The 114,814-nt window shown below is 53.6% G+C and carries 108 protein-coding genes and 1 tRNA gene (2 of these 109 running past the window's edge); 57 read left to right on the top strand and 52 right to left on the bottom strand.

Translation table 11 applies throughout. The features are described 5' to 3' along the window. Positions 1 to 826: the 3' portion of an L-ribulose-5-phosphate 3-epimerase gene (locus ACUY4Q_RS21735; RefSeq protein ID WP_458044730.1), read on the top strand. Its footprint begins 29 nt before the window's first position; 826 of the gene's 855 nt are visible here — the last part of the coding sequence; its start codon lies off the left edge, out of view; the stop codon is at positions 824 to 826. After that, positions 826 to 1,512, top strand: a complete 687-nt coding sequence (locus tag ACUY4Q_RS21730; RefSeq protein ID WP_458044729.1) for an L-ribulose-5-phosphate 4-epimerase — start codon at positions 826 to 828, stop codon at positions 1,510 to 1,512. The genes ACUY4Q_RS21735 and ACUY4Q_RS21730 overlap by 1 nt, the downstream gene beginning before the upstream one ends. A 60-nt stretch (positions 1,513 to 1,572) precedes the next feature. Here ACUY4Q_RS21730 and ACUY4Q_RS21725 read toward each other — a convergent pair whose 3' ends face one another. Together ACUY4Q_RS21725 and ACUY4Q_RS21720 are read right to left on the bottom strand one after the other, a co-directional pair. Beyond that, positions 1,573 to 2,766, bottom strand: a complete 1,194-nt coding sequence (locus tag ACUY4Q_RS21725; protein ID WP_458044728.1) for an MFS transporter — start codon at positions 2,764 to 2,766, stop codon at positions 1,573 to 1,575. 144 nt (positions 2,767 to 2,910) lie between these two features. Further along, on the bottom strand, positions 2,911 to 3,183 hold the full coding sequence (locus ACUY4Q_RS21720) for a YdgH/BhsA/McbA family protein (protein ID WP_458047416.1): 273 nt from the start codon (positions 3,181 to 3,183) through the stop codon (positions 2,911 to 2,913). 343 nt (positions 3,184 to 3,526) lie between these two features. On the opposite strand from ACUY4Q_RS21720, the gene rpsF reads away from it, so the two are divergent. The 5 genes from rpsF (at position 3,527) to ACUY4Q_RS21695 (ending at position 6,044) form a co-directional block, all read left to right on the top strand. Further along, complete coding sequence (gene rpsF / locus ACUY4Q_RS21715; RefSeq protein ID WP_458044727.1) at positions 3,527 to 3,922, top strand: 30S ribosomal protein S6; 396 nt, start codon at positions 3,527 to 3,529, stop codon at positions 3,920 to 3,922. A 6-nt stretch (positions 3,923 to 3,928) separates the two neighbouring features. Then, a complete protein-coding gene (gene priB, locus ACUY4Q_RS21710) occupies positions 3,929 to 4,243 on the top strand; it encodes a primosomal replication protein N (RefSeq protein ID WP_015704181.1) in 315 nt (104 codons plus the stop codon). 4 nt (positions 4,244 to 4,247) lie between these two features. Next, positions 4,248 to 4,475, top strand: coding sequence for a 30S ribosomal protein S18 (rpsR, locus tag ACUY4Q_RS21705; RefSeq protein ID WP_000135199.1), 228 nt, complete (start codon positions 4,248 to 4,250; stop codon positions 4,473 to 4,475). A 41-nt stretch (positions 4,476 to 4,516) separates the two neighbouring features. Further along, positions 4,517 to 4,966: a 50S ribosomal protein L9 gene (gene rplI / locus ACUY4Q_RS21700; protein ID WP_437434348.1), complete on the top strand. Its 450-nt coding sequence runs from the start codon at positions 4,517 to 4,519 to the stop codon at positions 4,964 to 4,966. Between the two features lie 142 nt (positions 4,967 to 5,108). After that, on the top strand, positions 5,109 to 6,044 hold the full coding sequence (locus tag ACUY4Q_RS21695; RefSeq protein WP_458044726.1) for a DMT family transporter: 936 nt from the start codon (positions 5,109 to 5,111) through the stop codon (positions 6,042 to 6,044). A gap of 54 nt (positions 6,045 to 6,098) precedes the next feature. Here the strand turns inward: ACUY4Q_RS21695 and ACUY4Q_RS21690 are convergent, their stop codons facing one another. After that, positions 6,099 to 6,752 (bottom strand): LysM-like peptidoglycan-binding domain-containing protein, encoded by a 654-nt coding sequence (locus ACUY4Q_RS21690; protein WP_458044725.1) that lies wholly within the window; start codon positions 6,750 to 6,752, stop codon positions 6,099 to 6,101. A 233-nt stretch (positions 6,753 to 6,985) separates the two neighbouring features. On the opposite strand from ACUY4Q_RS21690, the gene bamJ reads away from it, so the two are divergent. Together bamJ and cycA are read left to right on the top strand one after the other, a co-directional pair. Further along, a complete protein-coding gene (bamJ, locus tag ACUY4Q_RS21685; RefSeq protein ID WP_458044724.1) occupies positions 6,986 to 7,606 on the top strand; it encodes a BamJ family beta-barrel-assembly machinery protein in 621 nt (206 codons plus the stop codon). 297 nt (positions 7,607 to 7,903) lie between these two features. After that, positions 7,904 to 9,316: a D-serine/D-alanine/glycine transporter gene (cycA, locus tag ACUY4Q_RS21680; RefSeq protein ID WP_458044723.1), complete on the top strand. Its 1,413-nt coding sequence runs from the start codon at positions 7,904 to 7,906 to the stop codon at positions 9,314 to 9,316. 85 nt (positions 9,317 to 9,401) lie between these two features. Here the strand turns inward: cycA and ytfE are convergent, their stop codons facing one another. The 4 genes from ytfE to ACUY4Q_RS21660 all read right to left on the bottom strand — a co-directional run bounded on the left by ytfE (position 9,402) and on the right by ACUY4Q_RS21660 (position 12,985). Continuing rightward, entirely contained in the window at positions 9,402 to 10,064 is a 663-nt protein-coding gene (gene ytfE / locus ACUY4Q_RS21675; protein WP_458044722.1) for an iron-sulfur cluster repair protein YtfE, read from the bottom strand. 119 nt (positions 10,065 to 10,183) lie between these two features. Further along, the gene (locus tag ACUY4Q_RS21670; protein WP_458044721.1) at positions 10,184 to 11,155 is read right to left on the bottom strand and encodes a DMT family transporter; all 972 of its coding nucleotides are present in this window, start codon (positions 11,153 to 11,155) and stop codon (positions 10,184 to 10,186) included. 75 nt (positions 11,156 to 11,230) lie between these two features. Beyond that, the gene (locus tag ACUY4Q_RS21665; protein WP_458044720.1) at positions 11,231 to 12,055 is read right to left on the bottom strand and encodes an AraC family transcriptional regulator; all 825 of its coding nucleotides are present in this window, start codon (positions 12,053 to 12,055) and stop codon (positions 11,231 to 11,233) included. Between the two features lie 81 nt (positions 12,056 to 12,136). Next, a complete protein-coding gene (locus ACUY4Q_RS21660; protein WP_458044719.1) occupies positions 12,137 to 12,985 on the bottom strand; it encodes an SDR family oxidoreductase in 849 nt (282 codons plus the stop codon). An 84-nt stretch (positions 12,986 to 13,069) separates the two neighbouring features. Between ACUY4Q_RS21660 and ACUY4Q_RS21655 the strand changes: the two genes are divergently transcribed. Further along, entirely contained in the window at positions 13,070 to 13,456 is a 387-nt protein-coding gene (locus tag ACUY4Q_RS21655; protein ID WP_458044718.1) for a winged helix-turn-helix transcriptional regulator, read from the top strand. A 251-nt stretch (positions 13,457 to 13,707) separates the two neighbouring features. Here ACUY4Q_RS21655 and ACUY4Q_RS21650 read toward each other — a convergent pair. Continuing rightward, positions 13,708 to 15,065, bottom strand: a protein-coding gene (locus ACUY4Q_RS21650; protein ID WP_458043069.1) for an IS3 family transposase whose coding sequence is annotated in 2 segments (ribosomal slippage) — positions 13,708 to 14,615 and positions 14,615 to 15,065 — 1,359 coding nt in all. Because the reading frame shifts where the segments join, the coding sequence is not laid out codon by codon here. A gap of 345 nt (positions 15,066 to 15,410) precedes the next feature. Beyond that, positions 15,411 to 17,354 carry a bifunctional 2',3'-cyclic-nucleotide 2'-phosphodiesterase/3'-nucleotidase gene (locus tag ACUY4Q_RS21645; RefSeq protein ID WP_458044717.1) on the bottom strand — a complete coding sequence of 648 codons (1,944 nt, stop codon included), beginning with the start codon at positions 17,352 to 17,354 and terminating at the stop codon, positions 15,411 to 15,413. A gap of 203 nt (positions 17,355 to 17,557) precedes the next feature. On the opposite strand from ACUY4Q_RS21645, the gene cysQ reads away from it, so the two are divergent. Next, positions 17,558 to 18,304 carry a 3'(2'),5'-bisphosphate nucleotidase CysQ gene (cysQ, locus tag ACUY4Q_RS21640; RefSeq protein ID WP_458044716.1) on the top strand — a complete coding sequence of 249 codons (747 nt, stop codon included), beginning with the start codon at positions 17,558 to 17,560 and terminating at the stop codon, positions 18,302 to 18,304. Here the strand turns inward: cysQ and ACUY4Q_RS21635 are convergent. Further along, complete coding sequence (locus tag ACUY4Q_RS21635; protein ID WP_458044715.1) at positions 18,294 to 18,851, bottom strand: YtfJ family protein; 558 nt, start codon at positions 18,849 to 18,851, stop codon at positions 18,294 to 18,296. The genes cysQ and ACUY4Q_RS21635 overlap by 11 nt on opposite strands. Positions 18,852 to 19,190: 339 nt before the next feature. On the opposite strand from ACUY4Q_RS21635, the gene ACUY4Q_RS21630 reads away from it, so the two are divergent. Next, entirely contained in the window at positions 19,191 to 19,397 is a 207-nt protein-coding gene (locus tag ACUY4Q_RS21630; RefSeq protein WP_437434361.1) for a DUF1107 domain-containing protein, read from the top strand. A 64-nt stretch (positions 19,398 to 19,461) separates the two neighbouring features. Here ACUY4Q_RS21630 and araC read toward each other — a convergent pair whose 3' ends face one another. The 5 genes from araC to msrA all read right to left on the bottom strand — a co-directional run bounded on the left by araC (position 19,462) and on the right by msrA (position 26,163). Next, positions 19,462 to 20,343 (bottom strand): arabinose operon transcriptional regulator AraC, encoded by an 882-nt coding sequence (gene araC, locus ACUY4Q_RS21625; protein WP_458044714.1) that lies wholly within the window; start codon positions 20,341 to 20,343, stop codon positions 19,462 to 19,464. Positions 20,344 to 20,363: 20 nt separating this feature from the next. After that, positions 20,364 to 22,373, bottom strand: coding sequence for a beta-galactosidase (locus ACUY4Q_RS21620; RefSeq protein ID WP_458044713.1), 2,010 nt, complete (start codon positions 22,371 to 22,373; stop codon positions 20,364 to 20,366). Between the two features lie 15 nt (positions 22,374 to 22,388). Further along, the gene (locus tag ACUY4Q_RS21615; protein ID WP_458044712.1) at positions 22,389 to 23,621 is read right to left on the bottom strand and encodes an oligosaccharide MFS transporter; all 1,233 of its coding nucleotides are present in this window, start codon (positions 23,619 to 23,621) and stop codon (positions 22,389 to 22,391) included. 230 nt (positions 23,622 to 23,851) lie between these two features. Next, positions 23,852 to 25,195, bottom strand: coding sequence for a polyamine export protein PaeA (paeA, locus tag ACUY4Q_RS21610; RefSeq protein ID WP_458044711.1), 1,344 nt, complete (start codon positions 25,193 to 25,195; stop codon positions 23,852 to 23,854). A gap of 326 nt (positions 25,196 to 25,521) precedes the next feature. After that, positions 25,522 to 26,163 (bottom strand): peptide-methionine (S)-S-oxide reductase MsrA, encoded by a 642-nt coding sequence (msrA, locus tag ACUY4Q_RS21605; protein ID WP_458044710.1) that lies wholly within the window; start codon positions 26,161 to 26,163, stop codon positions 25,522 to 25,524. Positions 26,164 to 26,376: 213 nt separating this feature from the next. Between msrA and tamA the strand changes: the two genes are divergently transcribed. The 3 genes from tamA to ACUY4Q_RS21590 are packed head-to-tail and all read left to right on the top strand — an operon-like array spanning position 26,377 to position 32,230. Next, on the top strand, positions 26,377 to 28,110 hold the full coding sequence (gene tamA / locus ACUY4Q_RS21600; protein WP_458044709.1) for an autotransporter assembly complex protein TamA: 1,734 nt from the start codon (positions 26,377 to 26,379) through the stop codon (positions 28,108 to 28,110). Continuing rightward, on the top strand, positions 28,107 to 31,883 hold the full coding sequence (gene tamB, locus ACUY4Q_RS21595) for an autotransporter assembly complex protein TamB (protein ID WP_458044708.1): 3,777 nt from the start codon (positions 28,107 to 28,109) through the stop codon (positions 31,881 to 31,883). The genes tamA and tamB overlap by 4 nt, the downstream gene beginning before the upstream one ends. A 2-nt stretch (positions 31,884 to 31,885) precedes the next feature. Continuing rightward, the gene (locus ACUY4Q_RS21590; RefSeq protein ID WP_458044707.1) at positions 31,886 to 32,230 is read left to right on the top strand and encodes a gamma-glutamylcyclotransferase family protein; all 345 of its coding nucleotides are present in this window, start codon (positions 31,886 to 31,888) and stop codon (positions 32,228 to 32,230) included. 46 nt (positions 32,231 to 32,276) lie between these two features. Here ACUY4Q_RS21590 and bla read toward each other — a convergent pair whose 3' ends face one another. The 4 genes from bla to ACUY4Q_RS21570 form a co-directional block, all read right to left on the bottom strand. Beyond that, positions 32,277 to 33,131 carry a class A beta-lactamase gene (bla, locus tag ACUY4Q_RS21585; protein WP_458044706.1) on the bottom strand — a complete coding sequence of 285 codons (855 nt, stop codon included), beginning with the start codon at positions 33,129 to 33,131 and terminating at the stop codon, positions 32,277 to 32,279. 96 nt (positions 33,132 to 33,227) lie between these two features. After that, positions 33,228 to 34,604, bottom strand: a complete 1,377-nt coding sequence (locus ACUY4Q_RS21580; RefSeq protein WP_458044705.1) for an MFS transporter — start codon at positions 34,602 to 34,604, stop codon at positions 33,228 to 33,230. A 3-nt stretch (positions 34,605 to 34,607) separates the two neighbouring features. After that, positions 34,608 to 35,555, bottom strand: coding sequence for a cytochrome c nitrite reductase subunit NrfD (gene nrfD / locus ACUY4Q_RS21575; protein ID WP_458044704.1), 948 nt, complete (start codon positions 35,553 to 35,555; stop codon positions 34,608 to 34,610). After that, the gene (locus tag ACUY4Q_RS21570; protein ID WP_458044703.1) at positions 35,548 to 36,261 is read right to left on the bottom strand and encodes a 4Fe-4S dicluster domain-containing protein; all 714 of its coding nucleotides are present in this window, start codon (positions 36,259 to 36,261) and stop codon (positions 35,548 to 35,550) included. The genes nrfD and ACUY4Q_RS21570 overlap by 8 nt, the downstream gene beginning before the upstream one ends. 687 nt (positions 36,262 to 36,948) lie before the next feature. On the opposite strand from ACUY4Q_RS21570, the gene ACUY4Q_RS21565 reads away from it, so the two are divergent. Together ACUY4Q_RS21565 and ACUY4Q_RS21560 are read left to right on the top strand one after the other, a co-directional pair. Next, positions 36,949 to 38,499 (top strand): FAD-dependent oxidoreductase, encoded by a 1,551-nt coding sequence (locus ACUY4Q_RS21565; protein WP_458044702.1) that lies wholly within the window; start codon positions 36,949 to 36,951, stop codon positions 38,497 to 38,499. 203 nt (positions 38,500 to 38,702) lie between these two features. After that, positions 38,703 to 39,053, top strand: a complete 351-nt coding sequence (locus tag ACUY4Q_RS21560) for an FMN-binding protein (protein ID WP_458044701.1) — start codon at positions 38,703 to 38,705, stop codon at positions 39,051 to 39,053. Positions 39,054 to 39,179: 126 nt separating this feature from the next. Here ACUY4Q_RS21560 and ACUY4Q_RS21555 read toward each other — a convergent pair whose 3' ends face one another. The 3 genes from ACUY4Q_RS21555 to ppa all read right to left on the bottom strand — a co-directional run bounded on the left by ACUY4Q_RS21555 (position 39,180) and on the right by ppa (position 42,749). Beyond that, positions 39,180 to 40,763: a methyl-accepting chemotaxis protein gene (locus ACUY4Q_RS21555; protein ID WP_458044700.1), complete on the bottom strand. Its 1,584-nt coding sequence runs from the start codon at positions 40,761 to 40,763 to the stop codon at positions 39,180 to 39,182. A gap of 259 nt (positions 40,764 to 41,022) precedes the next feature. Then, positions 41,023 to 42,087: a 7-bladed beta-propeller protein YncE gene (gene yncE / locus ACUY4Q_RS21550; RefSeq protein ID WP_458044699.1), complete on the bottom strand. Its 1,065-nt coding sequence runs from the start codon at positions 42,085 to 42,087 to the stop codon at positions 41,023 to 41,025. A 131-nt stretch (positions 42,088 to 42,218) separates the two neighbouring features. Beyond that, positions 42,219 to 42,749 (bottom strand): inorganic diphosphatase, encoded by a 531-nt coding sequence (gene ppa / locus ACUY4Q_RS21545; protein ID WP_263098289.1) that lies wholly within the window; start codon positions 42,747 to 42,749, stop codon positions 42,219 to 42,221. 401 nt (positions 42,750 to 43,150) lie between these two features. Here ppa and ytfQ point away from each other — a divergent pair, with 401 nt between their 5' ends. The 6 genes from ytfQ to ACUY4Q_RS21515 all read left to right on the top strand — a co-directional run bounded on the left by ytfQ (position 43,151) and on the right by ACUY4Q_RS21515 (position 50,006). Beyond that, positions 43,151 to 44,107, top strand: coding sequence for a galactofuranose ABC transporter, galactofuranose-binding protein YtfQ (gene ytfQ, locus ACUY4Q_RS21540; RefSeq protein WP_458044698.1), 957 nt, complete (start codon positions 43,151 to 43,153; stop codon positions 44,105 to 44,107). A 122-nt stretch (positions 44,108 to 44,229) separates the two neighbouring features. Further along, positions 44,230 to 45,732, top strand: a complete 1,503-nt coding sequence (ytfR, locus tag ACUY4Q_RS21535) for a galactofuranose ABC transporter, ATP-binding protein YtfR (protein ID WP_458044697.1) — start codon at positions 44,230 to 44,232, stop codon at positions 45,730 to 45,732. 10 nt (positions 45,733 to 45,742) lie between these two features. Then, positions 45,743 to 46,768 carry a galactofuranose ABC transporter, ATP-binding protein YtfT gene (gene ytfT / locus ACUY4Q_RS21530; protein WP_458044696.1) on the top strand — a complete coding sequence of 342 codons (1,026 nt, stop codon included), beginning with the start codon at positions 45,743 to 45,745 and terminating at the stop codon, positions 46,766 to 46,768. Continuing rightward, positions 46,755 to 47,756: a galactofuranose ABC transporter, permease protein YjfF gene (yjfF, locus tag ACUY4Q_RS21525; RefSeq protein ID WP_458044695.1), complete on the top strand. Its 1,002-nt coding sequence runs from the start codon at positions 46,755 to 46,757 to the stop codon at positions 47,754 to 47,756. The genes ytfT and yjfF overlap by 14 nt, the downstream gene beginning before the upstream one ends. A gap of 108 nt (positions 47,757 to 47,864) precedes the next feature. Then, positions 47,865 to 49,430, top strand: a complete 1,566-nt coding sequence (locus tag ACUY4Q_RS21520) for a methyl-accepting chemotaxis protein (RefSeq protein ID WP_458047415.1) — start codon at positions 47,865 to 47,867, stop codon at positions 49,428 to 49,430. Between the two features lie 54 nt (positions 49,431 to 49,484). Further along, positions 49,485 to 50,006: a DUF2569 domain-containing protein gene (locus ACUY4Q_RS21515; RefSeq protein WP_458044694.1), complete on the top strand. Its 522-nt coding sequence runs from the start codon at positions 49,485 to 49,487 to the stop codon at positions 50,004 to 50,006. A gap of 60 nt (positions 50,007 to 50,066) precedes the next feature. Here ACUY4Q_RS21515 and fbp read toward each other — a convergent pair whose 3' ends face one another. After that, positions 50,067 to 51,065: a class 1 fructose-bisphosphatase gene (gene fbp, locus ACUY4Q_RS21510; protein ID WP_458044693.1), complete on the bottom strand. Its 999-nt coding sequence runs from the start codon at positions 51,063 to 51,065 to the stop codon at positions 50,067 to 50,069. A gap of 173 nt (positions 51,066 to 51,238) precedes the next feature. Between fbp and mpl the strand changes: the two genes are divergently transcribed. Then, complete coding sequence (gene mpl, locus ACUY4Q_RS21505) at positions 51,239 to 52,612, top strand: UDP-N-acetylmuramate:L-alanyl-gamma-D-glutamyl-meso-diaminopimelate ligase (protein ID WP_458044692.1); 1,374 nt, start codon at positions 51,239 to 51,241, stop codon at positions 52,610 to 52,612. A gap of 66 nt (positions 52,613 to 52,678) precedes the next feature. Here mpl and ACUY4Q_RS21500 read toward each other — a convergent pair whose 3' ends face one another. The 4 genes from ACUY4Q_RS21500 to ACUY4Q_RS21485 form a co-directional block, all read right to left on the bottom strand. Next, on the bottom strand, positions 52,679 to 53,887 hold the full coding sequence (locus ACUY4Q_RS21500; protein WP_458044691.1) for an aldose 1-epimerase family protein: 1,209 nt from the start codon (positions 53,885 to 53,887) through the stop codon (positions 52,679 to 52,681). A gap of 259 nt (positions 53,888 to 54,146) precedes the next feature. After that, positions 54,147 to 54,905, bottom strand: a complete 759-nt coding sequence (locus ACUY4Q_RS21495; protein WP_458044690.1) for an ABC transporter ATP-binding protein — start codon at positions 54,903 to 54,905, stop codon at positions 54,147 to 54,149. Next, positions 54,902 to 55,894, bottom strand: coding sequence for a FecCD family ABC transporter permease (locus ACUY4Q_RS21490; protein ID WP_458047414.1), 993 nt, complete (start codon positions 55,892 to 55,894; stop codon positions 54,902 to 54,904). The genes ACUY4Q_RS21495 and ACUY4Q_RS21490 overlap by 4 nt, the downstream gene beginning before the upstream one ends. Before the next feature lie 56 nt (positions 55,895 to 55,950). Further along, complete coding sequence (locus ACUY4Q_RS21485; RefSeq protein ID WP_458047413.1) at positions 55,951 to 56,931, bottom strand: ABC transporter substrate-binding protein; 981 nt, start codon at positions 56,929 to 56,931, stop codon at positions 55,951 to 55,953. A 123-nt stretch (positions 56,932 to 57,054) separates the two neighbouring features. Here ACUY4Q_RS21485 and ACUY4Q_RS21480 point away from each other — a divergent pair, with 123 nt between their 5' ends. Further along, positions 57,055 to 57,339 carry a metal-sensing transcriptional repressor gene (locus ACUY4Q_RS21480; protein WP_458044689.1) on the top strand — a complete coding sequence of 95 codons (285 nt, stop codon included), beginning with the start codon at positions 57,055 to 57,057 and terminating at the stop codon, positions 57,337 to 57,339. Positions 57,340 to 57,387: 48 nt separating this feature from the next. On the opposite strand, the gene nadS is transcribed toward ACUY4Q_RS21480, so the two are convergent. The 3 genes from nadS to yjgA form a co-directional block, all read right to left on the bottom strand. Beyond that, positions 57,388 to 57,684, bottom strand: a complete 297-nt coding sequence (gene nadS / locus ACUY4Q_RS21475) for a NadS family protein (protein WP_458044688.1) — start codon at positions 57,682 to 57,684, stop codon at positions 57,388 to 57,390. A gap of 68 nt (positions 57,685 to 57,752) precedes the next feature. Further along, complete coding sequence (locus ACUY4Q_RS21470) at positions 57,753 to 58,070, bottom strand: type II toxin-antitoxin system RelE/ParE family toxin (protein WP_458044687.1); 318 nt, start codon at positions 58,068 to 58,070, stop codon at positions 57,753 to 57,755. A 188-nt stretch (positions 58,071 to 58,258) separates the two neighbouring features. After that, positions 58,259 to 58,810 (bottom strand): ribosome biogenesis factor YjgA, encoded by a 552-nt coding sequence (gene yjgA / locus ACUY4Q_RS21465; protein ID WP_437432309.1) that lies wholly within the window; start codon positions 58,808 to 58,810, stop codon positions 58,259 to 58,261. 94 nt (positions 58,811 to 58,904) lie between these two features. On the opposite strand from yjgA, the gene pmbA reads away from it, so the two are divergent. Both pmbA and cybC read left to right on the top strand, forming a co-directional pair. After that, complete coding sequence (gene pmbA, locus ACUY4Q_RS21460; RefSeq protein WP_458047412.1) at positions 58,905 to 60,257, top strand: metalloprotease PmbA; 1,353 nt, start codon at positions 58,905 to 58,907, stop codon at positions 60,255 to 60,257. A 156-nt stretch (positions 60,258 to 60,413) separates the two neighbouring features. Further along, a complete protein-coding gene (cybC, locus tag ACUY4Q_RS21455) occupies positions 60,414 to 60,803 on the top strand; it encodes a cytochrome b562 (RefSeq protein ID WP_458044686.1) in 390 nt (129 codons plus the stop codon). Between the two features lie 39 nt (positions 60,804 to 60,842). Here cybC and ACUY4Q_RS21450 read toward each other — a convergent pair whose 3' ends face one another. Continuing rightward, positions 60,843 to 61,787, bottom strand: a complete 945-nt coding sequence (locus ACUY4Q_RS21450; RefSeq protein WP_458044685.1) for a quinone oxidoreductase family protein — start codon at positions 61,785 to 61,787, stop codon at positions 60,843 to 60,845. A gap of 112 nt (positions 61,788 to 61,899) precedes the next feature. Between ACUY4Q_RS21450 and ACUY4Q_RS21445 the strand changes: the two genes are divergently transcribed. The 10 genes from ACUY4Q_RS21445 (at position 61,900) to ACUY4Q_RS21400 (ending at position 70,614) form a co-directional block, all read left to right on the top strand. Continuing rightward, positions 61,900 to 62,799, top strand: a complete 900-nt coding sequence (locus ACUY4Q_RS21445) for a LysR substrate-binding domain-containing protein (protein WP_458044684.1) — start codon at positions 61,900 to 61,902, stop codon at positions 62,797 to 62,799. A gap of 284 nt (positions 62,800 to 63,083) precedes the next feature. Then, a complete protein-coding gene (locus ACUY4Q_RS21440) occupies positions 63,084 to 63,422 on the top strand; it encodes a glycine dehydrogenase (protein ID WP_458044683.1) in 339 nt (112 codons plus the stop codon). Between the two features lie 10 nt (positions 63,423 to 63,432). After that, positions 63,433 to 63,795: an SFCGS family glycine-rich protein gene (locus ACUY4Q_RS21435; RefSeq protein ID WP_015966151.1), complete on the top strand. Its 363-nt coding sequence runs from the start codon at positions 63,433 to 63,435 to the stop codon at positions 63,793 to 63,795. A 2-nt stretch (positions 63,796 to 63,797) separates the two neighbouring features. Beyond that, positions 63,798 to 64,097, top strand: coding sequence for a DUF4312 family protein (locus ACUY4Q_RS21430; RefSeq protein WP_458044682.1), 300 nt, complete (start codon positions 63,798 to 63,800; stop codon positions 64,095 to 64,097). Positions 64,098 to 64,119: 22 nt separating this feature from the next. Beyond that, positions 64,120 to 64,896: a DUF4311 domain-containing protein gene (locus ACUY4Q_RS21425; protein ID WP_458044681.1), complete on the top strand. Its 777-nt coding sequence runs from the start codon at positions 64,120 to 64,122 to the stop codon at positions 64,894 to 64,896. 9 nt (positions 64,897 to 64,905) lie between these two features. After that, complete coding sequence (locus ACUY4Q_RS21420; protein WP_458044680.1) at positions 64,906 to 65,547, top strand: DUF4310 family protein; 642 nt, start codon at positions 64,906 to 64,908, stop codon at positions 65,545 to 65,547. A 118-nt stretch (positions 65,548 to 65,665) separates the two neighbouring features. After that, the gene (locus ACUY4Q_RS21415) at positions 65,666 to 66,799 is read left to right on the top strand and encodes an amidohydrolase/deacetylase family metallohydrolase (RefSeq protein WP_458044679.1); all 1,134 of its coding nucleotides are present in this window, start codon (positions 65,666 to 65,668) and stop codon (positions 66,797 to 66,799) included. Beyond that, the gene (locus ACUY4Q_RS21410; RefSeq protein WP_458044678.1) at positions 66,783 to 67,901 is read left to right on the top strand and encodes a DgaE family pyridoxal phosphate-dependent ammonia lyase; all 1,119 of its coding nucleotides are present in this window, start codon (positions 66,783 to 66,785) and stop codon (positions 67,899 to 67,901) included. The genes ACUY4Q_RS21415 and ACUY4Q_RS21410 overlap by 17 nt, the downstream gene beginning before the upstream one ends. Then, entirely contained in the window at positions 67,898 to 68,638 is a 741-nt protein-coding gene (gene dagF / locus ACUY4Q_RS21405) for a 2-dehydro-3-deoxy-phosphogluconate aldolase (protein WP_458044677.1), read from the top strand. Before ACUY4Q_RS21410 ends, dagF begins: the two co-directional genes overlap by 4 nt. A gap of 65 nt (positions 68,639 to 68,703) precedes the next feature. After that, positions 68,704 to 70,614, top strand: coding sequence for a BglG family transcription antiterminator (locus ACUY4Q_RS21400; RefSeq protein WP_458044676.1), 1,911 nt, complete (start codon positions 68,704 to 68,706; stop codon positions 70,612 to 70,614). 168 nt (positions 70,615 to 70,782) lie between these two features. Here the strand turns inward: ACUY4Q_RS21400 and ACUY4Q_RS21395 are convergent, their stop codons facing one another. Continuing rightward, positions 70,783 to 71,262, bottom strand: coding sequence for a hypothetical protein (locus tag ACUY4Q_RS21395; RefSeq protein ID WP_458044675.1), 480 nt, complete (start codon positions 71,260 to 71,262; stop codon positions 70,783 to 70,785). A gap of 387 nt (positions 71,263 to 71,649) precedes the next feature. On the opposite strand from ACUY4Q_RS21395, the gene ACUY4Q_RS21390 reads away from it, so the two are divergent. Then, a complete protein-coding gene (locus ACUY4Q_RS21390) occupies positions 71,650 to 72,249 on the top strand; it encodes a nitroreductase family protein (protein WP_458044674.1) in 600 nt (199 codons plus the stop codon). A 35-nt stretch (positions 72,250 to 72,284) separates the two neighbouring features. Here the strand turns inward: ACUY4Q_RS21390 and nrdG are convergent, their stop codons facing one another. From nrdG to treR, 5 genes are all read right to left on the bottom strand, one after another. Continuing rightward, entirely contained in the window at positions 72,285 to 72,749 is a 465-nt protein-coding gene (gene nrdG, locus ACUY4Q_RS21385; RefSeq protein WP_458044673.1) for an anaerobic ribonucleoside-triphosphate reductase-activating protein, read from the bottom strand. A 244-nt stretch (positions 72,750 to 72,993) separates the two neighbouring features. Then, on the bottom strand, positions 72,994 to 75,129 hold the full coding sequence (nrdD, locus tag ACUY4Q_RS21380) for an anaerobic ribonucleoside-triphosphate reductase (RefSeq protein ID WP_458044672.1): 2,136 nt from the start codon (positions 75,127 to 75,129) through the stop codon (positions 72,994 to 72,996). Positions 75,130 to 75,516: 387 nt separating this feature from the next. After that, a complete protein-coding gene (treC, locus tag ACUY4Q_RS21375) occupies positions 75,517 to 77,178 on the bottom strand; it encodes an alpha,alpha-phosphotrehalase (protein ID WP_458044671.1) in 1,662 nt (553 codons plus the stop codon). 46 nt (positions 77,179 to 77,224) lie between these two features. Next, positions 77,225 to 78,643 (bottom strand): PTS trehalose transporter subunit IIBC, encoded by a 1,419-nt coding sequence (gene treB / locus ACUY4Q_RS21370; RefSeq protein WP_458044670.1) that lies wholly within the window; start codon positions 78,641 to 78,643, stop codon positions 77,225 to 77,227. Positions 78,644 to 78,774: 131 nt separating this feature from the next. After that, a complete protein-coding gene (gene treR, locus ACUY4Q_RS21365; protein ID WP_458044669.1) occupies positions 78,775 to 79,722 on the bottom strand; it encodes a trehalose operon repressor TreR in 948 nt (315 codons plus the stop codon). 331 nt (positions 79,723 to 80,053) lie between these two features. Between treR and mgtA the strand changes: the two genes are divergently transcribed. The 3 genes from mgtA to ACUY4Q_RS21350 all read left to right on the top strand — a co-directional run bounded on the left by mgtA (position 80,054) and on the right by ACUY4Q_RS21350 (position 83,828). Next, a complete protein-coding gene (gene mgtA, locus ACUY4Q_RS21360; protein ID WP_458044668.1) occupies positions 80,054 to 82,759 on the top strand; it encodes a magnesium-translocating P-type ATPase in 2,706 nt (901 codons plus the stop codon). 283 nt (positions 82,760 to 83,042) lie between these two features. Beyond that, the gene (locus ACUY4Q_RS21355; RefSeq protein WP_458044667.1) at positions 83,043 to 83,456 is read left to right on the top strand and encodes a hypothetical protein; all 414 of its coding nucleotides are present in this window, start codon (positions 83,043 to 83,045) and stop codon (positions 83,454 to 83,456) included. Positions 83,457 to 83,459: 3 nt separating this feature from the next. After that, positions 83,460 to 83,828, top strand: a complete 369-nt coding sequence (locus ACUY4Q_RS21350; protein WP_458044666.1) for a hypothetical protein — start codon at positions 83,460 to 83,462, stop codon at positions 83,826 to 83,828. Here ACUY4Q_RS21350 and ACUY4Q_RS21345 read toward each other — a convergent pair whose 3' ends face one another. From ACUY4Q_RS21345 to pyrL, 5 genes are all read right to left on the bottom strand, one after another. Next, complete coding sequence (locus tag ACUY4Q_RS21345; RefSeq protein WP_458044665.1) at positions 83,829 to 84,287, bottom strand: transposase; 459 nt, start codon at positions 84,285 to 84,287, stop codon at positions 83,829 to 83,831. Between the two features lie 100 nt (positions 84,288 to 84,387). Next, the gene (gene ridA / locus ACUY4Q_RS21340) at positions 84,388 to 84,774 is read right to left on the bottom strand and encodes a 2-iminobutanoate/2-iminopropanoate deaminase (protein ID WP_458044664.1); all 387 of its coding nucleotides are present in this window, start codon (positions 84,772 to 84,774) and stop codon (positions 84,388 to 84,390) included. A gap of 101 nt (positions 84,775 to 84,875) precedes the next feature. Beyond that, positions 84,876 to 85,337 (bottom strand): aspartate carbamoyltransferase regulatory subunit, encoded by a 462-nt coding sequence (gene pyrI, locus ACUY4Q_RS21335; RefSeq protein WP_458044663.1) that lies wholly within the window; start codon positions 85,335 to 85,337, stop codon positions 84,876 to 84,878. 11 nt (positions 85,338 to 85,348) lie between these two features. Next, positions 85,349 to 86,284 (bottom strand): aspartate carbamoyltransferase, encoded by a 936-nt coding sequence (gene pyrB / locus ACUY4Q_RS21330; RefSeq protein ID WP_458044662.1) that lies wholly within the window; start codon positions 86,282 to 86,284, stop codon positions 85,349 to 85,351. Then, positions 86,277 to 86,423: a pyr operon leader peptide gene (gene pyrL, locus ACUY4Q_RS21325; RefSeq protein ID WP_408939013.1), complete on the bottom strand. Its 147-nt coding sequence runs from the start codon at positions 86,421 to 86,423 to the stop codon at positions 86,277 to 86,279. Before pyrL ends, pyrB begins: the two co-directional genes overlap by 8 nt. A 276-nt stretch (positions 86,424 to 86,699) precedes the next feature. Between pyrL and ACUY4Q_RS21320 the strand changes: the two genes are divergently transcribed. From ACUY4Q_RS21320 to ACUY4Q_RS21295, 6 genes are all read left to right on the top strand, one after another. Then, the gene (locus ACUY4Q_RS21320) at positions 86,700 to 87,152 is read left to right on the top strand and encodes a YhcH/YjgK/YiaL family protein (protein ID WP_039077728.1); all 453 of its coding nucleotides are present in this window, start codon (positions 86,700 to 86,702) and stop codon (positions 87,150 to 87,152) included. A gap of 483 nt (positions 87,153 to 87,635) precedes the next feature. Then, positions 87,636 to 88,610, top strand: coding sequence for an SIS domain-containing protein (locus ACUY4Q_RS21315; protein ID WP_458044661.1), 975 nt, complete (start codon positions 87,636 to 87,638; stop codon positions 88,608 to 88,610). 10 nt (positions 88,611 to 88,620) lie between these two features. Continuing rightward, positions 88,621 to 89,451, top strand: coding sequence for a PfkB family carbohydrate kinase (locus ACUY4Q_RS21310; protein ID WP_458047411.1), 831 nt, complete (start codon positions 88,621 to 88,623; stop codon positions 89,449 to 89,451). An 89-nt stretch (positions 89,452 to 89,540) separates the two neighbouring features. Then, entirely contained in the window at positions 89,541 to 91,109 is a 1,569-nt protein-coding gene (locus tag ACUY4Q_RS21305) for an amidohydrolase (protein WP_458044660.1), read from the top strand. A gap of 68 nt (positions 91,110 to 91,177) precedes the next feature. Next, positions 91,178 to 92,596, top strand: coding sequence for a YfcC family protein (locus ACUY4Q_RS21300; protein WP_458044659.1), 1,419 nt, complete (start codon positions 91,178 to 91,180; stop codon positions 92,594 to 92,596). An 86-nt stretch (positions 92,597 to 92,682) separates the two neighbouring features. Further along, a complete protein-coding gene (locus ACUY4Q_RS21295; protein ID WP_125125441.1) occupies positions 92,683 to 93,408 on the top strand; it encodes a GntR family transcriptional regulator in 726 nt (241 codons plus the stop codon). A gap of 87 nt (positions 93,409 to 93,495) precedes the next feature. Here ACUY4Q_RS21295 and argF read toward each other — a convergent pair whose 3' ends face one another. Both argF and argL read right to left on the bottom strand, forming a co-directional pair. Further along, entirely contained in the window at positions 93,496 to 94,500 is a 1,005-nt protein-coding gene (gene argF, locus ACUY4Q_RS21290) for an ornithine carbamoyltransferase (RefSeq protein ID WP_458044658.1), read from the bottom strand. Then, entirely contained in the window at positions 94,497 to 94,565 is a 69-nt protein-coding gene (gene argL / locus ACUY4Q_RS21285; protein ID WP_408939024.1) for a putative translational regulatory protein ArgL, read from the bottom strand. The genes argF and argL overlap by 4 nt, the downstream gene beginning before the upstream one ends. A 97-nt stretch (positions 94,566 to 94,662) precedes the next feature. On the opposite strand from argL, the gene rraB reads away from it, so the two are divergent. Beyond that, the gene (rraB, locus tag ACUY4Q_RS21280) at positions 94,663 to 95,085 is read left to right on the top strand and encodes a ribonuclease E inhibitor RraB (RefSeq protein ID WP_200923777.1); all 423 of its coding nucleotides are present in this window, start codon (positions 94,663 to 94,665) and stop codon (positions 95,083 to 95,085) included. Between the two features lie 44 nt (positions 95,086 to 95,129). Further along, positions 95,130 to 95,894, top strand: coding sequence for a tRNA isopentenyl-2-thiomethyl-A-37 hydroxylase MiaE (gene miaE / locus ACUY4Q_RS21275; protein ID WP_458044657.1), 765 nt, complete (start codon positions 95,130 to 95,132; stop codon positions 95,892 to 95,894). Between the two features lie 48 nt (positions 95,895 to 95,942). Here miaE and ACUY4Q_RS21270 read toward each other — a convergent pair whose 3' ends face one another. Beyond that, positions 95,943 to 96,446 (bottom strand): GNAT family N-acetyltransferase, encoded by a 504-nt coding sequence (locus ACUY4Q_RS21270; protein WP_458044656.1) that lies wholly within the window; start codon positions 96,444 to 96,446, stop codon positions 95,943 to 95,945. 177 nt (positions 96,447 to 96,623) lie between these two features. On the opposite strand from ACUY4Q_RS21270, the gene ACUY4Q_RS21265 reads away from it, so the two are divergent. Next, positions 96,624 to 97,814 carry a YjgN family protein gene (locus ACUY4Q_RS21265; RefSeq protein WP_458044655.1) on the top strand — a complete coding sequence of 397 codons (1,191 nt, stop codon included), beginning with the start codon at positions 96,624 to 96,626 and terminating at the stop codon, positions 97,812 to 97,814. Positions 97,815 to 98,017: 203 nt separating this feature from the next. After that, positions 98,018 to 99,220 (top strand): YjgN family protein, encoded by a 1,203-nt coding sequence (locus ACUY4Q_RS21260; protein ID WP_458044654.1) that lies wholly within the window; start codon positions 98,018 to 98,020, stop codon positions 99,218 to 99,220. A gap of 117 nt (positions 99,221 to 99,337) precedes the next feature. On the opposite strand, the gene ACUY4Q_RS21255 is transcribed toward ACUY4Q_RS21260, so the two are convergent. From ACUY4Q_RS21255 to pepA, 3 genes are all read right to left on the bottom strand, one after another. Then, the gene (locus ACUY4Q_RS21255; protein WP_458044653.1) at positions 99,338 to 102,193 is read right to left on the bottom strand and encodes a valine--tRNA ligase; all 2,856 of its coding nucleotides are present in this window, start codon (positions 102,191 to 102,193) and stop codon (positions 99,338 to 99,340) included. Then, complete coding sequence (gene holC / locus ACUY4Q_RS21250; RefSeq protein WP_458044652.1) at positions 102,193 to 102,636, bottom strand: DNA polymerase III subunit chi; 444 nt, start codon at positions 102,634 to 102,636, stop codon at positions 102,193 to 102,195. The genes ACUY4Q_RS21255 and holC overlap by 1 nt, the downstream gene beginning before the upstream one ends. Positions 102,637 to 102,761: 125 nt before the next feature. Then, entirely contained in the window at positions 102,762 to 104,273 is a 1,512-nt protein-coding gene (gene pepA / locus ACUY4Q_RS21245; RefSeq protein WP_458044651.1) for a leucyl aminopeptidase, read from the bottom strand. Positions 104,274 to 104,426: 153 nt separating this feature from the next. On the opposite strand from pepA, the gene ACUY4Q_RS21240 reads away from it, so the two are divergent. From ACUY4Q_RS21240 to ACUY4Q_RS21225, 4 genes are all read left to right on the top strand, one after another. After that, the gene (locus ACUY4Q_RS21240) at positions 104,427 to 104,477 is read left to right on the top strand and encodes a hypothetical protein (protein WP_458047410.1); all 51 of its coding nucleotides are present in this window, start codon (positions 104,427 to 104,429) and stop codon (positions 104,475 to 104,477) included. Positions 104,478 to 104,541: 64 nt separating this feature from the next. After that, a complete protein-coding gene (gene lptF / locus ACUY4Q_RS21235) occupies positions 104,542 to 105,642 on the top strand; it encodes an LPS export ABC transporter permease LptF (protein ID WP_458044650.1) in 1,101 nt (366 codons plus the stop codon). Continuing rightward, positions 105,642 to 106,724 (top strand): LPS export ABC transporter permease LptG, encoded by a 1,083-nt coding sequence (gene lptG / locus ACUY4Q_RS21230; protein WP_458044649.1) that lies wholly within the window; start codon positions 105,642 to 105,644, stop codon positions 106,722 to 106,724. The genes lptF and lptG overlap by 1 nt, the downstream gene beginning before the upstream one ends. A gap of 362 nt (positions 106,725 to 107,086) precedes the next feature. Continuing rightward, positions 107,087 to 108,724, top strand: a complete 1,638-nt coding sequence (locus ACUY4Q_RS21225; RefSeq protein WP_458044648.1) for a dihydroxyacetone kinase subunit DhaK — start codon at positions 107,087 to 107,089, stop codon at positions 108,722 to 108,724. A gap of 156 nt (positions 108,725 to 108,880) precedes the next feature. Here the strand turns inward: ACUY4Q_RS21225 and ahr are convergent, their stop codons facing one another. Then, complete coding sequence (gene ahr, locus ACUY4Q_RS21220) at positions 108,881 to 109,900, bottom strand: NADPH-dependent aldehyde reductase Ahr (RefSeq protein ID WP_458044647.1); 1,020 nt, start codon at positions 109,898 to 109,900, stop codon at positions 108,881 to 108,883. Between the two features lie 435 nt (positions 109,901 to 110,335). Between ahr and ACUY4Q_RS21215 the strand changes: the two genes are divergently transcribed. Further along, positions 110,336 to 110,420, top strand: a tRNA-Leu gene (locus ACUY4Q_RS21215). Positions 110,421 to 111,125: 705 nt separating this feature from the next. Beyond that, entirely contained in the window at positions 111,126 to 113,153 is a 2,028-nt protein-coding gene (locus ACUY4Q_RS21210) for a DNA phosphorothioation-associated putative methyltransferase (RefSeq protein WP_458044646.1), read from the top strand. Here the strand turns inward: ACUY4Q_RS21210 and ACUY4Q_RS21205 are convergent. The 3 genes in view from ACUY4Q_RS21205 to ACUY4Q_RS21195 are tightly spaced (each overlapping or abutting the next) and all read right to left on the bottom strand, a layout consistent with a single transcriptional unit that may run on beyond the window. Then, positions 113,134 to 114,195: a cysteine desulfurase family protein gene (locus tag ACUY4Q_RS21205; RefSeq protein ID WP_458047409.1), complete on the bottom strand. Its 1,062-nt coding sequence runs from the start codon at positions 114,193 to 114,195 to the stop codon at positions 113,134 to 113,136. The genes ACUY4Q_RS21210 and ACUY4Q_RS21205 overlap by 20 nt on opposite strands. Further along, a complete protein-coding gene (locus ACUY4Q_RS21200) occupies positions 114,188 to 114,640 on the bottom strand; it encodes a DNA phosphorothioation-associated 4-like protein (protein ID WP_458044645.1) in 453 nt (150 codons plus the stop codon). Before ACUY4Q_RS21200 ends, ACUY4Q_RS21205 begins: the two co-directional genes overlap by 8 nt. Beyond that, a protein-coding gene (locus ACUY4Q_RS21195) for an AAA family ATPase (protein WP_458044644.1) crosses the window boundary here: on the bottom strand, positions 114,633 to 114,814 show its end. It continues 1,879 nt past the right edge of the window; 182 of the gene's 2,061 nt are visible here — the last part of the coding sequence; the start codon falls outside the window, past its right edge; it ends in the stop codon at positions 114,633 to 114,635. The genes ACUY4Q_RS21200 and ACUY4Q_RS21195 overlap by 8 nt, the downstream gene beginning before the upstream one ends.

Here is a 114,814-nt window from a genome sequence, read left to right as displayed (position 1 = left end):
TTATGAGAAAGCGCTCCCCGCCGGGGAGTGCTGGCGAGAGAGGCTACGGCTGGCAAAAACGCTGGGGTTTGATTTTGTTGAAATGTCGGTAGATGAGACGGATGCGCGGTTAGCCCGCCTGGACTGGAGCGCTGAACAGCGGCTGGCACTGGTGAGTGCAGTGGCAGAAACCGGGGTCAGAGTGCCTTCAATGTGCCTCAGTGCTCATCGCCGCTTTCCGTTGGGGAGCGAGGATGACGCCGTCCGCGCCGAAGGCCTGACGATAATGCGTAAAGCTATCCAGTTTGCTCAGGACACCGGTATTCGTGTGATTCAGTTGGCCGGTTACGACGTTTACTACCAGCAGGCGAACGACACAACCCGGCGTCGTTTTCGTGAAGGGCTAAAAGAAAGCGTCGATATGGCCAGTCGGGCGCAGGTCACGCTGGCGATGGAAATTATGGACTATCCCTTGATGAACTCGATCAGTAAAGCGCTGGGTTATGCGCATTATCTGAACAACCCGTGGTTCCAGCTTTATCCGGATATCGGCAATCTTTCTGCGTGGGACAACGACGTACAGATGGAGCTGCAGGCGGGTATTGGTCACATCGTCGCTGTGCATGTAAAAGATACGCGCCCAGGCATCTTCAAAAACGTGCCTTTTGGCACCGGTGTGGTGGATTTCGAACGTTGCTTCCGAACGCTGAAGGAAAGTGGTTATAGCGGCCCCTATCTGATTGAGATGTGGAGCGAAACGGCTGACAACCCGGCAGAGGAAGTGGTAAAGGCCCGGGACTGGGTCAAAGCGCAGATGTCATGTGCGGGTCTTGAGGAAGCAGCCTGATGCAGACGCTTAAACAGCAGGTGTTTGAAGCGAATAGGGATCTGCCACGTTTCGGGCTGGTGACCTTTACCTGGGGTAATGTCAGTGCGATCGACAGGGAGCGCGGCGTCATCGTGATCAAGCCGAGTGGAATAGCCTATGAGGTTATGACAGTCGATGACATGGTGGTGGTTGATCTTGAGGGAAACGTAGTAGAAGGGCGGTATCGTCCCTCTTCGGACACGGCGACCCATCTGGCGCTCTATCAGCGCTACGCTGAGCTGGGTGGTGTCGTACACACCCACTCTACCCATGCCACCGCCTGGGCGCAGGCAGGGTTGTCGATCCCGGCAATGGGCACGACCCATGCTGATTACTTCTTTGGCGATATTCCCTGTACGCGTGGCCTGACGAAACAGGAGGTCGAAGGTGAGTACGAACGTAATACGGGCAAGGTGATCATTGAAACGCTGGATGACAATAATCCGCTGCATACGCCGGGAATTGTGGTCTATCAGCATGGCCCGTTTGCCTGGGGAAAGGATGCGGCAGATGCGGTGCACAATGCGGTAGTGTTGGAAGAGGTTGCACGAATGGCCTGGATAGCCCGGGGCATTAATCCAGCACTAAAGCCGATTGATGACTACCTCATGCACAAACACTTTATGCGTAAGCATGGCCCCAATGCTTATTACGGGCAAAAGTAGGAATAGCGCCCCGGACAACCTCACTTTGGGGTGACGGTATCCTGTCGTCCGGGGCCATTTTTAGTATTGCCGATAGGGTGTCGGTGAAAAGCGCATGCCCAGCAGCGTTATTACACAGATGATGGCACCCGCATAGAACGTGGAGGCGGCGCCGAGTGTTTCCCACAAGACGCCTGCCCCGACGCTGGCGAGCAGCAGGGCGATACCGCTCATCAGGTTGAACATGCCGAATGCCGTACCGCGCAGTTCCGCAGGAGCGGTATGGGCTATCATCGCTGCCAGCAGCCCCTGGGTCATGCCCATGTGGATGCCCCACAAGGCAACACCAAACAGTAACGTGCTCCAGTGGCTGCTCAGCGCCAGGACGATATCTGCCGCGATCAGTACCAGCAGGCCGGCCTGCAGCATTTTGCTATGACTCATGCCATCGGACAGCTTACCGAAAGGATAGGCTGTCAGGCTGTACACCAGGTTCATGGCTACCATGACCAGTGGAATAGCAAACAGGGGAATATCCATTTGCTGGGCACGCAAAACCAGAAACGCTTCGCTAAAACGGGCGAGGGTAAAGACAGAACCGAGAGCGACCACCCACCAGTAAGCGTTGCTCAGCTTCTTCAGATTTTCGCGGGTAAGTGGGTTCGTGCGTTTTTTGATCACCGGCGTTTTCGGTTCTTCAAGGCCAAAATAGAGCAGCACGATGGCCAGCGCGCCAGGGACGACGGCGACCCAGAAGATGGCCTGGAAGTCATTGTTCCAGAGCAGCATCAGGCCAACGGCCAGCAACGGGCCGAGAAACGCTCCAAGGGTATCCAGCGACTGGCGCAGACCAAAAGCCGCACCGCGAATGTCTGGTGGCGTCACATCGGCGACCAGCGCATCGCGGGGGGCACCACGGATGCCTTTGCCGACGCGGTCAATCATGCGTGCGCCAAAGACCACGCCAGAGGATGACGCCAGCGCAAAAAGCGGTTTGCTCAGCGCGCCCATGCCGTAACCCAACAGCGCCAGTCCCTTACGTTTACCGAGGTAGTCACTGAGCACGCCGGAAAAGACTTTGATAATCAGTGCCGTTGCCTCCGCCAGCCCTTCGATAAGGCCGATGACAATCACGCTTGCCCCGAGGGTTGTGGCCATAAAAAGAGGCAGGAGACTGTGAATCATCTCAGACGAGACATCCATTAGCAGACTGACGCCACCCAGTACCCAGACGCCTTTTGGAATACGGCTTAATGTAGCAGGACGCACAAACACATATCACTCCGGATAGTTTGCTGATTAATGTGCTATTAAATCAGCAGACTATGACGATGATAAGCATTAAAAAGAAATAATTATCATTTAATTTTGGCGATAAAAAAGCCTCCGCGTAAGGAGGCTTTAGATTCAGCGCGGCGATTAACGGTAAATTTCTGCGCTGGCATGCAGGCTGTTATTACTGCCCGGCTCATGCATTATCAGGGTATGAAAATATTTTGCCCCGCGCACGTTGGCCTCGTCGTTCAACGCTTTTTCCGCTTCTTTTTCCTGAGCGAAATTATGGTTGATGTAGACCACGCCCAGACTCTGGACGTCGTCCATATTGCGGGCCTGTTGACCGTTAATTTTGATGGCCGCTGTCGCGCTGGCGCTGAGCAACAGCATAGTTAATAAGATTGCGATGTTTTTCATGGTATTACGCTCCACAACAACTGACTGTACCACCGTCAGGTCATGCGTTCGTCCCTGTGTTTGGGTATGCATAAAGTCTACGCTTTCCCGCCAACACGTATCGCGACCATTTCTGATGCAGTCATTCAAAAATTTGCCGTGATGCGGTTTGTCTTAAGTTTAATGCCGACGTATGAAGCGGCTTTGCGGTTAGTGCGAATTATTTGCGCAATCAGCTTGAGTTTGAGGGGGGAGATAAGTATTATGGCGCGTCATTTTTCAGCCGACCTTTAACACGTTCCTTGCCTCCATGGGCCTCGGCTGACCCAGACAGGAGGCTGAATAATCCGTAAGGAGCAATTCGATGCGTCATTACGAAATCGTTTTTATGGTCCATCCTGACCAGAGCGAACAGGTTCCGGGTATGATCGAACGCTACACTGCTGCCATCACTGGTGCAGAAGGTACGATCCATCGTCTGGAAGACTGGGGCCGCCGTCAGCTGGCTTACCCGATCAACAAACTGCACAAAGCTCACTACGTTCTGCTGAACGTGGAAGCGCCGCAGGAAGTTATCGATGAGCTGGAAACAACTTTCCGCTTCAACGATGCCGTTATCCGTAGCATGGTAATGCGTACTAAGCACGCTGTTACCGAAGCATCTCCGATGGTTAAAGCGAAAGACGAGCGCCGTGAGCGTCGCGATGATTTCGCAAACGAAACCGCAGATGATGCAGATGCTGGGGATTCTGAAGAGTAATTTCTGATGACCAACCGTCTGGTGTTATCCGGCACCGTGTGCAGGATGCCCCTTCGAAAGGTCAGCCCATCAGGAATTCCTCATTGCCAGTTCGTGCTTGAGCATCGTTCTGTGCAGGAGGAAGCCGGTTTTCACCGGCAGGCGTGGTGCCAAATGCCCGTTATCATTAGCGGACACGAAAACCAGGCCATTACTCACAGTATAACGGTCGGTAGCGCAGTAACCGTTCAGGGGTTCATTTCTTGCCACAAGGCAAAGAACGGCCTGAGCAAAATGGTTCTGCATGCCGAGCAGATTGAATTGATAGATTCTGGAGACTAGCCATATGGCACGTTATTTCCGTCGTCGCAAGTTCTGCCGTTTCACCGCGGAAGGCGTTCAAGAGATCGACTATAAAGATATCGCAACGCTGAAAAACTACATCACCGAAAGCGGTAAGATTGTCCCAAGCCGTATCACCGGTACTCGTGCAAAATATCAGCGTCAGCTGGCTCGCGCTATCAAACGCGCTCGCTACCTGTCCCTGCTGCCGTACACTGATCGTCATCAGTAATCGGGCACAGTCCATTTATACGACTTTAAGAGGATAAGGTAATGCAAGTTATTCTGCTTGATAAAGTAGCAAACCTGGGCAGCCTGGGTGATCAGGTCAATGTTAAAGCGGGCTACGCTCGTAACTTCCTGGTCCCACAGGGTAAAGCTGTTCCTGCTACTAAGAAAAACGTTGAGTTTTTCGAAGCACGTCGTGCTGAACTGGAAGCCAAACTGGCTGACGTTCTGGCCGCTGCTAATGCACGCGCTGAGAAAATCAACGCACTGGAAACCGTAACCATCGCGTCTAAAGCTGGCGACGAAGGTAAACTGTTCGGTTCCATCGGTACTCGCGACATCGCTGACGCTGTAACTGCAGCTGGCGTTGACGTAGCTAAGAGCGAAGTTCGTTTGCCGAACGGCGTTCTGCGTACCACTGGCGAGCACGAAGTGGACTTCCAGGTTCACAGCGAAGTGTTTGCTAAACTGACCGTTAACGTTGTTGCTGAATAATTCAGCCTCTGACGTTGCGTAAAAACGCCGGCCTTGTGCCGGCGTTTTGCTTTTCTGCCCTTATCTCATCACTCTCTATTCCTATTCCCTGCTCATTCCGCGATAATCAAAATTAAAACGTGATTTTAAAAATGGGGATGAAATGGAAACGGTACTCCCTGCACCGCTTTTCGCCCGCAAAAATGCGGCATATGCAGGCGCAGCCTTCTGTTGTTTACTCTGGGGAAGTGCATATCCGGCGATAAAAAGCGGCTATGAGATTTTCCAGATTGCGGTGGATGATATTCCGTCCAAAGTCGTGTTTGCGGGTTACCGCTTCTTGTTTGCCGGCATTTTGCTGCTGTTGTTTATGCTGGTGCAAAGCAAGCCACTCGGGCGTCTGTCAACCCGCCAGTTTGGCCAGGTCGCGTTGCTTGGCGTGACGCAAACCTCCCTGCAATACGTCTTCTTCTACGTGGGACTTGCGTTTACCACCGGGGTAAAAGGGTCGATTATGAATGCGACCGGCACGTTCTTTAGCGTGCTGCTGGCACATTTCATCTATCAGAATGACAAACTCAGCTTTAATAAAAGCCTTGGCTGCGTGCTGGGCTTTACCGGCGTGATGGTCGTCAACCTCAGCAGTGGCTCGCTCGATTTTAGCTTCAGTCTGATGGGGGATGGTTTTGTGGTGATGGCGGCGTTTATCCTGTCGGCAGCCACGCTGTACGGTAAGCGCATTTCACAGACGGTGGATCCGATGGTCATGACGGGCTATCAGCTGGCGTTTGGCGGGCTGGTGTTGATGATTGGCGGTTATGTTAGTGGGGGTTCACTCACTTTCCACGGCGTTGGATCGGTGATGATTCTTGGCTACCTGACGCTGCTTTCATCCGTCGCCTTTGCCCTGTGGAGCGTGCTGCTGAAGTACAACCGCGTCGGCATGATTGCCCCCTTCAATTTCCTGATCCCGGTATCAGGTGCGCTGCTTTCTGCCCTGTTTCTTGGCGAGAACATTCTCGAATGGAAGTATGCTGTTGCGCTGGTTCTGGTTTGTTCAGGCATCTGGTGGGTTAATAAGGTCGCCAGAAACAGATAACTGTTTAAAGAAGCCCGGCCGTGACTGACGTCTGCCGGGCTTATCAAGCATGGGTTAACGCGCGCGGATAAAGCTGCCATCCTGTTGACGCGTAAAGAGCACCGACTGCGCGTTGCCGCCTTCAATCGTCAGGCCCGTTACCACACCGTTCGCGTTCTGACGAATCTTCACCATCTGCCCGCTCTGTAGCGTGCTCAATGGCTTCCCGTCACCTTCCACTTTGGCCATCGCATAAACGTCTGTCGGCGGCAGGTTATGATCGCGGAAAAGTTGTGCCAGCGTTTTTCCCTGTTCAACCCGGTAGGCGCGCCATTGCTGATCGATGCCGCTCGCAGCAGGTGCAGCGGTATGCTGTGGCGCTTGTTCCTCATCCTGAGGCTGTTCCTGAATCGGTTCGGGTTCAAGCGGGACGTTTTGCTGTGGCTCATTGACCAGCGGCGCGGAAGATTGGCTCTGCGCGGGAGACGTGGTCAACGTGGGTGACGAAGGTTGAGATTGCGACTGGATATCCAGTTGAGCTTCTCGCGTCGCGTTTGAAGACGGTGGCGCATCGTTCCCCGACGGCAACAGAATGCCAATCACCACCAACAGGAACGCCAAAATCAGCCCCTTGCGGTGCAACGACGGAAGCGGGTCCAGAATGCGAAAATGGTCCGGGGCGTGCCAGATTTTCGCCAGGGTAGGTTTCAGTTCAAATCGCCCGGGCATGGCTTTCCTCCTGCTCCGCGTCATTTATTATCCTGTGATGTTGAGTATAGATGGCTAACTCTCTGATCGACTGCGTAATGTGATATCTCCCGCCGTGACATTGAGATTAATCTTACCGACACTATTCTTTCTGTTTCTCTGCGATTTGTCATCTTTACTGCGACAAAGTTTTACCCGTTGCGACGTGGCTGTTATGCTGCGCGCTACCTTAAAAAGTGATGAAAGGAAGACCCATGACAACCCCAACGTTTGACACGATTGAAGCGCAGGCCAGCTATGGCATCGGTTTGCAGGTAGGACAGCAGCTTAGCGAATCCGGCTTACAGGGGCTGTTACCGGAAGCACTGGTTGCCGGTCTGGCCGACGCACTGGCAGGCAAACAACCGGCTGTACCGGTGGACGTTGTTCATCGTGCGCTGCGTGAAATTCACGAACGTGCAGACGCCGTGCGTCGTGCTCGCTTCGAAGAAATGGCAGCCGAAGGCGTGAAATACCTGGAAGAAAACCGTGAGAAAGAAGGTGTGAACAGCACCGAATCCGGCCTGCAGTTCCGTGTTATCACTCAGGGCGAAGGTGCTATTCCGGCGCGTACTGACCGTGTTCGCGTGCACTACACCGGTAAACTGACCGACGGTACCGTCTTCGACAGCTCCGTTGCCCGTGGCGAGCCGGCTGAATTCCCGGTTAACGGCGTCATCGGCGGCTGGATTGAAGCGCTGACCCTGATGCCGGTTGGCTCGAAGTGGGAACTAACCATTCCGCACAACCTGGCCTATGGCGAGCGTGGCGCTGGCGCGTCCATCCCGCCATTCAGCACGCTGGTGTTTGAAGTGGAATTACTGGAAATCCTGTAATCCTGCCGGCGTTTTCCTCTCCTCGACGGGGGAGAGGAGGGCGCCACTGCGCTAATCATTCAGTAAATGAATTACTTTCGATACTTTATCTTGCTATGCGCGAAATGCAGTGTATTTTTGTGACCTCCATCGCTTAATCCGAGTGATATGCTGCTCACTTTAAACAAATATTTAACATCATCTTGAATTCAGAGTATTCATCCCGCCAATTCTTACCTAATATCGTTGCGTCCGCGTAAGGGCGAATGACGTAATTAAAGGCCAGCAGAGCCTCAACAACACAGACAGGAAATAAACATGGTAGATCAGGTAAAAGTCGTGGCCGATGATGAGGCTTCGACCGAACAGTCACTCCGGCGCAATCTAACAAACCGACATATTCAGCTTATTGCTATCGGCGGTGCCATTGGTACCGGGCTGTTTATGGGATCGGGGAAAACAATCAGTCTCGCCGGGCCGTCGATCATTTTCGTTTATATGATCATTGGTTTTATGCTGTTTTTCGTCATGCGAGCGATGGGTGAATTGCTGCTGTCGAATCTCGAATATAAATCTTTTAGCGACTTCGCCGCCGACCTGCTCGGGCCGTGGGCGGGGTACTTCACCGGCTGGACCTACTGGTTCTGTTGGGTGGTGACCGGAATGGCAGATGTGGTGGCCATCACCGCTTACGCGCAGTTCTGGTTCCCAGGGCTATCCGATTGGATTGTCGCACTCTCGGTGGTGGTCGTGCTGCTGAGCCTCAATCTTGCCACGGTGAAAATGTTTGGTGAGATGGAATTCTGGTTCGCGATGATCAAAATCGTCGCCATTGTGGCGTTGATTATCGTGGGCCTGGTGATGGTATTGACCCACTTTAAATCGCCGACCGGGGTAGAGGCTTCCATTGCCCACCTGTGGAATGACGGCGGCTGGTTCCCGAAAGGCATCAGCGGTTTCTTTGCCGGTTTCCAGATTGCGGTGTTCGCCTTTGTGGGGATTGAACTGGTAGGCACCACGGCTGCTGAAACCAAAGATCCGGAGAAATCCCTGCCACGGGCGATTAACTCTATTCCGATTCGTATCATCATGTTCTACGTTTTCGCGCTGATCGTGATTATGTCCGTGACGCCGTGGAGCTCCGTGGTGCCGGATAAAAGCCCGTTCGTTGAGCTGTTCGTACTGGTTGGCCTGCCTGCGGCGGCGAGTATTATTAACTTCGTGGTGCTGACCTCTGCCGCCTCTTCCGCAAACAGCGGCGTATTCTCGACCAGCCGTATGCTGTTCGGCCTGGCGCAGGACGGTGTGGCACCGAAAGCCTTCGGCAAGCTCTCTAAACGCGCGGTACCGGCAAAAGGGCTGACCTTCTCCTGTATCTGCCTGCTTGGCGGTGTGGTAATGCTGTACGTGAACCCAAGTGCGATTGCGGCCTTCACGATGATCACCACCGTTTCGGCCATCCTGTTTATGTTCGTCTGGACGATTATCCTCTGTTCATACCTCGTTTACCGTAAACAGCGCCCGCAGCTGCACGAAGCCTCTATCTACAAGATGCCGCTGGGTAAAGTGATGTGCTGGGTCTGTATGGCGTTCTTCGTGTTTGTGGTCGCGCTCCTGACCCTGGAGCAGGACACTCGTGAAGCGTTAATTATCACGCCGCTATGGTTTGTGGTGCTGGGCTTAGGCTGGCTGATTGTTGGCAAGAAGCGCCTGCAAGGCCTGAATAAATAAACCTGCATACCAGCCAATAAAAAAGAGCCGCTTCGGCGGCTCTAAAGTGACTTCCATGAAACAGGGCGCTCTCGGGCGCCTTAACTTAATTCCCAGCGAGGGCACGCGGAAACAGAACGTTGTTTTCCAGACTGATGTGCTCCATCAGGTCATCAATCAATTCATTAATACCGTTGTACATCGCTTTCCAGGTGGTGCAGGCTTCCGCTGGCGGCGTCACGTTGTTGGTGATGTGTTTGATCACTTCCAGCAGTTCGCCTGCATCATCATGTTCACTTTCCATCACACTGATCGGGCCTGAGGCCTGGCTTCCCATTCCTTGTTTTATCATCGGGAACAGAATGCGCTCTTCTTTCATCATATGGCTGGAAAGTTCATCAAGCAGCATGGTGAGGTATTTGGTCAGTCCTTTGGGCACGTTCGGTTTGTCGGCGTGAACGCGTTCTACTTTGGTAGCTTGCAGAATCAGTTCTGGCAGTTGTTCACGATGACGATCGTGGTAGCGCACGATGATGTGGTCGATGATTTCGCCCAGTGCGGTCACGCGCCAGTCTTTCTCAACAGGTTGCTCTGCCAGTTTAGCCAGCTCTGTTTCGATCACACTGACGTCCAGCTCTTTGCGCGTTGCCGCGCGTTCAAGCGTTTGCTTACCGCCGCAGCAGTAATCCATATCGTATTTACGGAACAGCGCAGATGCACGTGGAATGGAGAGCGCCAGTTCACCCAGGGGTTGATCACGAAAGGCCATAGCCGTTACCTCATCATCGAATTTATAAGTTGTATTTTAAATGCATCTTTAAAGAGATGATATACCCCTTTTGGGCAAGAGGAAATGAATTTTACCGCCCCCGAACGGGAGCGGTCAGGTTAAGAAGAGGATTCGGAGAGCGAGACGACAGTGGGCTTTTCAGGTTTGGCCCGTACGGCCATCACCACGCCGATGACCAACAGGGCAATGCCGCAAAGCGTTAGCCACGCGGGCATTGTCTGGCGAAGCCAGAAGGTATACAGCAGCCCGGCGAGGGTTTCAAAAACGATGAGTGGTCCAAGAATCACCGTCGGCAGCCGCTGGCTGGCAACGTTCCAGCATAATGCGCCCACCCAGGAGCACAGCACCGCAATCGCCACCATCAGGCCGATAAACACCCAGGGGCGCGGGCCGAAAGGCAGAGCAAAGTTGGGTTGCTGAACGTTCAGCCACAGGCAGGCGGCAGCATATCCCAGAAGGGAGACCGGGAGCGTCACCAGCGCCTGGGCGGTCGCCCACATCATCGGGTTTTTGTCCGGGTTTTCCCGAAGCCAGCGGGCGTTGCGCAGGGCATACCAGGCCCAACACCCGACGGACACCATCGCCAGGGCAATGCCGGAGCCATAGCGCCACCAGGTAAAATCAGGCAGACCGCCGTGCAGTTCTGCAATGTTGACGCATATCAGCCCGGCGGCAATGCAGAGCAGTGCAGGGGCAAGGCTTGTCCAGGCGAGCTTGCCGTCGCGCTGGCTGTAGAGGAGGTTAGCGCAGACGGGAATCACCACCGGCAACGTACCGATGATCATGGTTGAGACCGGCGCGCCAGTGCGCTGGATAGCACTGGCAAGGCAGACGTAATAGATGAGGTTTCCCATCATGGTCAGCGCCAGTGCGACAGACCAGTCAGAACGCGTAAGCTGGCGCAGTCGCTGGCGGCCCAGCCAGGCGAGCGGTAGCGCAATCAGCCCCAGGGCCAGGTAACGCCCGGTAGATTGTAATGCTGCCGGATACTCAGGAACAATCAGTGGGCCAACGAAAATCAGCCCCCACAACATGCCCGCGAGCAGGGCATACAACACACCACTAATCATACTTCCTTCCACGTTGAGGGTTTACGTCACCAGTGTAGGAAGCGAATACGGCGGAATATTGTAGGAGATTGCGCATTAGCGCCGGGCAACCTGCTTTTGATAGCGGACCGGAGTAATGCCGTAGCGGTGGGTAAAAGCACGGGTGAGATGAGACTGATCGGTAAGCCCGGTCGCCGCAGCCACTTCGGCCGCGGGCATCCCTTGGGTCAGGAAGTTCTTGGCGCGCCAGAGCCGAATAGCCATCAGCATCTGGTGCGGAGTCACGTGATAATGGGCTTTAAACTGGCGCTGAAAATGGTAGGGACTGAGCGAGGCCACCTTCGCCAGCTCATCCAGCGTCAGCGTGTGCATATAGTTGTCATGCAGGAACTCACGCACACGCTCGAAGCGGTGGCCCCCTTCCTGATAAACCGGCGCGTGGCGCGCCAGCGGACTGAAACTATCAATCAAATCGAGCAGCAATCCTTTTTGCGCCAGCGGATCTTCGGTATGCCAGAGCCCATGGATCAAACCGCAGATTTGCTGCGTGCGCAGCGGGTCGTGACGCATCACGTCGCTGAACCACCAGTGGCGGATGCCGGTGACTTCTTCCAGTAACGAGGGGTCGAGATACACCATTCGGTAGCGCCAGCCGTCGTCGCTGTCGGCTTCACCGGTGTGGAGTTCGTCCGGGTTCATGGTGACAACGGAGTTCGCGGGCGCAACGTACTGGGTGCCACGGTAGCGAAAGCGTTCGGCACCAGCTTCAATCGCACCAATGCCGAAGGCTTCGTGGGTATGAGGCTCAAAGGCGTAGCGGGAGATGTGCGCATGATACAACTCGACACCCGGCACCTGGGCAAGATGGCGAAAACGCGCGCTGTCTTTCTCATCGTCAAACTGTTCCGGTACGCCTTGCACTCTCATTCTCCGCCATGACCATCCTGTCATTATTAAGGATGGTCCGGCGGCATGCCACAAAAATTAACCAATATGCAACAGTTACAGAATGCCTTTGACGCTCTCGGCAAGCGGGGTCGTCGGACGGCCAATCAGTTGGCTTAGGGTATGGCTGTCATCAAACAGACCGCCTTTTGAGGCGCCGGTGTCAGAGTCTGCAAGCAGGTTAGCGAACGCTTCCGGCAGACCGACGCCTTTCAGTGCAGCGGCAAAATCAGCTTCGCTCAGGTTCTGATACACCACCGCCTTGCCGCTGTGTTTGCTCAGCTCCGCCGCCAGTTCGCTCAGCGTCCAGGCATTATCACCGGCAAGCTCATACACCTTGCCTGCGTGACCGTCTTCGCTAACGACACGCGCCGCCGCCGCGGCGTAATCCGCACGGGTGGCAGAGGCGATTTTGCCTTCGCCCGCCGCGCCAATAAACACGCCGTGCGCGAGGGCAGCCGGAGCGCTGGCAAGGTAGTTTTCGCTGTACCAACCGTTACGCAGCAGTGCAAAGGGGATACCGGATTCAGCAAGCAGTTTTTCGGTTTCAACATGCTCGACGTGCAGACCCAGCGGGGAGTTGTCGGCATGCAGCAGGCTGGTGTAGGCAATGAATTTCACGCCAGCAGCACGCGCGGCATTGATGACATTACGGTGCTGAGCGGTACGCTGGCCCACTTCACTGGAGGAGACCAGCAGCAGTTTGTCTACGCCCGCCAGCGCAGCCGTCAGCGCGGCTTCGTCGTTGTAATCACCCTGGCGGACAACAACGCCTTGTTGGGTTAAGGCTTCGGCCTTCGCCGGGTTACGAACAATGGCAACAATGTCGTGTGCAGGAACGGTTTTCAGTAAGGCTTCAACAGCGAGTGCACCGAGCTGGCCGGTAGCGCCGGTAATTGCGATCATGGTGAATCTCCTTCGTGTTTGTCTTGTGTTGTGGCACACTATCACCATAACTAACTTTTAGTAAGTACGTACAAAAAGGTAAGTATGAAAGGCACAAACCCGACCCTGAGCGAGCAGATGCGCGACGGTAATCTGTTTGCCGAAGCGTGTCCTTCACGGGATATCCTGAAACATGTGACCAGCCGCTGGGGCGTGCTAATACTGGTCGCATTGCGCCAGGGCACCCATCGTTTTAGTGATTTACGCCGCAAGATGGGCGGTGTTAGCGAGAAGATGCTCGCACAATCGCTGCAAGCGCTGGAGCAGGACGGATTTCTTAACCGCATCTCTTACCCGGTGGTGCCGCCGCATGTGGAGTACAGTCTGACGCCGCTCGGTGAGCAGGTCAGTGAGAAGGTGGCGGATTTAGCCGACTGGATTGAGCTGAATTTGCCGCAGGTTTTGGCGACGCGGGAGGACCGCGCCGCCTGATAAATTGCCGAATGGCGGCGTGAACGCCTTATCCGGTTTACGTTTTTGATCCCTTTCCCTCAAGGGAGGGGGAGATAAGCAGGCTCGATCAGTCCCCTCGCCCCTTTGGGGAGAGGGTGAGGGTGAGGGGGAAAATGCGGCTCTGGTGGTCGTTCCGTTCACCTTATGTTCCTTGCTTTTCTATAGCAACAGGACCCGTGAACGTGCCAGGGCGGTTCACCTGCACTGAACCCCAGTTCCTGGACACTTTTTTATTCGTGTCTTTCTGCCTGAGCCCGGTATGCCACCGGGCTCATCCCGCCCGTTTTCAGGCTGATCCGTTCGTTATTGTAGTAGCGGATATACACCCTGATATCGCGCTCCAGTTCTTTCACGGAACCGTATTTCTTACGGTAGTACATCTCCACCTTCAGATGGCTGAAGAAGTTTTCTATCACTGCGTTATCAAGACAGTTCCCTTTACGCGACATGCTCTGGGTTATCCCGGCTTTCTCCAGCATTAACCGCCATGCCGGTGTCCGGTAAGCCCAGCCCTGGTCGCTGTGTAATATCAGACCTTCTTTGTGTCTGCCGGCTTTCACTGCCCTTTGCAGCATCCTGCAGACCAGAGGCTGTGACGGGCTGGTCGACATATTCCAGGCCACGATTTCATTGTTGAACAGATCCTGCAGGGCAGACAGATACAGTTTCTGCCCCGCGGCCCGGAACTCCGTCACATCCGTACACCACTTCATCCCACTTCGTTCAGCGCTGAAGTCCCGGGCAAGAAGATTAGAGGATGCCAGCCCGGCATCCGGCATGTACGAGCGATATCTTTTCCGGCGCAGCTGACAGGTCAGGCCGTGTTCTTTCATCAGCCTGCGCACGGTTTTGTGATTGAGCATGAAGCCCTGATCACGCAGCGCTTTTGTCATTCTGCGGTAGCCATAACGCTGAGCATGCCGCTGGCTGATGGCCTTCATCGCGCTGACGGCCTCCGCATAACGTTCAGTATCATGTGCTGGATGCGAGACATGATAATAATACGTGCTGCGTGACAGTCGCGCGGCATACAGCAGGCAGGGCAGCCTGTGTGCCGCCAGTAATGACTGCACTATTCTGGTTTTTTTTGCTGCTCCCTGAGCGCGCTTTCCTCCCTCAGGGCTTTCAGCTTTTTTAAATAAGCATTTTCCGCACGCAGATATTCCAGTTCCCTCTGAAGCTCTCTCGGGGTCATTTCACTGAATGGCTTCGCGCCAGGAATGTACTTTTTCTGTGACATAGCGGGTCCGGGTCTGGCAGAGTGAAGCGCCTTTTTACCCCCTTTCCGGTAACGCCTCATCCAGTCGAGAATAAGGGATTCATTGGGGATAGCGAAGCGCACGGAAGCCTCCGCGTAGCTGCACCTGTTTTCAATGACGTAGCGGACAACGCGGAGCCTGAATTTTGCAGTATAGGCACGGGCAGGACGGTCCTCCAGCCCGGCTTTACCCAGGCGTCTGAAGGCCCGCAGCCAGCGGGTCAGCGGTGTCCTGCCAACACTGAACAGGCGGGCCGTTTCCTTGATAGAGGAATGCCCGGCCATGTAATGCTGAACAGCAGCAAGCCGGATGTGAAAAGGATATTTCATCGTACTGAACCTCCAGACTGAGAAATCTGGTGTCCAGGATCCTGGGTTCAGTGCACCGCCACCGCCCTGGCGACCCGGGCTCCCGGCCAGGAAAATCGCCGCTGGCGCGGTGCACTTAGCTTCTCCTTCAGGCTTATCGGGGACGGGCGAAGGTAACGTCCGTGTAAAGTCGCCCTCGCCGCGCATCCCTGCGCGTCGCCCCGGCCTTACGGATACGCTTCGTCGATTTTCAGCCGGACCCAGTCATCGCGGTGACTGTTTTATTCTCATTTCGCCGTGATATCGCTGTAAAACGTAATATTACCAGGGATCCCTCAACCGCAGGGGCGAGGGGCTGTCCACCGCTTACTTACTCAAATCCACCTGATACAGCGCAAAGCCAATCTCATCATCCCCCACTTTCTTCATCGGGTACTGCGCTTTTTCTTTGATAAATGCCGCTGCTTTTTCTGACGGAGAGGTTTCGAAACGGATATCCAGCGGTGTGGTGCTATGAATTGGGGCCAGGCGCCAGTTGTTATCCGCTGCCGGGTGAATTTCGCCCGCCCGTGCGGACTCGTCGCTTATCCACTTCGCCAGCACTGCACGGTTTTCATCCGGGGAGGCAAAGGCGATATGGCTGTCGCCAGTACCCGCAAACTTGCCGCCGTAGGCACGGTAGTTGTTGGTGGCGACCAGGAACACCTGATTCGGATCGATGGGTTTACCGTTAAAGGTAAGATCTTTAATACGCTCCGCCTGCGGATTCACGCTCTGGCATTCACCGTCGTAACGGGCCGGTTGCGACACATCAATCTGGTATTTCACCCCATCAATCACATCGAAGTTATAGGTACGGAACGTCTCCCAGTTGATGAGTGACTGCGGCTTGCTGCTGTTAGGATCGATCTGGTTAAACTGCCCGGCGGAACACTCCAGCCACTCTTTCACCTCTTTGCCGGTCGCTTTTACCACCACCAGAGTATTAGGGTAGAGATAAAGATCGGCGGCATTGCGGAAGGTGAGCTGCCCTTTTTCGACCTCAACAAAACTGGCCGGATCGTTTTTACGTCCGCCCGCTTTAAACGGTGCGGCGGCAGAGAGCACCGGCAGATTAGCCAGATCCGGATCGCCCTGAATAAAGTGCTTCACGTATGCAGTCTGGGCGTTGTTGACCACCTGCACGGTTGGGTCATCTTGTACCAACGACAGGTAGCTATACATATTGTCAGCGGACTTGCCGATAGGTTTGCCGACAAACTCGCGGGTGGCATCGTGATCGTGCTTGAGAATGTCCACCAGCTTGCTGTCTTCTTTCACCAGTGCCTTTTTGGCGGCGGCATCATAAATCGGGCGCGCTTCCGCTTTGGAAGAGGTGACCTGCCATTTTCCACCCTCGTTATTCAGCACCAGGTCAACAACACCCAGGTGATCGCCCCACATGCCAGGCATCACTGATGGCACACCATTCAGCGTGCCCTTAGCGATGTCGGCCCCTTTGATGGCGGCAAAATCTTTCGAGGGGAACACGGCGTGCGCGTGACCAAACAGAATGGTATCGACGCCAGGAATTTCACTTAAGTAGTAGACCGAGTTTTCTGCCATTGCCTGATAAGGCTCGGAAGAGAGGCCAGAGTGGGCCACCAGGACGACCAGATCTGCCCCTTTCTCACGCATCTCCGGCACATATTTCTTCGCGGTTTCGGTGATGTCGTCGACGGTAACTTTGCCCGTCAGGTTCGCTTTATCCCAGACCATGATTTGCGGTGGCACAAAACCGATATAACCGATTTTCAGGGTCTGCGGTTTTCCGTCTTTATCGATGACCTTCGTCTCTTTGATCAGGTAGGGCGTAAAGAGCGGTTTTTTAGTTTTAGCATCAATGATGTTGGCGTTAACGTAAGGGAATTTAGCCCCTTCCAGCGCCCGGTGCAGGTAATCCAGACCGTAGTTGAATTCATGGTTACCCAGGTTTCCGACCGCATAATCCAGCGTATTAAGGGCTTTGTATACCGGGTGAATATCACCCTTTTTCAGCCCCCTGGCCGCCATGTAATCACCCAGCGGACTGCCCTGGATTAAGTCGCCGTTATCCACCAGCACGCTGTTTTTGACTTCATTTCTGGCAGCGTTGATAAGGCTGGCGGTGCGCACCAGGCCGAATTTTTCCGTCGCAGAATCTTTGTAGTAATCAAAGTCCATCATGTTGCTATGCAAATCAGTGGTTTCCATTATACGTAAATCCACTGTTGCGGCCTGCACGCTGGCGGCAATCAGCGTTGCCAGGAGCGTTGCGCTAAACTTAATCATCAGAAGGGTCCTTTTTTAGATCTGAGCCACAAAAGAAAGTGATATGTACATTTTGTTGCTTACAGAATTGTGAATACTGCCATGATTTTCGCCACATAAATGCAACAACTATCACACCTGGCGGATTGAGGCTGAATGCGATATAAGTAAACTAATGAATTATTTAGGGTAAATACCCCACTGCCATAAATAAGAGGTGGACGATGTTAGAAGCGATTTGTCAGCTCGCGCGGGAAGCGGGTGATGCCATCATGGATGTTTATGACGGTCACCAACCAATGGACGTGACCAGCAAGTCTGATGACTCTCCGGTAACGGCAGCGGACATCGCCGCCCACGGCGTGATTGTGCGTGGATTGCAGGCGCTAACGCCGGATATTCCCGTGCTGTCAGAAGAAGATCCACCGGGCTGGGATGTGCGCCAGCACTGGCAGCGTTACTGGCTGGTGGACCCGCTTGACGGGACAAAAGAGTTTATCAAGCGTAACGGGGAGTTCACCGTGAATATCGCCCTGATTGAGCAGGGTAAACCGACTCTTGGCGTAGTTTATGCGCCGGTGCTGAACGTCATGTATGCAGCGGCAGAAGGCAAGGCGTGGAAAGAGGAAAACGGTTCTCGCCAGCAGATTCAGGTGCGTGATGCCCGCCCACCGCTGGTGGTCATCAGCCGTTCTCATGCGGCCGCAGACAGCGAACTGCATGAATATTTAAATCAGTTAGGTGAGCATCAAACTACTGCGATTGGTTCCTCCCTGAAGTTCTGCCTGGTGGCAGAAGGGCAGGCGCAACTTTACCCACGTTTTGGGCCAACCAACTCATGGGACACGGCGGCAGGCCACGCGGTGGCAGTGGCTGCCGGGGCGCACGTTCACGACTGGCAGGGAAAAACCCTCGACTATACGCCGCGTGAATCTTTCCTCAACCCCGGCTTCCGCGTCTCTATTTATTGAGCAATTTCTGCAGCAGGGCAACCACCTGCTGCACCTCGCCCTGGGTCAGGCTGCCATCTTTGGCGTATTCCACTTTTCCCTCTTTATCCAGCACGACAACGGCTGAACTTTCCTCTTCAAGCTGCCAGGCCTTGCGCACCAGTCCATTGCTGTCCACCACAAACTGCGACCACGGGTAGAGTTTTTTATTGCTCTCAATGCTGCTGCGCACAAACATGGCTGAACCGGGAATGGCGTCATCGGTGTTTATGATGGTGGTGGTTTGATAGCGGTCATGGGGTAAATTTGCGGTCTTGATCGCTTCAATAAGTGCAGCATTTTTCTCTTTTGCAGAGCTTCGGCCGGCAATATGTTGCACCACTCGCACTTTGCCAGGAAGCTGCGCGCTATTCCAGGCTTTATAGCTAAACTTACTGTTATCGAGAATCAACTCTCCCCTGTCAGCAACGCCAACCGGTGGGACTCGCTGGCCCGTCTCAAAATTGTGAGCTTGCGCCAGAAGCGGCAGTAGCAGGCAGGTGGCTACCAGGATTTTACGTAGGGTCATGGTGTTTCCTTTATTGTTTTGCACAAAATGTTTGCAGGTGATCCGACCACTTAGTGAACCTTTTAATCATAAGTGCGATCAATGAGGTTTTCCCGCAAGCAGGATGCCAGTTTGCGGGTTAACGCACATATCCGTGAAAAAACGATGGCTTATACTGCCCTCCCTAAAGGACTGCAAAGAAAATTCTGAATAACTGTCATCAAAAGGTAAATAAACTTATACACACTATGTGTCCTGAATGTTCTGGACTATAGTCACTGGGCAACAAAATTTGCGCTCATCAACAGTCGGGCCAAGTGTGGCTCCGCAAGGGCGTAATACTCAACAGGAGATACAAAAATGAAAATTTTCCAACGTTACAACCCACTTCAGGTGGCGAAGTACGTGAAAATCCTGTTCCGTGGACGGTTGTATATCAAGGACGTTGGCGCTTTCGAGTTCGATAAGGGCAAAATTTTGATCCCGAAAGTGAAGGACAAACAGCATCTTACTGTTATGTCAGAGATCAACCGTCAGGTTTTGCGTCTCCAGGCGGAGATGGCTTAACAACTTATGCTATGCAGTAACCGCGGTACAAACAAACGGCTCCGAAATGGAGCCGTTGATGTTTTCAGCATCTGCCTTCACTCATCCCTTCATAACGTTTTTTATATTCCATCGGCGGGATGCCATTATGTTTACGAAAGATCCGCGTGAAGTAGACCGGATCGGCGTATCCCACCGATTGAGCCACTTTAAATACCGGCAGCGGCGTTGACTGGATCAACAGCCGGGCGCGGTTGATGCGTTGGACTTCTCGCCATGCATAAATGGTCTGCCCCAGTTCTGTTTTAAACAGATGGGCAAGGCGGGAGGGAGAGAGGAAAACCATGCGGGCCAGGGTTTCGATTTTTAACTCTTCCGCGATGTGTTCATTCAGGTAATCGCACACCGCATTGATGCGGGGATCGTGCGCATGGCGATTACTGATTGGCTGAAGCTGAAAACAGTTGAGAATCAGCCGTTCCAGCGCGTTCATGGCTAATGCTTCTGACAAAGGGGCATTGTCAGAGTTATGGCGAATCACTTCATAAAACAGATCGCGCAGGGTTTTTAACTGCACCGGATCGCTGACAGCTGTTTTACCGATCCCCAGCGTATTGACGTCCCACTTTAGCCAGTCGATCCAGTAGGGACGTGGGATAAAGTAAATCCATAGGTGATCCCAATGCTCGCTGTGCTCATTGCGTCCATAGTGGTGCGGCACGCCAGGCGGGAAAAGCAGCAGTTCGTTTTCACGATAGACCAATGAACTGTCGCCGACTTTGGCCCGGCCCTGACCGCGCAGCGTCAGATTAATGATATAGCCTTTCATACCCTGTGGACGGTTGATGTAGTAATCAAGCGCCGATCCGCGTGAAATCGGGGTAAAGCCGGAGACAATCCAGGCATTGAACGTAAAGGTTTTGATCAATGGCGAGAAGTTGAGTAGCTCATTGATATCCAGTTCCATCGTTGTCTCCCGCTTCCGGTTTAGCGCTCGATAATAGCAAAACCCCACGGGGCAAGCTGCACGGTCGCACCGCTGGCGACGGTTGCTGCGTTAATCAGCGACACGCCTCCCCGATCGCACACGGCGTTTTGCGCTTGCCCGGAGTAGTTAAACATAAAGGCGATCGTCTTGCCCTGACGATTGGTCATCTCCCGGATGATGAGCGGGAAATGCGCATCTGTGGTTCGCGAGCGCAACGTCAGTCCCCGCGTCAGGTGGTCAAACAGCTGCGTGATCACCCTTTTTTGCGGCAGAAAGCCTACGTACATTGCCTGCCCTTTGCCAAAATCTGCCTCGGTTGCCGCGGCATGGTTACCCCATACAGGATGCTGGTAGCGCAGCAGCGTGCGTGTTTGCGGGGCAGGGGTGAGCAACTCCATCCAGAGCTCGGCACGGTTATCCTGAGCGCAATCTATTGCAGGAGAACAGGCGACCACTTCAACGTTTTCCGGCAGCGTAAACTGGCTGTAGCTCACCCCGCAGCTCTCGCTTAAGCCACCGGGCTGAGCATCACGTCTGACTTTGACGTTTTCATCGCTAAAGCCAGATTTGAAGCCAATCAGCGCACGTCCACCGTCTGCAATATAGCGATTAATGCGTGCCAGCAAAGCATCATCCACGGCATAAAGTGCAGGGATAACAATGGCCTTATAGCGTGACGCATTTTCGCCAATGTCATTAATGATATCGACCGCAATGTTATGGTCATAAAGTGCATCATAGAAGCGACGCACGATGTCGTTATAGACGTTGGTCTGCGCCGTGCCGGGTTTAAACTGATTGAGGGCATCCATGGCTTCATTGCTGACCAGAAGGGCGACGTCGTGCTCTGCCCGCAGGTTTTCCAGATGTGGCGACAGGCGGGCGAAATCGGCCCCAATAGTGGTCGCTTCCTGCCAGGTGGGATTGCGGGAAAAGTCGTGACTCAGCAGCCCCTTCCAGTAGGTCTCAAATGAATTGTGAATGGAGTGCCAGTGCCAGTAGGAGACCATCGCAGCACCGGAGGCAAGGTGGCTGAATGCCTGTAGCCGTAGCTGGCCCGGATAGGGGGTCCACTGCGGGAAGCCCTGGGCCTGGGTTTCCAGCACAAAGTAGTTTTGCCCGTCCTTAAGGCTACGAGTAACCGCGCCGCCGAAGGCTATTTCTCGCCCAGTAAGATGGTCCTGGCTGGGGTGATAAATGTCGACACCGGCTACGTTAAGGCACTTCGCGGCAGCAAAATGGTCAACGCGAGGCTGCACGCCAAATGAGTAGCCGCGCCACTCAAAGTCAAAGTTGTGGGTCACAAACTGTTGCGGCTTAGCGTACTCCCGCACAATCTTGGCCTGCCATGCCAGATACTCAGTGACCTGCTGGCGCTGATAATGGCTAAAGGCGCAGGCCAGACTGGCATTAATGGTGTTTTCAACCGGCGGGAAATCCTCCCAGCGGTCAATACGGTTACTCCAGTAATCGAGACCGAAATCCTGGTTCAGCGCCGCCAGGCTGCCGTATTTTTCTTTCAGATGGCCGACAAAGCCTTCCTGCATGTAGCGCCCGGTGTTGTCGTAATGCTTGGTTTCATTATCCAGTTGATAGCCAATGATCGCCGGATGGTGCTGCACATGCGCCATCAGCACGCGAATAATCTTCTCTGCATAGCGGCGGAAAACGGGGCTGACGATATCCATGATCTGCCTTGGCCCGTACTTCTGCTGGCCTTCTGCCGTGGTGACCATCACCTCCGGGTGTTTTGCCGCCAGCCATGCGGGGATGGCATAGGTTGGCGTACCGATGATGACGGCAATCCCCGCCTTGTGCATGGCATTCAGAACACGGTCAATGTGATGGAAATGGTATTCACCCTCTTTGGGTTCCAGCGTACTCCAGGTGGATTCCGCAATACGTACCACGTTAATCCCTGTTTCCAGCATCAGGGCGATATCTTTTTCCAGACGCTCTTCCGGCATGTACTCATCGTAATATGCGACGCCATAATATAATTTGGACACGTTCACCTCCTGGAATTAATGTGCGGGTACAGGTTGTGTAATAAATACTCTGGCTTTATCCAGCGTAATAAATGAAATCAAAGTAAAGAACAGTGCAATACATCCCAGCACAATATAGCTGCTGGTAAAGCCCATATTTTGATACATATGACCGATGCCTGTGGATAAGAATATAGAGCTAAAGCTTTTTGAAAACTGGAAACCAATCAAATACACTGTTGCCGACAACAGCGGGTTAAAGTTGGCAGTAATGTATTTGAGGGCAGCGACCAGTAATACTGAGCTTTCAAAACCATGCAGTAATTTAATCAGGCTAATTGAAACCGGGCCTATCGCCCAAGCGGAACCGATAATCCTCAGACTCATGATCAGGCCACAATAAAGCAGCGCATTTTTGGGCCCAATCTTATTCACAAACCATGGGGCAAAAAACATGACGATGGCATCCAGAAAGATCTGTCCGGTGGTTAAATAACCAAATACCTCAGCGCCTCGTGCTTTGCTTTCAAAGAAGTGGCTGTAATAAATAGCAAACTGCTGATCGTAGGTTTCATAAACGGCGCCGACACCTATCATGTAGGCGGCAAAGAACCAGAACTTCTTCAGCTTCAACAGTGCGGTTGCGTCGGACAGGGTGACCGGTTTAGTGGCAGTAAGCTGCACGCTGTGTTGCTGCTGGGTTTTTACTTTTGTTTTCCAAACCACAAACAGCAGACATACCCCTGCCGCGCTGGCGGTCCAGAAGATGAGATTCTGGTCAATGCCGTAGAGTTTACCCGCAGCGAAAGTACCCATGGCGGCACCGATACCGCCAAACATTCTGGCACGGCCAAATTCAAAGCCGGAGGCACGACTTACCTTGTCGATGTAGGCCTCGCAAATGCCACAACCCGCACCATAGGCCATACCGATATAAATTCCGCCGGCCAGTGCGCCGAGGATGACGTTAATTTTTAGTAACGGAGCAAAAATATAAATCCAGTAAGGGGCGAAAAGGGTAATAATTAACGCCAGCATCCACATCAGGTTTTTACGGTAAATGAGTTTGTCAGAAATAAAACCAAATAAAGGTTGAACGCAAACAGCAACGATTGCAGTAAATGAATAAACCAACCCAACGTCGCCATAACTGATGCCAATGGTTTCAGTTAACCATAAGGAGAGATAAGGGTAACAACATCCCCAGCCAATAAAGAAGAAAAGAAAAAACAGACAGCTCATATAGTAATTTTTATTTGAATCTATCATGATGCCCTCGCTTTCCTGTATCAGGAATATGATCGTTTTGACGCGAGCAACGTTACCGTTTCGCCTTCGGCATGGTCATGAATGTCTCGCTACCAACCAGTAAAAATCTGCTATCTGCTGACGGGCGTGAGGTAACTCACATTCTGCTTTGCAAATAAAAATAGTTGTGAGGTTATTGTGGAAATAAAAAAGGGCGGAAATTATTCCGCCCTTTTTATCTGGTTATATTCTTATGCTTCGCTTGCCGTTTTTTCTTCTGCATCCGGCAGCTTTGGCGTTAGCACGGTAGCTTTGCTGTCGATACGCGTCACCAGCAGCTGGTCGATGCGGTAGTTATCAATATCCACCACCTCGAATTTGTAGCCGGAGAACTTCACCGCGTCGGTGCGTTTCGGGATCTTACGCAGCATGAACATCATAAAGCCGCCGATGGTCTCGTAATTGCCGGACTGCGGGAATTCGTCGATATCCAGCACGCGCATCACGTCGTCTATTGGCGTGCCGCCGTCCACCAGCCATGAATTTTCATCACGCGCCACGATTTGCTCTTCCAGCCCCTGGCCCACCAGATCGCCCATCAGCGTGGTCATTACGTCGTTCAGGGTGATGAGGCCCACGACCAGCGCGTATTCGTTCATAATGACCGCAAAATCTTCTCCGGCGGTTTTGAAACTTTCCAGCGCTTCGGAGAGGGTGAGGGTATCGGGCACAATCAGCGTATTGCGAATCTGCACCCCGCTGACCAGCGCCAGGCTTTGATTACCCAGCACGCGGTTCAGCAGGTCTTTGGAGTCGACATAGCCAACGATATGGTCAATATCGCCATTACAGACCAGGAATTTCGAGTGCGGGTGCTCCGCCACTTTATTCTTCAGGCTTTGCTCATCTTCATGCAGGTCGAACCAGACGATGTTTTCACGCGAGGTCATGGAGGAGGGGACGGTGCGTGACTCAAGTTCAAACACGTTCTCAATCAGTTCATGCTCCTGCTTACGCAGCACCCCGGCCAGCGCACCGGCTTCGAAAACGGCATAGACATCATCAGAAGTAATGTCGTCTTTGCGCTCCATCGGTAATTTAAACAGGCGGAAGATGTTGTTGGCCATGCCGTTAAAGAACCACACCAGCGGGCGGAAGATAAACAGGCAGAAGCGCATCGGGTTGATAATGCGCAAAGCCACAACTTCAGGCGCGATCATACCGATGCGTTTCGGGGTCAGGTCGGCGAAGAGAATAAACAAACCCGTCACCAGGGTGAATGAAATAATAAAGCTCAGGCGCTCTGCCAGTTCTGGCGATACCACGCTGATGAGCATGCTGTAAAACGCGGGGGAGAAGGCAGCATCGCCGACGATACCGCCGAGAATGGCGACGGCATTAAGGCCAATTTGCACCACGGTAAAGAAGGTACCGGGGTTTTCCTGCATTTTTAAAATGCGCTGCGCATTGATGTTGCCATCATCGGCAAGCAGTTTCAGTTTGATTTTTCTGGAAGCGGCAAGTGAAATCTCAGACAGCGAGAAGAATGCACTTACAACTATCAGAAAGAGTATGACTAAGATGCTGTTTAACATAATTTATCCAGTCTGTGACCGGATCCTCGGAAGGGGAAATTGAATAATCCATGTGGCAAAGCACATTAAAAGCCGGTCCGAAGCGGTGGGCCGGCAATTTCGCTGGCTAGTATAGCGTAAGCGGACAACCGCTCGCCAGCAGTGTAAGCAGTTTGTTACGTAACGCGGCGGGCGGTTTTTTCCTCATACTGGTGTTTTATTCCTCAGTTACAGGCGCTACGTTAGCCCGTTTTGGCATGTCCAGGAGGCAACGTAGATAAAGGCCAGAGCAGTGAAACTGAACCAGCCCGGAACAAGGACCGGTCCTTGAGGATCGAAAAAACAGATTACGCCAGTTGCGGTGGCAGACAGACGCCGATGCCGCCGATCCCGCAGTAGCCATACGGGTTTTTGTGCAGATACTGCTGGTGGTCATCTTCGGCATAGTAGAACGGCGGCGCGGTGGCGATTTCCGTGGTGATCGTGCGCTCATCGTTCGCCGCATGCATTGCCGACTGAAAACGCGCAAGACTGGCATGGGCGGCAGCATCTTGTTCCGGCGTTAACGGGAAAATGGCCGAGCGATACTGAGTACCCTGATCGTTACCCTGACGCATACCCTGCGCCGGGTCGTGATTTTCCCAGAATGTCTGCAGCAGCTGGTCGTAGCTAATCACAGCAGGATCATAGACCACGCGAACGGCCTCGGTGTGGCCCGTCTGACCGGTGCATACTTCCCGATAGGTTGGGTTGGGCGTGTACCCTCCCATATAACCCGCCGCGGTGCTGTAAACCCCCGGTAATTGCCAGAACAGACGTTCAACGCCCCAGAAGCAGCCCATCGCGAAATAAGCGATTTCCATTCCCTCTGGTACATTAGTCATCGAGTGTTCGTTAACGGCATGTAAGGTTGCGACAGGCATCGGGGTGTTTCGTCCGGGCAGTGCATCCGATTGAGTAACAAGGTGTTTTTTATCAAACAGACTCATGGTGAGCCCTCCCAGGAACGCAAATTGCGGTTAAGGTTGTAACGAAGCGTCTCTTTTAACACAATAAACGTGGTAAATAAGACTAGATTTAAACATAAGAAATATTTGGGGTGTCGTCCGTTTTTCAATCCACATTTTGGATTTTTTACAGGCCGCGGAGCGGCGTTGACGTTTCCTTCCAGGGGCGGGAACAAGGGATATTCAGGAGAAAACGTGCCAAAAATCCGTTTTTTATATTTTGCCGGCCTATTACTGGCATGCGATAGCGCTATCGCGGCAAACGTGCGATTACAGCTCGAAGGGTTAACCGGGACATTACAAAAAAACGTACGCGCCCAGTTATCAACCATCGAGAGCGATGAAGTCACGCCGGACAAACGGTTCCAGGCACGTGTTGATGATGCCATTCGTGAAGGGCTAAAAGCACTCGGTTACTACGAGCCGACAATTCAATTCGAGCTGCGTCCCCCTCCGGCCAAAGGGCGCCAGGTTCTTATTGCCCACGTCAAGGCGGGTGAACCGGTGCGCATTGGCGGCACGGACGTGATTCTGCGCGGCGGCGCACGGACCGATGAAGATTACCTGGCGTTATTAAGCAAGCGGCCTAAAAACGGCACCATTCTGAATCATGGCGACTACGACGGCTTCAAAAAATCACTGACCCGCGTGGCCCTGCGCAAAGGCTACTTTGACAGCCAGTATAATCATAGCCAGCTCGGGGTAGCGCTGGACAGGCATCAGGCCTTCTGGGATATCGACTACGACAGCGGCGAACGTTACCGTTTTGGCGACGTGACCTTTGAAGGATCGCAAATCCGCGAAGAGTACCTGCAAAATCTGGTGCCTTTTGAAAAGGGCGATTATTACCAGACGAAAGATTTGGCAGAACTGAACCGCCGACTGTCAGCCACCGGCTGGTTTAATTCGGTCGTCGTGGCCCCCGAATTCGACAAAGCGCGTAAAACGAAAGTGCTGCCGTTAAAGGGCGTCGTCTCGCCGCGCATTGAAAACACCATCGAAACCGGTGTGGGTTACTCCACCGACGTCGGCCCAAGGGTGAAAGCAACCTGGCGTAAGCCATGGGTGAACTCTTACGGACACAGTTTCTCGACCACCGCCAGCGTCTCGGCACCCGAGCAGCAGCTTGATTTCAGCTATAAAATGCCGCTGTTAAAAAATCCGCTTGAGCAGTATTACCTTGTGCAGGGCGGCTTTAAACGCACCGATCTGAACGATACTGAAGCAGATTCCACGACCCTTGCGGTCTCCCGCTACTGGGATCTCTCCAGCGGCTGGCAGCGCGCCATTAACCTGCGCTGGAGCCTTGATCACTTTACTCAGGCCAATGTCACTAATACCACCATGCTGCTTTATCCGGGCGTGATGATTAGCCGTACCCGTTCGCGCGGCGGGCTGATGCCGACCTGGGGCGACTCCCAGCGTTACTCGGTGGATTATTCGAGCACCGCCTGGGGCTCTGATGTGGAGTTTGTGGTGATGCAGGCGCAGAACGTCTGGATCCGTACGCTCTACGATCGTCACCGTTTCGTTGCCCGTGGCAACGTGGGCTGGATCGAAACCGACGACTTTGATCGTGTTCCGCCGGATCTGCGCTTCTTCGCCGGTGGCGATCGCAGTATTCGTGGCTACAAGTACAAATCGATCGCCCCGAAAAATGACGACGGCAAACTGATCGGGGCCTCAAAAATGGCAACCGGATCGCTGGAGTACCAGTACAACGTCACCGGGAAATGGTGGGGAGCGGTCTTCGTCGACAGCGGTGAAGCGGTCAGCGATATTCGGCGCAGCGATTTCAAAACCGGCACCGGTGTGGGCGTGCGCTGGCAGTCGCCGGTTGGCCCCATCAAGCTTGACCTGGCGGTGCCGGTGGGCGACAAAAACGAACACGGTTTACAGTTTTACATCGGTCTGGGGCCTGAATTATGAGTTTATGGAAGAAGATAAGCCTCGGGGTAGTGGTGTTTATTCTGCTGGTGCTGGGGAGCGTGGCCTTTCTTGTCGGGACGACGAGCGGGCTGCATCTGTTATTCAACGCCGCCAATCGCTGGGTGCCAGGGCTGCATATTGGCCAGGTGACCGGCGGCTGGCGTGACCTGGCGCTGAAAAACGTGCGCTACGATAGCCCCGGTGTGGCGGTCAATGCCGGAGAGCTTCACCTCGGTGTTAAGCTCGGTTGCCTGCGTGACAGCAGCCTGTGCGTGAACGATATCTCGCTCAAAGACATTAATGTCGTCGTTGACACCAAAAAAATGCCGCCCGCCGCCAAAGTCGAAGAAGAGGAGACCGGGCCGCTCAATCTCTCCACCCCGTACCCCATTACCCTTAGCCGGGTGGCGCTGAACAACGTCAATATCAAAATTGATGACACCACCGTGTCGGTAATGGATTTCTCCTCCGCCCTGAGCTGGGAAGACAAAAACCTGACCCTGAAACCCACGTCGCTGCGTGGCCTGCTGATCGCGCTGCCGAAGGTGGTAGATGTGGCGCAGGAAGAGGTGGTCGATCCGAAAATTCAAAATCCGAAACCGGATGAGTTACCGCTCGGTGAGTCGCTAAAACAGCTGTTTTCGAAACCGGTACTGCCGGAGATGACGGATGTGCATCTGCCGCTCAATCTCAATATCGAAGAATTTCGCGGCGAGCAGCTGCGCCTGACCGGCGACACGGACATTACCGTCAGCAATATGCTGCTTAAAGTCAGTAGCATTGATGGCAATATGAAACTGGATGCGCTGGATATTGATTCAAACCAGGGTACCGTGAACGCGACCGGCACCGCGACGCTGAAGGACAACTGGCCGGTGGATCTCACCCTCAACAGCACGCTCAATGTCGACCCCATCAAGGGCGAAAAAGTGAAGCTGAAGATAGGCGGTGAAGTTCGCAAGCAGCTGGAGTTTGGCGTTAACTTGTCTGGCCCGGTCGATATTGTTCTGCGCGGGCAGACGCAGCTTGCTGAAGCTGGGCTGCCGCTCAATCTCGATATCACCAGCGAGCAGCTCTACTGGCCGTTTACCGGTGAAAAGCAGTACCAGGCAGACGCGCTCAAGCTCAAGCTGACCGGTAAAATGACCGACTACACGCTGTCGTTCCGTACGGCGGTGAAAGGCATCGATTTACCCCCTGCCACGATTACGCTGGACGGCAAAGGTAATGAGCAGCAGATCAATATCGACAAGCTGACCGTGGCGGCGCTGGAAGGGAAAACCGAACTCAAGGCGCTCCTCGACTGGCAGCAGGCCATTAGCTGGCGCGGCGAACTGACGCTGGATGGCATTAACACGGCGAAAACCTTCCCGGACTGGCCGGCGAAGCTGAACGGGCTGGCGAAGATGCGCGGTAGCCTGTACGGCGGTACCTGGCAGGTCGATATCCCTGAGCTGAAGCTGGCCGGGAACGTCAAACAGAATAAAGTGAGCGTCGACGGTCAGCTGAAGGGCAACAGTTACATGCAGTGGGTCATTCCCGGCCTGCACCTGGAACTGGGGCGTAATAAGGCGGACGTGAAAGGCGAGCTGGGGGTAAAAGATCTCAAGCTGGACGCCACCATTGATGCGCCGGGGCTGGATAACGCCCTGCCGGGCCTGGGGGGCACCGCCAAAGGGTTGGTCAATATTCGCGGCACGGTAGACGCGCCGCAGGTGCTGGCAGACATTACCGCCAACAATTTGCGCTGGCAGGAACTCCGCGTCGCCAAAGTGCTGGTGAAAGGCGATATCAAATCCAGCGATCAGATTGCCGGGACGATGAACGTGCGCGTGGAGCGGATTTCCCAGCCCAACGTCAATCTGAGCCTGGTGACGCTGGCCGCGAAAGGCAGTGAAAAACAGCACGAGCTTGAACTGCGCGTGCAGGGCGAGCCGATGGCCGGGCAACTGAAGCTGGCAGGAAGCTTTGATCGCAATGAGCAGCGCTGGAAAGGCACGCTCAGCGATACCCGCTTCACCACGCCAGTTGGGCCACTGGTGCTCAACCGTTCCGTTGCGCTGGATTACCGCAATCAGGAGCAAAAAATCAGTATCGGGCCACACTGCTGGACCAACCCGAATGCGGAGCTGTGCGTACCACAGACCATTGATGCTGGCGCAGAAGGGCGGGCGGTGGTCAATCTCAACCGCTTCGATCTGGCCATGCTCAAACCCTTTATGCCAGAGGCGACACAGGCAAGCGGCACCTTTAGCGGTAAAGCAGACGTAAGCTGGGACACCACCAAAGAGGGCTTGCCGCAGGGTGAAGTGACGCTAAACGGACGTAATGTCCGCGTGACGCAGCTCATCAATGGTTCGCCGCTGCCGGTGGCTTTCGAGACCCTCAACCTGAACGCGCAGTTGCGTAATAACCGCGCGGATTTGGGCTGGATGATGCGCCTGACCAACAATGGGCAGTTTGACGGCCAGGTGCAGGTCACCGACCCGCAGGGGCGGCGAAACCTCGGCGGCAACGTGAACATCCGTAACTTCTCGCTGGCGATGGCGAACGCTATCTTTACCCGTGGCGAGAAAGCGGCGGGGACGCTGAATGCCAATCTGCGTCTCGGCGGCAATGTGCAAAGCCCGCAATTGTTCGGGCAAATGCAGGTTAACGGTGTGGATGTGGAGGGCAACTTTATGCCGTTCGACATGCAGCCAAGCCAGCTGGCCATGAACTTCAACGGCACCACTTCCACGCTGCAGGGCGTGGTGCGCACGCAACGCGGACAGATCAACCTGAGCGGTGATGCAGACTGGAGTCAGATCGACAACTGGCGCGCCCGTGTCGCGGCGAAAGGCAGTAACGTCCGCATTACGGTGCCGCCAATGGTGCGCCTCGACGTGTCGCCGGACCTGGTGTTTGAAGCGACGCCGACGCTCTTCACGCTGGATGGCAATGTGGATGTGCCCTGGGCGCGCATCGTCGTGCATGAAGTCCCGGAGAGCGCCGTTGGCACCTCCAACGATGAGGTGATGCTCAATTCGGACCTGAAACCGGAGGAGCCAAAAACGGCGGCTATCCCGATTAACAGCAATCTGACGGTGCATGTGGGCAATAACGTGCGAATGGATGCCTTTGGCCTGAAAGCGCGCCTGACCGGTGATTTAAAAGTTGTTCAGGATAAACAAGGGCTTGGGCTTAACGGGCAGATCAATATTCCAGAAGGTCGTTATCACGCCTACGGTCAGGATTTAATTGTGCGAAAAGGTGAGTTATTGTTCTCCGGTCCGCCAGATCAACCGTTATTGAATATTGAGGCGATCCGTAACCCGGAAGCGACCGAAAACGACGTGACGGCCGGGGTGCGTATCACCGGTACGGCTGATGAACCGAAGGCAGAAATTTTCTCTGACCCGGCGATGTCGCAGCAGGAAGCGTTATCTTATCTGCTGCGTGGCCAGGGTCTGGAGAGTGGTCAAAGCGACAGTGCCGCAATGACATCTGCCCTGGTGGGTCTGGGGGTTGCACAAAGTGGCCAGGTTGTGGGTAAAATCGGCGAGACCTTTGGCGTAAGTAATCTGGCGCTGGATACCGAAGGGGTGGGTGATTCCTCCCAGGTGGTGGTCAGTGGCTATGTATTGCCAGGTCTGCAGGTAAAATATGGCGTGGGAATTTTTGACTCACTGGCGACTCTCACGTTACGTTATCGCCTGATGCCTAAGCTGTATCTGGAAGCGGTGTCTGGCATAGATCAGGCGCTTGATTTGCTCTATCAGTTTGAGTTCTAGCAATGCGAATATTTGTCTACGGCAGTTTACGACGCAAGCAGGGCAACAGTCATTGGATGACTAATGCTCAGTGGCTTGGCGATCACAACGTTGAACATTATCAACTCTACAGTCTGGGGCACTACCCTGGTGCTGTGCCGGGTGATGGATGTGTGCAGGGTGAAGTGTACCGCATTGACGCGACGACCCTGAGCGAACTGGACGCACTACGTACCGCAGGTGGCGAATACAAACGCCAGCTCATCCAGACGCCGTATGGCAGCGCCTGGATGTACGTGTATCAGCGTCCGGTTGATGGGCGACAGCACATTGAGTCCGGCAACTGGTTGGACAGAGACCAGGCTTAAAACAAAACAACGCCACCTTCGGGTGGCGTTGTTTATTGTCAGCCCGCTACCAGTGTTTAATCAGCGACTCGCCGATTTGGGCGATCGTTTTATTCCGTTCATCCAGGGTGGCTTGCGTTCCGGTGATGTAGATAACGACAAGGCGCGTCGGTTGGCCGTCAGGCCCCATCACCGCAACAATGCCGCGTGACCCGCGCTCACCCGCCCCTGTTTTATCAGCAATAAACCAACCCGCAGGTGTCACCGAACGAAGCAGAGGTCCTCCGACTTTATCTGCCTCCATCCAGTCCAGTAGCTGCTGGCGTGACGTTGGCGTCAGTACCTTGCCGATGAGAAGCTGGCGCAGCGTCCGTGCCATGATTTCCGGTGTGGTGGTATCTCGCTCATCTCCGGGCAGGGCGGCATTTAAGTCCGGCTCCCATCTGTCGAGACGCGTCACCCCATCGCCCGTTTTGCGTAAAAACGCGGTTAATTCCAGTGGGCCGCCGACGGTCTTCAGCAACAGGTTGGCCGCTGTGTTATCACTCATGGTGATAGCCGCACTGCATAATTCGGCCACGGTCATGCCTTCGGCAAGGTGTTTCTCCGTGACCGGGGAGTAGTCGACCAGATCCTGCTGGCGATAATGAATACGGCGCGTCAGTTGCTCCTGCCCGGTATCAACCCGCGAGAGGACTGCGCCGCACAACAGCACCTTAAACGTACTCATCATCGGAAAACGTTCCTGAGCGCGATAATTGGCTAACAACGTGCCGTCGGCAAGGGCCATTTCGGCGTAGCCCACCCGGGCATGGAGTTGGTCTTCTGCTTCTTTGACCTTGTTCAGTGTGAGCGGATGAGCAAAAGCGGGCAGGCAGCAAGCGGCCAGCAGCGGGATGAGGGTAAGGCGGAACCTTAACATAGAGAAATACGTCCTTGGGTTCTGTTCATGGCAGTGATGCATAATCGTGACCATCATAACGTCTGTCACTTAAGAAATTCGTTCTCATATTCACTTTTATCTTCCATGAATAAAATAACGACCATCATCCTCATTCAGGCGCATAAAAATAAAACAGCACATGGGCAGCCCGATGCCGAGTAAAATAAATAACAGGCTGAAGCTGTTTAAATTAATCGTGCTCTCGATACGGGTAAGAAAACGCAACGCAGGAAAGGTGAATGCCATGCCTGCCATAACAGACAGCAATTGCGTCACCGTCATAATGTTATTGCCGTTGTTATAGGTGTGTTGGTTCAGGTTGCTAAAGGCCAGCGTGCTCTCAGCGGAATATAACGTTGAAATCAAAATGCCGAGCAGCATCGCAAGAATGCCGATGAGCGTGGTTGCGTGTTCCTGTACTGCGGCACCCATGGCGAAAATACACAGGGAAGTAGAGAGTGTGGTGTACAACAACAGCGTGCGATAGCCAATGCGTTTTATCAACGGCTCAAAGCCGATTTTCGAGAACAGAGCGCCGCTGGAAAACAACAGCAAAATCAGGCTGACGGTGAGGGGATCGCACGCCATTTTGGTTTGCAACATCAGCGACAGTACCACCGGGGTTGATGAGAGCAAAATGCGCGTAACAATACCGCTGGCTACACCAATGGAGAATGTTTTAATGGTGAACAGGCTTTCGCCCGATTTAGGCTGAACGACGGACCTGGCCCGTTTGAAATAGAAAAATGCAAAGCCAACCCAGGCGATAGCCAGCACGGCACTCAACGGAGGGGGGATCATGTTCTTGGGTATGGCGGTGAGCAGAAATGCGCTGATAAACAACATGCCCACCAGCAGCATCAGCTTACAGGTGTCTACTCGCAGGTGTGGGGCTTGCCGGTTTGCGGGAATATTTTTTCTCGCCAGCAACAGGCAGACCAGGCACAAGGGCATGTTAAGAACAAAAATCAGGCGCCAGGATAGCGTGTTAACCATGATATTCCCCACTACCGGGCCAACCATCGTGCCCAATAACCCCAGCAAGGTAATGCGGTTGAGGAATAAGAGTTTCAGCGTATCTGGCGTGGTCCGCAAAATAATGGTTCTGATTATCGGCAGCATTAGTGCGCCACCGATCCCTTGTATAAATCGAAATGCGATCAAACTGGCGATAGAGGTCGCCGTGACGCAGAGCAGTGAGCCGGTCATAAAAATAATTATCGCGACCAGATAGGTATTGCGTTCACCGAATCGCTCTGCCATCCAGCCATTGACGGGCGTGAAAGCCACTACGGTGACAATATAGGAGATAACAATCAGCTCCATATGCAGCACCGGTTGGTTAAACGCCTTCGCAATGGCGGGGAGGGCGATATACAACATCGTCGTGTCGGCGGATTGTATAAAAAAGGTGAGGGAGGCAATCCAGAACAGTGTCCACGACGTCTTCATGGTTTACGCCACTGTCATCTGGCCAGCGTACAGTACAAACATACGCAGCAGGAATACACCAATCAGGCTGAGCGTTGCTGAAAACGCCATCTGCTTGCGGCTGGTGCGCAGGAACCCGGCCACAAGCGGAACCGCGATGCCTGTACCGATAACCCCAATCCAGAACACGCCGCCCCAGAAACCGCTTAGTGCATTATGCGCCGACAGGTTTTTGTGCCCGTCGCCCAATAACAGGCCGACAAAGAAGGCGAACAGCAGGAAAATCTCCGCGAATATGACGGGATTTTCAATCTTATGGATGAAATGCAGTGTCCCTTTGTATACGTCAATGAACCGTTGATTGATAGCACCGACCAGCATTGCAACCGCAATGCCTGACGTGGTGCCCGAGGCCAGGAACAGTAATGGAAGCACCGGGTTGTTCAGCATTGGAAAAGATTTGAGCGCCGATAACAGAAAACCGGTATAGCACCCTAGCAGGACTGCCAGCACCAGCAGCATGTTTTCAAACCACTGGCGACGTTTCTGGAGAATGGCGCTCAGGTTACGCACCAGAGAAAAGAGGCAACCCTTATTAAACTTGCCCACCAACCTCAGCAGCTCATCACGGTACAGGCTGACCAGCCACAGGAAGATAAACACGAAGTAAACCTGAAACAGCATCACGCCGAGAGACATGATGGAGTCAGGATTATAGAAGACCAACAGGTGCCAGAAGGCCGTCGGGCGTGTCAGGTGGAAGATCAAAATAATCAGGCCGACCATCACTGACAGCGGGGCCACGATCGCCGTTGCCATAACAATGGGGTTTTTACCGCTGTACTCTGCAGGCACATAATATTTCAGCAGCATCGTAAGCGTGATCATGCCAGCGGAAATGCCCACTAAAAGGAGATAGATGGCGATAGGCCAGTCCCAGACCAGCGTGTCGAAATGGAAAGCATTAAACATTGTCGATTACCCCGTGTTTGCCAGGGATGCGATAGAGTTTCGGTTCGGTGCCCAGATACACTTTGGAGCGATAGGTTGGGTTGGCGAGAATCATTTGCGATATTTCGCTGGAGGGATCGTTCAAATCACCAAACACCAGAGCGTGGGTTGGACAGATCTCGACGCAGGCAGGTTTTTTACCTGCAGCCAGATTGGTCTCGCGACAGAAGTTGCACTTATCGGCTGTTTTCGTCACTGGATTGATAAATCGCACATGGTAAGGGCAGGCGGCGATGCAATAGCGGCAACCTACGCAGCGTTTATCATTAATGTCGACGATGCCAGTCAGGGCATCCTTAAAAGATGCGCCGGTGGGGCACACCGAAACGCAAGGTGGGTTTTCGCAATGCTGGCAGGATTTACGAAAGTACTGGCGCACTGCGCGAGTGGTCGAAGTGCGAGGAATATAAACTGAATTAATAATCTCGAGGCGGGTAACCCCATCGGGAACATTGTTGGTCTCCTTGCAGGCGCCCACACAGGCTTTGCAGCCGATACACAGAGTTTCGTTATGCAATAACCCATAGCGTACCTTTTTCGAGGAACTCATAACGGACGTCGCGCTTTGCGGCGCAGTCTCGTTTGCTAACACCCGCGAGGAACTGCCCGTCATAAAAATGGTTCCTCCCATATAAGCGAGAAATCGACGGCGGGAATGGTCTTCCATAACATCACCTTCCGTATTAAATGCTGGTTAATGTAGTCATGCTGATGCTGATACCCAACAATACTCGCATGGCTGGCTTTGCCCTGACTGATTTTAAATGGCGCGATACAGAAGGCTCCCTCCCTGGCGCAGTGAACTAAATATTTATATTGGTATTCTGTATATATCAGGGATTTTTATCGATAAATAAACAATATAATGCGGATATAAACTCTGCGCTGCTCAGGTATTTTATTTGACCATATATCAAAGCTGGCAAAACGTGCGATAAATCACACTTGCAACCTTAAGGATTAATATGAATATCACTTATACCTACTGCCTGATTATTCATAGGTAATTGGCTAATAAATTAATAAAAAAAGCCTATAGGTTCTGAGTTGGTAAGATGTGTAAATGATTTTTTAAAATCTATAATATTAAATATAACGCTTTTGAGTCATAGTGGTAATTTGATACCTGAGTCACATTAATTAGCGGGTGAAACCACTAGCGTAGCCAGGTTAATAAATATCATGATATTCGAGAGTTGCACGTGTGAATATTTTAGGCATCTATCACTACATATAAGTGCAATATGTTTGATTCACATGTGTGAGATCTATTGCCTAATGAATATTCATACTTTGAATAAGTCATATGTTATACATCAGCAATAAGTGAATAATTTCTATAAGGGACTATTTAATGAGAAAAATCATAAAATACAGCGCAATATGTGTTGCTATGTCTTTGTTATCTGCCCCCGTGTTTGCCGATCAAGTGATTGAATCGGATGTGGTTGTTGTGGGTGGTGGATTAAGCGGACTTGCAGCCGCCGCTACCGCGCAGGAGCGCGGCGTCAAGACCGTTGTACTGGAGAAAATGGCTTTCATCGGCGGTGCAGGAAACTTTCCAGAAGGTTCGCTAGGTATTGGTACCCGCTTACAAAAAAAAGAAGGGATTAAAATCACGACCGAACAGGTATTTGAACGTGTCATGGATTTTCACCACTGGCGCGTGAATGCGCCGGTGATTAAAACATTACTGGTGAACTCAGGCGCGACGATTGATTGGTTAGAAGATATCGGCGTGACATTTAAAGGCATTAAAACCTCTTTCCCACCAGAAAAAACGCTTCATACCTGGCATATTTATCAGGGGGGAGGCTCGGCGGCTGTCAAAGCGATGTCTGATGACTTTAAGGGCAAAGGCGGCAAGATTCTGACTAAAACCCCGGTCGAAAAACTGTTGTTTGATGCTAAAGGCGACATCATCGGTGTAGAAGCCAAAAACGCTGCGGGCGAGAAGATCACGGTTCATGCCCGTAATGTTATTTTGTCCACTGGCGGGTTTGCCAGCAATAAAGCGATGTTGGCAAAGTATGTTCCTGATATTAACACCCCAGGCATGGAGCGAGTCATGTACCGGGGGCCGGTTGTCGACGGTCGTACTGGCGATGGCATAAACATGGCGATCAGTGCTAAGGCCGCGCTGGCTGGCATGGGAACGCTGGCTGGCAACAGTCCGTATCTGGATGATGAACCCCCGATCAACCAGTTCATGGGGCCCGACTCATTGAAACAGGCCCATGCTGCCTTGATCCAACCGTTCCTGTGGATAAACAAGCATGGCGAACGTTTTTATAATGAATCCGCGGGTTCCAGCTTCAGCGATGTTTACAATGCGCTAACGGTCAATGATGGCCTGATGTATTCCATTTTTGATGAAAAAATGAAGCAGCGCATGATTAACGATGGACCGCTTATTCCTTTTAATGCCATTGTCGTTCCTGGTCATAAAATGACGGATCTTGATGAAGGCATAAACAGAGGGTTAAAAGTCGGATATGCGTTCAAGGCAGATACCATCGATGAACTGGCGAAAAAGATAAACGTTCCCGCTGATGCATTAAAAGCATCAATAAATAAAGTTAATACCTATTCGGATAATAAGGCAGACCCAGATTTTAATCGCAAACCTGAGCATCTTGTCAAATTTGATACTCAAGCCGGGCCTTATTATGCGTTGAAAGGGTTGCGCGCATTTTTCCTGACCTTAGGCGGCGTCAAGGTGAACGTTCATATGCAAGCCCTGGATGATAAAGGCAATCCGATTAAAGGCCTGTTTGTCACCGGGCAAGATATTGGTGGTCTTTATGATTCAACCTACGACTTGCTTGCTGAAGGTTCCGCCAGCAGTTTTGCACTGACATCGGGCAGAATTGCTGCAAATTATATTGCTGATAATAAAAAGTAAGGCGTCATGGCATTCTCTCCGGCCATGGTGTTTTAAAGATTATGACCATTAAGAATAAGCGCAGCCGATTAGGGCTGTGCTTTTTTCTTAGACATGTCAGCCTTCAGTCTCTCAGCGAAATTTATCTGCACATCAACAGATACCATCTTCTCTAAAAAAGTATGCCGCTTAAAAACTGGAAACTGTTAAAAACTGGAAAACTTATGAAAAAAATAACGTTATCTTTAATCGCTACAGCTAGCTTATTGTTTATCGCCTCTACGGCTGTTCATGCAGCTGATACATATAAAGACGGTACGTATACAGGTAAAGGACAAGGCAAGGAGGGAGAAGTCGAGGTCACGGTGAAAGTCAATGCGGGTAAAATTGCTGATGTGGAGGTGGTTAAACATCAGGACACCGACGCAATGATGCAGGGCGTGATTGATAATATCATTCCAGAGATCATTGAGAAGCAAACCGTTGAGGGCGTTGATGCAGTCACAGGAGCCACGATGTCCAGCAAAGGGGTACTAGAGGCATCGAAACAAGCGCTGGATCAAGCGAAACCCTGAGCCTGTAATGACAGCAAGGTCGATGCAGAGGGGCCTGAATGCGTTTGATGAGGCGCCAGAGCGAGAAGTTCAGGGCTAAGAGAAAGGTTGCGCCATTCCGCAGTCATGCGGAATGGCGCTCAGGCACTACGCGGCGTTCTGGTGCAGTTTAAACAGGCTGACCGCCTCTAACAGCTCTTCAGCCTGGCGCTGCATTTGGTGCGCGGCCGCAGAGGATTCCTGCGACAGCGTGGCATTTTGCTGGGTCGCCGTGTCCATGTGGGTCACGGCGACATTCACCTGATCGATACCGGTACTTTGCTCCTTGCTGGCCGCAGAGATGGTTTCCACCAGTTCACTGACCTGCTGCACGCTACGCAGGATCTCACTCATCGCGGAACCGGCATTCTGTACCTGCGAATTACCCTCGGCAATACGACTGACCGAATTATCGATAAGATGACGGATATCCCGCGCCGCAGACGCAGAACGCTGCGCCAGGGCGCGCACTTCCGCAGCCACCACGGCAAAACCGCGACCCTCCGGGCCTGCACGCGCTGCTTCGACCGCCGCATTCAGCGCCAGAATATTGGTCTGGAAGGCGATGCTGTCAATCACCCCGATGATGCTGTTAATTTCGCTGGAGAGCTGGTGAATATCGCTCATAGTCTGCACCACGCGCTCCACGGCTTCTCCACCCTGACCGGCGATAGCAAAGGCATCACGGGCGATGGTGCTGGCAAAGCGTGAGTTTTCGGCATTGCTCTTCACTACAGAGGTCAGCTCTTCCATTGAGGCTGCGGTTTGCTCCAGCGCGCTGGCCTGCGCTTCATTACGGGAAGAGAGTTCGCGGCTACCGGTGGCAATCTGCACCGAGGCCGATGCGATAGATTCGGTGCTGTGACGCACGCCATGAACAATGCGGGTCAGGTTACCGTTCATCTCCTGTAGTGCCTGCATCAGTTCTGCCGTCTCATCGCGACCTGAAAACGTAAAGGTGGTTTTCAAATCCCCCGAGGCTACCGTACGGGCAACGGCCACGGCCTGCGCCAACGGATGAGTAATACTGCGCACCAGCCACCAGGTAATAAGCGCACCGACCAGCATGGTCAGTACCATGGCGATAGTCAGCATCAGGCGCGTTTGCTCAAACTGCGCCTGATTGCGGGCGTCCGTCTCGGTGTGAATTTTGTTGGCGTGTTCCAGGGTGCGCGCCACCACCTCGTCGATCATCCTGGTGGGCTCTCGATCGATGCCGGTGACCAGTTTGTCTACCCGTGAGGCACTGGTAGCGTCGCTCAGTATAAACTGCTGTAAGGCGCTCAGGTAATGCTGCTCAAGCTCGGCATGCAGCTTACGGGTCTTCTCAACCTGCTCATTATCCATGCCCAACTGCGGCAGCAGGCCGCTCAGTTTTTGCAGTAACTGCTGGGTGGTCTGGCTTTGTGAAACAAACGCGTTTTTGTATTTATCAAAGGCTTCCTGGCTTTGTGTGCCGCGCAGTAAGGTGTTTTTCCACTCCTGCACCTGAATTTTGAACTGCACCTGCGCGTTGCGGGCGGTATCGATACTGTCGGCCAGGACCTTTTCGGTATTCATCATTTTTTGGTTCTGGTCGAAACTGGCGCTGTTAATCGCCAGGCCACGCATACCGATAAACAGCGTCGCCAGCAGTAGCAGGGTAGCCATCAGGCCAAGGCGTTGTCCGATGGTAAAATGATTGAGTTTCATACAGCTTCCGTTGGGCATAAGAGACATTGAGCAGACAGGGGTATCGACCAACGGGCAGGGGACTTTATGGTGGGAAAAATGGGGTTACTGCGAGGATGTACCTTATGCCTTTAATAAGCATGGGAAAAGATTTTTATGGCAGTTTTATGACAGCGTAATAAACGGTCAGAAAAGGGTGAGAAAGCCGCCAGGCGCGCGTGAACAAGCGGGTCAAGGCTCCGCGCCTGTCAGGGCGACGGAGCGCAGGCTTTAGTCAGTTTTAGATTTTTTCCAGATCGATTTTCATGACCTCGTCCGGCAACTTACTCATCTCTTTTTCACCCTGTTTAAGGCTGACGAACAGCTCACTGCCATTAGCGGCCAGTGCGAGGCTGTTAGGAAGCAGGGTAGTGGCAATATAGCTTTTCAGACGATAAGAGGTGCCATCGACAATACTGACCAGCTTCGCGTTGCGATGGGTAATATAGATTTCATCGCGTTTAGCGTTATAAAGTACCGCCAGCGAATTAACATTATTAATACTGTGGATAATTTTCCCGGTGTTGGTGTCCACCACCAGAATATTTGGCAGGTCCGGGTCAGTAATAAAGGCGCGATTGTTTTTGCTGTCCAGGGCGATATTCAGGAAGAAATGTTTTTTATCACCTTCAATCACATGGCGGCTGACGATCGCATTATCTTTGCCGTTGAGGGTGACCAGCTCACCGCTGCCATTAATCACATACACCAGACCTTTTTCGCTATTAACGGCGAGGCCGGTCGGCCATTTTCCCATATTTTCGACGGTGGTCAGCAACGTATTTGTCCGGGTGTCGATAACCCAGACCACGCCTTCTTTTGCGACGCCGGAAACGTACAGGCGCTGATGGACTTTATCGAGCGCCATCTCACGGGTGTGAACGATCTCTTTTGGATTCGAGGCCTGACTCAATTGCAGGGTTTTGATCTCTTTGCCGCTGCGGGTGTCCAGCAATGTTACGGAGCCTTCCAGCGTGTTGCCGAGATACAAGGTATGGTTTTCTTCATCCAGCGCAGTGGCGAAGGCGCGGCGGCTGGTCGTCAACGTGCCCGTGGTTTTTAACGTCTGGGGATCCAGTCGATAAACCAGGCCGTTCGTTTTGTCTTTCTCGAAAGAGGGGGCAGAGGCGGCGAACAGGCTGTTCTGAGTGGCATCATAAGCCAGCTCGTAGATGCCGGGGCCGGTTGTCGCGGTCATAAAATCGCTTTGTGGACGGGTCGCCGCGTGGGTGGAAAGCGCCGTCATCAGCAGAGTGAGCGTAAGCGCAGAGAGTATTTTCGTAGAGGGAGAACGAGAAAATTTCATTGGCGTTTCTTAATGTTATTTATGGAACGCAAATGATAATGATTGTCAGTAATGTTTGCAATGTAAGTCAGCAGACATAAAAAAACCCTGCACGCTGAGGTCAGCGGTGCAGGGTTTTCAGGTAAAGCGAATTACTTCTTCGCTGCGCGCTCGAAGGAGGCAACGATTTCCGCTTTAGCGGCTTCAGCGTTGTCCCAACCGTCTACTTTCACCCATTTGCCTTTTTCGAGGTCTTTGTAGTGCTCGAAGAAGTGTGTGATCTGGGCTTTCAGCAGCTCTGGCAGGTCGTTCACATCTTTAATGTGATCGTACTCTTTGCTCAGTTTGGTGTGCGGAACCGCAACCAGTTTGGCATCTTCACCAGACTCGTCGGTCATTTTCAGCACGCCAACCGGACGGCAGCGAATGACTGAACCTGGCTCCAGCGGGTATGGCGTTGGGACCAGTACGTCAACCGGGTCACCGTCCAGAGACAGGGTGTGGTTGATGTAGCCGTAGTTGCACGGATAGAACATCGCAGTAGACATGAAGCGGTCAACGAACAGCGCGCCGCTGTCTTTATCGACTTCGTATTTAATCGGGTCAGCGTTAGCCGGGATTTCAATGACTACATAGATATCTTCTGGCAGATCTTTACCCGCCGGGACGTTGAGTAAGCTCATGTTTGTTTCCTTTAAAATGTGTGGCAAACAAGTGCCGGGTATTATAGCCAACTCCCCGCGAATGTCTCCGCCTGTTTTAGACCTCCTCTCGTTGAGGTCCGTTTTTTTTGCAGGAAATAATGACCGAATAATCCATAAAGACAGCTGCATCATCAATAAATTTGTGTAAGCGATTACACTGCGGGATTGGTTAGCCGTTTCATCTGAAAAAGACTGTAATTTCAAAGCACGATGCAGGCCCGATCCTGCCTGATCTTTTCGCGGACCAGATCGCAACTGGACTCTAACAATTCATTCACTTTTCTGATTTGTGATGTAACGCATTCTGTTACATCTCCAATTGTCTATAGTTTCCCCGCAGGCGAAGTTGTAGCCAATAATAACCCTACGAGGATACACATATGTGGAAGCGCTTACTTCTTGTCACAGCAGTTTCGGCAGCCATGTCGTCTATGGCGATGGCCGCCCCACTGACGGTGGGATTTTCCCAAGTTGGTTCTGAATCTGGCTGGCGAGCCGCTGAAACCAACGTCGCGAAGAGCGAAGCTCAAAAACGCGGTATTACTCTGAAAATTGCTGATGCGCAGCAAAAACAGGAAAACCAAATCAAAGCGGTACGCTCCTTCATCGCGCAGGGTGTTGATGCCATCTTCATTGCGCCTGTTGTTGCAACAGGGTGGGAACCGGTGCTGAAAGAAGCTAAAGACGCCAAAATCCCGGTCTTCCTGCTCGATCGTTCTATTGATGTAAAAGATAAAGATCTCTACATGACTACCGTTACCGCAGACAACGTACTCGAAGGCAAGTTGATTGGGGACTGGCTGATCAAACAGGTGGATGGCAAGCAATGTAATGTGGTTGAGCTGCAGGGCACCGTGGGTGCGAGCGTGGCTATCGATCGTAAAAAAGGCTTTGCCGAAGCCATCTCTAAAGCCTCTAACATCAAAATCATTCGTTCTCAGTCTGGCGACTTCACCCGCAGTAAAGGGAAAGAGGTCATGGAAAGCTTTATCAAAGCAGAGAACAACGGCAAAAACATCTGCATGGTTTATGCCCATAACGATGACATGGTGATCGGTGCCATTCAGGCCATCAAAGAAGCGGGTCTGAAACCAGGCAAAGATATCCTCACCGGCTCGATTGACGGCGTACCGGACATCTACAAGGCGATGATCGACGGTGAGGCAAATGCCAGCGTTGAACTGACGCCGAACATGGCTGGCCCGGCCTTCGACGCGCTGGAGAAATTCAAAAAAGACGGCACCCTGCCTGAAAAAGTGACCATCACTAAATCGACGCTCTACCTGCCGGATACCGCGAAAGAAGAGTTAGAGAAGAAGAAAAATATGGGCTATTAATGCCTTTATCGCTCTGCCCCTCACCCCAGCCCTCTCCCCAGAGGGGAGAGGGTGTCGACGGGCTGGCACTATCTATCCCCTCTCCCCTCCGGGGAGAGGGTCAGGGTGAGGGGGAGAAAACAATGACCACCGAACAACACCAGGAAATCCTCCGTACCGAGGGGCTTTGCCAATACTTCCCGGGCGTTAAGGCGCTGGATAACGTCAATTTCAGTCTCCGTCGGGGCGAAATAATGGCGTTACTCGGTGAAAATGGCGCGGGAAAATCGACGCTGATTAAAGCCCTGACGGGCGTTTACCACGCAAACAGCGGCACTATCTGGCTGGAAGGCCAGCAAATTAATCCCAAAAATACCGCCCATGCTCAACAACTGGGAATTGGGACGGTTTATCAGGAAGTGAACCTGCTGCCAAACATGTCGGTGGCAGATAACCTGTTTATTGGCCGTGAGCCACGCCGCTTCGGCTTACTGCGCCGCAAAGAGATGGAAAAACGCGCCACCGAGTTGATGGAATCTTATGGTTTCTCACTGGATGTGCGCGAGCCGCTCAACCGCTATTCTGTTGCTATGCAACAAATCGTGGCCATCTGCCGTGCCATCGATCTCTCCGCCAAAGTGCTCATCCTCGATGAGCCCACCGCCAGCCTTGATACGCAGGAAGTGGAGATGCTCTTTACCCTGATGCGCCAGCTTCGTGCTCAGGGCGTGGCACTCATTTTCGTGACCCACTTTCTTGACCAGGTGTACGAAGTCAGCGATCGCATCACCGTGCTGCGTAACGGGGGCTTTGTTGGCTGTCGCGAAACCCGTGAGCTGCCGCAAATTGAGCTGGTGAAGATGATGCTTGGTCGTGAACTCGATAACAACGCTCTGCAACGTGCGGGCCGCACCTTACTGAGCGAAAAACCCGTCGCCGCCTTTAAAGATTTCGGCAAGAAAGGGACCATCAACCCGTTTGATCTCGAGGTTCGCCCCGGTGAAATTGTCGGGCTGGCTGGCCTTCTGGGTTCCGGGCGTACCGAAACTGCCGAAGTGATTTTTGGCATCAAGCCTGCCGACAGCGGCAGCGCGTTGATCAAAGGCAAACCGCAGACGCTGCGTTCGCCGCATCAGGCTTCCTGTCTGGGCATTGGTTTTTGCCCGGAAGACAGGAAAACTGACGGGATTATTGCTGCGGCATCCGTGCGGGAAAATATCGTTCTGGCGCTGCAAGCCCAGCGGGGCTGGCTGCGTCCGATTCCCCGGCGCGAGCAGAATGCCATCGCAGAGCGCTTCATCCGTCAGTTGGGCATCCGCACGCCGAGTGCCGAGCAACCCATTGAGTTTCTCTCCGGTGGGAATCAGCAAAAAGTACTGCTCTCGCGCTGGCTGCTGACCAAACCGCAGTTCCTGATCCTCGATGAGCCTACGCGCGGCATCGATGTGGGAGCCCATGCGGAAATTATCCGCCTGATTGAAACCCTGTGTGCCGATGGTCTGGCGCTGTTGGTTATCTCCTCTGAACTGGAGGAGCTGGTGGGCTATGCCGACCGGGTGATTATCATGCGCGATCGCAAACAGGTAGCGGAAATTCCGCTCGCTGAGCTGTCGGTTCCGGCGATCATGAATGCCATCGCGGCATAAGGAGTAATCTGTGATGCCTCAATCACTTCCACAAACCGGGCCGGCTAAACGGCGCTTCAGATGGCCGACAGGCACGCCACAAATTCTGGCGTTGCTGCTGGTGCTGCTGGTCGACAGCATGGTCGCACCCCATTTTCTGCAGGTCGTATTGCAGGATGGGCGTCTCTTCGGTAGCCCGATCGATATCCTCAACCGCGCGGCGCCGGTTGCTCTGCTGGCTGTGGGGATGACGCTGGTGATTGCCACCGGCGGTATCGACCTGTCGGTCGGTGCGACGATGGCGATTGCCGGGGCCACGGCCGCGTCGATGACCGTCGCCGGGCACAGCCTGCCGGTGGTGCTGCTGGCGGCGCTGGGGACCGGGGTATTAGCCGGGCTATGGAACGGCGTACTGGTCGCGATCCTCAAAATTCAGCCTTTTGTTGCCACACTCATTCTGATGGTGGCCGGGCGCGGGGTGGCGCAGTTGATCACCTCCGGGCAGATCGTCACCTTTAACGCCCCGGATCTGGCGTGGATTGGCAGCGGCAAGCTGCTGCTGTTCCCGACGCCGGTGATTATTGCGCTGGTGACGCTGGTTATCTTCTGGCTGTTCACCCGTAAAACCGCGCTGGGCATGTTTATTGAAGCGGTCGGCATTAACATTCGTGCTGCGAAAAACGCCGGGGTAAATACCCGCGTCGTCGTGATGCTTACCTACGTGTTGAGCGGCGTCTGTGCCGCCATCGCCGGGGTGATTGTTGCGGCGGACATTCGCGGTGCGGATGCCAATAACGCCGGATTGTGGCTGGAGCTGGATGCCATTCTGGCCGTGGTCATTGGTGGGGCGTCGCTGATGGGCGGGCGCTTCAACTTAGTGCTGTCGGTAATCGGTGCGCTGATTATCCAGGGAATGAACACGGGGATTTTGCTCTCAGGCTTCCAGCCAGAGCTTAACCAGGTGGTGAAAGCGGTGGTGGTGTTGTGCGTGCTGATTGTTCAGTCGCCGCGCTTTATTGCACTGATTAAAGGAGCTCGCGGTCATGATAAAACGTAACCTGCCGCTGATGATCACCCTCGGCGTCTTTGTGCTGGGGTATCTCTACTGCCTGACGCAGTTTCCCGGTTTTGCATCGACACGGGTAATTTGTAACATTCTGACTGATAACGCCTTTTTAGGCATTATCGCTGTCGGCATGACCTTTGTGATCCTCTCCGGCGGGATTGACCTTTCCGTCGGTTCTGTTATTGCCTTCACCGGGGTGTTCTTAGCCAAAGCGATCGGCTTCTGGGGCATTTCGCCCCTGCTAGCCTTTCCGCTGGTGCTGGTGATGGGCTGCGCATTCGGGGCCTTTATGGGGCTTTTGATCGATGCGCTGAAAATTCCCGCCTTTATCATTACCCTGGCCGGGATGTTCTTCCTGCGCGGGGTGAGTTACCTGCTCTCTGAAGAATCCATTCCGATCAATCACCCGGTCTATGACAGCTTGTCCAGCCTCTCCTGGCTGATTCCCGGTGGCGGGCGCCTGAGTGCAATGGGGCTCTTGATGTTGGGCGTTGTGGTGATTGGTATCTTCCTCGCGCACCGCACTCGCTTTGGTAATGAGGTGTATGCCATTGGCGGCAGCGCCACCTCTGCTAACCTGATGGGGATCTCTACCCGCAGTACTACCATTCGTATCTATATGCTCTCCACAGGCCTCGCCACCCTGGCAGGGATTGTGTTCTCGATTTATACCCAGGCAGGCTATGCGCTGGCGGGGGTCGGTGTCGAGCTGGACGCCATCGCCTCGGTGGTCATCGGTGGCACGTTACTGAGCGGTGGCGTGGGCACGGTGCTTGGCACCCTTTTTGGGGTGGCCATTCAGGGGCTCATCCAGACGTACATCAACTTTGACGGCACGCTCAGCTCGTGGTGGACCAAAATTGCGATCGGCATTTTGTTGTTTATTTTCATCGCGTTACAACGGGGTCTGACGGTGCTCTGGGAGAACCGCCAAAGCTCGCCTGTTACACGCGTTAGCACGGTAGCAACAAAGCAGTAACGTATTGAAATTATTATAAACAGCTAAAGTTTTTCCGGTGGCGGACGATAACCTGCCAATGAGGCTTAATTTATGCCTGAAAGAATCTCTGTTACCGGAAAAACTATCATGCTCAGAACGCTCTCGCTCCGCACCGGCTTGCTCTCTCTTCTCGCCGTGATGACTCTTCTTCTGCTGCTGGTCAGCGGCATGGGGATTTATGCCCTCAGTAAAAGCTCTTCTTCACTGGAACGCATCAGCGTGCTACAGGGGGAGAAAATGGCGCGCCTGAACGAAGGCTATACGCGAATTTTGCGTGCGCGTAACGAGTCGGGACAGGCGGTGCGCATGATGGAGGTCGGTCTGCTGACCGATGCGGAGAAGTCGGTTAAAACCATCAACGACGAGATTGATAAAGGCCAGAAGGCGCTGGATAGCGTGTTTAAGGCGGGCGTGGATGATGAAAAAGGCACCGCGTTGCTCGCTCAGGTCTCTAAAAGCTATGCGGATTATGTCGCTCAGGGCATCAAACCGATGCAGGCCGCATTGAAAGCGCAGAGCCCGGATGAGTATTACGATCTGCTGGAAAACAAACTAATCCCTGTCTCCCGCCAGTTTGATAATGACATGCAGGTATTTCAGGCCTGGGGCGAAGCGCGTGGCAAGGCTGAAGTGGGTGCAGTGCAGTCGAGCAAGAACATTGTCATGATGCTGATTGTGGTCGTTGCTCTGGTAGCGGCAGGGGTGATTGTGCTGGCCTGGCTTTCACTGCGCCATATGCTCCTTAAGCCGCTGAATGCGTCCATTGTCCAACTTGAGCACGTCGCAGCAGGTAATTTGAGCGAAGTAAGCACTCACTCTGCAAGTAAAGAGTTCAACCGTCTCAATACCGCTATTGAGAACATGCGTTATTCGTTGATCAACTCGGTGACCCGCGTTCGTGATGCCAGCTCGCAGATTGATACCGGCAGCCGTGAGCTGTCGTTGGGTAACGTCGATCTGGCGCAACGGACCGAATCCACGGCGACCTCACTGGAGCAAACCGCGGCCTCAATGGAAGAGATCACCGCGACCGTGAAACAGAACGCTGATAACGCCGATCAGGCGCATCAGCTGGCGAAAGCCGTCTCTGATACCGCCGATCGCGGCAGCGAAATGGTCTGCTACGTGATTGAGAAAATGCGCGACATTTCTGACAGTTCCAGCCGTATTGCTGACATTCTTAGCATGATCGACAGCATCGCTTTCCAGACCAACATTCTGGCGCTTAACGCCGCTGTCGAAGCGGCGCGTGCCGGCGAGCAGGGCCGTGGCTTTGCGGTGGTGGCAGGGGAAGTGCGCAACCTGGCGAGCCGCAGCGGTGATGCGGCCAAAGAGATCCGCCAGCTTATCAGTAGCTCGCAGGCCCATGTTTCTGAAGGGAGCGACCTGGCGATGCAGGCGGGCGAAACCATGGATGAAATTGCTGCCGAAGTCATGCGCATGACCAAGCTGATGCGCGAGATTGCCAGCGCCTCGCAGGAGCAGAGTCGCGGTATCGAGCAGGTGAATATCGCGGTCAGTCAGATGGACGAGACGGCGCAGCAGAACGCCGCACTGGTACAGCAATCTTCTGCGGCAACACGCTCGCTGGAAGAGCAATCCCGTGAGCTCCTGGATGCAATGGCCTCTTTCCGTTTACAGCCAGCTGCATAATAATTAACGCTGCGCAGGTTCGCGCGGGGTTAAATATCGACAGGGTAAGGATAGATGGATACGCAGGAAGAAATCAGAAAAAACATTTGTATTCAATGCGATAACGAAGCGCTGCAGGGCGGTGATTATTGCGAAGCATGCGAGAACAAAGCATTTAAGAAAATCGGTGGCTGGCTGTATCTTCCCGCGCTGGGACTGCTTGTGGCGTTGGTGGTAAGTATTTTCGCCATCAACAACACCGCACGTGCCCTGCTGGAATTTAGCAGCAGCTTCACCTCCCGTGGGTTGGTGGTCATTTATTTTGAGCTCTTTGGTTTTATCGGACAATTTCTGCTAACGGTTTATGTGGGCAGTCTCTTCCTGCGCAAAAAGCGTAAGTTACCGCTTACTTACATCATTTTTCTTGTTTACGGCGTGGTGTTTGTGGGCATGGATATATGGCTGGCGAAGGCGCTGATGAACCTTCCGTTTGGCTATGACGATGCACGTTCTCTGATTCGCGCGATTGTTGCCTGCTGCATCTGGATACCTTATTTCCGCGTATCAACACGCGTTAAACGTACCTTTGTGCATTAACACATTACTGCGCAGAGAAAACCCGGATGACGGCGCAAGGCCGCATCCGGGGTACGGGTGTTATGCGTCCGGGTACTCGCGCATAAGACGTTCCACATCATTCACCATATGCTCGTTCCCAACGAAGAACGGACGGCGCTGGTGCAGCGTTTGCGGCACGATATCCAGAATACGTTCTTTACCGTCACTGGCTTTACCGCCCGCCTGTTCCGCCAGGAACGCCATCGGGTTGCACTCATACAGCAGGCGCAGTTTCCCTTCCGGGTGGCTTGCGGTGCTTGGGTAGAGGTAGATGCCGCCTTTCAGCAGGTTACGATGGAAGTCTGCTACCAGTGAGCCGATATAGCGCGTGGTGTAGGGGCGCAGCGTCGCCTTATCTTCTTCCTGACAGAACTTAAGATACTTCTTCACGCCCTGCGGGAACTTAATGTAGTTGCCTTCGTTAATGGAGTAGGTGTTGCCCTTCTCCGGGAAGCGCATACGTTCTTGAGACAGGCAGAATACCCCCAGAGACGGGTCATAGGTGAAGGCATGAACGCCACAGCCGGTGGTGTAAACCAACATGGTGGACGAACCGTAAACCACATAACCTGCGGCTACCTGCTGGCTACCCGGCTGCAGGAAGTCTTCTTCGGTGACAGGTGTACCAACCGGTGTGACGCGGCGGTAGATTGAGAAAATTGTCCCGACAGAGACGTTAACATCGATGTTGCTGGAGCCATCCAGGGGGTCCATCAGCACAACGTATTTCGCATGTTCACATCCTTCGAAGACGACGATTTCATCTTCTTCTTCTGAGGCGATCCCGGCGACAATATCACGTGCACGCAGTGCGGCTTTAAGCTTTTCATTCGCAAACAGGTCGAGTTTTTGTTGCACCTCGCCCTGCACGTTCTCAGCACCGCTGGCACCCAGGATATCAACCAGACCGGCTTTGTTGATATCGCGATGGATGATCTTGGCACCCAGTTTTATTGCTGACAGCAGCGCGGTTAACTCACCGGTAGCGTGAGAAAATTCGTGCTGTTTCTCAACAATAAATTCACCTAACGTTTTCATACCCTGTCCCTGCATTTTATGTGGAGTAATGTGACCTCAACAATCTTAACAAAGATTCAAATGTTCGCGCACAGGTGAATCGCGCCAGCAGGATACGGATTATCCTGAAATGCATTTCCGTCACGTTAAACATATGCGTAAAATGCGCCCCAAAGATACGAAGGAAGAGACGAATGCGCATTCATATATTGGGAATTTGTGGCACTTTCATGGGCGGTCTGGCTTTGCTTGCCCGCACGCTGGGCCACGAGGTAACGGGTTCGGATGCCAATGTGTATCCGCCGATGAGCACCCTGTTAGAAAAAGAAGGTATTGCACTTATTCAGGGTTATGACGCCAGCCAGCTTGATAACCCGCCGGATCTGGTGATCATTGGCAATGCCATGACCCGTGGAAATCCCTGCGTCGAAGCGGTGCTGGAAAGAAACATTCCCTTTATGTCTGGTCCGCAGTGGCTCCATGATTTCGTACTCCGTGACCGCTGGGTGCTGGCGGTTGCTGGAACCCATGGTAAAACCACCACGGCAGGCATGGCGACCTGGATTCTGGAGGTTTGCGGTTATAAGCCGGGCTTCGTGATCGGCGGCGTACCGGGCAACTTTGACGTCTCCGCCCGCCTGGGTGAGAGTCCGTTCTTCGTTATCGAAGCGGACGAATATGACTGCGCCTTCTTCGATAAGCGCTCCAAATTCGTTCACTACTGCCCGCGCACGCTGATCCTCAATAACCTTGAGTTCGATCATGCGGATATCTTTGACGACCTGAAAGCGATCCAGAAACAGTTCCACCACCTGGTGCGCATCGTCCCTGGGCAGGGCAAAATTATCTGGCCGGAAAACGACATTAACCTCAAGCAGACGCTGGCGATGGGCTGCTGGAGTGAACAGGAGCTGGTGGGTGAGCAGGGGCACTGGCAGGCGAAAAAACTGACCACCGATGCCTCCGAGTGGGACGTGCTGCTGGATGGTGAAGTCGTCGGTCAGGTGAAATGGGGCCTGGTGGGCGAGCACAACATGCATAACGGTCTGATGGCGATTGCCGCTGCCCGTCATGTGGGCGTCGCGCCAAAAGAGGCTGCTGATGCACTGGGAACGTTTATTAACGCCCGTCGTCGCCTGGAGCTACGCGGTGAAGCGCATGGCGTGAAGGTCTACGACGATTTCGCACATCATCCGACGGCGATTCTGGCGACGCTTGCCGCGCTGCGCAGTAAAGTCGGCGGTACGGCGCGCATCATCGCGGTGCTTGAACCTCGCTCTAACACCATGAAAATGGGCCACAGTAAGGACGATCTGGCGCCGTCGCTGGGACGCGCGGATGAAGTTTTCCTGCTGCAGCCACCGCACATTCCCTGGCAGGTGGTGGAAGTGGCCGATGCCTGCGTGCAGCCTGCTCACTGGAGCGGCGACGTTGACGCGCTGGCGGAGATGATCCTGAAAACCGCACTGCCGGGCGATCATATTCTGGTGATGAGCAACGGGGGCTTTGGTGGCATCCATCAGAAGCTGCTGGACGGTCTGGCGAAGAAAGCCGAAGCCGTAGAGTAAGGTAGCCCGTTAAGGCCACCAACAGTAACCGCGCCATCTGATGGAAATGGCGCGGTTTTTTTATGCTTATTCTTTGGCGATCGGCGTCTCAATCACCTGCTGCGTTTTGCTGCCCTGAATGTCTGCGACCCGTTTTTCAACGTCCTGCACCTGGCTGGCGTTGTGCAACAGGGTGTAGGTCAGGTCAAAACGGGTGCTCTGGCCGGGTTCCAGTTTCTTCACGCGTTTTTGTTCACGTTCAATGGTCACCGGGTAGGCGTAACTGGTACCGGGCTCAATCCCGGTGACATAGCCCTGCTTCAGGGTGTCGGTATTTTTCCACAGCGTCAGCACCGGTAACTGCTGAGTGTTAAAGCTGATGGCCGCGCCTTTATCGCCTGCCTTGTTCAGCACCGCAGCCACGGTCTGGTTGGCGGAGTCTGCCAGCGGTTTAAGGTTGAAGACCATCTCATCGAAGCCTTTGGTCGGGCCGCTGTAGGTTTGCCATCCTTTCAGGCCCGCTTTGGCGTAATCATTGAACGGGCTGACGCTCTCGACCGGGGCAATAAAGCGCGCGCCGTCTTCCAGAATCGGCGTGCCGAAGTTGCTGTGGTAGATAATCTGATAATCATGCGCATAGTCAGCATGGTTGGTCAGCACGTCGTGCAGCGTAAAGCTGTTGCTGCCAGGGATGTAGCTCAGCTCCATCGTGGTTTGCAGATCGGCCTTCTTAAAGGTGCTCTCTTTGACCAGGCCACGAATGCGGATTTCATACGGCGCTTTCTCGCTGACATCGACCGACACCTGGGAAGCCGGGGTGTTGCCCACTTTGCCATGCAGCGTGTAAATCTGCCCGTCAGCGGTCACCGGGTGTCCGGTCCATTCATAACCGCAACGCACCAGCATCTCGTTGAATCCATCCAGCCAGCCGAGGCCGTTACGGCTTTCCAGGTTGATATACGCCGGGTTAACCACCTCTTTAACCGGTGAATCCCACCCCATACGGACGCCAAAACCTTCTACGCGCAGTAAATTCATGCCGCGCGTTGGGCTGAGCGTAATGGTGAGGCCATTCTGACTGGTAATGGTGATGATTTTACTGCCTTCCTGCTTGCCACCGTGCAACACTTTCTGTTCGATGCTGAAGGTCTGATCTTTAATATTCAGCTTCTGACTGTTGACCTGCCAGTTTCCTTGCTCTATGCCGCTTTCAGCACTGGTCAGCAACCAGGTTTTCGCACAGACATTGCCGGAGATAAGCAGGGCCAGGGTAGAGATCACGAGGGTCTTTTTCATTCATCATTCCTTTTTTGCTGAATCGATTATGTTTCTGACCCATGAAATCTAATAATTGCTGACGCCAAAAAATGTGATCGATTTCATTTGGTGTAATAAAGGGATATAAACCGATCAAAAGTATGAGTTTGATCGCTATTATCAATGTAGTAAGCAAGTTATATACAGAAAAGTTGTGAGATTAATTGGTTTTAGCTTTAACGATTCAGCTAAAGCGTCGCTAAAAATAATGAAAGTTGGAATGAGAAGCTGAAGGGGATTACCTCATGGCATAGCGGATGTTCAAAGACGCTTCTTCCCTCAGCACATTCGCCTTCACCCGCCAGGTTTGTTCGATCACATCAGGGGTCAGCACCGCTTCAGGCGGGCCATTGGCGATCACTTTACCGGCTTTCAGCAGCACCAGTCTCTGGCAGTAGTTGGCGGCGAGATTAAGATCATGCAGCGCGATCACCACCGTGATTGGCAGTTTGGCAATAAGCGTCATCAACTCCAGCTGATACTCAATATCAAGATGGTTGGTGGGTTCATCCAGAATCAGTAGCTGCGGCTGCTGTGCCAGCGCACGGGCTATTTGTGTGCGCTGTCGTTCACCACCGGAAAGTTGCCGCCAGTGCCGGTGGCGAAGGCAGGAGAGTGTCATCAGACAAATAGCGTCCTCAACGGCGCTATCATCTACGCCGCTCCAGGCGAAAAGACCCCGACGGTGTGGCGTGCGCCCCAGGCGGACGATCTGCTCGACGCAAAGATCGCCGTCGACCTCGGCGTGCTGAGGGACAAATGCCAACTGTTTTGCCCGGCTGCGCAGAGGCATCTCATTGAGCGGAGTGCCATCAAAGCAGACATGATGGGCATAGCGCGGGAACAATCCGGCCAGGCAACGTAACAGCGTCGATTTTCCTGAACCGTTTGGCCCCAGCAGGCCGACGATTTCGCCGGTCCCTAGTTCAAGATCGATGCCCTGAAGCACCTTCTGTGATTGCAGAGCCATCTGTAACCCACTGACTGAAATATTCATTCTCTCTTCTCCCGACTGCGATAGAGCAGGAACACAAAAGCCGGTGCGCCCACGAGCGCGGTGACGACCCCAATGGGCAGCACCTGGTGGGTGATAATCGTGCGGGATACCACATCGGCGAGGATCATAAAGTGGCTACCAACCAGGAAGGTCAGCGGAATAGACTGGCGATGACCAGGACCGCACAGCATGCGTGTGACATGGGGGATAACCAGTCCGACAAATCCCACCGCGCCAATGGTGCTGACCATCACCGCCGTTACCAGCGCGCAGGTGAGCAGCAGCACTATGCGTACCAGGGAAACCGGCACGCCCAGGGTGGTGGACACCTCATCGCCAAAGGTGAAGGTATCCAGCGATCGCGAAAAAGCAAAGATAACCAGAAAACCGATAAGCGTGATAATCAGGGCAAGGATGGCATCCGGCCAGCGTACACCGCTCAGGCTACCCAGCAGCCAGAACATCACGCTACGCGACTGTTCGGCATTGGCCGATGTGCTGACAATGTACGCGGTCATGGCGTTAAAAAGCTGGGTACCGGCAATGCCTGCCAGCAGTATCCGGGGCGGACTGTCGGTCATACCGTGCGTGATGAGCATGATCAGGATAAAGGCGCAGCAGGCGCCGATAAACGCGCCGCTACTGATGCCCAGCGCGCTGCCGCCTATGCCCAGTAGCATCACGCAGACCGCGCCCAGAGACGCGCCGGAAGAAATACCCAGCATATACGGCTCCGCCAGCGGGTTACGCAGAATGGCCTGCATCACCAGGCCGCAAAGTGCGAGCCCGCCACCGCTGCAGGCTGCCATCAGTGCCCGGCTCATGCGGTACTGCCAGACAATGCCCTCTTCAACCTGGGGCAGGCCGTAGGTGCCCAGCCCCAGCCCGTTGAGGATGGCTTTACCGGCATTGGCGTAAGAGACCGGCATATCGCCGACGGTCGCCGCGAACACCAGCATCAGGGGTAGGGTCAGTAGCCCGAACGCCATCAGGCTGCGGTGGCGCAGATTGGGTAGCGCGAAGGGTAAGCGGGCGCAGAGAAGACTCATGGTTTCGCCTGGAACGCTGCTAATTTTTCACTGATCGTCTCGACGGCATCGACGTTACGCAGCGAAGGGTTCAGCGACATGGCAGGCACGACAATAATATGGCCATTTTTCACCGCCGGGATACCTTTGGTTACCGGATCGTCGTGCAAAAATACGGTCTTCACTGCCACATCATCGGCAGGGTAGAGCCGACGCGACATCTCAGCAATGACGATAACATCTGGCTGCGCCTGGGCAATGTGTTCCCATGTCACGGCTGGCCATTCGTCATGTGAATCGATGATGTTTTTCAGCCCAAGGGTATGGCCGATCCAGCCCGGTGCGCCATAATCGCCCGCCACCCAGGGATCACCTTTCAGACGACTGCTGGAGAACCAGAACACCACTTTCAGCGGCTTACTACGCTGCGCTGTCGCCCGTTCCTGCGCTTTCTGAATACGCTGGGCCAGCGTCTGGTTGAGATTTTCACCCTGCTGCTGCACGTCAAAAATGGCTGCCAGTTCAGTGACTTCACGTTCTATTTCCGCAATCGTAAACGGCGTGCTGCGCGCACCGTCGCTGTTAGAGGTGTCGGTGACCTTTTTACCGATGCAGTCGGCCGGGGAGATCCAGGTCGGGATACCTAATGACGCAAATTGTTCGCGGGTGCCGGTTTCCCCCTGTGGCCCGATGTGCCAGTGATACTGGGCCAGCACCAGATCCGGGTTCTGTGCGGTGACAGCTTCAAAAGAAGGGGCATTATCCGCCAGTTTTTTCAGACCCTTGCCCTGTTCCGCCAGCGCACCAGGTAAGGGGCCAAACCAGACTGACGTGGCGCTGATTTTCTTCTCCAGCCCCAGTGCTAGCAGCAGCTCCGTTTCATGTTGCCCGACGGTCACTACCCGCTGCGGTGCCTGGTTAAAGGTTTCTTTGACTCCGCAGTTTTCCACGGTTAGTGGATAAACCTGGGCGGCCAGACCCGTCTGCGCAAAGCCCATTAGGGCAGACAGCAACACTATTTTTCTGATGAACACGTTCTCGATCCTCAAATTGTTATGTTATAACATAATACATATTATGCTTCAGGGAGCAATACAGGGAATCATTCGGGGAGGGGGGTAATGAAAGAAAAGGTGGTGGAGCTCACTCCGTCGGAGCAGCACAAACTCCAGGTCAGGTTCAATAAACTCAAGGGGCAATTAGCGGCAGTCGAAGGTCTGCTTGTCAGCCCTATGCCTTATGCGGGAACCTTGCAACAGCTCTCCGCTGTCAACGGTGCACTGAAAGCCATGATGCGCGAAATTCTTGAACTGAGCGTGCGTAGTGAAATGGCCTGTCTTGCCCGGCAGGAAGCTGCCCACAATGCTGATGACATCATTCTGGCTATGCGCAGTTTTTTGAAATAGGGGGAGCAGGAATTACCGCGCCGTCAGTACTGAATGACGCGGTTAATCTTAAATGGCCTTTAGCTGATTAATGACAAAAGGATTAGCCTGCAAAAGCAAAAGCAGTTTTCTTGGCGCGCCGGTGGGCTGACGGCGTTTTAGCTCCCAGCTTTTTACCAGGTCATAGCTGACACCTACGGCAGCGGCAAAGTCTTGCTGTTTTAACCCGGTTGCTTCACGAATCGCTTTAACATCAATCTCGCTAAAGGTATGAACATGTTGGGGTGCTGGTGTTTGTTCGCCTTTTTCAATTCGTACCATCTCTTCTGCACTGGCCAGCAGATCGGCAAATAATTCGTCTTTCATTGTTATCTCATCGCCTTCGTTGACGCCGCATCCGGCTTGTTGACTGGAGGGAGTTCAGTACTTAAGCGCTAAATCAACATATCGGATAATTTTTTCAGTGCTTTCTTTTGTTCGTCTGTTAAATCATCAAGTTCGTTTTTAGGGTAAACCAACGCCAGATAAATCCGCCCTTTCAATATCACGTTGTAGTAAATCACTCTGACACCACCACGCTTTCCCATTCCAGGACGGCCCCACCGAATCTTTCTAAAACCACCCGTGCCAATAATCGTGTCTCCAGCTTCAGGATCTTCAATTAATCGTTCCTGAAATGCCTGGAATTCGTCGTCTGGCAAAAGTATATGACGCTGTTTGCTGAAACCCAGGAGTTCAATGAAAGTTACCATCTTCATCCCTGATAGTAGCGTAATCCTTTTACCATTTTAAGTGTACCGGGTACGCGGGTAAAGTTTTTTATGTACCGTGTACATGTATATGATGAATTGTAGTGCCTGGGATAGAAAGAGTGAGAAATGGTATTAGCGTGTAGAGAAAAGCGATGTGCGGAGGCGAGTCCGCACATCTGGGAAGGGGATTATTCCTGACCTTCTGCCAGCTCGCGCAGATACTGGAAAATCAAACGAGAAGATTTCGGCGGCTTGTTGCCTTCTTTCTCTTTTTTGGCATTGCGGATAAGCGAACGCAGCTGCTGACGGTCAGCGTCAGGCCACAGGTTCATCACTTCTGCCAACGCGTCGTCGCCATTTTCAATCAGACGATCGCGGATCTGTTCCAGCTTATGGAAAAGCGCCACCTGTTGGTTATGGCGGTTTTTCAGCTTGTCCAGCGCCTGGCGAATTGGTTCAACGTCGCGCTGACGCAACATTTTACCAATCAGCTGTAGCTGGCGGCGCCGGCCTTCTTTCTTAATGCGCTGGGCGAGTTCAATCGCGGCGCGCAGGTCCGGGTCCAGCGGGATTTTATCGAGCGCGTTTTTGCCAAGCTCAACCATTTCCAGGCCAAGTTGTTTTAACTCTTCGGCATCACGCTTAATTTCACTCTTACTGACCCAGATTATCTCATCATCTTCGTCCTCGATGTCGTCACCGGGAACGTCGTCGAGCCAGTCTTCGGGCTGCTTTGTCATCTATGGCTCCTCAAAAAAGAGGCTAATGTTACCAGTTAAGGCGCGCACTGAAAAACGGTTCTCTGTTAGACTTCAAATTATCTCTCCTTTAATTATGGCATTGGCGATGAAAGTAATCACACAAGTTGCACAACAACGTAAAGCACTGGAAGAGGCCGTCTCTACCGCGCTGGAACTGGCGTCTGGAAAATCAGACGGTGCGGAAGTGGCCGTCAGCAAAACCACCGGGATTAGCGTCAGTACGCGCTACGGTGAAGTGGAGAACGTCGAGTTCAACAGTGACGGCGCGCTGGGCATCACGGTTTATCATCAAAACCGTAAAGGCAGTGCTTCATCGACCGATTTAAGCCCGGAGGCCATCGCCCGTACGGTGCAGGCGGCGCTGGATATTGCCCGCTACACTTCGCCGGATCCGTGCGCGGGCGTGGCGGAAAAAGAGCTACTGGCCTTCGACGCACCCGATTTGGACCTCTTCCACCCGGCGGAAGTCTCCCCGGATGAAGCCATTGAGCTGGCCGCGCGTGCCGAGCAGGCAGCGCTTAAAGCAGACAAGCGCATCAACAATACCGAAGGCGGCAGCTTTAACAGCCACTATGGTATTAAAGTATTCGGCAACAGCCACGGCATGCTGCAAGGTTATGCCTCAACGCGCCACTCCCTCTCAAGCTGCGTGATTGCCGAAGAAAATGGCGATATGGAGCGCGATTACGCCTACACCATTGGTCGTGACATTCATGACCTGAAAAGTGCAGAGTGGGTAGGTGAAGAGTGCGCGCGCCGTACCTTATCTCGTCTGTCACCGCGTAAGCTGTCCACCATGAAAGCCCCGGTGATTTTCGCCAATGAAGTGGCGACCGGCCTCTTTGGTCATCTGGTCGGGGCGATTGCAGGTGGGTCGGTATACCGCAAGTCCACCTTCCTGCTGGATTCCCTGGGCCAGCAGATCCTCCCGGAGTGGCTGACCATTGAAGAGCATCCACATCTGCTGAAAGGACTGGCGTCCACGCCGTTCGACAGCGAAGGGGTGCGCACCGAGCGTCGTGACATCATCAAAGACGGTGTGCTGACCCAGTGGCTGCTTACCAATTATTCTGCCCGCAAACTGGGCCTGAAAAGCACCGGGCATGCCGGCGGCATTCACAACTGGCGGATCGCCGGACGGGGTTTAGGCTTTGAGCAACTGCTCAAACAGATGGGCACTGGCCTGGTGGTCACCGAACTGATGGGGCAGGGCGTGAGCGGTATCACCGGGGATTACTCCCGTGGTGCGGCCGGTTTCTGGGTCGAGAATGGCGAGATCCAATATCCGGTCAGCGAGATAACCATTGCAGGAAATTTGAAAGATATGTGGCGTAATATCGTTACGATTGCTGACGATATCGAAACACGTAGCAATATTCAGTGTGGTTCAGTGTTGTTGCCGGAGATGAAAATCGCCGGCCAGTAATACCCGTCATACTTCACGTTGCAGGTGCGTTGGCAGCACGCGCTCACCCCAGTCACTTACTTATGTAAGCTCCTGGGGATTTGCTTGTTTGCCGCCTGCCTGAAACGCGAATTATTTAGGGTATAACTTTTTTAATAATAAAAAAGGAAGTGAGCAATGCGGAAAAAACTGCTGGCGATGTTGGCTGTCTCTACCCTTGTCCTGAGTTCGGCCCATGTCTTCGCGGCCGACCTTGAAGATGACATGGACACCCTCAATAAAAACCTCCAGGTTGTCGAAAAGTCTGATGATGCGGCGACCATCAAAGATGCCTTAACCAAAATGCGTACCGCAGCACAGGATGCGCAGAAAGCAACACCACCGAAGCTGGAAGACAAAGCGCCGGACAGCCCTGAAATGAAAGATTACCGCCAGGGCATGGAGACGCTGATTGGGCAGATTGACGGCGCACTCAAGCTCGCCAATGAAGGTAAAGTTAAAGAAGCAAAAGCGGCGGCGGAAGAGTTCAAAGCCACCCGCAACAGCAACCACAAGAAATTCCGTTAAGTCTCCTGAAGCGGGGCGCTCGCCCCGTTTTTTTCTCGCTCACGGGATCAGCACAATTTTTCCGCTAAATTCCCGGTTCTCCAGCAAACGATGCGCTTTTGCCCCTTCACTTAGTGGAAATTCGGTGATGGGAGGCAGGGAGATATGCCCCGCTTTGATGAGACCAAACAGGCGATCCGCCCGTAGCTGCCGCTCTTGCCGTGAGGTGAGATAGGACCACAGATCCGCGCCCAGGATGCCCGAAGATTTCAGCAAGAAATCCGCAGGATTAACCGGCGGAATTGTCCCGCCTGACATGCCAAACAGCACCACCCGCCCCCCTTCTTTTACCGCTTCCAGGCTTTGCAGCAAAGTGCTGCCAACAGAGTCAAAGACGATATCGCTGCCGGCAGCATACGTGTGCCAGTTGTCATACCCCACCGCGGTGTCTGCCCCGCAGGCCAGACAAATCTCCTGCTTCTGCTGACTTGATGCGACGGCAATCACCTGTACTCCACGGTGCACCAGCATTCGGGTCAGTAAACGTCCAACCCCACCGGCAGCCGCCAGCACGGCAACGCGCATACCCGGTAACACCGGGAGCACGTCATGAATCAGATAATCGGCGGTTAATCCTTGCAGCAGCACGGCGGCGGCCTGTACCTCAGTAATGCCCTCCGGCAGGCGAATAGCATGCGTTTGCGGAACGAGGATGTGGCTGGCATGCGCTAACGGTACATCGGTAAAGCCGATGCGATCCCCCGGTTGCCAGCCGCTCACGCCTGCGCCAACGTTTACCACCCGCCCGGCACCTTCATACCCCGCGGTCCAGGGGGCTTTTCCTGCCAGGGGGTAACGCCCCTGCCTGCGATAAACATCAGCAAAGTTCAGCCCGGCAGCCGCGACATCTACCAGCATCTCGCCCTCCCCAGGCGAGGGCGTGGCGGTTTCGCGCAGGTAGAGCACCTCGGCAGAACCAAAATCCTCAAAAACCAAAGATTGCATAATAAAATGACCTGATAACCAAGAATAAACTCATTATTCTCGCCGCGAAGGTGCGGATAAAGCGCACTTTGGTATCATGATTTGATAGCCATAATTTAGAATGGAAGGTGGCATGGACTACATTAAATGCGTGGAATCCTTTGTACGTACGGTGACAACGGGTAGCTTTACGGCGGCGGCAGAAGTGCTGGGCATCACGCCGGCGATGGTCGGTAAACATGTTCGCGAGCTGGAAATACGCACCGGCTGCCAGCTCATTCACCGCACCACACGTCGACAGGGCCTTACGGAGGCGGGCCAGCGTTTCTATCAGTACGCCCTGCAAATCCTGGCGGCCGTTCGCGAGGCGGACGGGCTGGCTAACCACCTCAACGACAGTGTGACGGGGAGGCTGCGCATCAGCGCGCCCGTGACTTACGGGCATCATGTCCTGACCCCCATTCTCTCCCGTTTTTTGCAACAGCACCCCGGCGTGGATGCCGAAATGGTGTTGAGCGACCGCAAAGTGGACCTGATTGAAGAGCGCTTTCAACTGGCGGTCAGGATTGGCAGCATCAACGATGACGGGATGATTGCGCTGCCGCTCCCACCCTACCGCATGCTGCTTGCGGCCTCGCCGGCGTACCTGCAACGCCATGGCTCGCCGTCCACGCCTGATGAATTAAAACAGCACCACTGTATCAGCTTCAGCCAGTGGCGGTCGGATCACCGCTGGCATCTGCAAGGGCCAGAGGGCCAGCATGAGGTGCCAGTCACCCCCCGGCTGATGGTTGATTCCGGTGAGGCTATCCGTCAGGCGGCGCTCTCCGGGCTGGGGATTGTGCTGCACTCGACGTTGACGCTACAGCGTGACATTGACGAGGGGCGACTATGCCGTGTGTTAGCGGAATATGCGCCGCCTGAACGGCCCATGCATCTGCTGCGCTTACCGGTCAGGCCGCCGCTGCCTGCGGTATCGTCTTTTATCGACTTCTTTCTTAACGCTCTGCGCCAGGAATCCGGTGCGCGTTAGATAACCTCGATCGGCTGGGTACGATTTATCACATAAGAAACCCTTATCACTTCACACTTTTCTCCTTCGACGCTCACTTTTTTTATGCTTACGACCGGGCTCATTTCCGCATCTTTTGGGCAAAGATGTGACCGTCGTAGAGTCAAAAATCCTCAGGTCACCCATTTATGTGGTGCAGATCACTAAAGCCTCTCGCCTTTCCACTTCGAAGTGGAAAACTCCTCGCTACAAACTCTTAACCTGCAACGTTAGTTTTATTCCAGGCCATCAACGGGGTAAGACGAGTGAATAACGGAGCGGTAATGAACGACGCTGGAGACTGGGCTGAGCAAACGGCAACCCTGGCCGAACGCATGCTGACGCAGGTATATGCCCTGCTTGGTCATCACGGCATCGTGCCTAACGCGGTGCAGCAGCAAATGCTGACCTCTCACGTTCGCGCCATGGCACACCGGTCCGTTACCGGCGAGCCGTTGCCGGACGTAGATGCCAGCCTGTTTGATGAAATTTCGCCGGAATCCATGAACCTCGCGCGTGACGTGGTGGCGGAGTTCGGCAACCTCCCGGAAGAAGAAGCCTGGCTGCTGTCGGTGCACTTCGAAGTGGCAAAAGAGAACCTGTAAGGAGCGAAAAATGGAACAGATTACCGTCGTGATTGGCGACCGCCTGGGTAAAGGCCAGAAAGTGGCAGCAGGGGTCGAAAAAGCGGGCGGCCGTGCCGTCGTCGTGCCGGGCGTGGCTGCCGACATGAAGCTCGGCGACATGATGAAAGCGGAAAATGCCACCTTCGGCATCTCTTTCTGCGGCAGCGGTGGCGCGGGTGCCATCACCGCGCAGACCAAATATGGCTACAAAGCCAAATACGGCATGCGTTCGGTCGACGAGGGTGTGACCGCCATTAACGAAGGCTGCAATGTGCTGGGCTTCGGTTTTATGGACAAAGAAGAGTTAGGCGAGCGTCTGGTGCAGGCGTGGCAGAAAAAATACGGCGCATAACCATGAAAGAACAGTTCACCACCACGGTCAGGGTTAACGGCAAAGGCGACAGCAAAGCGCGCGCCTTCTCCGATGCGCTGAACCACGTTCAGGCCGCGGTGATGAAAGCGTCGCCGCATATTTTACTGCGTATTGAGCCACAGGATGTGCAGGTTGTTCATGCGCAGGAAACGGCACGGAAAGAGGCATTTTTGTTCCTCTTTCTGCGTCGGGAAAGACGTGCGTACAGCGTGGAGCTGGACGTCACCGTCAACGTGACCGCCATCAATCTCGACAAGGTGGATTTCGTTACGCAACGCTGACTTTTACTGAAAGGGCAGACTGATGTTCTTAATCATACTAATAAAATCGCTCATCATCGGCGGCCTCGTGGGCGTCGGCGTGGGCGCTGGGGCTGCACGCATGTTTCATGCGCCAACCACGCAAGGGATGGGCGCATTTCGTACTCTCGGCGAGTTGAACTCCTGCGAAGGGGATCCGGCTTCGCACTTCTCCTTTGGTTTAGGCTTCTTCTTTAACGCCTGGGCTTCGTCCGTGGCGGCAGGATCTTTCACCCAGGACGTTGATCATCGCATCATCCCTAACTGGGGCGCGGCGGCCCTGATGGTGAAAAACCGCAACGTCGGTGAAACCCTTCACGATCCGAAAAAGATGGCCATCGCCTGCGGCCTGATCGGCATGATCGTGGTGACCTTCCTCAACCTGACAGCCTCCTCCGTGCCGGCGGCATTGCAGGTCACGGCGGTCAAAGTGCTGGTGCCCGCGGCCAACCTGCTGGTGAACACCGTGATGCCGGTTATCTTCTGGCTCGCGGCAATTGATGCAGGGAAGAAATCCGGCTTCTGGGCCACCGTGTTTGGCGGCGCGGCGCAGCTCATCATGGGCAATGCCGTACCGGGCCTGGTGCTGGGCATCCTGATTGGTAAAGGGGTAGAAGAGAGCGGCTGGAACCGTGTCACCAAAGTGATGATGAGTGCCATTGTGGCCCTGTTTGTGCTGAGCGCCTTCTTCCGTGGCTTCGATCTGAAGATGATCGAGTCCTTCCACCTGAGCGCGCCGAACTGGCTGGAGCTCATTCATAACTCGCTCAGCGGCAAGTAAGGAATGACGATGGAACAGAATAAAGGTTTTTGGTATGCCGACTGGTCATTTCCGATCTTTGTTGGCCTGCTCTCTTCCGGCGTGTTCGCCGGGACGCACATGTACTACCTCTATGGCATCGGGGCGTTTAACGAAGTGGCCTTTGTGGCGATGCTGAAAGCGGGCATTGATACCGGCGCCTACGGCGCGGTGGCGGCCTTTGGCGCGAGTTTCCTGTTTGCCCGCATCATCGAAGGATCACTGGTGGGGATCCTGGATATTGGCGGCGCGATCCAGACTGGCGTGGGCTTAGGGGTTCCGGCCCTGCTGCTGGGCGCAGGGATTATGTTCCCGGTGACCAACTTCATGGCATCGCTGGCGACCGGCCTGGTGATTGGTCTGGCGATTGGCTACATCATCATCCTGGCGCGTAAGTTCACCATCAACCAGAGCGATTCCACCTACGGGGCGGACGTGATGATGGGGGCGGGTAATGCGTCTGGTCGCTTCCTGGGGCCGTTAATTATCCTCAGCGCGATGACCGCATCGATTCCCATCGGCGTCGGCTCTCTGATTGGCGCACTGCTGTTCTACCTCTGGCAGAAGCCGATTACCGGTGGTGCGATCCTCGGTGCCATGCTGCTGGGCTCAATCTTCCCGATTGCACTTTGATCTGACCGGGCGTGAAAGTGGTAGGCCGGATAAGGCGTAGCCACCCTCCGGCAATAAGGCCTGATGGCGCTGCGCTTATCAGGCCTGGACGAGCGCCCCATTTCAACAGGAAAGACCTATGTTTGATTTACTCCTGCGCCGTGCGCGCCTCGTGGATGACACGGTGACGGACATCGGCATTAAAGAGGGCAAAATCGCGGCACTCGGCGACATTGATTCGTCAGCAAGTAAAACCGTTGATTTAGGCGGCGATCACTACGTCAGCGCAGGCTGGATTGACGCCCACGTCCACTGCTACCCAAACTCACCTATTTATAACGACCAGCCGGACAGCGTCGGCATCGCCACGGGCGTGACCACCGTTGTTGACGCAGGCAGTACCGGTGCTGACGATGTTGATGATTTCTACGCTCTCACGCGGGGCGCTGCCACGGAGGTCTATGCGCTGCTGAATATCTCCCGCGTCGGGCTGATTGCGCAAAACGAGCTGGCGAATATGGCGAACATTGACGCCAGTGCCGTGCGTGAGGCGGTGAAGCGGTACCCGAATTTCATTGTCGGCCTGAAGGCGCGGATGAGCAGCAGCGTGGTGGGCGAAAACGGGATTACACCGCTGGAGCGCGCCAAAGCAATCCAGAAAGAGAACGGCGATCTGCCGCTGATGGTGCATATCGGTAACAACCCGCCAAACCTCGATGAGATTGCCGAACTACTGACCGCGGGCGACATCATTACCCACTGCTATAACGGCAAGCCGAATCGTATTTTGACGCCGTCCGGCGAGCTGCGTGCTTCGGTCACCCGGGCGATTGCACGCGGTGTCAGGCTGGATGTGGGCCACGGCAGCGCCAGTTTCAGCTTCGCCGTCGCGAAGCAGGCCATTGCGCTTGGCATTCTGCCACAGACCATCAGCTCCGACATCTACTGCCGAAACCGCATCAACGGGCCGGTCTGGTCGCTGGCTAAAGTGATGTCCAAATTCCTCGCCATCGGCATGTCACTGCCGCAGGTGATTGCCTGCGTCACCGACCATGCTGCCGACAGCTTACGCCTGCGCCACAAAGGGCGACTGGCGCCAGGCTTTGATGCCGACCTGACCATTTTTGACCTCCGTAGCCAGCCGGTGCTTTTCCGTGATGCGGAAAATGACAGCCTGCAGGCGAACCAGTTACTGACGCCGCTGGCTGCCATTCGCGCAGGCAAAGGCTACATGACCGAACAAGGGAGTGCAGAGCATGCCTTCGATTTATGAGAAATATCAGTTAAAGCAAGTGATTAACGCCTCCGGGCGCATGACGGCGCTCGGTGTCTCCACGCCGCGCCCGGAGGTGGTCGAGGCGGTGCTGAGCGGTATGAACCACTACTTCGAAATGAAAGACCTGGTGAATAAAACCGGGGAGTACATCGCAAAGCTGCTGGACGTGGAAGGGGCGACGGTCGTCTCCTGCGCCTCAGCGGGCATTGCCCAGTCGGTGGCGGCGGTGCTGGTGAAAGACAGCGACTGGCTGCTGGAAAACCTGCACATCACGCCGATTGAGAATAACGAAATCGTCCTGCCGCGCGGGCACAACGTTAATTACGGCGCACCGGTGGGCACCATGGTGGCGCTGGGCGGTGGCAAAGTGGTGGAAGCAGGGTACGCCAACGAGTGTTCAGCTGACCAGCTGGCGGCGGCGATCACCCCGCGCACGGCGGCCATTCTCTACATCAAATCACACCACTGCGTGCAAAAAAGTATGCTCAGCGTGGAGCAAGCTGTCGTGGTGGCGCGTAAACACAACCTGCCGCTGATTGTGGATGCGGCGGCGGAAGAAGATCTGCAGTGTTACTACCGCTCCGGCGCGGACCTGGTGATTTACAGCGGCGCGAAGGCGATTGAAGGGCCGACCAGCGGGCTGGTTATTGGCAAAACCCAGTACGTGGAGTGGGTCAAGCGCCAGACGGCGGGCATTGGCCGGGCGATGAAGGTGGGGAAAGAGGGCATTCTGGGGCTGACCTGCGCCATTGAGCACTACCTCAGCGCCCGCAAAGAGAGCGGCGCGGAGATGGTGGCGAAGATGACGCCGTTTATCGACAAACTTAACACCCTCAGTGGGGTGAGTGCCCGCGTGGTCTGGGACAGCGCCGGGCGTGATATTGCCCGCAGTGAAATCAAATTTGATGAAGCCGTGACCGGCATCGCCACCGGTGAGCTGGTCAACGCCCTGAAGCAGGGTGAATACGCTATTTATTTCCGTGGCTACAAAGCCAATGAAGGCATTATCGAAGCCGATGTGCGTAGCGTCAGCGCTGAGCAACTGGCTATCGTGGCAAACCGCATTAGCGAAGAGTTAAACAAGGAGCACCGTGCATGAAACTGACCCCTAACTTTTACCGGGATCGTGTCTGTCTGAACGTACTGGCCGGCAGCAAAGCCAACGCCAGCGCCATCTATGAGGCGGCGGAAGGTCATGTGCTGGTGGGCGTGCTCTCCAAAAATTACCCGGACGTGGCCAGTGCGGTTGCTGATATGCGCGAATACGCGGCGCTTATCGATAACGCGCTGTCAGTGGGCCTGGGGGCGGGCGATCCGAATCAGTCGGCGATGGTCAGCGCCATCTCCCGCGAGGTGCAGCCGCAGCACGTTAACCAGGTCTTTACCGGGGTAGCGACCAGCCGCGCGCTGCTCGGGCAGAACGAAACCGTGGTCAACGGGCTGGTGTCGCCAACGGGCACGCCGGGCCTGGTTAAAATCTCCACCGGGCCGCTGAGCAGCCAGGCGGTGGACGGCATTGTACCGGTAGACACCGCGATTGCCCTGCTGAAAGATTTCGGCGGCAGCTCGATTAAATACTTCCCGATGGGCGGCCTGGAATGCCGTGACGAATACCAGGCAGTGGCAGAGGCCTGCGCCCGCCACGGCTTCTGGCTGGAGCCGACGGGGGGCATCGATCTGGAAAACTACGCTGAGATTTTACAGATCGCACTGGACGCGGGCGTGCGTAAAATCATTCCTCATATTTATAGTTCTATTATTGATAAGGCCAGCGGCGATACCCGCCCTGCAGACGTTCGCCAGTTGCTGGCGATGACCCAGCAGCGCGTGGGTTAAAACACCCTCACCCCGACCCTCTCCCTTAGGGAGAGGGAGAAAAGCCATGTTAAGAGGACACCGAGGTGCGATTCCCCAACCAACGTTTAGCGCAACTGTTTACAATGTTGCAGAACGAGACGCTGCCGCAGGATGAGCTGGCACAGCGGCTGTCGGTGTCGACACGTACCGTCCGGGCTGATATCACGGCGCTGAATGCATTGCTGGAAAGCCACGGGGCGCAGTTTATTCTCAGCCGGGGCAACGGCTATCAGCTGAAAATTGACGATGCCACGCGCTATGCCACCCTGCAGGCCGAACGCCCGCGCACGCTGCGCATTCCCCGCAGTGGGCCGGAGCGGGTGCACTACCTGCTGCTACGGTTCCTCACGTCGGCTTTTTCGCTGAAACTGGAGGATCTGGCGGATGAGTGGTTTGTCAGTCGCGCCACGCTGCAAAACGACATGGCTGAGGTGCGCGAGTGGTTTTCCCGCTATCGTCTGACGCTTGAGACGCGTCCGCGCCACGGCATGAAACTGTTTGGCAGCGAGATGGCGCTGCGTGCCTGCCTGACCGATCTGCTATGGGAGCTGGCGCAGCTTAACGCCCAAAATCCCTTGGTCACAGAAGAGGCGCTCTACCCCGGCGTGCCAGAGCAGCTGGCGCGGGTTCTGCACGAGGTGTTCGCCCGCCATCGTATTCGTCTGACCGATGAAGGTGAGCTGTTTATCCGCCTTTACTGTGCGGTGGCGGTTCGCCGCATCAGCGAAGGTTTCCCGCTGTCGGAGTTTTGCGCCGATGACGGGGACGAAAACGTGCGCGACGCGGCGCGTGAAATCGCCTCGACGTTGCAGCAACTGGCAGGCAAACCGCTGGCAGCGGCGGAGGAGCACTGGCTGCGGGTGCACATCGCCGGGCGGCAGATGCAGGATATTACGCCGAGTGCTATCAGCGCTGACGATGACGAAGCGCTGGTCAATTACATTCTCAGTTATATCAACAGCCACTATAACTACAATCTGCAAAACGACGCCCAGTTACATGCAGACTTGCTCACCCATATCAAAACCATGATCACCCGGGTGCGCTACCAGATAATGATCCCCAACCCTTTACTCGACAACATTAAACAGCACTACCCGATGGCGTGGGACATGACGCTGGCGGCGGTGTCCAGCTGGGGGAAATACACGCCGTATGCGATCAGCGAAAATGAAGTGGGCTTCCTGGTGCTGCACGTAGGTGTAGGGCTGGAGCGCCACTACAACATCGGCTATCAGCGTCAGCCGCAGGTTATGCTGGTGTGCGACGCCGGAAATGCGATGGCACGAATGATTGAAGCGGTGTTACAGCGCAAGTACCCGCAGATTGAGGTCACTCGCACGGTGACACTGCGTGATTATGAGCAGTGCGACACCCTCAGCGAAGATTTTGTTATATCGACTGCCCGCATCAGTGAGAAGGGCAAACCGGTGGTGACTATCGCGCCATTCCCCACGGATTATCAGCTCGAACAGATCGGCAAACTGGTGCTGGTGGATCGCACGCGTCCGTGGATGCTGGAGAAGTACTTCGACGAGAGCCACTTTCGCATTATTCACGGGGCGATGGATCAGCAGACATTGTTCAGCACGCTGTGTGGGCAATTGTGCGAAGAGGGGTTTGTCGATGCCGGGTTTGTTGAGTCGGTTATCGAGCGTGAGGCGATTGTCAGTACCATGTTTGGCGATGGGATTGCGCTACCGCACTCCCTAGGATTACTGGCGCAAAAGACGGTGGTCTACACGGTGCTGGCACCGGACGGTATTCAGTGGGGAGAGGAGACCGCACACGTCATCTTCCTGCTGGCTATCAGCAAGCGTGAGTACGAAGAGGCGATGGCGATATACGATATTTTTGTCACCTTTTTGCGCGAGAGAGCCGCCTCCAGGCTGAGCCACTGTGAGGATTTTAATGCCTTCAAAGCGTTGGCAATGGCGTGTGTGAGTCGTTTTTAATGTGGCAGCGCGTTGATGCAACGCGCTCCACCGCTGACCAGATAATATAAAAAGGCGTGTTATATATTCTTATTTTCCTTGTCAGGAATAAGAATGTTATCTGTTTTTCTTCTTGCATAGACAGTGATTGGTAATTTTGCAAGGAAGAGTGTTTATTTTTATTAATACTTATTCCTTTTCTTCATGACGAGATTTTATAGATTCTCCTTCCTTAGCCGCAATATTTGTCATTTTATCATTTAAGATACCCTTAATAACTGTGGCAGGTTGGGTAACATTAAATGACAGTTCAGGGGCGCTGACTTTAAGCCCGGAGAAGGCGTCAACGGTGACCTTTTCCCCGTTCGGATACTTCACCACCGAGACCAGACGGCCGTGATACAGCGGGATGCCAGTCATCTCCAGCGTATAATCGGTCTTCTTGACCTCCTCTTGTTTTAATTGCTGCTCTTTTTTTATTTCGTCTGCTGATTTTGAAGAAAGAGAAAGTTTGGTACTGCCTTCCTCTGAGTCAGAATTCTTATTCTCAGCATTTATCTCTGCGGATTTAGGTTTATTTCGCAGAGCCGACGTGCTTTCATTATCCGATAAGTGAGAATCGCCGTGTGCGCCAGCACTGACGGCGGCTATTTTATCAATACCGTTCATATCATCTCCGAAAAAATACAACGTAGTACCTGACGCCAGGAGCATTAACGCCTCGTTGGAGGGATGAATCTGCGTTGGACAAAACGAGACTACGTCATTATCGGCAGCGAAAAACATTTGTTTAGGAATTAATCACCCGGTCGTTCTTTCATTTTTTTTGAACGATAAAAACAAATCGTTTTGCTTTCACTAAGCGGCTGTTGGGATTACTCTTTTCAACTGTCAGGGCAAACTGCCAGCGGGTTGTTTGCTCTCGTTTAGGGGAAAGACAGGAGTCAGCGAATCATGAACTCGTTTCAGCGCATTTTGAACTCGCTCTTATCACGTGAGCAGCCTGTCGCACCGACCACAACCCCGTTGGAATTCACTACCCTTTCAGGAGGCGTTATGCCAGAGAACTACCTTGCTTTAGCGAAACAACGCAGAACCATTTACGCACTGGGCAAAGATCTGCCGCTGCCAGAAGATGACGTTGTTCAGACTATTCAGGACGCTATCAAGCAAGCGCCTTCCGCCTTTAACTCACAAAGCTCCCGTGCGCTGATTCTGTTGGGTAACGAGCACAATAAATTCTGGGAACTGGTTCGCGAACAGCTGAGAAAGATTGTTCCGGCAGAGAGCTTCCATGCCACTTCCGATAAACTCGATGGATTTGCTGCGGCAGCAGGTTCGGTGCTGTTCTTTGAAGATCAGGGTGTCGTGACCGCGCTGCAGGAGCAGTTTGCCGCTTACGCCGACAACTTCCCGATTTGGTCAGAGCACAGCTCTGGTATCGCCCAGTATGCGGTCTGGCTGGCACTGGCTGAGAAAGGCATCGGCGCTAACCTCCAGCACTACAATCCGCTGGTGGATGAAGACGTTCAGCGTACCTGGAATGTCCCGGCAAGCTGGAAACTGCGCGGCCATATGAACTTCGGTTCTATTCAAGCTCCGGCAGGCGACAAAACCTTCATCGAAGATGAAAAACGCTTTATCGTTGCCAAATAATTGAGAAAGCCGCCTGTTCAAGGGCGGCTTTTTAGTCAGCGCAGGTGATGCACCACCTGATTGCTGCTGCCCCGCCAGATAAGCATGGGGTCTTTCAGATCCTGCACAAACTTCCCGTCGATCAGCACGTTAATCAGATTCACTATCTGCATCTGGACGTCGTTCAGTTCATCCATCTTGTAGCCGGTCCAGAGCCAGATGTCTTTGCCTGCGCACTCCGCGTGAATACGCTGCACCAGCTTAAGCACATCCGGGATGTTCTGCGGATGCAGGGGATCGCCGCCGGAGAGGGAGATCCCCTGGCGCTTGATGCGGGTATCGTTGAGATCGTTGATTATCTGGTCTTCCATTTCCTGCGTGAATGGCTTGCCGGAATTTAACCGCCAGGTGCTTTTGTTGTAGCAGCCTGGGCACTCGTGCACGCACCCGGAAACAAACAGGGTGCAGCGGGTGCCGGGCCCGTTAACAATATCGACAGGGTAGTATTGGTGATAATTCATTTTCGCTTCTCAATTGACGCCATTACTGCGTTGGCTGCTCTCACTCACCCGGGTCACTTACTTATGTAAGCTCCCCCGGGATTCGCTCGTTTGCCGCCTTGTCCTGACGCCAATTGCTTTGCGAAAAGTATTGCGTCGAAAGGATAACCACGCCGGGTGGCGCTACGCTTACCCGGCCTACAATAAGAGTGCGATTTGTAGGCCCGGTAAGCGCAGCGCCACCGGGCATCAACGTGGCAGAGGATTACCCGATCTGCCCATTCCCCAGATGCTTAACCCGGCGCTTCACTTCTTCCTGCTTCCCGGCGTTAAACGGACGCGCGTCCGGGCTGCCTAAGTAACCACACACGCGGCGAGTCACCGAGACGCGGGCGGCGTCGTGGTTGCCGCATTTCGGGCAGGTAAAGCCTTTGCTGGTGCATTCGAATTCGCCGGTAAAGCCGCACTCATAGCACTCGTCGATAGGGGTGTTCGTGCCGTAATAAGGCACGTGCTGATAGCTGTAGTCCCACACATCTTCCAGCGCGCGCAGGTTGTGCTGAATGTTGGGATACTCGCCGTAGCAAATGAAGCCCCCGCTGGCGAGCGGTGGGTACGGCGCTTCGAAATCAATCTTGTCGTACGGGTTCACCTTTTTCTCGACGTCGAGATGGAAGCTGTTGGTGTAGTAACCTTTGTCGGTTACCCCATCCACCACGCCAAATTCCGCAGTATCGAGGCGGCAGAAGCGGTCGCACAGGTTTTCGCTTGGGGTGCTGTAGAGGCTAAAACCGTAGCCGGTTTCCTCTTTCCACAGATCCACGGCCTGACGCAGCCGCTCCACAATCGCCACGCCTTTGGCACGCAGCGCTTCGCTGTCGAACATATGCGCTTTGCCGAATAGCGCATTGATGGTCTCGTGAATACCGATATAACCCAGCGAAATAGAGGCGCGGCCATTTTTGAAGATTTCGGAGACGTCGTCGTCTGCTTTCAGGCGCACGCCGCAGGCCCCTTCCATATAGAGAATCGGTGCCACGCGAGCTTTGACCCCTTCCAGACGCGCGATACGGGTCATCAGCGCCTTACGCGCCAGCAGCAGACGCTCGTCCAGCAGCGTCCAGAATGCGGCTTCGTTGCCTTTCGCCTCCAGCGCAATACGCGGCAGGTTCAGGCTGATCACGCCAAGGTTATTGCGCCCGTCGTGGATCTGCTCGCCATTCTCTTCGTACACGCCGAGGAAGCTGCGGCAGCCCATCGGGGTTTTGAACGAGCCGGTGACTTTAACCACCTGGTCGTAATTGAGAATGTCCGGGTACATGCGCTTGCTCGCGCACTCCAGCGCCAGCTGTTTGATGTCGTAGTTCGGATCGTCAAACTTGTGGTTCAGGCCATCTTTAATGGCAAACACCAGTTTCGGGAACACGGCGGTTTTACGATTTTTGCCCAGGCCCGCGATACGGTTACGCAGAATCGATTGCTGAATCAGGCGCGATTCCCAGCTGGTGCCGAGACCGAAGCCGAAGGTCACGAACGGGGTCTGCCCGTTGGCGGTGTGCAGGGTATTCACTTCATATTCCAGCGACTGGAAAGCGTCGTAGCACTCTTTTTCGGTGCGGCTACGCGCATAGCTGTCGGCATCGGGAATCTGCCATTCCGTGGCGATGTTACGGTGCTTCTCGAAGCTCTCGGTCACGAACGGCGCCAGCACTTCATCGATGCGGTTAATGGTGGTGCCGCCATAAATATGGCTGGCGACCTGGGCGATGATCTGTGCGGTGACGGCTGTGGCAGTAGAGATGGATTTTGGCGGTTCGATTTCCGCGTTACCCATTTTAAAGCCGTGGGTCAGCATGCCTTTCAGATCGATCAGCATGCAGTTAAACATCGGGAAGAACGGCGAGTAATCGAGATCGTGGTAATGGATATCGCCACGCTCGTGCGCCAGCACGACGTCACGCGGCAGCAGGTGCTGACGGGCGTAGTGCTTGGCAACGATACCGGCCAGCAGGTCGCGCTGCGTCGGGATCACTTTACTGTCTTTGTTGGCATTTTCATTCAACAGGGCAGAGTTGGTCTGCTCAACCAGGCCGCGAATTTCCTGGTTCAGTCGACCCCGTTTTTCACGTGAGATATCACGATCGTGGCGGTATTCGATATAAGCACGGGCCAGCTGTTTGTGCGGCCCCGACATGAGCTGGTTTTCGACCGCGGTCTGGATTTCGCCGATATCAACCTGAGAACGGTTGTGCATCTGCTGACTGACAACTTCTGCGACGGTGGCGCAATAGTCTGCGTCATCGACTCCCGCTGCTTTAGCTGCACGCAAAATTGCTTCTTGAATGCGCTCTGACTTGAACGGCACTTTCTTGCCATCACGTTTCATCACATGCGGTGTCATGATCACTCCATCTTAAAAACAGGTTATCCACAGAGGTGAGGAAGTATTCACCATCGTTAAGTGTTGCCGCGACAGTGGGTTCCCCGAATCCCGACCCTTGTTATCCACAATTCCGGCAAGCTGAGATGCCGTTGCTTTGTTGGAATAATAGACGATTAATACAATATGTTGGGTCGGCGTGCATTCTAAGTTCTATATATAGTGATTTGCATCAAACATGTTTGCGATTTATTTGATTCAGGACAAGGTAAAAAAGAGAGAGTACAAAGGACGGGCGCTGGCGAGGTTTGTAAATTGTCGGCAGAAAAAAATGCTTAATTATTCAACAAAAACAGGGTGGTATCAGGGCGTTGCCCGGCGGACGTTGGCCTGCCGGGCAAGGGGAGGCTATGCGTTGCTACCAAGCCACCAGACGGCTTCAAAAGGGCGAAGCGTCATATCGCCAGGGGCCAGTGACACCTCGGCATAGTTACTCATCAGCACCTGCCAGTGACCCGGCAGGCTGCCAGGCTGCCATTGTTGGCATTCGCGACTGAGGTTGGCGACGATCAGCAGGGTCTGCCCGTTGTGCTGGCGACGGTAGCACCACAGATGCGGATGCAGAGGGAGCAGGTCCTCATAGTCACCCCAGGTCAGCACGGGCTGTTTTTTTCGCAACGCAATCAGTTGCTGATAGGCATAGAACACCGAATCGGGATCGTTAAGGGCCGCCTCGGCGTTGACGTCGCGCGCGTTGTCGCCCAATGAAATCCACGGTGTGCCGGTGGTAAATCCGCCGTTCGTCTCTGCGGACCACTGCATTGGCGTGCGGCTGTTGTCGCGGGATTTGCAGGCAAGAATGGCCAGCAGTTCGTCGGCATCGCGTCCGGCCGCACGCTGGGCGGCAAACATATTGTGGCTCTCTACATCGCGATAATCGGTAATTTGCGTAAAGTGCGGGTTGGTCATACCGAGCTCTTCGCCCTGGTAGATGTAAGGCGTGCCCTGCATGCCGTGCAGTACCATTGCCAGCATCTTCGCCGCCGGGACGCGGAATTCACCCTCGTCGCCAAAGCGCGAAACAATGCGCGGCTGGTCGTGATTACACCAGAAAAGGGCATTCCATGCGCGATTGTGCATCCCCTGCTGCCAGTGGTTAAACAGGGCTTTGAGCGCCACAAAGTCCGGTGCCGCCAGCGTCCATTTTTCGCCGCCCGGGTAGTCCACTTTCAGATGGTGGAAATTAAAGGTCATCGACAGTTCACGCCCGTCGAGACTGGCGTACTGCTGGCAATGCTCAAGGGTGGTCGAGGACATCTCGCCAACGGTCATCAGGTTGCGCGGCACAAACACGTCGCGGCTCATCTCCTGCAAAAACTCGTGCGCGCGCGGGCCATCGGTATAAAAGCGGCGACCGTCGCCTGCCGTATCGAACGGGAAGGTCTGATCTTTGGAGATAACATTGATCACATCAAGGCGCAGGCCGTCGACGCCGCGATCGGCCCAGAATTCGCAAACCTTTTTTAGATCCGCCCGCACTGCCGGGTTTTCCCAGTTCAGATCCGCCTGCTCAACGGCGTAGAGATGCAAATAGTACTGCTCGCTGTCGGCATGCCACTGCCAGGCGTTGCCGCCAAACTTAGACAGCCAGTTGTTGGGCGGCGTGCTCGGTTCGCCATCGTGCCAGATATAGTACTGACGATACGGGCTGGTGGGGTGCAGGGCGTCACGGAACCACGGGTGTGCCGTCGAGGTGTGGTTGAACACCATATCGAGGATCACACGCAGACCGCGCGCTTTTGCCTGCACGACCAGCTCGTCAAAATCCGCCAGGGTGCCGTACGCCGGATCAATCGACGTGTAGTCGGCCACATCATAGCCGTTATCAATCTGCGGGGAGAGATAGAACGGGGTGAGCCAGAGGGCGTCCACCCCCAGTGTTTTCAGATAGTCGAGGCGTTGAATAACGCCACGTAAATCCCCGGTGCCACTGCCGGTCGTGTCCTGAAAGCTCTTGGGATAGATCTGGTAGATGACGCCGTTCTGCCACCAGTGAGGAAGGGTATTCATCGCGTTTTCCTGGTCAAAAAGAAGGGGCGCAGCCGCGCCCCAAAAGTTACACAATCTGCAGCGTGCCCTGGCGGAACTTACGCTGGTACACCACCGTGGTCAGCGCCATCGGCACGATAATCGCCACGGCCATCGCCAGCGAGAAGACCTGCCAGTAAGAGGGCTGAATGGAGAGGATGCCCGGCAGACCACCGACGCCGATGCCGTTTGCCATCACGCCGTTCAGGCCACATAACAGCGCGGCAAGACCGGAGCCAATCATCGCGCAGAGCATCGGGAAGCGGTATTTCAGGTTGATGCCGTACATCGCCGGTTCGGTTACCCCGAGGTAGGCGGCAATAGCTGCCGGGACGGAGATTTCACGCTCGTTATGCTTACGGCTGACAATAATGATCCCCGTGACCGCCGAGGCCTGGGCAATATTAGAGAGCGCAATCAGCGGCCACACTGGGGTGCCGCCCATGCTCTGAATCATCTGCATGTCGATGGCAAGCGTGGTCTGGTGCACGCCGGTAATGACCAGCGGTGCGTAGAGGAAACCAAAGAGTGCGGCGCCGATTGGCGCAAAGCTGCCGGTCATCAGGTGGCGCACCGCAAAGGCCACGCCGTCGCCAATCATGCGGCCAAACGGACCAATAAAGGCGTGTGCGAGGAAGACCGCCAGCAGCAGGGAACAGACCGGCACAACCACCAGATAGAGATAATCCGGCACCCATTTTTTGAGACGTGTTTCAATGATCCCCAGCGCCAAGCCTGCCAGCAGAGCAGGGATGACCTGGGCCTGATAACCTACTTTGGCAATGCTGAACAGGCCAAAGTCCCACACTTCCGGCACTTGAGAACCGAGCAGGTAGGCGTTCATTAGCTGCGGCGAGACAAGCGTCACCCCCAGCACGATACCGAGGATCGGCGTGCCGCCCATTTTGCGCACCGCCGACCAGCAGATGCCCACCGGCAGATAGAAGAAGATCGCCTCACCAATCAGCCACAGAAAATCGTAAACCGTTTTCAGACCGGGGTACATTTGCGCGAGGGTTTCGCCGTTGCTCATCGGCACGTCGCCAATGACATTGCGGAAGCCTAAGATCAGGCCGCCGCTTATCAGCGCAGGCAGTAGCGGGAAGAAGATCTCCGCGAAATGCGAGATCAACTGCTCGTGCCATTTCATGTTCTGGCGCGCCGCGCGCTTCGCCTGCTCTTTGTCAGCAGAGGCCTGTCCGATCGTGGCGATCAACACCTGATACCAGTCACCCACATCGGTGCCGATCACTACCTGGAACTGCCCGGCGTTGGTAAAACTGCCTTTGACCATGGGGAGGGTGTCGATGGTTTTCGGGTCGGCTTTGGCCGGGGAATTGAGGACGAAGCGCAAACGGGTAAGGCAATGACTCACCGTCGCGATGTTCTCGCGCCCGCCGACCAGCTCAATAAGCCGGGTAATCTCTTCTTGTCTGACTTTGCTCATCGTGATGCCCTGCTGAGAGAAAATAATGACTGCTGATGAATGATCGCAAGCATATCCATTGACAGAATAACTGAAAATGGGAACGTTCCCGAAACCAAGCGAAGATCACAATAAAGCGTAAATCGACGGGATCAGATGAGGCTGGCGGGAATCACAATCTGGCGCGGATCGGTGCGACCATTGATCTGATCGATCAGTTGCGCGGCGGCCTGGCGACCCGCTTCGGCATAGCCAGGATCGACGGTGACGATCTCAGGATGGAGGAACTTCATCAGCGGGGTGTTCCCTACGCTGGCAAGCTGCAGATTTTCAATACGCTGCTCTTGCAGATACTTACTGGCCCCTAATGCCAGGGTGTCGGTCGCACACACCAGGGCGGTGGTGTCCGGGGTTAGCACGTTGGCCACGTTGTCATAACCGTGTTTCATCGCCAGACCCGGCAGGATGAAGTGGGGCGTAAGGGCGTGTTGCTGACAAAACGCCATATAGGCATCGTGGCGACGCTTGCCGGTGGTTACGTCACTGTGCGGTACGCCGATAAAGCTAATCTGGCGATGCCCTCTTTCGAAAAGGTTTTGCATCAACAGCGTAATCGCCCCTTCGTCGTCATAGCTGACCGAGGCGAACCCTTTGGCATCCCGCGCCAGCATGACCAGCGAGGCCCGCCAGGCGGAGAGCAGTTTTTCCGTCACACCGGTAAAACCAAACAGCACCACACCATCGATATTACGGCGGCTCAGCATTTGCAGATGCTCTTCCACCAGTTCAGGGGAAAACTGGCTTTCCATCATGATCGGGTCATACCCTTGCTCATAAAAGGCCGGGAGCATGGTCTGGACGGCGAGATTTTCGGACAGCGAATCAAGACGGGAGACAATAATGGCGACCACTTTGTCGCTCTGGCCGCGCATGGCGCGGGCGGAACGGGAAGGTGAAAAACCGTGCTGGTTGACTACCGCTTCCACGCGCTCGCGGGTGCGTTCACTGACGCCGCTTTCATTGTTTAACACGCGGGAGACCGTTGATTTCCCCACGCCACTCAAACGCGCTATGTCTTTGATCGTCAGCCGGGTTTGCATGGGTCCTGTCCTGTTCCTCATCTGGGCGGATTGCAGAATAAAGAAAGTTTGGTAAGGACTCAACCAGACGGCAATGAGTAAAGTCTGGTTTATCTTCGGTTTAATTCAGCAGGGTTATTATTGCAGAGTACAAACGCACACTTTTTTTACGCTTACCGGAGGCTATATGGACCCTGATCCCGCACCTCTCCCTCCAGGGAGACCCCCCTTCCGGTAAGCCCGCCTCTGCTGCCTTACCGGAAACGTAAGGCAGCGACGTCATCCGTCCCTGCAAAATTAATTACGTCTTCAGGACGCGGCTTGCCCGTGCCCGCAAGATAAGGGACTTATCATGTTCAAAAATATCACCCGGATTCTGGCCCGGTTAAATCGCCATTTACCCCGCCGCCTGGTGCAGCGTGACCCGCTGCCAGACGCAGCAACGCTTCAACACGCCGAGATTCCGGCCTCCTTAAGCGAGCGTTGCCTGACGCTTGCGAAGATGGAGATCGCTGAACTTTGGCAACAACTCAATGGCCACCCGGAAGGGCTAAACGACAAAGAGGTACAGGAAGCACGGGAAACACATGGTGCCAACCAGATCCCCGGCCAGCGCCCGACGCCCTGGTGGCAGCATTTGTGGAGCTGCTACCGCAACCCTTTCAACCTGCTGCTGACCTGCCTCGGGCTTTTTTCTTATGCTTCAGAAGATCTCTTTGCGGCAGGGGTGATTGGCCTGATGGTGGCTATTTCAACCTGCCTGAACTTCATTCAGGAGGCGCGTTCCACCAGGGCGGCGGATGCGCTCAAGGCGATGGTCAGCAACACGGCCACCGTGCAACGGGTGGTGGATGAGAAGGGGGCAAGCGGCTGGGTGGAGATCCCACTCGATCAACTGGTGCCGGGCGACATCGTCAAGCTGGCCGCCGGGGATATGATCCCCGCCGATCTGCGCGTGGTGCAGGCCCGCGATCTTTTCGTGGCGCAGGCCTCGTTGACCGGGGAATCCCTGCCCGTTGAAAAAGTAGCAAGAACGCGTCAACCAGCACAAACCAATCCGCTGGAGAGCGACACCCTGTGCTTTATGGGCACCAATGTGGTGAGCGGCACGGCGCAGGCGGTGGTGATTGCCACGGGCGGCAATACCTGGTTTGGGCAACTGGCCGGGCGCGTCAGCGAGCAGGCGAGCGAGCCGAATGCGTTCCAGAAAGGCATTGGTCGCGTCAGCATGCTGCTGATCCGTTTCATGCTGGTGATGACACCGATAGTGCTGCTGATCAACGGTTTTACCAAAGGCGACTGGTGGGAAGCGGCGCTGTTTTCACTTTCGGTAGCGGTTGGGCTGACGCCAGAAATGCTGCCGATGATCGTCACCTCGACGCTGGCGCGCGGGGCGGTGAAGCTGTCAAAACAGAAAGTCATCGTTAAGCATCTCGATGCGATTCAAAACTTTGGCGCGATGGACATCCTGTGCACCGACAAAACCGGCACCCTGACCCAGGATAAAATTGTGCTGGAGAACCACACGGATATCGCCGGCAAAGTTAGCGAACGTGTGCTGCATACCGCCTGGCTGAACAGCCATTACCAGACCGGGCTAAAAAACCTGCTCGACGTGGCGGTGCTGGAAGGGGTGGACGCGGAAACGGCGCAGGCGCTCTCTTCACGCTGGCAGAAAATTGACGAAATCCCCTTTGATTTCGAACGCCGTCGTATGTCGGTGGTCGTCGCTGAGCAGGCCGATGTTCATCAGTTGATTTGCAAAGGGGCGCTGCAGGAGGTGCTCAGCGTCTGTACTCAGGTGCGTTACCACGGCGAAATTGTGCCGCTGGATGACACCATGTTGAAACGCATTCAGCGGGTGACCGAAACGCAAAACCGCCAGGGGCTGCGGGTGGTCGCGGTGGCAACGAAATACCTGCCTGCGCGCACCGGCGATTATCACCGGGCGGATGAATCGGATCTGATCCTCGAAGGTTACATTGCCTTCCTCGATCCGCCGAAAGAGACCACCAAACCGGCACTGAAAGCGCTAAAAGCTAGCGGTATCACCGTCAAAATCCTTACCGGAGACAGTGAACTGGTGGCCGCCAAAGTGTGTCGTGAAGTGGGGCTCGATGTGGGTGAGCTGGTCACGGGTCACCAGATTGAGAAAATGGGCGACGACGAACTGGCGGCACTGGCCAAACATACGACCCTGTTTGCCCGTCTGACGCCGATGCACAAAGAGCGCATTGTCACGCTGCTGCGGCGTGAAGGGCACGTTGTGGGCTTTATGGGTGATGGCATCAACGATGCGCCGGCGCTGCGAGCAGCGGACATTGGTATTTCCGTTGACGGCGCGGTGGATATCGCCCGTGAAGCTGCCGATATCATCCTGTTGGAAAAAAGCCTGATGGTGCTGGAAGAAGGGGTGATAGAAGGGCGCAAAACCTTCGCCAACATGCTGAAATATATCAAAATGACCGCAAGTTCAAACTTCGGTAACGTCTTTAGCGTACTGGTGGCGAGCGCCTTTCTGCCGTTCCTGCCGATGCTGCCGTTACACCTGTTGATTCAGAACCTGCTGTACGATGTGTCCCAGGTGGCGATCCCGTTTGATAATGTGGACGAAGAGCAGATCCAGAAACCGCAGCGCTGGAACCCGGCGGATCTGGGGCGCTTTATGATCTTCTTCGGCCCGATAAGCTCCATCTTCGACATCCTTACCTTCTGCGTGATGTGGTGGGTGTTTAAGGCGAACGTGCCGGAAGCGCAGACCCTGTTCCAGTCCGGCTGGTTTGTGGTTGGGTTGCTGTCACAAACGCTGATTGTGCATATGATCCGTACCCGTCGCGTGCCGTTTATCCAGAGCCGCGCCGCCTGGCCGCTGATCGTCATGACGCTAATGGTGATTATGGTGGGTATTGCGTTGCCGTTCTCACCGCTGGCGAGCTATCTGCAACTACAGGCACTGCCGCTCGCCTATTTCCCGTGGCTGATTGCCATTCTGGCAGGCTATATGACGCTGACCCAACTGGTAAAAGGGTTCTACAGCCGCCGGTATGGCTGGCAGTAATCTCACCTCATGGCTGCTACGGCAGCCATGAGGCTTTCTCTGTAATCCCTTTATAACTCGCTGTACAGAGACTAAATTTTTTCCGAAATAATCAATGTTTAAAGCTACTTATCAGAACAGCTCAAATAGTGGTGTTAGCGTAATAGAATAATTATTACCGCTATTGGTCTTTTCATGATTAATATAAATTCAATCGTGTTGTTATTACGCGGCGATTTTCATCAACAGTGTCTGGCCAGAGAGTTCAACATATTTGGCACGATTGAGACCGAGGTTAAATGGCATGACTGAACGTGGGTATGCCTTTTTGCTGTCGAAGATAGTCCGCATCGTTACGGTTGCTGCTTTTTTTTATATGCTCTATGTGATTTGCGCTTGCTGGGATTTTGTACGTGAAAGCAGTGAACTGGTGGCCGTGCAATGGTGCCGTAATGATCAATCACGTTTCCATTACGCAGATGAGCTCTCCAGGCATGGACTATACGTTTATCTGGAAAAATCATCAGGGAAAGTCATGGTAAGAGAAATTAGCATCGCCCTTGCCAGCCCCTTTCAGCCTTACAGATATCGTCACCAGACTATTGGGTACGAAAGTAACATTCAGACAGCCAGAGAGAAATGGGGCGCCATTAAATGTCTGGAGCACAATAAAGCCCTTATCGGTACATCGGGTTATGTTTTCTCATGGGGAGCATAAGCTGTGAGTTATTTTCTACGGCAATTCAGTGGAAGCCTTATTTTTTTACTGCTGGTTATGATGGTTTGTCTTTTTTTTATTGGTTCAGCCCAGCGGTATAACGATATTGTCAGCTTCAGAATCGACAATGAAATGATTTCCACACTGGAAAGAGTGCGAAATGAAGATGCTGATGTGCTGAAGATGAATGTTTATCGCTCCAGAATAAATTGGATTGCAGGTCGAGTTTGTCTCTCTAAATATATTGAATCTCAAACTACAAACCCAATGGAACTGTATAACTGGACGATTGATGACTTTGCAATGGGAGTGGTGACTTTAAATAACAATGGAAAAGTACTGGTTTATTCCTTTACTGACTGTTCAGGCTAATTATTTAAAAACAAGCTGGATCAACCCATATCCCAGTGAGCCGAAAACCAGAAGCAGGATGGTCCAGCAAAACAGGTAAAACGCATTACTCGCCCCCACGCCAGAGCGGGCGAGGAAGGTGTTCTCTTTTTTAATGTGTTTTGCAGACAGTGCGCGGTAGCGGCAGATGTAACTCACGCAGTAAAACAGGAAAAGGGGGATCGTCCAGATCGCGACGGCCTTTGAGAAGATCAGTGCCAGCATCACGGAGGCAACCAGGAAGCCGAGAAAGACGAACGATGCCGTGGTTTCCATCTTTTTTAATTCACTGCGGATGTGCTGGGCATGGCGTTCCTGCCAGCGGCGAAGCGTGCTCATGCTAAAGCCATGCGTCTCGCACAGTTCTTTTTCCGGGGTGCCGCTTTTTGTCTGCTGGAGAAAGGCGGCAATTTGCTCTTCGGTAAAGCGCGCTTGAGCCATTCATCTCCCTCCATGGCGAGAGCGGTTTAGGGGCTGAAAACAGGGGCGTTCGGATAAAAGATAATCCAGGCCTCGACCCGGATTACCCTTCAGACAGAGATTAGCGGCGAACGGCGATGGCTTCGATCTCGATCTTCACATCTTTCGGCAGACGGGCCACTTCTACGCAGGAGCGCGCCGGGAAGGTTGCGTTGTGCTCGGTGAAAAAAGCTTCGTAAGTGGCGTTAACGGTAGCGAAATCATTCAGATCTTTCACGAATACCGTTGTTTTAACAATATCACCCACTTTCAGACCAGCGGCTTCGACGATGGCCTGCACGTTTTCCAGCGACTGGCGCGCCTGGGCTGCAACGTCTTCCGGTACGCTTCCGGTTTTTGGATCCACCGGGATCTGACCGGAGGTGATGATCATGCTGCCAAGATCAACGCCCTGAACATAAGGGCCGATTGCTGCAGGTGCATTTTCCGTCGCGATAGTTTTGGTCATGTTATCTCCTGAAGAACAGCGGTAAAAAGGTCGGGGTCATTATACCCATCATGCTCTAAGTTGCATGCCTGATGACCCCGTTTGTTCACCTTGGCGCGCGATTAACCGCGCAGTACCACCGCATGGGCAAACTCTTTCTCGCAATATTTGCACTTCAGGGCGATATCATTCGCGCGTTTTTTCACGGCAAAACTGGATGCCACCGGCTCAGCATGGCTGATGCAGTTGCTGTTCGGGCAGACCAGCACGCTGTCGATACGCTCCGGCAGTTTCGGGTGCGACTTACTCACCACATCGTAATTGTCGATGCGATTCACCGTCGCCAGCGGGGCATACAGCGCCAGCTGATCGACCTGCTCGTCGGTCAGGAAGGTATTTTCAATTTTGATCAGATCCTTGCGGCCCATCTCTCCGGACGGCAGATTCAGACCGATGGTGATGCGCTGGTCGGTTTCGGTCAGCTTGAACAGGGTCAGCAGCTTAAAGCCGATCTGAGCCGGAATATGGTCAATCACGGTGCCACGTTTGATGGCTTCAACCTGGAGTTTATTGTCGTGTGTCATCTCTTTTTCCCCTACAGAGCCAAATCACTATTCAGAACCAGTGCCAGTATCGCCTGGCGCGCAAAGATGCCATTGCCCGCCTGCTGGAAGTACCAGGCGTGTGGGGTCTTATCGACATCGGTGGTGATTTCATCCACGCGCGGCAGCGGGTGCAGTACCTTCATATTGCTACGCGCTCCGGTCAGGTCGCTGGCACGCAGAATGAATTGCGCCTTCACGTTGGCGTATTCCGACGGGTCCAGGCGCTCTTTCTGCACGCGGGTCATATAGAGAATGTCGACGTCACTCATCACCTCTTCAATGCTGGCGTGAATGCTCCAGGCCAGCCCTTTTTCATCCAGCATGTCGAGAATGTACTGCGGCATTGCCAGCGCATCCGGGGCGATAAAGTAGAACCGGTTGCCGTTAAATTTCGCCAGCGCCTGCGCCAGTGAGTGCACGGTGCGACCATATTTCAGGTCGCCGACCATGGCGATATTGAGGTTTTCCAGCCGGCCCTGGGTCTCCTGAATGGTGAACAGATCGAGCAGGGTTTGCGTTGGGTGCTGATTCGCGCCGTCGCCGGCGTTAAGGATAGGGATGCCGCCAGAGAACTCGGTCGCCAGACGTGCGGCCCCTTCCTGCGGGTGGCGCATGACAATCGCATCCACATAGGTGCTGATGACGGAGATGGTGTCCGCCAGGGTTTCGCCCTTCTTGCCGAGCGATGTGTTGCTACTGTCCGAGAAGCCGACCACGCTCGCCCCCAGGCGATGGATGGAGGTCTCAAATGACAGGCGAGTTCGGGTAGAGGCTTCAAAGAAGCAGCTGGCGATCACTTTGTGCTTGAGTAACTCCGGCTGCGGGTTGGCTTTCAGTCGGGCGGCAGTGTTCAGCACCAGTTCAAGTTCTTCGCGGCTGAGATCGTTTATGGAAATGATATGTTTTTGATATAGCGGATTAGCCATGGTTATCTCCTGACGACTGCGCAAAAAAAAGCCCCTCAATAGAGGGGCTGTGGAATGGGGTGATCACTGGGAAGAAAAACGGCAGGCCTGCGTCCTTTTTCAGACGCCCAGGGACATTATGTCGAACACACTGGACCATGCTTCCTCCCGGCAAATTGTCCGCGATTATACTCAGCTACTTTTCGGTTTCAAGCGATTAATGCAATATTTGCGTCAGGCAATCGGTTTATTTGCATATAAATGCATATTTAATAAATAACTAATTATTTTGTATGCGTGTGAATAGTTGTACTGACCATCTGGTGGAATAAACATGCGCAAGCGCAACTCTTCGGTAAAAAGGGGTGGTGAGCATCGTCATTTTTCCGTATAAAAAGCTAAAAATGAAACGATGTTTTATCTTGAGGAGATAGCTATGATCGTTGGCAACATTCACCACCTACAGAGCTGGCTGCCGGAAGAGCTGCGCCAGGCCATTGAACACGTCAAAGCTCACGTGACGGATGCCACCCCGACCGGGAAGCATGATATTGACGGTAATAACCTGTTTTATCTCGTTTCTGAAGACATGACTCAGCCGTTTGCCGAGCGCCGCGCGGAATATCACGCCCGTTATCTGGATATCCAGATTGTGCTCAAAGGTCAGGAAGGGATGACATTCAGTACGCTGCCCGCAGGCGCGCCGGACACCGACTGGCTGGCAGATAAAGATATCGCATTCCTGCCGGAAGGCGGCCAGGAAAAAACGGTGGTGCTGAGCGAAGGGGATTTTGTGGTGTTCTACCCAGGAGAAGTCCATAAACCGCTGTGTGCCGTGGGCGCGCCCGCACAGGTGCGTAAAGTGGTTGTGAAGGTTTTAGTAGCCTGACTCGCGTTACCCGTTTCCCCTCATCCTACCGGGGCGAGGGGAGCGATCGCAGTGCGAAGCACCGATTTCTTTGCGGGGCCGCGGGGATTGTAAAGGGGAACGCGGTGTTCCTCTTTACCCGTTCACGTGTCCGGAGATCCATTTCGCCATGAACATAAGGTGAACGGAACCCACCTCCCGAGCCGCATTTTCCCCCTCACCCTGGCCCTTTCCCCGGGGGGAGAGGGAGAAAACCGGTCGTAGCCCGGGTAAGCGCATGCACACCCGGGAAAACATCCGGCTACCCCTCTACCCCTTATCAGAGCTACACGAACAGCGCACCCAACGAATCTGACTTTCCACTCTCCCTCCCTGCCTGGCTTCCCCTTACCACATCGCATAACGAAAACATGATGGCGATCTCATTAATACGTATTATAACGTATTAATGTTATCCCGAATTCAATATCCCTGCGTCTAACTTATGTGGAGATTTTCAACGTTATGAATATCAAAGAAATTATTGAAAAACTGGCGGCCAATGTTAAAGACAATGGTGGGATTCGCCAGGTGTTTCTGGTGGCATGTGGCGGTTCGCTGGTGGATATGTATCCGGCAAAATACTTCTTCGACAGCGAAGCCACCACGCTGCATGTGGGCATGTACACCGCGAATGAATTTGTTTATGCCACCCCGAAAACCCTCAGTGAAAACTCACTGGTCATTGTCTGTTCGCACGGCGGCAATACGCCGGAATCGGTCGCGGCGGCAGAACTGGCGCGTGCGCATCAGGCGCAAACCGTGACCCTGACCCACAACGAACAGGCGAAGCTTATTCAGCACGCCAGCCATAATATTCTGTATGCCTGGGGCAACGATACCAATGTCGTTGATAACCCGATGGCGATTATCCTCAGCCTGTGCGTCGAGGTACTCAATCAGGTGGAAGGGTATGCGGCTTATGCGGATTTTCAGCAGGGCATGGAACAAATCAACGGCGTTATTGCAAAAGCGCGTCAACAGGTGGCTGACCGCTGCCAGCGCTTTGCCCGTCGTTATCAGGACGAAAAATTGTTTTATATCCTTTCCAGCGGTGCGTCTTATGGCCATGCTTACGGCTTCGCCATTTGTTCGTTAATGGAGATGCAGTGGCTGCACGCCGCGCCCATCCACTCCGGCGAATATTTCCACGGGCCGTTTGAAGTGACCGATAAAGAGACGCCGTTTATCTTACTGATGAACGAAGGTCGCACCCGCGTGATGGATGAGCGGGCTAACGCTTTCCTTTCCACCTACGCAGAAAAAGTGGAAGTGGTTGATGCAAAAGAGCTGGGTATTGGCGTACTTCCTCCCCGCGTCGTGGAGTTCTTTAACCCGGTGCTGTTCTACAGCATTATGTGTGAATATCGTTCGGCGCTGGCGGATATTCGTCAACACCCGCTGGAAACACGTCGCTATATGGGACAGGTCGCGTATTAAGGAGAGCATGATGAAAGTCATAGGCGTTGGCGATAATGTCGTCGATCAGTATGCCCATATTCGTACGATGTACCCAGGCGGCAATGCGCTTAATTTTGCAGCTTATGCCTCTATGCTGGGCTATGAAGCGGCGTATCTGGGCATTTTTGGCAATGACAGCGCGGCAAAACATGTTATTTCCGTACTGGACGAACTGGGTGTCAAACATCCGCACTGTTTATATGTCTCCGGGGAGAATGGTTGTGCGCAGCTTAAAATAGAGAATGGCGAGCGAATATTTCTCGGATCAAATGCCGGAGGTATTCGTAAAACAACTTCAATGGATTTTATTTTCCATCATACGGACTATCTGCGGGAATATTCTCTCATACACAGCGGTTGTTATAGCTATATGGAAGAACAGCTTCCGGCATTACAGCAACTGGGTGTGCCCGTCTCGTATGACTTCTCGGATGATTTTGTGCTCGAAGAGGCGTTGCCGCTTTGTCAGTATGTCGACTTTGCCTTTTTCTCCTGCGCTGATTACAGCCTTGAGCAGACGCGAGGCATTATTCAGCAGGCGCACAATAGCGGCAGTCGGATTGTCTGTGCCACGCGTGGCAGCGAAGGGGCAATTCTGTTTGATGGCAAGCAGTGGTATCAACAGGCCCCGGAATATGTCACGCCTGTGGATACGATGGGGGCAGGCGACGCGTTTATTACCGCCTTCCTGTGCCATTATCTTGCACAGACAAATACCCCGGATGAAGAAGCGATTCCTGCAAGCCTTAAGCAAGCCGCATTATTTTCGGCGAAAATCTGCCTCAAAGAGGGGGCTTTCGGCTACGGTGTTCGCTATTAAATAACGCTATCTAAATAGGTTTTTATTTCGCTCATTTTATGAGGGGAAGGGGCGCGGTTTTGCGCTTTTTCCCCAATAAGGAAAGAGTTATGCCTGAATATCATACTGCCGATCTTATTCTGCGGTCGGATAATATATTTACTGCCGACAGCGATGAATTATTTTCTGGATATATTGTTATAAGCCACGGCGTTATTTCAGCGATACTTGCAAACGATGAAGATATTCGCCCGTGGCGCGGCCCCACTACCCATTTTCGCGATCTTGGCGAGCGGCTAATTTGTCCTGGTTTTTGTGATAATCACACCTTTTTCACGGGGTATATGAGCATGCATCGCGGCGTAGATCTTAGCGCCACAAACACTAGCGCGGCGGCACTAACGCTGCTCAAAAAAGCGGAGCAGGGTCTGCCTGCCGGAAAAAGCCTGTACGCGTGGGGCTGGTCTGCGGCGCAGTGGGGAGCGTTGCCTGACAGTGCAGAACTTGACGACGCTTTTCCCCATCGCCCGGTGGTCGCGATTAATAGTGACAAGAGCTATTGCTGGATGAATCAGGCAGCGATCGCTCGCTACGGGTTCACGCCTGACGACTGTAGCGCGGAGGCACGTGTGCACCTGCTTACAGAAATGCTTAACGACGTGGGGCAGGTAAAAGAAGAGTTGCGCGCCTTTATGGCGATGCTGGCGACGCGCGGTATAACGGCAATTAAAGATGTCTGTTTTGATGATGCCCCCGCGCTGCTGGACGCCTGGGCCGGGCTTGAGGCGAATGATGAACTGTCACTGCGCGTCAGCCTGGTCAGTGAGCCAGTGGCCAGCGCCGCTAATTTTACTTTTGCCCGCCAGGCGCGTGACCGTTTTCACTCTTACCGGCTGCGTTTTCATGGCTTTAAATTTATGGTGGATGGCGTGATTGCCGATTACACCGGCGATATGTTGCAGCCTTATACCGACCGGCCGCACACGCATAACGAAAAACCGGTGGATTACGCGGTATTGCGCCAACAGGTGCTGGAAGCCGACCGGCTTGGGCTTAATTGCTGCCTGAACGCCGAAGGGGATGCCGCCATACGTCATTGCATCGATATTTTCGCTGAATGTCACCGCGCCAATCCTCCCCGAGTGCGCCATCACGCCTTAAGCGATCTCGAGTGCCCGCATCCGGACGATATCCCACGTCTTGCCGCACTGGACCTTTCTGCTGAGGTCTACGCGCAGATACTGCTGCTTAATCAGAGCGCGTCTGACGCCTATATGCGTGAGCGCGGAGGCGAAGCCAGGGAGAGGCAGTTCTTTAACTATGCCGCGCTGTTCAATGCCGGGGTTCTGGTGACCATCGGCACCGATTTGCCGCTGTTTATCCCCAGTATTCCCGATGCGATCTATGCGGCCTGCTGTCGCCATTTTGCCGATGGTTCGCCACCAGAAGGGTGGTATCGCGAACACGGAATGACGCGAACACAGCTTCTGAAAGCCTGGACCATCAACGCCGCCGTTCAGCATGGCATGGGGGCACAGACCGGAAGTCTGGCCGTGGGCAAGCGCGCGGATATTGCCGTGTTCGACCGCAACCTGCTCACCTGTGCCGATGATGAAGTGCGTAACGCGCGAGTGGTGCTGACCCTGATGGATGGCCGTACAACACACGATGTTTTATAGACGCCCGCCTTCACGCGCACAGACGACGTGATGACAGGCGATAAAGCGAATTCTTACCGAGGCAGATTATGCGTATTCCAACAATAAAATGGGCCGTACCCCACTGCTACGCTCTGATCTTTTTTATCATTGTTGTGGTTGCCGTTTTCACGTGGTGCATCCCCAGCGGCAGCTTTGACTATCACGCGGTCACTTTACCGGGTGGCGAGACCAAAAGCCTGGTGGTGCCCGGCTCTTATCATGTACTTGAAAAAGTCACCACTGATGGTGACTTACGGCAGGGACTTTCGGCCATTCTTGCCGCTCCCTTAGAAGGCATCATTAAAGCAGCCGATGTGATCGCCTTTGTGCTGATAGTCGGTGGCGCGTTTGGCATCATTATGCGGACCGGCGCCATTGAGCGCGGCCTGCTTGCGCTGGCGCGGCGGCTGGCAGGCAAAGGGATTCTGGTGATTCCGCTGTCTATGACGCTGTTCAGCCTGGGCGGTGCGACTTTCGGCATGAGCGAAGAGGTCATTCCGCTCTATGCCATCTTCATTTCACTGATGTTCGCACTGGGCTATGACTCCCTCACCGCCATTTTGATCTTGTTTCTGGGGACGCAGATTGGCTACGTCGGCGCGATGACCAACCCCTTTTCCGTGCTTATCGCCCAGGGCGTTGCCGGTATTCAGGGCAACCCACAGCTCTGGCTGCGCGCCATTGCCTGGGTGGTTTTTACCGCGATGTCGATTATCTTCACCATGTGGTACGCCCATCGCGTGAAGCGTGATCCGAGCAAATCACCGTCGTATGAAAGCGACTCCCAGAACCGCACGCTGTTTATGGGAGAGCAGACAGGAACGGTACACTTCTCGCTGAGTGACCGGTTGATCATCATCGCCTTTGTACTCGCGCTGGCGGTTATCTCTTGGGGGCTCATCACCCGTGGCTGGTATATGGTGGAGATTGGTACCGTCTTTTTAGCGCTGGGGCTGTTTGCCGGTATCGTCAGCAGAATGTCTGTGAGCGATGTGGCGGAAAGCTTTGTTGATGGCTGCAAAGAGTTTGTCTATGCCGCGGTCGTTATCGGCCTGGCGCGCGGCATTCTGGTGGTGGCGGAAAACGGCAAAATCATCGACACCCTGCTCTATGGCCTGTCGGAAATGCTGGATGGTTTGCCGCAGTATGCTTTTACGACGCTGATGCTGCTGAGCCATAACATCATCACCTTCTTCGTGCCGTCCTCTTCGGGGGAAGCGGCGTTAACCATGCCGGTGCTCGCACCGCTGGGCGATCTGGTTAATATCAATAAAGAGGCGATGGTGATGGCCTATCAATTTGGTAACGGGCTGACCAATCTTATTTCGCCCACCGGCGGTGTACTGCTGGCCGGGTTGTCGATTGCGCGCGTAGGGTTTGGTCAGTGGCTGCGGGTGATTATGCGCCTGTTTCCGCTGCTGTGGATCACCAGCGCCATTTTTGCGGCCATCTCCGCCTGGGTTTAACCGCGCTATGCGCGCCGGCATAGTTTGCCGTGCGCGCATCGACTATAATCCGGGTTCAAATCAATGGCCCTGTTGGTGAATACGCGATGTTGAGTAATGGACTGCAACAGCATACCGCTGTCCCGCTATACAGACAGTTGAAGGATAAAATCCTCAGCGATATCTCCTCCGGCAAACTTGCGGAAGGGGCGAAAATACCCACCGAAGTTGAGCTGAGCGAGCTGTATGACATTAGCCGTGTGACGGTGCGTAACGCTATTAAAGAGCTGGTGGACGAAGGCTATCTGGTTAAGAAACAGGGAAAGGGTACCTTTGTTTGTCTGCCGAAGATTGAACGTAAAGTGGTGCATCTGCTGAGCTTTACCGATGCCTGTGACAGTAGCCATCTGACTACCGCCAGCAAGGTGCTGCGTACCGCTATCCTCGACGATTATCACCATGTTCGCGAAGCGCTGCGCTTAGCTGACGACGACTCGTTGCTCTATATTCAACGCCTGCGTCGCGCGGGGGACCAACCTTTGATGCTGGAGAATAACTACTACTCGCTCAAGCGATTTGGTTTTTTACAGCAGGAAGATCTGAGCGGTTCGTTGTATCAGCTTTTACGCGAAAAGTACGCGATTCGCCCGACCCATGCCGGGGAAACCACCGTGGAGATGGTGCGCGCCCACGGCGAGACGGCAACGTTGCTGGAACAGCCGCTCGGAGAGCCGCTGTTTTTAATGAAGACGCTGATTCTGGATGCCGACTACCAGCCTATTCACTACGGCGAGCAGCTTATCGTTGCCGAGCGGTATAAATTCAATTTTTGAGATGCGGGTGATTCTCCCGGATGCGCTGCGCTTATCCGGGCTACGCCTGAGTGTCGCCACGGTAGGCGTAGCGCGCCGTGGAAATGATTACTGAGCCAGGGTCGCGACCATCACCGCTTTGATGGTGTGCATCCGGTTTTCCGCCTGATCAAACACAATACTGGCCGACGATTCAAATACCTCGTCGGTCACTTCCATTCCGCCGTGCAGACCGAACTCTTCGGCCATTTTCTTGCCAAGCGTCGTCTGGTCGTCATGGAAAGCTGGCAGGCAGTGCAGGAACTTCACATCCGGGTTACCGGTCAGCGTCAGCATCTGGCTATTTACCTGGTAAGCACGCAGCAGGTTAATGCGCTCGGCCCACTTCTCTTTCGCCTCGCCCATCGATACCCACACGTCGGTGTAGATAAAGTCTGCCCCTTTGACGCCCGCAGCAACATCTTCGGTCAGTGTAATATTGCCACCGTTTTTCTCCGCCAGCGCTTTACACTTCGCTACCAGACCGGCTTCCGGCCAGCAGGCTGTCGGGGCGACGAGGCGTAAATCCAGCCCGGTCATAGCCGCCGCTTCCAGCATGGAGTTGCCCATGTTGTTCCGCGCGTCGCCTGCATAAACCAGCGTCATTTCATTAAACGCTTTGCCTGGCAGGTGTTCCTGCATGGTCAACAAATCCGCCAGCAATTGCGTCGGGTGGAACTCGTTGGTCAGGCCATTCCATACCGGAACCCCGGCAAATTCAGCCAGTGTATCGACGATTTCCTGACCGTAACCGCGATACTGTATACCGTCGTACATTCTGCCCAGGACCCGGGCGGTATCTTTAATTGATTCTTTATGCCCGATCTGGCTACCGCTTGGGCCGAGATAAGTGACGCGAGCGCCCTGATCAAATGCGGCAACTTCGAAAGAGCACCGGGTGCGAGTGGAGTCTTTTTCGAAGATGAGCGCGATGTTCTTACCGGTAAGTTTCTGTACTTCTTGGCCTTTTTTCTTATCTGATTTTAGTTTGGCGGCAAGCTGCAGCAGGGTATGAATTTCAGCAGGGGTAAAATCGAGTAATTTCAAAAAATGCTTCTGGTAAAACGTCGTCATGGTTCCCTCACCTGGCTCAGGCCACTTATTGAATTAAAATTCAATTTATATGTATGAATATTCATTTGCAAGCGCTATGAATAAATCTTTTCGCCGGGGAGTGGAGGCATTGGCGGCGGTATGTGACAATAAGTCTATCTGCCACATTATGAGGAATGAGCCATGGCGAACCCGGAACAACTGGAAGAGCAGCGCGAAGAGACGCGTTTGATTATTGAAGAATTGCTGGAAGACGGCAGCGATCCTGATGCGCTGTATACCATTGAGCATCATCTTTCGGCAGATGATTTTGAAACGCTGGAAAAAGTCGCGGTCGAAGCCTTTAAGATGGGCTATGAAGTGACTGAGCCAGAAGAGCTGGAGCTGGAAGAGGGCGAAGTGGTCATTTGCTGCGACCTGCTTTCCGAAAGCGCGCTGAATGCGGATCTGATCGATGCTCAGGTTGTGCAACTGATGGATCTGGCTGAAAAATTTGAAGTCGAATACGACGGTTGGGGCACGTACTACGAAGACCCGAACGGCGAAGACGGCGACGAAGATGATGAAGATTTTGAGGATGAAGACGACGACGGCGTGCGTCACTAAGTCCCCCTGCGGCAGCTTCGGCTGCCGCACTGCAAGGAACAGGCATGGATTACCCCCAGATTCTCTCCCCGGTTTTACATTTTCTCCACTGCACTACCCCCCAGGCCTGGATAGACAAAGCGCGCGACCCGGCGAATCTTCCTCTGCTCCTGACTGACCATCTGATCTGCGAGCTGAAAGCAGCGCAAACGGCCATGCTGTTGGTGCGTAAATACGTTGCGGATAAAGAAGGTGCGGATACGCTGCTGGCGTGGCTGAAACCCTACGAGGCGTTCGCCTTTCGTGAAGGGCCAGAACCCGATTTTAATCTGTTGCAGAAGCAGGTAGCCAAAGGCGCGATGCCCAAAACGGACGATCCGTGGGGGCAGTCATTAATTGACAGCATGGTGTTGTTAATTAAAGAGGAGTTGCACCATTTCTGGCAGGTACGTGAAGCCATGGCCGCCCGCCATATTCCCTATGTGAAAATCACCGCCAGTCGTTACGCCAAAGGCATGCTGAAAGAGGTGCGTACCCACGAGCCGCTGACCCTTATCGACAAACTGATTTGCGGTGCGTATATCGAAGCGCGCTCCTGCGAACGCTTTGCGGCACTGGCGCCCTGGCTGGATGACGGGCTGCAAAAGTTCTACCTGTCACTGCTGCGATCTGAAGCCCGCCATTATGAGGATTACCTCACCCTTGCTCAGCGGGTATCGAAGAGTGACATTACGCCCCGGATCCGCCATTTCGGCGAAGTGGAAGCGGCGCTAATCAGTATGCCGGACACAGAGTTTCGTTTTCACAGCGGCGTGCCGGTGGACTCGTAAAATCAGTAAGGGATTCGCCTCTCCCGTCGAACGCGAGAGAGGGCGCAATTACAACGTTTTTAACATCCGCACTTCGCAATCCACGTGTCCGGTGCAGCCGAGCGGCTCACTGATGTGCTTAAAGCCAAGATGCTCGTACAGGCCAATTGCCTCTTTTAAGAATTCCGTTGTTTCCAGATAACAGCGGGTAAACCCCTGCACGCGGGCATGATCCAGCGCGAGAAGCGCCAGCTTTTTGGCCAGCCCGCGTCCGCGTGCTGAAGGCAGAAAGTACATCTTTTGCAACTCGCAGATATCCGGTTCGCTACAGCTTAACGGGGCCACGCCGCCGCCGCCCACGACCACGCCCTCAAACTCAACCACCCAGTAGGCAGCCCCTTTCTGGCTATAGAGTTGATATAGCTCGTCCAGATTGGGGTCGGCGACGGTATAGCCTTTATCGGCGGTAAGACCGTATTCAGCAGAAACCTGACGGATGACGGAGGCGATGGCGGCATTATCTTTAGCCGTCATCCGGCGTAATGCCACGCTCTCTTTAGCCACTACATTCATACATACGCTCAATAATACAAACTCATTTATTGGCATATTTAATAACATTCTCTGAAAGTAGGCGCAAGCTGTTTAATTCGACTGGTATTAAGCTGGCGATGCGTTATCGTAGCGCGCTCACGGAAGTGATAATCATTATTTATCAAATCAATATTTATATTTAAGGATGATGTTTTTATGCACGGAGATATCCGTTTCAGGAATAATGCACGGCAATCGTTTATATTTCATGGTAAAGGTTTAGACTATTTTTTAATTTCGTTAGTCAATATTCTGCTGTCAGTAATTACTCTGGGTATTTACGTGCCCTGGGCGATGGTGCGCTCCCGCCGTTACGTCTATGAACATCTGGAACTCAACGGCGCGCGCTTTGGTTACCACGCAAAGGGCGGCGCGCTGTTTCTGAGCTGGCTACTCACCTCAATAATTATGTTTATTGTCATCTTCGTCGCAGAAGTCCTCCATCCGGTGGCTGGCTCCTTAGCGGTATTTATTGTGATGCTGGTGATGCCGTTCCTGATGGTAAAAAGCCTGCAATATAATGCGTTGATGACCACGCTGAATAGCGTCCGCTTTGCTTTTCACTGCTCGATGAAAAGTGCATGGTGGATAATGATGGGGTTACCCACTCTGTTACTCATTATTTTATGCGCAGTATTATTTGGCCTCGGCAGTATGATGTTCAGTGGATATAACTTTGACGGTTTTCTGGTGAAAATTATTGTACTGGCGATTCTAGGTATTGTCGGTATGAGCGTCACCAACGGCTATGTCTATGCCAAATGGATATCGCTTACCGGCAAAGGCGGGCAGTTTGGGGTACATAAATTTGATATTCGCGTTAGCACAAAGTACTGCATTAAAGCCTGCTTGTTTTCACTGTGCATTTTGATTCCCTTTCTCGGTCTGATGTTTTACTTACTCTCCACCTCGTTTAGCAGCATGGGGATGCTGCGTGTGATGAATGGCGCAGGCGATGAGGTCATTTCTCAGTATCCAGGACAGATACTGTTGTGCTATATGCTCTATCTGGGCGCAATCCTGCTCTCTTCTGCCTATATCTGGCAGGCTTTCCGCAACCACTTCATGAACGGTCTTTCCCTGGCAGACGGGCGCATCCGCTTTGCCTCTACTCTGACGTTCCATGGGGTAGTGGTGCAGTTGCTGCTGCTGGTGTTTGTATCAATGATCACCTGCGGGTTAGCCTATCCGTGGATGAAGATGCGGTTCATTCGCTACCAGGCCAGCCATTCCTGGGTAGAGGGGGATCTCAACAGCCTGGAACTGACCGACCATTGTGAAAAGATTGAAAAAGGGTTTGTTGCGACACTCTCTCGCGGCGTGATGCCAGTGGTTCCTTTTATTTAATGATGCTCAGGCCGGTGCACATTCCGGCCTTTATTTCTCTCTTCGCTTCACCGCCATACCATCTCCCGGCAGTACTGACAAGACCAGTAATATTGGTCGCTACATTTTTGGTACAAAGTTTACTAAAATTAATAACGGCAATAAAAATACCGTAATATTTCTATGGCTTATTGAGTGTTGTTCTATTTACGATAAGGATTGTTATGACTTTCGAAACGCAAGGTGCGGCGGCTGCCCCCTCACGGAATTTTGCATTCCAGGGGAGCGGTGCCGGCTATTTCTGGATCTGGCTGGTTAATATTTTACTGACTATCGTCACGATGGGCCTGTTTTTACCCTGGGCATTAGTGCGCGCTCGCCGTTATTTCTATGCCCATACGGAGCTGGAAGGGGCGCGTTTTTCCTATCATGCGACCGGCAGTTCAGTATTTGTTGGCTGGCTCTGCCTGGTGGTGCTGTATGTCATCTTTTTGGTTAACATGGTCCACAATAACGTCCTGTTATCCCTTTGCATGATAGGGTTATTTTTAATTTTCTTCCCATGGCTGGTGACGCAAGGTCTGCGTTATCAAATGCTAATGACGGAAATTAACAATGTCCGTTTTAGCTTCTACGCCAGCCCACTGCGTGCCTGGTGGGTGATGCTGGGGTGCCCGCTGTTAATTATGGTGGCATCCGTGCTTATCTTCTCCTTACTGATGAGCAGCACGATTGGCAGTGGATCGTATACGGCTATCTTTATTGGTATCGGTCTTGGCTCGTTGGGATTACTGGTGGGCATGGCCGTTATGCAGGGTGTCTACACTGCGCAGTGGTACGGCATGCTGGTCAATAATCTGCAGTACGGTACGCAGAAATTTGCCGGCACCTTCTCCATGAAGAAGTGCATTTTGATTGCGCTGTTCTCCATGCTGCTGCTGTTCCCGTTCCTGGCGCTGGCGCTGTTTATTGTTGTTCCGGCGTTTATCACCCTGATTCAGTACTCCTCCATGGTCGGTGGCGATCCTGAGCAACTGGCAATGCTGGCCGGGCCGTTCTACGGCAAAATGGCGCTGGCGTACTTTATCTATATCTTCGGGGCGATTTTCTGCTTTATCTTCGCCTTCGTGAAAATGCGTAACTATATCTATTCGCAGGTGAGCCTGGCGGGAACGATTCGTTTCTCCTCAACGGTTACGATTGGCCGTGTGATGTGGCTGTCGATCACCAACGCGCTGGTGTGCATGATTACGCTGTTCCTCGCCTGGCCGTGGGCGAAAGTCCGTTTTACCCGCTATGTGCTGGAAAACACGCATGTGCACGGTGAGTTGCAGAATCTGACGCTGGAAAACCACGGTCAGCAACCGGCGAAAGACCCGGCGAACCTGCTGGCGCGTGGGTTGTCCTTCTTCCCGGCGGTGTTCTAAGTTACTGAGCCGGATGGCGGCATAAAACGCCTTATCCGGCCAACGGTGAGTTTTACCGGAATGTAGCGATAAAAAAAGCCGGGCTTCGATAGCCCGGCTTTTTCATATGCACTCTGATTACAGCGCGGCGATAACGGCCTGCTGCTCAATCAGCTTCGCTTTCGCTTCGGCGTAGCCATCCAGCTTCTCACGCTCTTTGGCAATCACCGCTTCCGGTGCACGGGCCACAAAGCCTTCGTTGGACAGTTTGCCTTCGATGCGGCCAATCTCACCTTCAATCTTCGCCACTTCTTTCGCCAGACGCGCCAGCTCATCTTCCTTGTTGATGAGACCCGCCATCGGGATCAGCAGCTCGGCACCGTCAACAATCTTGGTCACCGAAACCGGGCCTTTCTCGTTAGCAGGCAGGACGGTGATGCTGTCCAGACGCGCCAGGTTCAGCAGGAAGCTGCGGTTGTCGTTCACGCGACGCTCCGCATCCTTGCTGCAACCGCGCAGCAGCAGTTCAAGCGGTTTACCCGGAGAGATGTTCATCTCTGCACGGATGTTACGTACCGCAATAATCGCTTGCTTCATCCATTCGGTATCGGCTGCGGCTGCTTCATCAACCTGAGAGGCATCGTACTGCGGGATAGGCTGCAGCATGATGGTGTCGTCGGTAATGCCTTTCAGCACTTTCACGCGCTGCCAGATGGTTTCAGTGATGAATGGAATGATTGGGTGCGCCAGACGCAGCAGCGCTTCCAGCACGTTCACCAGCGTGTTGCGCGTACCGCGCAGCTCCGCTTCAGCGCCCCCGGTCATCACCGGCTTGGTCAGCTCCAGATACCAGTCACAGAACTGGTTCCAGGTGAATTCGTAAAGGATGCCTGCCGCGATGTCGAAGCGGAAGTTATCCAGCGCTTCGCGGTAGGCTTTCACGGTCTGATTGAATTCCGCGAGGATCCAGCGGTCCGCCAGCGAGAGCACCATTTCACCGCCGTTGAAGCCGCAATCCTGGTCTTCGGTGTTCATCAGCACGAAGCGGCTGGCGTTCCACAGCTTGTTACAGAAGTTACGGTAACCTTCCAGGCGCTTCATGTCCCAGTTGATGTCGCGACCGGTCGAGGCCAGTGCCGCCAGGGTGAAGCGCAGGGCGTCAGTACCGTGCGGCTCGATGCCGTTCGGGAACTGTTTCTCGGTGCGTTTGGCAATTTTCTCAGCCAGCTGCGGCTGCATCATGTTGCCGGTGCGTTTTTCCAGCAGATCCGCCAGCGAAATACCATCAACCATATCCAGCGGGTCAATCACGTTCCCCTTGGATTTGGACATCTTCTGGCCTTCGTCATCACGAATCAGACCGGTCATGTAGACGGTATGGAACGGCACCTGCGGCTTGCCATTTTCGTCTTTGATGAAGTGCATGGTCATCATGATCATGCGGGCGATCCAGAAGAAGATGATGTCGAAGCCAGAGACCATCACGCTGCTTGGGTGGAACTGACGCAGGGCGTCGGTGTTTTCCGGCCAGCCGAGGGTCGAGAAGGTCCACAGGGCAGAGGAGAACCAGGTGTCGAGCACGTCTTCGTCCTGGCGCAGGGCAACATCAGCGCTCAGGTTATTTTCCTGACGCACTTCGGCTTCGGTGCGGCCCACGTAAACGTTGCCTGCTTCGTCGTACCAGGCCGGGATGCGGTGACCCCACCACAGCTGACGGGAGATACACCAGTCCTGAATATCACGCATCCAGGAGAAGTACATGTTTTCGTACTGTTTGGGTACGAACTGGATGCTACCGTTCTCAACCGCTTCCACCGCCGGTTTCGCCAGCACGTCAGCGCGCACGTACCACTGGTCGGTCAGCATCGGTTCAATGACCACGCCGCCACGGTCGCCGTACGGAACGGTCAGGTCGTGCGGTTTAATCTCTTCCAGCAGGCCCAGGGCATCGATTTCAGCCACCACCGCTTTACGTGCGGCAAAGCGTTCCAGCTTCTGGAACTGCGCTGGAATTGTGCTTTCGTAGACGTCAGACTCTTCACCTTTGGTGTCATACACTTCTGCGCTTTCACGGATATCGCCGTCGAAGGTCAGAATGTTGATCATCGGCAGCTGATGACGACGACCTACTTCGTAGTCGTTAAAGTCATGCGCCGGGGTGATTTTCACGCAGCCGGTGCCTTTTTCCATGTCGGCGTGTTCGTCGCCCACGATGGGAATACGGCGGTTCACCAGCGGCAGGACAATGAATTTGCCAATCAGGTCTTTATAGCGCGGATCTTCCGGGTTTACGGCCACGCCGGTATCGCCCAGCAGGGTTTCCGGGCGGGTGGTGGCGACCACCAGATAATCTTTGCCATCAGCGGTTTTTGCACCGTCCGCCAGCGGGTAGCGGATGTGCCACATCGACCCTTTGGACTCGCGGTTTTCTACTTCCAGGTCGGAAATCGCGGTGCGCAGTTTCGGGTCCCAGTTCACCAGGCGTTTGCCACGGTAAATCAGGTCTTCTTTGTACAGACGGACGAAGACTTCTTTTACGGCATTGGAGAGGCCTTCGTCCATGGTGAAGCGCTCGCGCTCCCAGTCAACAGAGTTGCCGAGACGGCGCATCTGGCGGGTAATGGTGCCGCCGGATTCTGCTTTCCACTGCCAGATTTTGTCGATAAAGGCGTCGCGACCGTAATCGTGGCGGGTTTTCCCTTCTTCAGCGGCAATTTTACGCTCAACCACCATCTGGGTAGCGATACCTGCGTGGTCGGTACCGGCCTGCCACAGCGTATTTTTACCCTGCATGCGCTGGTAGCGAATCATGGTATCCATGATGGTTTGCTGGAAGGCATGACCCATATGCAAACTGCCGGTGACGTTCGGCGGCGGGATCATGATGCAGAAGCTTTCCTGGCTTTCATCGCCATTCGGTTTGAAGTAGCCCTGCTTTTCCCAGTGCTCGTAAAGCGGCTGTTCGATATCTTGTGGGTTGTATGTCTTTTCCATTATTTCCAGGTTGCCGTGTTCAGGTTGAAACCAGCCATGCGATAGGCTTTGTAGCGCTCGCGAGCCAGTTGTTTCAGAGAGTCTTCGTAAGGGACAAAGTCTATCACTTCTGTGAAAGCGGTGGCAAAATCTGCAAAGTTTGTGCGTAAGCTGATGAGCACATCGCGGGCGCTGCTGTTGCGCTTTTGCGGCCAGGCGATTTCCACTGGCGCACCGCCCCGTGGACCTTCCCCCGCCAGGTTATGCGGCACAAAACTTTCCGTTGGTCTTGCCCACAGCGCTTCGTCGAGGCGCATAGCCTGTTGCTCATCTTCGCAGGCAATCAATACGCGTTTGCCATTGCGCCAACGTTCTGCGGCAATCTCACACACCAGTTGCTCGACGGCACTGAGGTCATCGGCGGTGGTGTCGTTGTCCAGAAGATAAAACGTGGCGTTCTTCATGATATGGGGCTTCTTGTGGTGGATTTAAACCGTACACCCTCACCCCAGCCCTCTCCCTCAAGGGAGAGGGAGAAAACCGTCCCCTCGCCCCTTGGGGGAGAGGGTTAGGGTGAGGGGGATTTTGCTTACTCTTCGCCGTTAAAGCCTGCGCGGTTCAGCAGGAACTGCGACAGCAGAGCAACAGGACGACCGGTCGCTCCTTTGGCTTTCCCGGAACGCCATGCGGTACCGGCGATATCCAGGTGGGCCCAGTTGTACTTACGGGTAAAGCGTGACAGGAAGCAGCCTGCGGTAATGGCACCGCCCGGACGCCCGCCAATGTTCGCCATATCGGCAAAATTGGAGTCTAACTGGTCGTAGTACTCATCGCCGAGCGGCAGACGCCACGCGCGGTCACCCGCCTGCTCAGAAGCACCGATCAGCTCGTGCGCCAGCGGATTGTGGTTCGACATCAGCCCGGTAATGTGATGGCCCAGGGCAATCACGCAGGCACCGGTCAGGGTCGCCACATCGATAACCGCTTCCGGCTCGAAACGCTCAACGTAGGTCAGCACGTCGCACAGCACCAGACGGCCTTCGGCATCGGTGTTAAGCACTTCAACGGTCTGGCCGGACATGGTGGTCAGTACATCGCCTGGACGATAAGCGCGACCGCCAGGCATGTTTTCACATCCTGCCAGCACACCCACCACGTTGATTGGCAACTGTAGCTCGGCGACCATACGCATCACGCCGTATACCGCCGCCGCACCGCACATGTCGTACTTCATCTCATCCATGCCTTCGGCAGGTTTGATGGAGATGCCGCCGGAGTCAAAGGTCAGCCCTTTGCCGACCAGCACAATCGGGCGCGCGTCTTCAGACGGGTTGCCTTTGTACTCAATCACCGACATCAGGGATTCGTTTTGAGAACCGTTGCCGACCGCCAGGTAAGAGTGCATGCCCAGCTCGCGCATCTGCTGCTCGCCAATGACACGGGTAATTACGTTTTTGCTGTAAGAGTCTGCCAACTGACGTGCCTGAGAGGCCAGGTAAGCGGCGTTACAGATATTTGGCGGCATATTGCCCAGATCTTTCGCGGCTTTGATGCCCGCAGCAATCGCCAGACCGTGCTGAATGGCACGTTCACCGCTGGTCAGTTCACGACGGGTGGGTACGTTGAAGACCATTTTACGCAGCGGACGACGTGGCTCGCTCTTGTTGGTTTTCAACTGATCAAAGCTATAGAGCGACTCTTTTGCCGTCTCCACCGCCTGGCGAACTTTCCAGTAGGTGTTGCGACCTTTAACGTGCAGCTCGGTCAGGAAGCAGACGGCCTCCATTGAACCGGTATCATTAAGCGTATTGATGGTTTTCTGAATGACCTGTTTGTACTGGCGTTCATCCAGCTCGCGTTCTTTACCGCAACCAATCAACAAAATACGCTCGGAGAGAACGTTAGGCACATGGTGCAGCAACAGGGTCTGGCCCGGTTTGCCTTCCAGTTCGCCACGGCGCAGCAGGGCGCTGATGTATCCGTCGCTGATTTTGTCGAGCTGCTCGGCAATCGGAGAGAGGCGGCGCGGCTCAAAAACACCCACAACGATGCAGGCACTCCGCTGTTTCTCGGGGCTACCGCTTTTTACACTGAACTCCATGCACTACACTCCTGAATCTTAAAGACAACAGCGGCAGCTACGGATAGAATTGCAAGCTTTCGTAACTCATAACCGCTGTTGCGGTGACTTCGTGTTAATCTTAACGTTACTTGGGTTTCGGCACGTCAGATCGGGGTCGGATACGTTTAATCGCTGAGTATAATACGCTTAGCGATGATTTCGACGACTCAAGAGAATAAATGACGTTTAAGCCATGAAACAAGCGATTTTCCAGTAAAAAGACTGGTTTTTACGGGCGTAATGTAAAGTGATAATCATAAGATATCTTGCGCGGGAGACGCTTAAAAGCCAGCTTGCGATCCTTTTCATCCTGCTTCTGATCTTCTTCTGTCAGAAACTGGTCAGGATCCTTGGTGCAGCGGTCGACGGCGAAATCCCTACGAATCTGGTGCTCTCGCTACTGGGTCTCGGCGTGCCTGAAATGGCGCAACTTATACTGCCTCTGAGTCTGTTCCTCGGCCTCCTGATGACGCTGGGTAAACTTTATACTGAGAGTGAAATTACCGTTATGCACGCCTGTGGCCTGAGCCGGGCGGTGCTGGTCAAAGCGGCAATGATTCTAGCGCTGCTGACCGGGGCGGTGGCGGCGATTAACGTCATGTGGCTCAGCCCATGGTCATCGCGCCATCAGGAAGTGGTTCTGGCCGACGCCAAAGCCAACCCCGGCATGGCGGCGCTGGCGCAGGGCCAGTTCCAGCAGGCCTCTGACGGCAACTCGGTGATGTTTATTGAGAGCGTTGAGGGTAGCCAGTTCCACGAGGTCTTCCTCGCGCAGCTGCGCCCGAAAGGCAACGCGCGCCCGTCGGTCGTGGTCGCGGACTCCGGTCACCTGGCGCAGATGAAAGACGGCTCTCAGGTGGTGACCTTAAACCAGGGGACCCGCTTTGAAGGTACCGCGCTGCTGCGTGATTTCCGTATTACCGATTTCAAAGATTACCAGGCGATTATCGGCCACCAGGCCGTTGCGCTGGACCCGGACGACACCGAACAGATGAAGCTCGGCACCCTGTGGCGCACCGAGAACCCGCGCGCGCAGGCAGAGTTCCACTGGCGTCTGACGCTCATCTTCACCGTGTTTATGATGGCGCTGATGGTGGTGCCGTTGAGCGTGGTGAACCCGCGCCAGGGCCGCGTGCTCTCAATGCTGCCTGCCATGCTGCTTTATCTGGTGTTCTTCCTGCTGCAGACCTCCCTGAGATCCAATGCCGCGAAAGGAAAAATTGATCCGTTGATTTGGATGTGGGCGGTTAACCTGGCGTACCTCGCGCTGGCGATTGCCCTGAACCTGTGGGATACGGTGCCGATGCGTCGGATACGCGCCCGCATGATGGGCAGAGGAGCGGTATAATGCAGGCGTTTGGCGTACTCGACCGCTATATCGGTAAAACCATTTTCACCACCATCATGATGACGCTGTTCATGCTGGTGTCGCTCTCCGGCATCATCAAGTTTGTCGACCAGCTGAAAAAAGCCGGGCAGGGGAGTTACGACGCGCTGGGGGCTGGGCTCTATACCATCCTCAGCGTGCCAAAAGACATTCAGATCTTCTTCCCGATGGCGGCACTGCTCGGCGCCCTGTTGGGCCTCGGTATGCTGGCCCAGCGCAGCGAACTGGTGGTGATGCAGGCCTCCGGCTACACCCGTATGCAGGTGGCGCTGTCGGTGATGAAAACCGCTATCCCGCTGGTGCTGTTGACCATGGCGATTGGCGAATGGGTGGCCCCGCAGGGTGAGCAGATGGCGCGTAACCAGCGTGCGCAGTCCATGTACGGCGGCTCGCTGCTCTCCACGCAACAAGGGTTATGGGCAAAAGACGGCAACAGCTTTGTCTATATCGAACGTGTTAAAGGCGATGACGAACTGGGCGGCGTAAGCATTTATGCTTTCAATGACCAGCGTCGTTTGCAGTCGGTGCGCTATGCGGCCACCGCAAAATTCGATAAGGACCACAAGGTCTGGCGACTCTCGCAGGTGGATGAGTCCAATCTCACCGATCCGAAACAGGTGACAGGCGCGCAGACGCTGACCGGCACCTGGAAGACCAACCTCACGCCAGACAAACTGGGCGTGGTGGCGCTGGACCCGGATGCGCTCTCTATCAGTGGTCTTCACAACTATGTGAAATACCTTAAGTCGAGCGGTCAGGATTCCGGGCGTTACCAGCTCAACATGTGGAGCAAAATCTTCCAGCCGATGTCAGTGGCGGTGATGATGCTGATGGCCCTGTCGTTTATTTTCGGCCCGCTGCGCAGTGTGCCTATGGGCGTGCGCGTGGTGACGGGCATCAGCTTCGGCTTTGTGTTCTACGTGCTGGACCAGATTTTTGGCCCGCTGACCCTGGTGTATGGCATCCCGCCGATTATCGGCGCGCTGCTGCCTAGCGCGTCGTTCTTGCTGATTAGCCTCTGGTTGTTGATGCGCAAGAACTAGCTTTGCTCTCCCGATGGGAGAGGGCATCCCGCTTTTCTCCCTCTCCCCGTGGGAGAGGGTTGGGGTGAGGGCATCAGACCGCACAAGGTAAAAGCAAAACGGCAACGTTCGTTGTCGTTTTTAGTGTTTTCTCCCTCTCCCCGTGGGAGAGGGGTGGGGTGAGGGCATCAGACCGCACAAGGTAAAAGCAAAACGGCAACGTTCGTTGTCGTTTTTAGTGTTTTCTCCCTCTCCCCGTGGGAGAGGGGTGGGGTGAGGGCATCAGACCGCACAAATACCTCCTCAGTAAAATCCGTTCTTGTAAACGTAATACGTAGCGCAGACTATGCTTGCCTTATGGTTCACAAAAAATTCAGGAAGCTATGTCCAGATTCTTTTTTAATGACCGTAAACAACTGGTCAATGACGCCATTGAAGGAATGGTGATTTCCGCCCCTCACGGCAACCTCGTTCGCCTCGACATCGATCCCGCTATTCGTATTGTTGCCCGTGCCGACTGGGATAAATCCCGTGTGGCGGTGATTTCCGGCGGTGGCTCCGGCCATGAACCGGCGCATGCGGGCTTCGTGGGTAAGGGAATGCTCACTGCCGCCGTGTGCGGCGACGTCTTTGCCTCCCCAAGCGTCGATGCGGTGCTGAATGCCATCGTGGCGGTGACTGGCGATCGCGGCTGCCTGCTGATCGTCAAAAACTACACCGGCGACCGCCTGAACTTCGGCCTTGCTGCCGAAAAAGCCAAACGCTATGGCCTGAAAGTCGAAATGGTGATTGTGGCCGACGACATCGCCCTGCCGGACAATAAGCAGCCGCGCGGCATCGCCGGCACGGCGCTGGTGCACAAAATTGCGGGCTACGCGGCTGAGCTGGGGAAATCCTTAAGCGAAGTGCGTGACATCGCCCAGCAGGCCAGCGAGAACGTCTGGAGCCTTGGGCTGGCGATGGAGAGTTGCAACCTGCCGGGCAGCGAAGAGGATGACCGCATCCAGCGTGGCCAGGTGGAACTGGGGCTCGGTATTCATGGCGAGCCGGGCGCCAGTACCGTCGACAGCCACAACAGCAAGCAGCTTATTGAGACGCTGGTCGAGCCGCTGAAAGCGCTGGCGGATAACGACCGTATTGCGGTGCTGATCAACAACCTCGGCGGCGTATCGGCGCTGGAGATGGCGCTGCTGACCAAAGAGCTGGCGCACTCGGCCTTGAAAGACCAGATTGCATACCTGATTGGCCCCGCGCCGCTGGTCAGTTCGCTCGACATGAAAGGCTTCTCGCTCTCCGTTCTGCGCCTGAACGAGACCTTTGAGAAGGCTTTATGCGCCGATGTGCAGACCGTGGGCTGGCAAAAACCGGTGCCGTTTGCGCCGATGAAAACCCAGCGCCACAGCCCGGTTTACACTCAACTGGAGATTGAACCGTCGGAGAACGCGCAGGTCAATACGCTGGTGTCTGTCGCCGCACAAACACTTATCGGGCTGGAAAACCGCCTGAACGCGCTGGATGCCAAAGTAGGCGACGGCGATACCGGCTCGACCTTCGCCGAAGGGGCGCGGGAAATTGCCAGTTTACTGGAGCAGGACAAGCTGCCGCTGAACAATACCGCGCAACTGCTGCAACTGGTGGGCGAACGCCTCGCCACGGTGATGGGCGGCTCCAGCGGCGTGCTGATGTCGATTTTCTTCACCGCTGCGGGTCAGGCGGTGCACGACGAGAAACCGCTGCCTGAGGCGCTGTTGCGTGGCTTAAAGCAGATGAAACACTATGGGGGAGCCGACCTGGGCGACCGCACGCTGATTGATGCGCTGCAACCTGCGCTGGAGGCCCTGCGTGACAGCGGGCTGGATGCCGCCGTGGCCGCCGCGAAGACGGGTGCTGAGAAAACGGCGACCATGCAAAAAGCCGGTGCAGGCCGCTCGTCGTATGTAAACAGTCAGAATCTCGAAGGGGTCACCGACCCAGGAGCCGTGGCGATTGCAGAAGTGTTTGCGGCGCTGAGTAAGGGGTAAATTGCCCCGGTTTTCTCCCTCTCCCTGAGAGCGGGTTCGGTGTGAACTGAAACTGCGCTTTTCTCCCTCTCCCTCAGTGAGAGGGCAGGGGTGAGGGTGAAAACTCCCACCCTTCACCCCCACCTCTGCTCCTGCCTTTCCCTCAGCAAGACATCATCAGAAGTCCGCTTTCAGCACCACGCGGTAACGCGCCTTGCCGTCACGCACGTGCTGCAACGCTTCGTTGATCTGCGACATCGGGAACATCTCGGTCGTCGGCGCAACTTTCGCCCGGCCGGCAAACTTCATCAGCTTACGCAGCTCGAACGGCGTACCGGTCGCTGAACCGGAGATGCTTCTGTCGCCCGCAATCAGCGTAAACGCAGGCACTTCCAGCGGCTTCAGCACCGCACCCACCGTGTGGAACGCGCCGCCGTGGGCCAGCGCTTCAAAGTAAGGCTGCCACTGCAAATCGACGTTCACGGTGTTGATGATGAGGTCAAACTGACCCGCCAGCGCTTTCAGTGCCTCCGGGTCGCGGCTGTTGACCACATTGTCCGCACCCATCAGGCGCACTTCCGCTTCCTTCGCCGGGTTCGAACTGAACGCCGTCACCTCGCAGCCCATCGCATGCAGCAGCTTGATGGCGATATGCCCCAGCCCGCCAATGCCAATCACCCCGACGCGGCTGGTGGCGGTGATATGGTGCATCAGCAGCGGTTTGAACACGGTGATGCCACCGCACAGCAGCGGGCCCGCGGTTTCAATGTCGATGCTGTCCGGCAGGGGGATGACCCATTGCCAGCCCGCACGAATTTTGTCGGCAAAGCCACCGCGATTAAGGATGGTCGGCACCGCGCCTTTGTGGCAGTTGATCTGGTCGCCGTTGATACAAGCGTCGCAGTGGCCGCAGCTTTTCGCCGTCCAGCCGATGCCCACGCGCTGACCGACCTTCAGCCCTTTGCTCTGCGCCGTGCTACCCAGCGCCACCACGCGGCCGATGACTTCATGCCCGGCGACCAGCGGATATTGTGAGAAGCCCCATTCGTTGTCGATCATCGACAAATCGGAGTGGCAGATCCCGCAGTAGTCCACCTGCACTTCCACGTCTTCCTGAGCTAACTCTCCCGCGTTATACTCAAACAGCTCCAGGTCAGCCCCGGCTTCTTTAGCGGCATAGCTTTTGATAATCGACATCGCCTTTCCCTCATGATGGTTGAGAACTGAGTGTATACCCTAAATAATTCGAGTTGCAGGCAGGCGGCAACGCAGCGAGTTCCCAGGAGCTTACTTTAGTAAGTGACTGGGGTGAGCGAGGACAGCCAACACACCTGCAACTTGAAGTATGACGGGTATAGAGGATAGTGTGATTGATGGAGCTAATCTTTGCGTAACAAGGCGTTAAGCCAGGTTTCGATACCCTGAATGCAAGGATTCTGATAATAGCGAAACGCTTGGCCCTGAAAACATTCATCGTTGCGATTTTAGTTTATAGACAGAAGTGTGACCAAAGTGGTGTCAAAACTGTCATTGCGCTGTTTTTTTCAGCACTCAGTACGTGGCAGGGCTACTGGCGCTTGCATGACCGCGTGTGACAGGTATAATCCGAGACGTTTCCGCATCCCCTTCAGTGCCGAAGTGGCGAAATCGGTAGACGCAGTTGATTCAAAATCAACCGTAGAGATACGTGCCGGTTCGAGTCCGGCCTTCGGCACCATAAGATGGAATCAAGTCGCTCAAGGGCGGCTTTTTTTGTGTCTGAAATTTGATAGTTATCTATTATTCTCGATAATTTAATACTTCTGAAGCTACCATTTATTCCCCATCCAGATTACAGCCATGCATTACCTAGATAATGAGAATACTGCCTGTTCTTATACTCGTGACAATGGTGATTTGGTCATTGATAATCATGAACAGTATCTGTAGCCAAGGCGCTAGCAGTAAAGCAAAACGTTCTGGCCGTAGCGGTAGAAGTCACCCACGTCGCAACATTCCTTACGCTCCGAAACATAGAGGACGATAAATATCTGAGTGATGTGGGACTTTTTAACGGCATCTCTCCTGATAACGAAGAACATAGCTGGCGGCGATGACTGACAGTCAATGAGTTCTTTAAGAAATTAGTTCAAACTATCACTACTCTCAAGACAAGACATGCACTCGAGACGTTCTCGTGAACGTGTCGATAACTGTGCTGCAATGAATGCCATACGCCGCATTCTTAAGATTTTGAAATATGGACACTGACGGCGTCCTCTGGGATATGTCCACGGTTTCGTGTTCACCATTGCTGGTCAGATCACTCTGAAGATATGGGGACAGTCACACAAAATTACCGACTATTTCCGTTTAATCGTTAAACAATGCTGCTAAGATTGAATATCTACCTAGCCCTGAAAACAAGAACTATTACTATACGATGGACTGTCAATCATTTAAGCAGCTTATCAAGCAAGTTCAGATAGGAAAACAGCTTCCTGACGCGGTCTATTTGCACCGAGATGCGATGCATGAGCTCCCATCCGAATTACAAAAATTTATACCAGCTGTAGCCCGAGCAGTGAAATTGCCTGATGAGCAATGGAACCTAATCAAGTTGTTTAGGAACGAATTTCGCTTATCATTGCTCAATTACCCTGATTTTTATAGGGAATCATACCCTGCTCTGGAACAAAGCCTCAATGTGGATTTGAGTAAGCTTAGTCATAAAGTCACTTGCTATCGCTCTTCTGACAACCCTCCTATCTTACACCGAAAGGAAACCATGATTTTACCAGGGAGTGACTTCTTTGATCTCTTCACGGCATTGACAGAGGAAGGAGAGAGAGCAGGCTTGTATGAAAATTCCCGGATTATAGGCTTCAGACGCTCTTGGCTTAATTTGATTCAGAAAAAAGGTTACCAGTTAGTTGAAGGGCGATTGCTGAAAGTAGGCAGTGAATTCTCAAGTATTATAGCTATCGAGCCTGGGATAGACCGCTATAAGACTGCTATTGTTCGCCATGAATTATCTGGTCCGATGAAGACGTTAGCGAAGCAAGGATATTTAGATGGTCATTTATCTATTTTTGACTATGGATGTGGGCGAGGAGATGATCTACGGGAGTTAGAGGCTCATGGCCTTGATGTTTTAGGCTGGGATCCAGTATATTCACCTGATAACGACAAAGTAAACTCTGATATTGTGAACTTAGGATTTGTTCTTAATGTCATTGAAGATCAAGATGAACGTCTCGAAGCTCTATTGAGTGCTTGGGAGCTAGCGGATAAAATACTTGTCGTGTCCGTGATGTTGGCAAATGAGTCTTATATCGAGCAGTTCCAACCTTATAAGGATGGTGTCATTACGTCCAGAAATACTTTCCAAAAATATTACGCACAATCAGAATTCAAAGGGTACCTTGAGCGGTCTTTACAGGATGACGCTATTGCAGTTGGTCCAGGTATATTTTACGTATTTAAAGATAAATTAGAAGAGCAACGATATCTCCAGAGCAAGTACCAGAGAAGCTATTCCTGGCAACAACTTACCTCTCCTTCACCAATTGAGAGTAAAGGTCGAGAAAAACTAATTATTACCCAAAATAGCGAGCTCTTTGATGATTTTTGGAATGTTTGTTTAAAATTTGGTCGTATACCAATAAATGATGAGTTTGAGCGTTCTGAAGAGGTTAAAAACCTGATTGGGTCTCACAAAAAAGTCTTCAGTCTGCTTAAGGATATGTACGGTGATCATGAGTTTGCTAAAGCAGAAAAATCGCACAAAGAAGACCTGCTAGTATACATTGCTATGGGATTGTTCGAGAAAAGAAAACCTTATACGCAACAGCCTGATAGTTTAAAACGTGATATTAAGGCATTATTTGATGACTTTCGAACGGTAAATACTTTAGCAACAGAGTTACTTTTTGCGATTGCAGATACGCAGTTAATCGAGGAGCAGTGTATAACTGCACATAAAAAATTGCCTGCAAGTATTCTCAATGAAGGACACTCTCTTATTTTTCATAAAAATCATATTGAAATATTACCACTTTTATTACGTATTTACGTCGGAGCTGCATTGCAAATGTACGGTGAGCTTGATGATGCGATTAGCCTCGTCAAAATTCATATTAACTCTGGTAAACTCACATTGACAAAATACGATAATTTTGAGAATTCTGTACCTTATTTAGTAGAGCGAGTTAAAATAAAAATGTCTGACCAAGATATAGACTTTTTTTACTATCTTGATGAAACTCGTCGCCCACCGTTACTCAATAAACATTTGCTCGTTGATAGCAAGCATGAACTATATGAAAAGCAGAAGAGCCTTGACAAGCGACTATCAAAACTCTTAGGAATTGTATCAACAGGTGAAGTTAATTTGAATAGGCAGGTTTTTGAAGAGCGTCTTGCACATGCAAAAAAACAGGTAATCGGATTTAAACTAATTTCTGGCTAGTCTTATAGGGTGGAAGACTAATTCGGTAAGTTCGTCGTGCCACTTCTTCAGACATCCCAATTGCTGTTAGTACATGAGACGCTACATTTGAAAGTGCATTACATGCTGAACCTTGAGATATAAGCCAAGGACAATCATGGGTAAAGCGTTTTACCTCTTCATCCGAATGGAATGTTACACTCCAGGTTGTTGGTACCACGGCGTCCCCACCGTTTCTTGTAAAATCAAATTGTGCTATGAGTTCTAGAAATTCATGTTCGATTGGGTTTGCTTGCGTGGGGTAACATTCTACTGCGGCTGCTAGCCCTACAATCAAGGGAGTAGGTGATGTGCCACCACGTATTCCATATTCTTGTCCCCCTCCATGAATAAGAGGGACTAATTCTGAATGACGTGCATCACGAATATAAAGCGCCCCGATGCCTTTTGGACCATAGATTTTGTGACCGGATAAAGAGAGCATATCGATATTCATGTCATCTACATTAATATCGTTCTTACAAAAACTCTGTGCTGCATCAGTGTGAAAAGGGATGTTGCGCTCAAAAGCTATTGCTCCAAAGTCTTCAATGGGCTGAATTGTCCCTAGCTCATTATTGACATGATGGATTGAAATAAGAATAGTGTTGCTCCGTATCTCTTTTTCGAGTGAAGAAGGTGATATGTGACCATTTTCATCAGGAGATAGGTAGGTCACCTCGAAACCGAGCGAGTCTAAAAATGTACAGGTATTGAGAATACATTTGTGCTCAATTGCTGTAGTAATGATGTGGCCTTTGGTTTCAAAGTGTTTGAAAGCGATGCCCTTTAGAGCTAGGTTGTTCGCTTCACTGGCACCACTTGTGAAAATAATTTCACTTGCAAAAGCCCCTATTTTATCTGCAATGAGTTCTCTTGCTTGCTGAGTTGCTTGAAAACTCGTTCTTCCTGCTTCGTGTGCAGAGGAAGCATTCGCAAAATTTTCGTTCTCCCAAGGCCTCATCGCTTCTAAAACGTGTTGAGAGACCGGTGTCGAAGCAGCGTAGTCGAAGTAATTATTCATTTTCAATTAAGTACTCAAGGGTTTGATTAAATAATAAATTAGCCACCATCGACTCACCAATGTTATTCATTATCCAGCTATCAATGTGTTTTAAACCACTGTTGCAATATGCCTCAAAGATGTTTACAGCATACCTTAAATTCTCATCTTTAAGAATGTCTAGTGACGATTCTTTCGCTAGTGCAATAAGGTATATGTAAGCGTCATGCCCTGTCGTCGAATAAGTATCTAACAAAATCGGTGTTGTGTTTACCTTAGACTCAAGTGGCTGATAGTCATCCAGTTGATAACCAACTAACGCAGCGAAAACCATTAGCTCTTTAACTGTACCAAAGACTTGGAAATCATTTTTTGCACCTTTTGTAGAGCATAATTGCTCTTCTAAGAATTCAAAACGAGAATCCCTACGAACAGATAGCTTACGCCAGTCAATAATTTCAGCCATGGAATGGAATTTCCTCAATGGTTACTTTGTCAAAATCGCTGCCAAAGCGTACAACTTCATAGTCAATACCATTCACTGTAAGTTGTGTCGGATACTGACCTTTAAATTCATCCTTGGTCAGCACTGTATGTTGAACAAGATTATACTCCTTGCCTACTTTATGCCGAATTCCCT

The organism is Phytobacter cepae, assembly GCF_054165735.1.
The sequence above is the reverse complement of the archived record's forward strand: the minus strand, read 5'-3'. Positions and strand labels throughout refer to the sequence as shown.

Coding starts and splice junctions, on each gene's coding strand:
- ACUY4Q_RS21655 (WP_458044718.1), top strand. CDS start 13,070: ATGAAAGGCACAAACCCGACCCTGAGCGAGCAGATGCGCGACGGTAAT.
- ACUY4Q_RS21420 (WP_458044680.1), top strand. CDS start 64,906: ATGGAACAGAATAAAGGTTTTTGGTATGCCGACTGGTCATTTCCGATC.
- rraB (WP_200923777.1), top strand. CDS start 94,663: ATGGCGAACCCGGAACAACTGGAAGAGCAGCGCGAAGAGACGCGTTTG.
- ACUY4Q_RS21570 (WP_458044703.1), bottom strand. CDS start 36,261: ATGGAAGACCATTCCCGCCGTCGATTTCTCGCTTATATGGGAGGAACC.
- treC (WP_458044671.1), bottom strand. CDS start 77,178: ATGAATACCCTTCCTCACTGGTGGCAGAACGGCGTCATCTACCAGATC.
- ACUY4Q_RS21450 (WP_458044685.1), bottom strand. CDS start 61,787: ATGCAATCTTTGGTTTTTGAGGATTTTGGTTCTGCCGAGGTGCTCTAC.
- ACUY4Q_RS21670 (WP_458044721.1), bottom strand. CDS start 11,155: ATGATTAGTGGTGTGTTGTATGCCCTGCTCGCGGGCATGTTGTGGGGG.
- yjfF (WP_458044695.1), top strand. CDS start 46,755: ATGATAAAACGTAACCTGCCGCTGATGATCACCCTCGGCGTCTTTGTG.
- nrfD (WP_458044704.1), bottom strand. CDS start 35,555: ATGTTTAATGCTTTCCATTTCGACACGCTGGTCTGGGACTGGCCTATC.
- ACUY4Q_RS21410 (WP_458044678.1), top strand. CDS start 66,783: ATGCCTTCGATTTATGAGAAATATCAGTTAAAGCAAGTGATTAACGCC.
- pmbA (WP_458047412.1), top strand. CDS start 58,905: ATGGCATTGGCGATGAAAGTAATCACACAAGTTGCACAACAACGTAAA.
- pyrI (WP_458044663.1), bottom strand. CDS start 85,337: ATGACACACGACAATAAACTCCAGGTTGAAGCCATCAAACGTGGCACC.
- yncE (WP_458044699.1), bottom strand. CDS start 42,087: ATGAAATTTTCTCGTTCTCCCTCTACGAAAATACTCTCTGCGCTTACG.
- pyrL (WP_408939013.1), bottom strand. CDS start 86,423: ATGGTCCAGTGTGTTCGACATAATGTCCCTGGGCGTCTGAAAAAGGAC.
- nrdD (WP_458044672.1), bottom strand. CDS start 75,129: ATGACACCGCATGTGATGAAACGTGATGGCAAGAAAGTGCCGTTCAAG.
- nadS (WP_458044688.1), bottom strand. CDS start 57,684: ATGAAAGACGAATTATTTGCCGATCTGCTGGCCAGTGCAGAAGAGATG.
- ACUY4Q_RS21310 (WP_458047411.1), top strand. CDS start 88,621: ATGAAAGTCATAGGCGTTGGCGATAATGTCGTCGATCAGTATGCCCAT.
- dagF (WP_458044677.1), top strand. CDS start 67,898: ATGAAACTGACCCCTAACTTTTACCGGGATCGTGTCTGTCTGAACGTA.
- ACUY4Q_RS21590 (WP_458044707.1), top strand. CDS start 31,886: ATGCGAATATTTGTCTACGGCAGTTTACGACGCAAGCAGGGCAACAGT.
- ACUY4Q_RS21470 (WP_458044687.1), bottom strand. CDS start 58,070: ATGGTAACTTTCATTGAACTCCTGGGTTTCAGCAAACAGCGTCATATA.
- fbp (WP_458044693.1), bottom strand. CDS start 51,065: ATGAAAACGTTAGGTGAATTTATTGTTGAGAAACAGCACGAATTTTCT.
- ACUY4Q_RS21315 (WP_458044661.1), top strand. CDS start 87,636: ATGAATATCAAAGAAATTATTGAAAAACTGGCGGCCAATGTTAAAGAC.
- ACUY4Q_RS21580 (WP_458044705.1), bottom strand. CDS start 34,604: ATGAAGACGTCGTGGACACTGTTCTGGATTGCCTCCCTCACCTTTTTT.
- ACUY4Q_RS21555 (WP_458044700.1), bottom strand. CDS start 40,763: ATGAAACTCAATCATTTTACCATCGGACAACGCCTTGGCCTGATGGCT.
- ACUY4Q_RS21265 (WP_458044655.1), top strand. CDS start 96,624: ATGCACGGAGATATCCGTTTCAGGAATAATGCACGGCAATCGTTTATA.
- ACUY4Q_RS21355 (WP_458044667.1), top strand. CDS start 83,043: ATGACTGAACGTGGGTATGCCTTTTTGCTGTCGAAGATAGTCCGCATC.
- ahr (WP_458044647.1), bottom strand. CDS start 109,900: ATGTCGATTATCAAAAGCTATGCCGCTAAAGAAGCCGGGGCTGACCTG.
- ACUY4Q_RS21690 (WP_458044725.1), bottom strand. CDS start 6,752: ATGCCCGGGCGATTTGAACTGAAACCTACCCTGGCGAAAATCTGGCAC.
- cycA (WP_458044723.1), top strand. CDS start 7,904: ATGGTAGATCAGGTAAAAGTCGTGGCCGATGATGAGGCTTCGACCGAA.
- ACUY4Q_RS21305 (WP_458044660.1), top strand. CDS start 89,541: ATGCCTGAATATCATACTGCCGATCTTATTCTGCGGTCGGATAATATA.
- nrdG (WP_458044673.1), bottom strand. CDS start 72,749: ATGAATTATCACCAATACTACCCTGTCGATATTGTTAACGGGCCCGGC.
- ACUY4Q_RS21645 (WP_458044717.1), bottom strand. CDS start 17,354: ATGATTAAGTTTAGCGCAACGCTCCTGGCAACGCTGATTGCCGCCAGC.
- ACUY4Q_RS21660 (WP_458044719.1), bottom strand. CDS start 12,985: ATGATCGCAATTACCGGCGCTACCGGCCAGCTCGGTGCACTCGCTGTT.
- ACUY4Q_RS21300 (WP_458044659.1), top strand. CDS start 91,178: ATGCGTATTCCAACAATAAAATGGGCCGTACCCCACTGCTACGCTCTG.
- msrA (WP_458044710.1), bottom strand. CDS start 26,163: ATGAGTCTGTTTGATAAAAAACACCTTGTTACTCAATCGGATGCACTG.
- ACUY4Q_RS21520 (WP_458047415.1), top strand. CDS start 47,865: ATGCTCAGAACGCTCTCGCTCCGCACCGGCTTGCTCTCTCTTCTCGCC.
- ACUY4Q_RS21635 (WP_458044715.1), bottom strand. CDS start 18,851: ATGACCCTACGTAAAATCCTGGTAGCCACCTGCCTGCTACTGCCGCTT.
- araC (WP_458044714.1), bottom strand. CDS start 20,343: ATGGAACTGGATATCAATGAGCTACTCAACTTCTCGCCATTGATCAAA.
- cybC (WP_458044686.1), top strand. CDS start 60,414: ATGCGGAAAAAACTGCTGGCGATGTTGGCTGTCTCTACCCTTGTCCTG.
- ACUY4Q_RS21425 (WP_458044681.1), top strand. CDS start 64,120: ATGTTCTTAATCATACTAATAAAATCGCTCATCATCGGCGGCCTCGTG.
- ACUY4Q_RS21485 (WP_458047413.1), bottom strand. CDS start 56,931: ATGGGCTTTGCGCAGACGGGTCTGGCCGCCCAGGTTTATCCACTAACC.
- holC (WP_458044652.1), bottom strand. CDS start 102,636: ATGAAGAACGCCACGTTTTATCTTCTGGACAACGACACCACCGCCGAT.
- ACUY4Q_RS21200 (WP_458044645.1), bottom strand. CDS start 114,640: ATGGCTGAAATTATTGACTGGCGTAAGCTATCTGTTCGTAGGGATTCT.
- ACUY4Q_RS21260 (WP_458044654.1), top strand. CDS start 98,018: ATGACTTTCGAAACGCAAGGTGCGGCGGCTGCCCCCTCACGGAATTTT.
- ppa (WP_263098289.1), bottom strand. CDS start 42,749: ATGAGCTTACTCAACGTCCCGGCGGGTAAAGATCTGCCAGAAGATATC.
- priB (WP_015704181.1), top strand. CDS start 3,929: ATGACCAACCGTCTGGTGTTATCCGGCACCGTGTGCAGGATGCCCCTT.
- rpsF (WP_458044727.1), top strand. CDS start 3,527: ATGCGTCATTACGAAATCGTTTTTATGGTCCATCCTGACCAGAGCGAA.
- ACUY4Q_RS21560 (WP_458044701.1), top strand. CDS start 38,703: ATGAAAAAAATAACGTTATCTTTAATCGCTACAGCTAGCTTATTGTTT.
- ACUY4Q_RS21630 (WP_437434361.1), top strand. CDS start 19,191: ATGAAAATTTTCCAACGTTACAACCCACTTCAGGTGGCGAAGTACGTG.
- treB (WP_458044670.1), bottom strand. CDS start 78,643: ATGAGCAAAGTCAGACAAGAAGAGATTACCCGGCTTATTGAGCTGGTC.
- rplI (WP_437434348.1), top strand. CDS start 4,517: ATGCAAGTTATTCTGCTTGATAAAGTAGCAAACCTGGGCAGCCTGGGT.
- pyrB (WP_458044662.1), bottom strand. CDS start 86,284: ATGGCTAATCCGCTATATCAAAAACATATCATTTCCATAAACGATCTC.
- treR (WP_458044669.1), bottom strand. CDS start 79,722: ATGCAAACCCGGCTGACGATCAAAGACATAGCGCGTTTGAGTGGCGTG.
- paeA (WP_458044711.1), bottom strand. CDS start 25,195: ATGTTAAACAGCATCTTAGTCATACTCTTTCTGATAGTTGTAAGTGCA.
- ACUY4Q_RS21225 (WP_458044648.1), top strand. CDS start 107,087: ATGTCCAGATTCTTTTTTAATGACCGTAAACAACTGGTCAATGACGCC.
- ACUY4Q_RS21390 (WP_458044674.1), top strand. CDS start 71,650: ATGCCAGAGAACTACCTTGCTTTAGCGAAACAACGCAGAACCATTTAC.
- ACUY4Q_RS21730 (WP_458044729.1), top strand. CDS start 826: ATGCAGACGCTTAAACAGCAGGTGTTTGAAGCGAATAGGGATCTGCCA.
- ACUY4Q_RS21615 (WP_458044712.1), bottom strand. CDS start 23,621: ATGATAGATTCAAATAAAAATTACTATATGAGCTGTCTGTTTTTTCTT.
- tamB (WP_458044708.1), top strand. CDS start 28,107: ATGAGTTTATGGAAGAAGATAAGCCTCGGGGTAGTGGTGTTTATTCTG.
- ACUY4Q_RS21345 (WP_458044665.1), bottom strand. CDS start 84,287: ATGGCTCAAGCGCGCTTTACCGAAGAGCAAATTGCCGCCTTTCTCCAG.
- pepA (WP_458044651.1), bottom strand. CDS start 104,273: ATGGAGTTCAGTGTAAAAAGCGGTAGCCCCGAGAAACAGCGGAGTGCC.
- cysQ (WP_458044716.1), top strand. CDS start 17,558: ATGTTAGAAGCGATTTGTCAGCTCGCGCGGGAAGCGGGTGATGCCATC.
- ridA (WP_458044664.1), bottom strand. CDS start 84,774: ATGACCAAAACTATCGCGACGGAAAATGCACCTGCAGCAATCGGCCCT.
- ytfE (WP_458044722.1), bottom strand. CDS start 10,064: ATGGCCTTTCGTGATCAACCCCTGGGTGAACTGGCGCTCTCCATTCCA.
- ACUY4Q_RS21205 (WP_458047409.1), bottom strand. CDS start 114,195: ATGAATAATTACTTCGACTACGCTGCTTCGACACCGGTCTCTCAACAC.
- ACUY4Q_RS21695 (WP_458044726.1), top strand. CDS start 5,109: ATGGAAACGGTACTCCCTGCACCGCTTTTCGCCCGCAAAAATGCGGCA.
- ACUY4Q_RS21270 (WP_458044656.1), bottom strand. CDS start 96,446: ATGAATGTAGTGGCTAAAGAGAGCGTGGCATTACGCCGGATGACGGCT.
- ACUY4Q_RS21720 (WP_458047416.1), bottom strand. CDS start 3,183: ATGAAAAACATCGCAATCTTATTAACTATGCTGTTGCTCAGCGCCAGC.
- miaE (WP_458044657.1), top strand. CDS start 95,130: ATGGATTACCCCCAGATTCTCTCCCCGGTTTTACATTTTCTCCACTGC.
- bamJ (WP_458044724.1), top strand. CDS start 6,986: ATGACAACCCCAACGTTTGACACGATTGAAGCGCAGGCCAGCTATGGC.
- ACUY4Q_RS21435 (WP_015966151.1), top strand. CDS start 63,433: ATGGAACAGATTACCGTCGTGATTGGCGACCGCCTGGGTAAAGGCCAG.
- mpl (WP_458044692.1), top strand. CDS start 51,239: ATGCGCATTCATATATTGGGAATTTGTGGCACTTTCATGGGCGGTCTG.
- ACUY4Q_RS21395 (WP_458044675.1), bottom strand. CDS start 71,262: ATGAACGGTATTGATAAAATAGCCGCCGTCAGTGCTGGCGCACACGGC.
- ytfQ (WP_458044698.1), top strand. CDS start 43,151: ATGTGGAAGCGCTTACTTCTTGTCACAGCAGTTTCGGCAGCCATGTCG.
- ACUY4Q_RS21565 (WP_458044702.1), top strand. CDS start 36,949: ATGAGAAAAATCATAAAATACAGCGCAATATGTGTTGCTATGTCTTTG.
- ACUY4Q_RS21295 (WP_125125441.1), top strand. CDS start 92,683: ATGTTGAGTAATGGACTGCAACAGCATACCGCTGTCCCGCTATACAGA.
- ACUY4Q_RS21515 (WP_458044694.1), top strand. CDS start 49,485: ATGGATACGCAGGAAGAAATCAGAAAAAACATTTGTATTCAATGCGAT.
- ACUY4Q_RS21210 (WP_458044646.1), top strand. CDS start 111,126: ATGGACTGTCAATCATTTAAGCAGCTTATCAAGCAAGTTCAGATAGGA.
- ACUY4Q_RS21480 (WP_458044689.1), top strand. CDS start 57,055: ATGAAAGAAAAGGTGGTGGAGCTCACTCCGTCGGAGCAGCACAAACTC.
- ACUY4Q_RS21430 (WP_458044682.1), top strand. CDS start 63,798: ATGAAAGAACAGTTCACCACCACGGTCAGGGTTAACGGCAAAGGCGAC.
- ACUY4Q_RS21445 (WP_458044684.1), top strand. CDS start 61,900: ATGGACTACATTAAATGCGTGGAATCCTTTGTACGTACGGTGACAACG.
- yjgA (WP_437432309.1), bottom strand. CDS start 58,810: ATGACAAAGCAGCCCGAAGACTGGCTCGACGACGTTCCCGGTGACGAC.
- ACUY4Q_RS21255 (WP_458044653.1), bottom strand. CDS start 102,193: ATGGAAAAGACATACAACCCACAAGATATCGAACAGCCGCTTTACGAG.
- ACUY4Q_RS21490 (WP_458047414.1), bottom strand. CDS start 55,894: ATGGCGTTCGGGCTACTGACCCTACCCCTGATGCTGGTGTTCGCGGCG.
- bla (WP_458044706.1), bottom strand. CDS start 33,131: ATGTTAAGGTTCCGCCTTACCCTCATCCCGCTGCTGGCCGCTTGCTGC.
- ytfR (WP_458044697.1), top strand. CDS start 44,230: ATGACCACCGAACAACACCAGGAAATCCTCCGTACCGAGGGGCTTTGC.
- ACUY4Q_RS21320 (WP_039077728.1), top strand. CDS start 86,700: ATGATCGTTGGCAACATTCACCACCTACAGAGCTGGCTGCCGGAAGAG.
- ACUY4Q_RS21415 (WP_458044679.1), top strand. CDS start 65,666: ATGTTTGATTTACTCCTGCGCCGTGCGCGCCTCGTGGATGACACGGTG.
- lptG (WP_458044649.1), top strand. CDS start 105,642: ATGCAGGCGTTTGGCGTACTCGACCGCTATATCGGTAAAACCATTTTC.
- ACUY4Q_RS21495 (WP_458044690.1), bottom strand. CDS start 54,905: ATGAATATTTCAGTCAGTGGGTTACAGATGGCTCTGCAATCACAGAAG.
- ACUY4Q_RS21500 (WP_458044691.1), bottom strand. CDS start 53,887: ATGAAAAAGACCCTCGTGATCTCTACCCTGGCCCTGCTTATCTCCGGC.
- argF (WP_458044658.1), bottom strand. CDS start 94,500: ATGACGACGTTTTACCAGAAGCATTTTTTGAAATTACTCGATTTTACC.
- rpsR (WP_000135199.1), top strand. CDS start 4,248: ATGGCACGTTATTTCCGTCGTCGCAAGTTCTGCCGTTTCACCGCGGAA.
- mgtA (WP_458044668.1), top strand. CDS start 80,054: ATGTTCAAAAATATCACCCGGATTCTGGCCCGGTTAAATCGCCATTTA.